Annotated in this window: 97 protein-coding genes, 1 tRNA gene and 5 pseudogenes (1 of these 103 cut by a window edge); 66 read left to right on the forward strand and 37 right to left on the reverse strand. The window is 66.1% G+C overall.

The features are described from left to right. The 22 genes from G315_RS0105790 to G315_RS0105900 all read left to right on the forward strand — a co-directional run. A partial coding sequence (locus G315_RS0105790) for an NAD-dependent epimerase/dehydratase family protein (RefSeq protein WP_019612090.1) occupies positions 1 to 519 on the forward strand: 519 nt, incomplete at its 5' end. A gap of 173 nt (positions 520 to 692) precedes the next feature. Next, complete coding sequence (locus tag G315_RS0105795) at positions 693 to 1,367, forward strand: type 1 glutamine amidotransferase domain-containing protein (RefSeq protein WP_018144359.1); 675 nt, start codon at positions 693 to 695, stop codon at positions 1,365 to 1,367. A gap of 89 nt (positions 1,368 to 1,456) precedes the next feature. Next, positions 1,457 to 2,209, forward strand: coding sequence for a TetR/AcrR family transcriptional regulator (locus G315_RS0105800; protein WP_018144358.1), 753 nt, complete (start codon positions 1,457 to 1,459; stop codon positions 2,207 to 2,209). A gap of 81 nt (positions 2,210 to 2,290) precedes the next feature. After that, positions 2,291 to 3,400, forward strand: coding sequence for an efflux RND transporter periplasmic adaptor subunit (locus G315_RS0105805; protein ID WP_018144357.1), 1,110 nt, complete (start codon positions 2,291 to 2,293; stop codon positions 3,398 to 3,400). A gap of 15 nt (positions 3,401 to 3,415) precedes the next feature. Then, complete coding sequence (locus G315_RS0105810) at positions 3,416 to 6,514, forward strand: efflux RND transporter permease subunit (protein ID WP_019612091.1); 3,099 nt, start codon at positions 3,416 to 3,418, stop codon at positions 6,512 to 6,514. Positions 6,515 to 6,832: 318 nt separating this feature from the next. Next, positions 6,833 to 8,257: a form I ribulose bisphosphate carboxylase large subunit gene (locus tag G315_RS0105815; RefSeq protein WP_018144355.1), complete on the forward strand. Its 1,425-nt coding sequence runs from the start codon at positions 6,833 to 6,835 to the stop codon at positions 8,255 to 8,257. A gap of 68 nt (positions 8,258 to 8,325) precedes the next feature. Continuing rightward, complete coding sequence (locus G315_RS0105820) at positions 8,326 to 8,658, forward strand: ribulose bisphosphate carboxylase small subunit (protein WP_018144354.1); 333 nt, start codon at positions 8,326 to 8,328, stop codon at positions 8,656 to 8,658. Between the two features lie 161 nt (positions 8,659 to 8,819). After that, positions 8,820 to 11,768, forward strand: a complete 2,949-nt coding sequence (locus G315_RS0105825) for a CsoS2 family carboxysome shell protein (RefSeq protein WP_026182022.1) — start codon at positions 8,820 to 8,822, stop codon at positions 11,766 to 11,768. Between the two features lie 165 nt (positions 11,769 to 11,933). Further along, positions 11,934 to 13,343: a carboxysome shell carbonic anhydrase gene (locus tag G315_RS0105835; RefSeq protein WP_018144351.1), complete on the forward strand. Its 1,410-nt coding sequence runs from the start codon at positions 11,934 to 11,936 to the stop codon at positions 13,341 to 13,343. Positions 13,344 to 13,360: 17 nt separating this feature from the next. Next, on the forward strand, positions 13,361 to 13,612 hold the full coding sequence (locus tag G315_RS0105840; protein WP_017940626.1) for a carboxysome peptide A: 252 nt from the start codon (positions 13,361 to 13,363) through the stop codon (positions 13,610 to 13,612). A gap of 4 nt (positions 13,613 to 13,616) precedes the next feature. Beyond that, positions 13,617 to 13,949, forward strand: coding sequence for a carboxysome peptide B (locus G315_RS0105845; protein ID WP_018144350.1), 333 nt, complete (start codon positions 13,617 to 13,619; stop codon positions 13,947 to 13,949). 45 nt (positions 13,950 to 13,994) lie between these two features. Next, positions 13,995 to 14,294, forward strand: a complete 300-nt coding sequence (locus G315_RS0105850) for a BMC domain-containing protein (RefSeq protein WP_012982275.1) — start codon at positions 13,995 to 13,997, stop codon at positions 14,292 to 14,294. Positions 14,295 to 14,325: 31 nt separating this feature from the next. After that, positions 14,326 to 14,619: a BMC domain-containing protein gene (locus tag G315_RS0105855; RefSeq protein ID WP_012982276.1), complete on the forward strand. Its 294-nt coding sequence runs from the start codon at positions 14,326 to 14,328 to the stop codon at positions 14,617 to 14,619. 66 nt (positions 14,620 to 14,685) lie between these two features. After that, positions 14,686 to 15,000 carry a BMC domain-containing protein gene (locus tag G315_RS0105860; RefSeq protein ID WP_026182021.1) on the forward strand — a complete coding sequence of 105 codons (315 nt, stop codon included), beginning with the start codon at positions 14,686 to 14,688 and terminating at the stop codon, positions 14,998 to 15,000. Positions 15,001 to 15,010: 10 nt separating this feature from the next. Further along, positions 15,011 to 15,433, forward strand: coding sequence for a bacterioferritin (locus tag G315_RS0105865; protein WP_018144348.1), 423 nt, complete (start codon positions 15,011 to 15,013; stop codon positions 15,431 to 15,433). Between the two features lie 35 nt (positions 15,434 to 15,468). After that, positions 15,469 to 15,750, forward strand: a complete 282-nt coding sequence (locus G315_RS0105870) for a 4a-hydroxytetrahydrobiopterin dehydratase (RefSeq protein ID WP_018144347.1) — start codon at positions 15,469 to 15,471, stop codon at positions 15,748 to 15,750. A gap of 59 nt (positions 15,751 to 15,809) precedes the next feature. Then, positions 15,810 to 16,445, forward strand: coding sequence for a ParA family partition ATPase (gene parA, locus G315_RS0105875; RefSeq protein WP_018144346.1), 636 nt, complete (start codon positions 15,810 to 15,812; stop codon positions 16,443 to 16,445). Continuing rightward, a complete protein-coding gene (locus tag G315_RS0105880; RefSeq protein WP_018144345.1) occupies positions 16,442 to 16,834 on the forward strand; it encodes a hypothetical protein in 393 nt (130 codons plus the stop codon). The genes parA and G315_RS0105880 overlap by 4 nt, the downstream gene beginning before the upstream one ends. A 61-nt stretch (positions 16,835 to 16,895) precedes the next feature. Further along, positions 16,896 to 17,699: a CbbQ/NirQ/NorQ/GpvN family protein gene (locus G315_RS0105885; protein WP_018144344.1), complete on the forward strand. Its 804-nt coding sequence runs from the start codon at positions 16,896 to 16,898 to the stop codon at positions 17,697 to 17,699. A gap of 18 nt (positions 17,700 to 17,717) precedes the next feature. Further along, complete coding sequence (locus G315_RS0105890; protein WP_019612092.1) at positions 17,718 to 20,039, forward strand: nitric oxide reductase activation protein NorD; 2,322 nt, start codon at positions 17,718 to 17,720, stop codon at positions 20,037 to 20,039. 74 nt (positions 20,040 to 20,113) lie between these two features. Further along, positions 20,114 to 21,091 (forward strand): LysR family transcriptional regulator, encoded by a 978-nt coding sequence (locus tag G315_RS0105895; protein WP_018144342.1) that lies wholly within the window; start codon positions 20,114 to 20,116, stop codon positions 21,089 to 21,091. A 153-nt stretch (positions 21,092 to 21,244) separates the two neighbouring features. After that, positions 21,245 to 21,811 carry an SgcJ/EcaC family oxidoreductase gene (locus G315_RS0105900; RefSeq protein WP_018144341.1) on the forward strand — a complete coding sequence of 189 codons (567 nt, stop codon included), beginning with the start codon at positions 21,245 to 21,247 and terminating at the stop codon, positions 21,809 to 21,811. A 61-nt stretch (positions 21,812 to 21,872) separates the two neighbouring features. Here the strand turns inward: G315_RS0105900 and G315_RS0105905 are convergent, their stop codons facing one another. From G315_RS0105905 to treY, 3 genes are read right to left on the reverse strand one after another with little or no spacing between them, the layout of a single operon-like run. Next, entirely contained in the window at positions 21,873 to 23,696 is a 1,824-nt protein-coding gene (locus tag G315_RS0105905) for a glycoside hydrolase family 15 protein (RefSeq protein WP_019612093.1), read from the reverse strand. Positions 23,697 to 23,700: 4 nt separating this feature from the next. Further along, positions 23,701 to 25,485: a malto-oligosyltrehalose trehalohydrolase gene (treZ, locus tag G315_RS0105910; RefSeq protein ID WP_019612094.1), complete on the reverse strand. Its 1,785-nt coding sequence runs from the start codon at positions 25,483 to 25,485 to the stop codon at positions 23,701 to 23,703. Continuing rightward, entirely contained in the window at positions 25,482 to 28,205 is a 2,724-nt protein-coding gene (gene treY / locus G315_RS0105915; RefSeq protein WP_019612095.1) for a malto-oligosyltrehalose synthase, read from the reverse strand. Before treY ends, treZ begins: the two co-directional genes overlap by 4 nt. 211 nt (positions 28,206 to 28,416) lie before the next feature. Between treY and G315_RS0105920 the strand changes: the two genes are divergently transcribed. Further along, positions 28,417 to 28,893: a hypothetical protein gene (locus G315_RS0105920; protein WP_018168608.1), complete on the forward strand. Its 477-nt coding sequence runs from the start codon at positions 28,417 to 28,419 to the stop codon at positions 28,891 to 28,893. A gap of 97 nt (positions 28,894 to 28,990) precedes the next feature. Then, positions 28,991 to 29,305, forward strand: coding sequence for a hypothetical protein (locus G315_RS0105925; protein ID WP_018950689.1), 315 nt, complete (start codon positions 28,991 to 28,993; stop codon positions 29,303 to 29,305). 127 nt (positions 29,306 to 29,432) lie between these two features. Here the strand turns inward: G315_RS0105925 and ettA are convergent, their stop codons facing one another. Continuing rightward, a complete protein-coding gene (ettA, locus tag G315_RS0105930) occupies positions 29,433 to 31,100 on the reverse strand; it encodes an energy-dependent translational throttle protein EttA (protein WP_018144335.1) in 1,668 nt (555 codons plus the stop codon). Positions 31,101 to 31,470: 370 nt separating this feature from the next. Between ettA and G315_RS0105935 the strand changes: the two genes are divergently transcribed. Then, on the forward strand, positions 31,471 to 32,118 hold the full coding sequence (locus G315_RS0105935) for a biliverdin-producing heme oxygenase (protein WP_018144334.1): 648 nt from the start codon (positions 31,471 to 31,473) through the stop codon (positions 32,116 to 32,118). A 40-nt stretch (positions 32,119 to 32,158) separates the two neighbouring features. Then, positions 32,159 to 34,186: a sensor domain-containing diguanylate cyclase gene (locus G315_RS0105940; RefSeq protein ID WP_018144333.1), complete on the forward strand. Its 2,028-nt coding sequence runs from the start codon at positions 32,159 to 32,161 to the stop codon at positions 34,184 to 34,186. Between the two features lie 61 nt (positions 34,187 to 34,247). On the opposite strand, the gene G315_RS0105945 is transcribed toward G315_RS0105940, so the two are convergent. Beyond that, positions 34,248 to 36,956, reverse strand: coding sequence for a cation-transporting P-type ATPase (locus G315_RS0105945; RefSeq protein WP_019612096.1), 2,709 nt, complete (start codon positions 36,954 to 36,956; stop codon positions 34,248 to 34,250). 157 nt (positions 36,957 to 37,113) lie between these two features. On the opposite strand from G315_RS0105945, the gene G315_RS0105950 reads away from it, so the two are divergent. Continuing rightward, positions 37,114 to 38,019: an alpha/beta hydrolase gene (locus G315_RS0105950; protein ID WP_018144331.1), complete on the forward strand. Its 906-nt coding sequence runs from the start codon at positions 37,114 to 37,116 to the stop codon at positions 38,017 to 38,019. A 114-nt stretch (positions 38,020 to 38,133) separates the two neighbouring features. Here G315_RS0105950 and G315_RS0105955 read toward each other — a convergent pair whose 3' ends face one another. The 15 genes from G315_RS0105955 to G315_RS0106025 form a co-directional block, all read right to left on the reverse strand. Then, on the reverse strand, positions 38,134 to 39,852 hold the full coding sequence (locus G315_RS0105955) for a complex I subunit 5 family protein (protein WP_019612097.1): 1,719 nt from the start codon (positions 39,850 to 39,852) through the stop codon (positions 38,134 to 38,136). Next, on the reverse strand, positions 39,849 to 41,369 hold the full coding sequence (locus G315_RS0105960) for a complex I subunit 5 family protein (RefSeq protein ID WP_018144329.1): 1,521 nt from the start codon (positions 41,367 to 41,369) through the stop codon (positions 39,849 to 39,851). Before G315_RS0105960 ends, G315_RS0105955 begins: the two co-directional genes overlap by 4 nt. Continuing rightward, complete coding sequence (locus G315_RS0105965; RefSeq protein ID WP_026338828.1) at positions 41,369 to 42,853, reverse strand: complex I subunit 5 family protein; 1,485 nt, start codon at positions 42,851 to 42,853, stop codon at positions 41,369 to 41,371. Before G315_RS0105965 ends, G315_RS0105960 begins: the two co-directional genes overlap by 1 nt. Beyond that, positions 42,850 to 43,266, reverse strand: a complete 417-nt coding sequence (locus tag G315_RS0105970) for a cation:proton antiporter subunit C (RefSeq protein WP_019612099.1) — start codon at positions 43,264 to 43,266, stop codon at positions 42,850 to 42,852. The genes G315_RS0105965 and G315_RS0105970 overlap by 4 nt, the downstream gene beginning before the upstream one ends. Continuing rightward, positions 43,263 to 44,258 carry a hydrogenase subunit MbhD domain-containing protein gene (locus tag G315_RS0105975; RefSeq protein WP_019612100.1) on the reverse strand — a complete coding sequence of 332 codons (996 nt, stop codon included), beginning with the start codon at positions 44,256 to 44,258 and terminating at the stop codon, positions 43,263 to 43,265. Before G315_RS0105975 ends, G315_RS0105970 begins: the two co-directional genes overlap by 4 nt. Continuing rightward, complete coding sequence (locus tag G315_RS0105980; RefSeq protein WP_018144325.1) at positions 44,255 to 44,551, reverse strand: monovalent cation/H(+) antiporter subunit G; 297 nt, start codon at positions 44,549 to 44,551, stop codon at positions 44,255 to 44,257. Before G315_RS0105980 ends, G315_RS0105975 begins: the two co-directional genes overlap by 4 nt. Further along, the gene (locus G315_RS0105985; protein WP_018144324.1) at positions 44,541 to 44,867 is read right to left on the reverse strand and encodes a monovalent cation/H+ antiporter complex subunit F; all 327 of its coding nucleotides are present in this window, start codon (positions 44,865 to 44,867) and stop codon (positions 44,541 to 44,543) included. The genes G315_RS0105980 and G315_RS0105985 overlap by 11 nt, the downstream gene beginning before the upstream one ends. Further along, positions 44,864 to 45,427 carry a Na+/H+ antiporter subunit E gene (locus tag G315_RS0105990; RefSeq protein ID WP_019571989.1) on the reverse strand — a complete coding sequence of 188 codons (564 nt, stop codon included), beginning with the start codon at positions 45,425 to 45,427 and terminating at the stop codon, positions 44,864 to 44,866. Before G315_RS0105990 ends, G315_RS0105985 begins: the two co-directional genes overlap by 4 nt. A 43-nt stretch (positions 45,428 to 45,470) precedes the next feature. Then, a complete protein-coding gene (locus G315_RS0105995; protein ID WP_018144322.1) occupies positions 45,471 to 46,040 on the reverse strand; it encodes an invasion associated locus B family protein in 570 nt (189 codons plus the stop codon). Positions 46,041 to 46,160: 120 nt separating this feature from the next. Continuing rightward, a complete protein-coding gene (locus tag G315_RS0106000) occupies positions 46,161 to 47,666 on the reverse strand; it encodes a glycosyltransferase family 39 protein (RefSeq protein WP_018144321.1) in 1,506 nt (501 codons plus the stop codon). Then, on the reverse strand, positions 47,663 to 48,343 hold the full coding sequence (locus G315_RS0106005; RefSeq protein WP_019612101.1) for an HAD-IB family hydrolase: 681 nt from the start codon (positions 48,341 to 48,343) through the stop codon (positions 47,663 to 47,665). The genes G315_RS0106000 and G315_RS0106005 overlap by 4 nt, the downstream gene beginning before the upstream one ends. Positions 48,344 to 48,659: 316 nt before the next feature. Continuing rightward, on the reverse strand, positions 48,660 to 49,412 hold the full coding sequence (locus G315_RS0106010; protein WP_018144319.1) for an SDR family oxidoreductase: 753 nt from the start codon (positions 49,410 to 49,412) through the stop codon (positions 48,660 to 48,662). A 5-nt stretch (positions 49,413 to 49,417) separates the two neighbouring features. Further along, a complete protein-coding gene (locus G315_RS0106015) occupies positions 49,418 to 50,716 on the reverse strand; it encodes an FAD-binding oxidoreductase (RefSeq protein ID WP_019612102.1) in 1,299 nt (432 codons plus the stop codon). Positions 50,717 to 50,929: 213 nt separating this feature from the next. Then, a complete protein-coding gene (locus G315_RS0106020; protein ID WP_019612103.1) occupies positions 50,930 to 51,904 on the reverse strand; it encodes a lysylphosphatidylglycerol synthase transmembrane domain-containing protein in 975 nt (324 codons plus the stop codon). Next, on the reverse strand, positions 51,901 to 52,779 hold the full coding sequence (locus tag G315_RS0106025; RefSeq protein WP_018144316.1) for a decaprenyl-phosphate phosphoribosyltransferase: 879 nt from the start codon (positions 52,777 to 52,779) through the stop codon (positions 51,901 to 51,903). The genes G315_RS0106020 and G315_RS0106025 overlap by 4 nt, the downstream gene beginning before the upstream one ends. 123 nt (positions 52,780 to 52,902) lie before the next feature. On the opposite strand from G315_RS0106025, the gene G315_RS0106030 reads away from it, so the two are divergent. Genes G315_RS0106030 through G315_RS0106045 form a run of 4 tightly spaced genes read left to right on the forward strand, consistent with a single transcriptional unit; the run spans position 52,903 to position 55,790 of the window. Further along, the gene (locus G315_RS0106030; RefSeq protein ID WP_018144315.1) at positions 52,903 to 53,415 is read left to right on the forward strand and encodes a hypothetical protein; all 513 of its coding nucleotides are present in this window, start codon (positions 52,903 to 52,905) and stop codon (positions 53,413 to 53,415) included. Between the two features lie 39 nt (positions 53,416 to 53,454). Continuing rightward, positions 53,455 to 54,345 (forward strand): DMT family transporter, encoded by an 891-nt coding sequence (locus G315_RS0106035; RefSeq protein ID WP_018144314.1) that lies wholly within the window; start codon positions 53,455 to 53,457, stop codon positions 54,343 to 54,345. A 56-nt stretch (positions 54,346 to 54,401) separates the two neighbouring features. After that, positions 54,402 to 54,791: a hypothetical protein gene (locus G315_RS0106040; protein WP_019612104.1), complete on the forward strand. Its 390-nt coding sequence runs from the start codon at positions 54,402 to 54,404 to the stop codon at positions 54,789 to 54,791. Positions 54,792 to 54,824: 33 nt separating this feature from the next. Beyond that, complete coding sequence (locus G315_RS0106045; protein WP_018144312.1) at positions 54,825 to 55,790, forward strand: arsenic resistance protein; 966 nt, start codon at positions 54,825 to 54,827, stop codon at positions 55,788 to 55,790. A 269-nt stretch (positions 55,791 to 56,059) separates the two neighbouring features. Here G315_RS0106045 and fdxA read toward each other — a convergent pair whose 3' ends face one another. Continuing rightward, positions 56,060 to 56,383 (reverse strand): ferredoxin FdxA, encoded by a 324-nt coding sequence (gene fdxA, locus G315_RS0106050; protein WP_018144311.1) that lies wholly within the window; start codon positions 56,381 to 56,383, stop codon positions 56,060 to 56,062. 166 nt (positions 56,384 to 56,549) lie between these two features. On the opposite strand from fdxA, the pseudogene G315_RS14715 reads away from it, so the two are divergent. Then, positions 56,550 to 57,179: pseudogene (locus G315_RS14715) on the forward strand (TolC family protein). 15 nt (positions 57,180 to 57,194) lie between these two features. Here the strand turns inward: G315_RS14715 and mutS are convergent. After that, positions 57,195 to 59,792 carry a DNA mismatch repair protein MutS gene (gene mutS, locus G315_RS0106060; protein ID WP_019612106.1) on the reverse strand — a complete coding sequence of 866 codons (2,598 nt, stop codon included), beginning with the start codon at positions 59,790 to 59,792 and terminating at the stop codon, positions 57,195 to 57,197. A 562-nt stretch (positions 59,793 to 60,354) separates the two neighbouring features. Between mutS and G315_RS0106065 the strand changes: the two genes are divergently transcribed. The 9 genes from G315_RS0106065 to G315_RS0106105 all read left to right on the forward strand — a co-directional run bounded on the left by G315_RS0106065 (position 60,355) and on the right by G315_RS0106105 (position 71,625). Then, positions 60,355 to 60,657: a PilZ domain-containing protein gene (locus G315_RS0106065; RefSeq protein ID WP_018144308.1), complete on the forward strand. Its 303-nt coding sequence runs from the start codon at positions 60,355 to 60,357 to the stop codon at positions 60,655 to 60,657. Positions 60,658 to 60,664: 7 nt separating this feature from the next. After that, positions 60,665 to 61,198, forward strand: a complete 534-nt coding sequence (locus tag G315_RS0106070; RefSeq protein ID WP_018144307.1) for a CinA family protein — start codon at positions 60,665 to 60,667, stop codon at positions 61,196 to 61,198. Positions 61,199 to 61,648: 450 nt separating this feature from the next. Further along, a complete protein-coding gene (locus G315_RS0106075) occupies positions 61,649 to 65,104 on the forward strand; it encodes a mechanosensitive ion channel domain-containing protein (RefSeq protein ID WP_019612107.1) in 3,456 nt (1,151 codons plus the stop codon). Between the two features lie 228 nt (positions 65,105 to 65,332). After that, positions 65,333 to 66,379: a recombinase RecA gene (gene recA, locus G315_RS0106080; RefSeq protein ID WP_018144305.1), complete on the forward strand. Its 1,047-nt coding sequence runs from the start codon at positions 65,333 to 65,335 to the stop codon at positions 66,377 to 66,379. Beyond that, a complete protein-coding gene (locus G315_RS0106085) occupies positions 66,354 to 66,842 on the forward strand; it encodes a regulatory protein RecX (RefSeq protein WP_026182017.1) in 489 nt (162 codons plus the stop codon). The genes recA and G315_RS0106085 overlap by 26 nt, the downstream gene beginning before the upstream one ends. A gap of 127 nt (positions 66,843 to 66,969) precedes the next feature. Beyond that, a complete protein-coding gene (alaS, locus tag G315_RS0106090) occupies positions 66,970 to 69,579 on the forward strand; it encodes an alanine--tRNA ligase (protein ID WP_019612108.1) in 2,610 nt (869 codons plus the stop codon). A 292-nt stretch (positions 69,580 to 69,871) separates the two neighbouring features. Then, positions 69,872 to 71,116: an aspartate kinase gene (locus G315_RS0106095; RefSeq protein ID WP_018144302.1), complete on the forward strand. Its 1,245-nt coding sequence runs from the start codon at positions 69,872 to 69,874 to the stop codon at positions 71,114 to 71,116. 68 nt (positions 71,117 to 71,184) lie between these two features. After that, positions 71,185 to 71,439 (forward strand): carbon storage regulator CsrA, encoded by a 255-nt coding sequence (csrA, locus tag G315_RS0106100; RefSeq protein ID WP_018144301.1) that lies wholly within the window; start codon positions 71,185 to 71,187, stop codon positions 71,437 to 71,439. A gap of 95 nt (positions 71,440 to 71,534) precedes the next feature. Next, positions 71,535 to 71,625: transfer RNA gene (locus G315_RS0106105), tRNA-Ser, on the forward strand. Between the two features lie 350 nt (positions 71,626 to 71,975). Here the strand turns inward: G315_RS0106105 and cydC are convergent. The 3 genes from cydC to G315_RS0106120 all read right to left on the reverse strand — a co-directional run bounded on the left by cydC (position 71,976) and on the right by G315_RS0106120 (position 76,761). Next, the gene (gene cydC / locus G315_RS0106110; protein ID WP_026338830.1) at positions 71,976 to 73,661 is read right to left on the reverse strand and encodes a thiol reductant ABC exporter subunit CydC; all 1,686 of its coding nucleotides are present in this window, start codon (positions 73,659 to 73,661) and stop codon (positions 71,976 to 71,978) included. Next, the gene (cydD, locus tag G315_RS0106115) at positions 73,654 to 75,273 is read right to left on the reverse strand and encodes a thiol reductant ABC exporter subunit CydD (RefSeq protein WP_026338831.1); all 1,620 of its coding nucleotides are present in this window, start codon (positions 75,271 to 75,273) and stop codon (positions 73,654 to 73,656) included. The genes cydC and cydD overlap by 8 nt, the downstream gene beginning before the upstream one ends. 102 nt (positions 75,274 to 75,375) lie before the next feature. Beyond that, complete coding sequence (locus G315_RS0106120) at positions 75,376 to 76,761, reverse strand: NAD(P)/FAD-dependent oxidoreductase (RefSeq protein WP_018144298.1); 1,386 nt, start codon at positions 76,759 to 76,761, stop codon at positions 75,376 to 75,378. 368 nt (positions 76,762 to 77,129) lie between these two features. Here G315_RS0106120 and G315_RS0106125 point away from each other — a divergent pair, with 368 nt between their 5' ends. The 5 genes from G315_RS0106125 (at position 77,130) to G315_RS0106145 (ending at position 82,767) form a co-directional block, all read left to right on the forward strand. Continuing rightward, a complete protein-coding gene (locus G315_RS0106125) occupies positions 77,130 to 78,536 on the forward strand; it encodes a cytochrome ubiquinol oxidase subunit I (protein WP_018950731.1) in 1,407 nt (468 codons plus the stop codon). 3 nt (positions 78,537 to 78,539) lie between these two features. Beyond that, complete coding sequence (gene cydB, locus G315_RS0106130) at positions 78,540 to 79,544, forward strand: cytochrome d ubiquinol oxidase subunit II (RefSeq protein WP_018950732.1); 1,005 nt, start codon at positions 78,540 to 78,542, stop codon at positions 79,542 to 79,544. A gap of 103 nt (positions 79,545 to 79,647) precedes the next feature. After that, positions 79,648 to 81,129 (forward strand): sigma-54-dependent Fis family transcriptional regulator, encoded by a 1,482-nt coding sequence (locus G315_RS0106135; RefSeq protein WP_019612111.1) that lies wholly within the window; start codon positions 79,648 to 79,650, stop codon positions 81,127 to 81,129. Between the two features lie 173 nt (positions 81,130 to 81,302). Continuing rightward, on the forward strand, positions 81,303 to 81,959 hold the full coding sequence (locus G315_RS0106140; protein ID WP_026304854.1) for a hypothetical protein: 657 nt from the start codon (positions 81,303 to 81,305) through the stop codon (positions 81,957 to 81,959). A gap of 181 nt (positions 81,960 to 82,140) precedes the next feature. Next, complete coding sequence (locus tag G315_RS0106145; protein WP_017941735.1) at positions 82,141 to 82,767, forward strand: peroxiredoxin; 627 nt, start codon at positions 82,141 to 82,143, stop codon at positions 82,765 to 82,767. 127 nt (positions 82,768 to 82,894) lie between these two features. On the opposite strand, the gene gloA is transcribed toward G315_RS0106145, so the two are convergent. The 5 genes from gloA to trxB form a co-directional block, all read right to left on the reverse strand. After that, on the reverse strand, positions 82,895 to 83,395 hold the full coding sequence (gene gloA, locus G315_RS0106150) for a lactoylglutathione lyase (RefSeq protein ID WP_019612112.1): 501 nt from the start codon (positions 83,393 to 83,395) through the stop codon (positions 82,895 to 82,897). A gap of 321 nt (positions 83,396 to 83,716) precedes the next feature. Beyond that, positions 83,717 to 84,292, reverse strand: coding sequence for a lysozyme-like domain containing protein (locus G315_RS0106155; RefSeq protein ID WP_231367501.1), 576 nt, complete (start codon positions 84,290 to 84,292; stop codon positions 83,717 to 83,719). Positions 84,293 to 85,006: 714 nt separating this feature from the next. After that, on the reverse strand, positions 85,007 to 85,762 hold the full coding sequence (gene aat / locus G315_RS0106160) for a leucyl/phenylalanyl-tRNA--protein transferase (protein WP_018144291.1): 756 nt from the start codon (positions 85,760 to 85,762) through the stop codon (positions 85,007 to 85,009). 486 nt (positions 85,763 to 86,248) lie between these two features. After that, entirely contained in the window at positions 86,249 to 87,526 is a 1,278-nt protein-coding gene (locus tag G315_RS0106165; RefSeq protein ID WP_019612113.1) for a GNAT family N-acetyltransferase, read from the reverse strand. 4 nt (positions 87,527 to 87,530) lie between these two features. Then, positions 87,531 to 88,646, reverse strand: a complete 1,116-nt coding sequence (gene trxB, locus G315_RS0106170) for a thioredoxin-disulfide reductase (RefSeq protein ID WP_018144289.1) — start codon at positions 88,644 to 88,646, stop codon at positions 87,531 to 87,533. Between the two features lie 436 nt (positions 88,647 to 89,082). Here trxB and G315_RS0106175 point away from each other — a divergent pair, with 436 nt between their 5' ends. From G315_RS0106175 to G315_RS0106245, 13 genes and pseudogenes are all read left to right on the forward strand, one after another. Next, positions 89,083 to 91,977 carry a ribonucleoside-diphosphate reductase subunit alpha gene (locus tag G315_RS0106175; protein ID WP_018144288.1) on the forward strand — a complete coding sequence of 965 codons (2,895 nt, stop codon included), beginning with the start codon at positions 89,083 to 89,085 and terminating at the stop codon, positions 91,975 to 91,977. Positions 91,978 to 92,074: 97 nt separating this feature from the next. Continuing rightward, positions 92,075 to 93,313, forward strand: coding sequence for a ribonucleotide-diphosphate reductase subunit beta (locus G315_RS0106180; protein ID WP_019612114.1), 1,239 nt, complete (start codon positions 92,075 to 92,077; stop codon positions 93,311 to 93,313). 101 nt (positions 93,314 to 93,414) lie between these two features. After that, positions 93,415 to 94,701 (forward strand): AAA family ATPase, encoded by a 1,287-nt coding sequence (locus G315_RS14105; RefSeq protein ID WP_081624448.1) that lies wholly within the window; start codon positions 93,415 to 93,417, stop codon positions 94,699 to 94,701. A 107-nt stretch (positions 94,702 to 94,808) separates the two neighbouring features. Then, positions 94,809 to 95,549 carry a DUF4435 domain-containing protein gene (locus G315_RS0106195; protein WP_255349438.1) on the forward strand — a complete coding sequence of 247 codons (741 nt, stop codon included), beginning with the start codon at positions 94,809 to 94,811 and terminating at the stop codon, positions 95,547 to 95,549. Between the two features lie 104 nt (positions 95,550 to 95,653). Continuing rightward, positions 95,654 to 95,788: pseudogene (locus G315_RS14530) on the forward strand (transposase); the annotation flags it as partial. Between the two features lie 1,565 nt (positions 95,789 to 97,353). Beyond that, positions 97,354 to 98,388, forward strand: a pseudogene (locus G315_RS13755) (transposase). A gap of 106 nt (positions 98,389 to 98,494) precedes the next feature. Then, positions 98,495 to 98,806: a BrnT family toxin gene (locus G315_RS0106210; protein ID WP_019612121.1), complete on the forward strand. Its 312-nt coding sequence runs from the start codon at positions 98,495 to 98,497 to the stop codon at positions 98,804 to 98,806. After that, complete coding sequence (locus tag G315_RS0106215; protein WP_019612122.1) at positions 98,781 to 99,056, forward strand: BrnA antitoxin family protein; 276 nt, start codon at positions 98,781 to 98,783, stop codon at positions 99,054 to 99,056. The genes G315_RS0106210 and G315_RS0106215 overlap by 26 nt, the downstream gene beginning before the upstream one ends. 179 nt (positions 99,057 to 99,235) lie before the next feature. Further along, positions 99,236 to 99,672, forward strand: a pseudogene (locus tag G315_RS14720) (transposase); the annotation flags it as partial. A gap of 195 nt (positions 99,673 to 99,867) precedes the next feature. Further along, complete coding sequence (locus G315_RS14630; protein ID WP_018144278.1) at positions 99,868 to 100,041, forward strand: hypothetical protein; 174 nt, start codon at positions 99,868 to 99,870, stop codon at positions 100,039 to 100,041. Positions 100,042 to 100,139: 98 nt separating this feature from the next. Further along, positions 100,140 to 100,877, forward strand: coding sequence for a transposase (locus G315_RS0106235; protein ID WP_018144277.1), 738 nt, complete (start codon positions 100,140 to 100,142; stop codon positions 100,875 to 100,877). Between the two features lie 630 nt (positions 100,878 to 101,507). After that, positions 101,508 to 101,999 carry a diguanylate cyclase domain-containing protein gene (locus tag G315_RS0106240; RefSeq protein WP_018144276.1) on the forward strand — a complete coding sequence of 164 codons (492 nt, stop codon included), beginning with the start codon at positions 101,508 to 101,510 and terminating at the stop codon, positions 101,997 to 101,999. 620 nt (positions 102,000 to 102,619) lie between these two features. Then, positions 102,620 to 103,312 carry a class I SAM-dependent methyltransferase gene (locus G315_RS0106245; RefSeq protein WP_018144275.1) on the forward strand — a complete coding sequence of 231 codons (693 nt, stop codon included), beginning with the start codon at positions 102,620 to 102,622 and terminating at the stop codon, positions 103,310 to 103,312. 215 nt (positions 103,313 to 103,527) lie between these two features. Here G315_RS0106245 and G315_RS0106250 read toward each other — a convergent pair whose 3' ends face one another. After that, on the reverse strand, positions 103,528 to 104,646 hold the full coding sequence (locus G315_RS0106250) for an alpha/beta fold hydrolase (protein WP_018144274.1): 1,119 nt from the start codon (positions 104,644 to 104,646) through the stop codon (positions 103,528 to 103,530). Positions 104,647 to 105,009: 363 nt separating this feature from the next. Between G315_RS0106250 and G315_RS0106255 the strand changes: the two genes are divergently transcribed. The 3 genes and pseudogenes from G315_RS0106255 to G315_RS14825 form a co-directional block, all read left to right on the forward strand. Further along, on the forward strand, positions 105,010 to 105,789 hold the full coding sequence (locus G315_RS0106255) for a nuclease-related domain-containing protein (protein ID WP_026182013.1): 780 nt from the start codon (positions 105,010 to 105,012) through the stop codon (positions 105,787 to 105,789). 62 nt (positions 105,790 to 105,851) lie between these two features. After that, positions 105,852 to 106,568, forward strand: a complete 717-nt coding sequence (locus tag G315_RS0106260) for a nuclease-related domain-containing protein (protein WP_019612124.1) — start codon at positions 105,852 to 105,854, stop codon at positions 106,566 to 106,568. Between the two features lie 145 nt (positions 106,569 to 106,713). Continuing rightward, positions 106,714 to 106,938 (forward strand): annotated as a pseudogene (locus G315_RS14825) (hypothetical protein); the annotation flags it as partial. Between the two features lie 151 nt (positions 106,939 to 107,089). Here G315_RS14825 and G315_RS0106270 read toward each other — a convergent pair. Beyond that, positions 107,090 to 107,563, reverse strand: coding sequence for an SgcJ/EcaC family oxidoreductase (locus G315_RS0106270; protein WP_019612126.1), 474 nt, complete (start codon positions 107,561 to 107,563; stop codon positions 107,090 to 107,092). A 367-nt stretch (positions 107,564 to 107,930) separates the two neighbouring features. Between G315_RS0106270 and G315_RS0106275 the strand changes: the two genes are divergently transcribed. The 3 genes from G315_RS0106275 to G315_RS0106285 all read left to right on the forward strand — a co-directional run bounded on the left by G315_RS0106275 (position 107,931) and on the right by G315_RS0106285 (position 110,180). Continuing rightward, entirely contained in the window at positions 107,931 to 108,251 is a 321-nt protein-coding gene (locus tag G315_RS0106275) for a hypothetical protein (protein WP_018170136.1), read from the forward strand. Positions 108,252 to 108,545: 294 nt separating this feature from the next. Then, on the forward strand, positions 108,546 to 109,448 hold the full coding sequence (locus G315_RS0106280) for an EamA family transporter (protein WP_019612127.1): 903 nt from the start codon (positions 108,546 to 108,548) through the stop codon (positions 109,446 to 109,448). A gap of 168 nt (positions 109,449 to 109,616) precedes the next feature. Beyond that, positions 109,617 to 110,180, forward strand: coding sequence for a hypothetical protein (locus G315_RS0106285; RefSeq protein ID WP_231370708.1), 564 nt, complete (start codon positions 109,617 to 109,619; stop codon positions 110,178 to 110,180). Positions 110,181 to 110,438: 258 nt separating this feature from the next. Here the strand turns inward: G315_RS0106285 and G315_RS14110 are convergent, their stop codons facing one another. From G315_RS14110 to G315_RS0106310, 5 genes are all read right to left on the reverse strand, one after another. Next, entirely contained in the window at positions 110,439 to 110,771 is a 333-nt protein-coding gene (locus G315_RS14110) for a cupin domain-containing protein (RefSeq protein ID WP_081624450.1), read from the reverse strand. Positions 110,772 to 110,814: 43 nt separating this feature from the next. Next, the gene (locus G315_RS0106295; protein WP_019612130.1) at positions 110,815 to 112,089 is read right to left on the reverse strand and encodes a hypothetical protein; all 1,275 of its coding nucleotides are present in this window, start codon (positions 112,087 to 112,089) and stop codon (positions 110,815 to 110,817) included. A 243-nt stretch (positions 112,090 to 112,332) separates the two neighbouring features. Further along, the gene (locus G315_RS0106300; RefSeq protein ID WP_038031896.1) at positions 112,333 to 113,001 is read right to left on the reverse strand and encodes a c-type cytochrome; all 669 of its coding nucleotides are present in this window, start codon (positions 112,999 to 113,001) and stop codon (positions 112,333 to 112,335) included. A 221-nt stretch (positions 113,002 to 113,222) separates the two neighbouring features. Next, positions 113,223 to 114,125, reverse strand: a complete 903-nt coding sequence (locus tag G315_RS0106305; RefSeq protein ID WP_019612131.1) for a complex I NDUFA9 subunit family protein — start codon at positions 114,123 to 114,125, stop codon at positions 113,223 to 113,225. 158 nt (positions 114,126 to 114,283) lie between these two features. Next, positions 114,284 to 114,763, reverse strand: a complete 480-nt coding sequence (locus tag G315_RS0106310) for a hypothetical protein (protein WP_018144261.1) — start codon at positions 114,761 to 114,763, stop codon at positions 114,284 to 114,286. Between the two features lie 222 nt (positions 114,764 to 114,985). On the opposite strand from G315_RS0106310, the gene G315_RS0106315 reads away from it, so the two are divergent. Further along, positions 114,986 to 115,343, forward strand: the 5' portion of a protein-coding gene (locus tag G315_RS0106315) for a DUF99 family protein (RefSeq protein ID WP_026338832.1). 209 nt of this gene lie beyond the right edge of the window; 358 of the gene's 567 nt are visible here — the first part of the coding sequence; the start codon lies at positions 114,986 to 114,988; its stop codon lies off the right edge, out of view.

Genomic DNA, 115,343 nt, shown 5'->3' on the forward strand with positions numbered 1-115,343 from the left:
CATACCTACAGCCATCTCTACGACCTGCCGGTGACCGGACTGCGCTTCTTCACTGTCTACGGCCCCTGGGGCCGCCCGGACATGGCGCTGTTCATGTTCACCAAGAAGATCCTGGCGGGCGAGCCGATCGACGTCTTCAACTACGGCCACCACCGGCGCGACTTCACCTATATCGACGACATCGTCGAGGGCGTGATCCGCACCCTGGATCACGTGGCCCCGCGCAATCCCGACTGGAACGGGGCCGAGCCCGACTCGGCCACCAGCGCAGCCCCCTACCGCCTGTACAACATCGGCAACCACGAGCCGGTGGAGCTGATGCGCTACATCGAGGTGCTCGAGGACTGCCTGGGCAAGAAGGCCGAGAAGAACCTGCTGCCGTTGCAGCCGGGGGACGTGCCGGACACCTATGCGGATGTCGAGGCCCTGCGTCAGGACGTGGGCTATGCCCCCGCGACCGCGGTGGAAGACGGCATTGCGCGCTTCGTCGAGTGGTATCGCGAGTACTACCGCCTTTGATTCCCAGCCCGCGGCCATCCGGCCGCGTGGTTCTTCGGCTCTCTCGTTTGCTTGATCCTTCCGCGTCTGTTTTTCGCCGTCAGACTCGCTGCTCGTTCACCCAAGCCTTGCACACCAGGAACCTGTAGCCGGCCGGCGAGTCCACCGGAGACATGGATGCAAGGAGACAAGGGATGAGCCAGACGATCCTGATGGTAGTAACCAGTCACGGCGAGATCGCTCCAGGCCAGGCGACGGGCGTATGGTTCGACGAGTTCGCCGAGCCCTATGATCGCTTTCGCAAGGCGGGTTTCGAGGTCAAGGTGGCCAGTCCGAAGGGCGGCCCCGTGCCGCTGGATCCGAAAAGCCTGGAGGCCAGTCATGCGGGCTCCGCGGCGGTGGCCGCGCAGGAGGCCCTGGATGACACCATCGCGCTGAATGACCACACGAACCATGGGGCCTATGCCGCGATCTTCTTTCCCGGCGGTCACGGCACCATGTTCGATCTGCCGGACAACCCGCATGTCCAGCGCCTGGTCGCGGAATTCATGGACAACGACAAGGTGGTTGGCGCCGTCTGTCACGGGCCGGCCTGTCTGGTCGGTGCGATGCTGGCGGATGGCACTTCCGCGGTGAAGGGGCGCAAGGTGGCGGCCTTCACCAACAGCGAGGAGAAGGCGGTGCAGCTGGACACTGCGATGCCGTTCCTGCTGCAGGACAAGCTGCAGGAGCTCGGCGGCGAGGTGGATACCGCCGACGACTGGGCCGATCACGTGGTGGTGGACGGCAAGCTGGTGACCGGGCAAAACCCGCAGTCCAGCAAGAGTGTCGCCGACGCGATCGTGCGGCTGTTGCGCGAGACGGGCTGAATACTCGAATCGGGGGGCCGGGGCATGCTGTCCCCGGCCTTTTTCGGGACCTAACTCGAATCGGGTTCAAAAAACGTAGTGGGTTCGATATGCTGAGCGCCATGACTACCGGGGATCGCAAACGCCGCGAGCGCGAGACGCGCGAGGCGCTGTTCATCGAGCGGGCGCACGAGCGCATCCGCGAGGACGGCCTGCTGGCCCTGCAGATGTCGAAGCTGGCGGCGGACTGCGAGTACGCGACCGGTACGCTGTACCAGCACTTCGAGTCGAAAGAGGACCTGCTGGCGGCGGTCGCGGCACGCACCACGCTGCAACGGGCGGCGCTTTTCCGGGCCATCCCCGAGCTCTCCCTCGGCACGCGCTCGCGCATGCTGGCGATCGTGCTGACCGACATCGATTTTGCCGCGCAAAACCCCGACTACTATCGCCTGACCCAGTACCTGGTGACCGAGGTGGTCTGGGCCAATGTGTCGGCTCCGCGCCGCATGGCATTGCTGGAGGCCGGGAAGCCGATCAGCGAGGCGGTGCATGCGGTGGTGGCCGAGGCGCGTGACCGCGGCGACCTGCCGCCGGCCCGCGAGATCTCCGAAGACGAGATGGGGCTGGGCCCCTGGGCGCTGAACGTGGGGATGCAGAGCCTTGCCAATGCGCAGGGGTTGCTGGATGCCTACGACATCCATCGGCCCTATGACCACCTCATCCGGCATTTCCATGCCCTGATGACCGGCTGGCGCTGGGAGCCGCGGCTGGATCCGGACGAGCCCACGGTGGTTCGGGCGGAGACGGCGCGCGTGCGTGCCGCCCTGCGCGATGCAGGTCTCTGCGACCCGGGCGCTGTTTAGAGTCCGGCGACGGGCGAGTCTGTTGAACTCATTTCATGATGCCGGTGGGAATGCCCCCGCCGGTGTCTCCAGGAGACCCTGATGAAGCGTTTTATCCTCATGCTGGTGGCGGTGGCCATCGTGCTCGGCGGTATTTTCGGCTTCAAGGCCTTTGTCGATCAGCAAGTCGCAGAGTACTTCGAAGACATGCCGGAGCCGGTGGTGACCATCAACGCCGCCGAGGTCACGACGGACTCTTGGACTCCGCAGGTGCGTGCGATCGGTAGCCTGGAGGCCGTGCAGGGCGCGACCCTGAGCTTCGAGGCGCAGGGCATTGTCCAGGCGATTCACTTCGAGAACGGGGCGCGGGTCGAGACCGGCGATCCACTGGTCGACCTGGATACCACCCTGGACGAGGCCGAGCTCGAAAACTTGCGGGCCGGCGAGCGCCTGGCGCGCCGCGAGCTGGAGCGCGCCAGGGGCCTGATCGAGCGCAACGACATCTCGGATTCGGAATTTCAGCGCCGGGTCGCCGAGGCCGAGCAGGCCCAGGCCTCGGTGAGGGCGCAGGAGGCGCGCATCCGGCAGAAGAGCCTGCGCGCGCCGTTCGCTGGCGAGCTGGGTATCCGCGAGGTGAGCGTCGGGCAGTTCGTCGGGCCCGGGGATCCGATCGTGGTGCTGGAGGCGTTGCAGCCGCTGTATGTGAATTTCACCCTGCCGGAGCGCCGCCTGGGCGAGATCGCCCTGGGTCAGGACGTCCGTGTGGAGGTGGATGCCTTTGGCGAAGAGTTCACCGGCAATGTCACGGCCATCGAGCCGCGGGTCCGCGCGGCCTCGCGCATGTTCCGCGTGCAGGCCGTCCTGGGCAACGAACAGGGTCGCCTGCGTCCGGGGCAGTTCGCCCGGGTGACGCTGGATCGCGGCGAGTCCGAGGAGGCGGTGGTCGCGCCGCAGACCGCGATCCGGTTTGCGCCCTGGGGGCAATCGGTATTCGTGATCGCGGAGGATGACGAAGGCCAGCTGCGGGTGGAACAGCGCCTGATCGAGACCGGCGCGCGCCGCGGTGATCTGGCGCAGGTCCTTGACGGGCTGGAGCCGGGTGAGCGTATCGCGGCCAGTGGCCTGCTCAAGCTGCAAAACGACTCCCCGGTCGAGATCACCGAGGATGCCCAGCCCGACGCCGAGCGCGACCCGCGCCCGGCGAACCGCTAGAGCGGGGTCGCTGGCATGCGCTTTACCGATATCTTCATCCAGAAGCCGGTGCTCGCCACGGTGGTGAGTCTGTTCATCCTGTTGTTCGGGGTGCGCGCGGTATTTGACCTGAACGTGCGCCAGTTCCCCGAGGTGCAGAACGCGGTGGTGACCGTCAGCACCGCGTATATCGGCGCGGATGCCGATCTGGTGCAGGGCTTCATCACCACGCCGATGGAGCGCGAGGTGGCCGAGGCCGAGGGGATCGATTACCTCGTCTCCACCAGCCGCGCGGGGATCAGCATCGTCGAGGCCCATCTGGAGCTGGACTACGACCCCAACGTGGCCCTGACGCAGATCGCCGCCCAGGTGGACAAGATTCGCAGCGACCTGCCGGCGGAGGCCGAGGACTCGGTGGTGGATCTGTCCGTGGGCCAGGACGTGGCCGCAATGTACATGTCGTTCTACTCCGAACGGTTGTCCAACAACCAGACCACCGATTACCTGATCCGCGAGGTGCAGCCGGAACTGGCGACCATCAACGGCGTGCAGCGTGCCGAGATCCTGGGTGCCCAAAGCTTTGCGATGCGCGCCTGGCTGGATGCCGATCGCATGGCCGCCTTTGGTGTGACTGGGCGCGACGTGCGCGAGGCTCTGGAGCGCAACAATGTGCTGTCCGCCGTGGGGCAGACGCGGGGTTCCATGGTTGGGCTGGACCTGACCGCGGATACCGATCTTGAGCGGCCGGAGGAGTTCGAGCAGCTGATCCTGTTCGAGGCCGACGGTGACCTGGTGCGCCTCGGCGATGTCGCCGAGGTCGAGCTGGGCTCGGAAAGCTACGACACCTCGGTGCGTTTCAATGGCCAGGCCGCGACCTTCGTCGGCATCGAGCTGGCGCCGGACGCCAATGCCCTGGACGTGATCGCCGAAGTCCGCGACGTATTCGACGAGCGCATCCTGCCGCGGCTGCCGTCGGGGCTGGAGGGCGAGATCGTCTATGACTCCACCGACTACATCCAGAGTGCGATCGACGAGGTGCTGGTGACCATCGGCCTCGCCCTGGCGATCGTGCTGGTGGTCATCTACCTGTTCCTCGGCTCGCTGCGCAGCGTGATCATCCCGGCCGTGGCGGTGCCGCTATCGCTGGTGGGCACCTTCATGTTGATGCTGCTGATGGGGTTCTCCCTGAACCTGCTGACCCTGCTGGCGATGGTGCTGGCGATCGGCATCGTGGTGGATGACGCCATCATCATGCTGGAGAACATCTCGCGGCATATCGAGGAGGGCATGTCGCGCATGGACGCGGCGATCCAGGGTGCGCGCGAGCTGGCCTGGCCGATCGTGGCGATGTCGACCACGCTGGTGGCGGTGTTCCTGCCACTGGGCTTCATTGGCGGGTTGACCGGGACGCTCTTCATCGAGTTCGCGTTTACCCTGGCGGCGACCGTGGTGATCTCCGGCATTGTCGCGATCACGCTGTCGCCGATGATGTGTTCGAAGATCCTGCGCGATGGCGCCACCGAGAAGCGCGGACGGATCGAAGGCTGGCTGGATGCACGCTTCGACTCCCTCCAGCAACGCTATCGTCGGCGCCTGCATGGGGCGCTGAATGACCGCTTCACCATCGCGGTGTTCGGTGCCATCGTGCTGGTGTCCTGCTACTTCCTGTTCGTCACCTCGCAGAGCGAGCTGGAGCCGCCGGAGGACCAGGGCTTCGCGTTCTCCATCATGGAGGGCGACGCCTACATGGGCCTGGACTGGCTGGAACGCAACACCGAGTTGACCGACCGCTTCTTCGACGAAATCCCGGAGCTCGATAACATCTTTATCGTGAACGGTTTTGGCGGCGGCCCGGGGATCGCCGGTGCCGGCAACCAGGCCCTGGGCGGTTTCGTCCTCGCACCCTGGGATCAGCGTGATCGGGATACCGAGACCATCCTGCAGGAGGAGCTGCAGCCACGCCTGGACCGCATCCCGGCGCTGGAGGTGTTCGCGATCCAGCCGCCGCAGCTGCCCACTCCGGGCGACGGTGCACCGGTGAGTGTGGTCCTTGGTTCCACCGGTTCGTTCGAGGAGCTGGAGCAGTTCGCCAGCGAGATCATGCAGCGGGCGATGGCGACCGGGCGCTTCATCTTCATGGACTCCGATCTCGACTTCGATCAGCCGCAGGTGGATCTCAAGATCGACCGCGAACGCGCCGCCCAGCTCGGGATCGACATGGCCACGCTCAATGCCGATCTGGCAACCATGCTGTCTGGCGGGTTTGCCGGGCGCTTCGCGATGGAGAACCGCAGCTATCGCGTGATTCCTCAGGTGCAGCGCAGCGAACGCCTGAATCCGGAGCAGCTGGAAGAGTTGTTCACGCGTACCCGTGACGGCGAGCCGATCCCGTTGTCCAGCATCGTGACACTGGAAGAAACGGTGACCCCGCGCTCGCTCAAGCGCTTCCAGCAGCTCAATGCCGTGACCCTGTCGGGCGTGCCGCGGCCGGGCGTGACTCTGGGCGAGGCGCTGGACATCGTCGACGAGATTGCCGCCGACGTGCTCCCACCGGATGTCAGTGTCGACTATGCCGGACAGTCGCGTCAGCTGAAGGCCGAGGGCAGTGAGCTGGTGGTCACCTTCTTCTTTGCCCTGTTGGTGATCTTCCTGGTCCTGGCTGCTCAGTTCGAGTCCTTCCGCGACCCGTTGATCATTCTGACCACGGTGCCGATGTCGATCGCCGGGGCACTGATCTTCATCAGCCTTGGGGTGACTTCGCTGAATATCTATACCCAGGTGGGCCTTCTGACCCTGATCGGCCTGATTGCCAAGCACGGCATCCTGATCGTGGAGTTCGCCAACCAGCTGCAGCGCCAGGGGCGGACGCTGCGCGAGGCGATCGAGGAGGCGTCGGCCCTGCGCCTGCGGCCGATCCTGATGACCACCACCGCGACCGTGGTGGCGATGGTGCCCTTGCTGATGGCCGCCGGGGCCGGCGCCGGCTCGCGTTTCGCGATGGGCCTGGTGATCGCGAGCGGTATGGCGATCGGGACCCTGTTCACCCTGTTCGTGGTGCCCGCCATCTACCTCTACCTGGCGCGGGATTACCATGCCGCCGGTGACGGAGAGCCTGCCACTGCCGCCACGTCCTGATGCCCGGACTCGTGGGCTGTGTGACGGGGCGTTCCCGGCGGCCCGTCACAGGGCCTGTGCGGTGGGTCGCGCCAAAGGCATGCACAGGCTACGGTCTTCGACTACAATCGACCTCCGCAATCCGTCGCGGTCGGTGTTTCGATGCCTGGCTGCACCATTGCGAACCCGAACCCCTGCCGGTCAGTGGCCCTCCCGCTGTCCGGCTTTTATATAAACGATTGTCTATCGGTCGCATCTAGATTATTTATTTGTTATTAGTGATTGCCCTCCCTAATCTAGGCGACCATCACGATTAACCAACGCGTAGGAGAAGGCCACATGTCTGCCGCCAAGAAGTACTCCGCGGGCGTCAAGGATTACCGCGAAACATACTGGATGCCCGAATACACGCCGCTGGATACTGACCTGCTGGCGTGTTTCAAGATTACCCCGCAGCCCGGTATCGACCGCGAAGAAGCTGCCGCCGCTGTGGCAGCCGAGTCCTCCACCGGTACCTGGACCACGGTGTGGACCGACCTCCTGACCGACATGGATTACTACAAGGGTCGGGCGTACATGATCGAGGACGTCCCGGGTGACGACGAGTCCTTCTACGCGTTCATCGCCTACCCGATCGACCTGTTCGAAGAAGGCTCCATGGTGAACGTGTTCACCTCCCTGGTCGGTAACGTGTTCGGCTTCAAGGCCATACGCATGCTGCGCCTGGAAGACGTGCGCTTCCCGATCGCCTACGTGAAGACCTGTGGTGGTCCGCCCATGGGTATCCAGGTCGAGCGTGATCGCCTGAACAAGTACGGCCGCCCGATGCTGGGTTGCACCATCAAGCCGAAGCTGGGTCTGTCCGCGAAGAACTACGGCCGTGCCGTGTACGAGTGCCTGCGTGGCGGTCTCGACTTCACCAAGGACGACGAGAACATCAACTCCCAGCCGTTCATGCGCTGGCGTGACCGCTTCGATTTCGTCCAGGAAGCGACCGAAAAGGCCGAAGCAGAAACCGGCGAGCGCAAGGGTCACTACCTGAACGTCACCGCGCCGACCCCGGAAGAGATGTACAAGCGTGCCGAGTACGCCAAGGAAATTGGCGCGCCGATCATCATGCACGACTACATCACCGGCGGTTTCTGTGCCAACACGGGCCTGGCCAACTGGTGCCGCGACAACGGCATGCTGCTGCACATCCACCGTGCCATGCACGCGGTCATCGACCGTCATCCGAAGCACGGTATCCACTTCCGTGTGCTCGCCAAGATCCTGCGCCTGTCCGGTGGCGACCACCTCCACACCGGCACGGTGGTCGGCAAGCTGGAAGGCGACCGCGCGGCGACGCTCGGCTGGATTGACCTGCTGCGTGAATCCTTCATCCCGGAAGACCGCTCGCGCGGCATCTTCTTCGATCAGGACTGGGGTTCCATGCCGGGTGTGTTCGCCGTGGCCTCCGGTGGTATCCACGTCTGGCACATGCCGGCCCTGGTCGCCATCTTCGGTGACGACTCCGTGCTGCAGTTCGGTGGCGGCACCCTGGGCCACCCGTGGGGCAATGCTCCGGGCGCGACCGCCAACCGCGTGGCCGTCGAAGCCTGCGTCCAGGCGCGCAACGAGGGTCGCGAGATCGAGAAGGAAGGCAAGGAGATCCTGACCCAGGCCGCCCAGCACAGTCCCGAACTGAAGATCGCCATGGAAACGTGGAAGGAAATCAAGTTCGAGTTCGACACCACCGACAAGCTGGACGTCCAACACAAGTGATCGTCCGTGTGCGGGCGGCCTGAGTGGCTGCCCGCACCTTCAGAGAACAAGCGCATAGGATTAACGACATGTCCGATATTCAGAACTTCAAGCCGGTGCAGAAGTACGAGACCTTCTCTTACCTGCCCGAGATGAACGCCGATCAGGTTCGCCGTCAGATCGAGTACACGATTGCCCAGGGCTGGAACCCGGCGGTCGAGTACAGCGAAAAAGAACACGCCATGTCCAACTACTGGTACATGTGGAAGCTCCCGATGTTCGGCGAGCAGTCCGTCGAGGCCGTGCTGAGCGAGATCGAGCAGTGCCGCCGTGCCAACCCCGGCATGATGGTTCGCTTCCTCGCCTACGATAACTATGCCCAGAGCCAGGGCACGGCCTTCGTGGTCGATCGCGGTCGCTAATTAGGGCCCGGTACCTGCCGGGTCCGCCTTCGGGCCCGGCAGTTCAGTAAAGCGTTATTTACCGTTGCTGCCGCCAACTGTAAGGAAGTGCCATGAGTAATCCGACATCTGCGTCTGAAGGTCTCTCGGGGCGTGAACGTGCCCTGGAACGGCGCAAAGCCATGTCTCGCAATGGCAAGGCTGCCGTGAAGTCGACCGACCAAACCAAAGGGAGCAGCCGCTCCGCTGGGGCTGCGCGAGATGCGCGCCAGGCGAAGGCGGACCCTGCCCCGGCACCCCAGGCGCGGGAGCCGGAGATGCACTCCAGTGAATCCTCGTCGCAGGTCTCCGTCGAGACCCGCGAAACCACGCCCGAGCGCCGCCCGGAACCGGGCGCGCACACGGGTGTCTCGAATGGGCGCCAGGCCGCCCTTGAGCGGCGCCAGAAGATGGCGCGCCAGGGCAAGAAGGCTGTGGGCCGAACCAATACGCGTGCCCAGGCCGCGGGTGGCATGGCCCCCGCCGGCGCCGAGCGTTCGCGCCAGCTGGAAGCCCTGGCCCAGTCGCAGAACGTCGAGGTCGACTGCTCGAACATGAGCGGTCGCGAGATCTGCCGCCTGCGGCGTCAGGCGCTCTCCACGGAAGGCAAGAAGGCCGTTGCGCCGGAACCGCGCCGTGGGGATCGCATCAAGGGATCGGAGCCGGTGGCTGCGCCCACCCAGGAATCCAAGAAGGATTGTGGTTGCGGCTGCAAGGGCGAGAAGGCCGAGCGCGATGCGTCGGTCAACACCGCCCCGAGCCGCGACGCCGCGGTGGTCGAGAGCGGCTTGGACCAGCTGTGCCACAAGGTCGACTCCGGGGGCGAGGCCGCCGGCCCGCATCCGATGATCTCGGAGGTTCGCGCGATCTGCATGGCGCGCCGGGATGCCATGGCGCAGAGCGGCAAGAAGGCCCAGCGTCGGCGTTTTAACGGCGGTCAGGCTCGCGGCACCATGCCGCAGGAAGGCGCCTGGAAGGCCGCCAAGCGCCAAGGGATGTCCGCCCGCGAAGTCGCTCGGCAGCGCCGTGAAGAACTGTGCAAGCTGGGCCGTGGCTCGGCCGAGCCGGGGCGTCCCTGTGGCCGGCCGCGGCCCGTCGAGGGCGATGCGCCGCCGAAGGTTGAAGAGGGCACCACGCTGGCCGGCAGCCATGTAAGTGGCACGCAGGTCGAGCGCACCTCGGGCGTCACCGGCACGGAGGCAGGCAGCTGCTCTTCGATCACCGGCACCGAATACCTCGGGGTGGAGCACTACGAGCGGTACTGTGGTGCGCGCCCGGCCGGCAATCCGCCGAAGGTTGGCACGTCGCACACCGCGCACGGTCAGTCGGTCAGTGGCACCGAAGTTGGGCGGTCGAACCGTGTGACCGGCGACGAGCGTGGGTCCTGCGAGACGATCACCGGCACCGAGTATCTCAGTACCGAACAATACGAAGGCTTCTGCGGCACGCGTCCGCAGGCCGGTCCGGCCCGCACGAGCGTGATGGTCACCCGTCACGGTGAGGGCGTGTCCGGCACTTCGGTCGGGCGCAGCCCGAGCGTGACCGGCGACGAAGCCGGCGCCTGCCGCGATGTGACCGGTACCGAATACCTGAACACCGCGAACAGCGAGGTTCCCTGCAACACGGGAAAGTCGAACGGGGCGCCGGCCAAGGTTGGCGTAATGCATACGCTTCGCGGTCGTGAACTGACCGGGTCCGAAGTCGGACGCTCCGTCAACGTCACCGGCAACGAATATGGCGGCTGCAAGCCAGTGACCGGAACCGAATATCTCGGCACCGAGCAGTTCCAGGGCTTTTGCGGCACGCGCCCGGAACCCGCAGCGGCCAAGGTCCAGGAGTCGCACACCATGGAAGACCAGAGCGTGACCGGTGTGGCCGTGGGACGTAGCCGGCATGTAACCGGTGACGAGCGCGGGTCCTGTGCCTCGCTGACCGGTACGCCGTATTACAACAAGTCCGACTTCGGCGATCTGTGCGAGCGCCCGGACGCCGGTGGCGTCCCCAAGGTGGGCGTAATGCACACCCTGCGAGGTCGCGAGGTTTCCGGTACCCAGGTGGATCATTCGATCCACGTGACGGGTGACGAATATGGTGGTTGCAAGCCGATCACCGGCACGGAATATGCCGGCTCCGAGCACTATGACGCCTTTTGTGGCGGTCATCGCCCGGAAGCCAGCCCGGAGAAAGTGACTGTGGGTCGTACCTGGAATCAGCAAATTGTGTCCGGCTCGGCGATCGGGCGTTCCTCGCGCGTCACCGGTGACGAATATGGCGCCTGCAAGCCGGTGAGCGGCACGGCCTATATCGGTCCGGATCAGTATGACCAGTTCTGCGACACGCAGGATTCGAACGCGGCCGGTACGCGGGTGGCCGAACGGCACTCCACGCCGGGGCATTCGGTGTCCGGCAGCCAGCCGGGTTACGACAAGCGCGTGACCGGTACCGAACGGGGCGCCTGTCAGGACGTGTCCGGTTCCCCGTATGTGGGCGGTAACGAATTTGCCAAGAGCTGCGCCAGTGCCGCGAGCAGTCTCCATCCGCGTCTGCGCCCGGAAGGGATGGGCATGCAGGCCGCGCCGGCCCAGCCAGTGGCGCAAGCCGCTTCTCGCCCGATGCCCAACGCCGGCTTCAGCGTGGACACCCCGGCGCGGGTCGCCGCAGAGCGTCGGGAGCGCGTGACGGGGACCGCCTACGGCAGTAGCGGGAGCGTGACCGGGTCCATCAACAAGGCGATGGGTCTGGTGTCCGGCACCGAAGAGTTCCGGTATGGCGCCAGCAAGCAAGCAGCGGTCGTCGAGCCGGTGGAAGAAGGCGAGAAGGTCGGCGCCAACCGGGTGACCGTGAACGGCAGCAGCAATGGCGTCTCCATTACCGGCGACGACTGGGGGCGCGGTGACCACGTGACCGGGACCGAGGGCCTCTCGACGCGGCGCAACCAGACGCAGAAGGGCAATCCGCGTGGTGAAGGCCGCAGCGCGTATATCAATCGGGAACTCGAGCGCAAGGAAGTGCCCCCGAGCAGGATCACGGGTTCCTCCGGGAACAGCGACGCCGGTTCTCTGGTGACGCTGTCCGGCGGGGCGCGCGGTTAAGGACAGGCGAGGACTCTGAAGAACGTCATGGTGCGTGGTCGCCGCAAAAACAGCTCCATGGGCTCACGCTTCGCGAAGTCCCGGATTGCGGCTGCGCGCGCAGCGGCGCCGAGCACTGCGGACCCGGTGTCCGCGGTGCCGGCCTGCGGCTCGTCGTGTCCGGACATGACGCGTGAACTGACCGCGGGGCATGCGTTGGCGGATGTCCCGATGAACGAACGGCTGCACGCCTTCGAGCAGGGGTTCCGCGAGCGCTTTGCGCAGCTGGTTCCAGTGCTCAAGGAAGTGCATGCGCTGCAGCACGAGCGCGACTTCGAGGCGCGGGCGCAGGCGATCGTCGAGGAGCGCCTGGGGTACCAGCTGCCGCAAAAGGCGCTGGAGGATGCCTGGATCAACGATCTGGATACGCGCGAACTGTATCTGCACGGAACGTTCGAGCTGTTCGATCAGGTGGTCAACGAATACTGGGCGGGACGGGATGACCTGGTGGCCGAAGCGGATAGCGCGATTGCGTATTTCCTCGACTGCGACTTCCACGAAGTGGACATCTCGCCCTGCTCGGACGGGCGCCTGCTGGGCCTGCGGCGCTTCATCCTGCGCCTGCCTGATCTCGCGGTACGGGTAAAGAGCTACGCCGGGGCGCAGTTCGACATCGAGGAGGATGTGCGTCACTGGACCAAGCGCGAACTGCTGCGCTTTCGTGAGGGCCGGCCGACCACGGCCGATGTCCCCAGTCGCTATCTAAAGATTGCGGCCTACCACTACAGTGGCGCGGATCCGCTGCACCAGGGCTGCGCGGCGCACGGCAACAGCGAGCGCGATGCCGCGGACGGTGCCTTGCACCAGCTGCGCGCGTTTCGTCAGGCGATCGAGAACACCTACTGCTGTGGGGCCTCGGTCGACACGCTCCTGATCGGGGTGGATACCGATACGGATGCGATCAAGATTCACATCCCGGATGCGGACACGCGCATGAGCCTGTACCGCTTCGTGGAAAGCGCGGAGCTGTACCGGGCGACCCAGGGACTGGACGAACAGACCGCATCGCTGCGGGTGTATCAGGCGATCCAGGATGCGATTCACCAGCAGGGCTGGGGACGCGGTAACGGCGCGCCGCATGAAGGGATGCTGCGACTGATCTCGCGGCTGCTGTTGAGCAACATTTCGCAGCTGGATTATGTGGCGCGCTATCACGGCGGCCACTACGCCGATGTCGGCCACCGCGAGCGCGTGATCATCGTGGGCCAGGAGATCGAGGAGATGCAGGTTCGCAACTTCGCGTACTTTGCCCACCTGGAGACGATGGAAGAGGGCGCCGAGGGGATGGATGTCGGCGTGAACAAGATTTTTCGGAAGCTGAATGTCGAGCGCGGCCTGCCGATTCCGGTAGTGGTGCATTATCGCTACGACCGCAAGGTGCCGGGATCGCGGGAGCGGGTCGAGGCGCGTTGTCGCCGGATTCGCAACACGATCATGGATCGCTATCGCGACCTGGCTGAAAAGGGCCTGATCGGCTGCCACATGGTGATCCGCGACAAACGCAGCGGTAGCCGTCTGGAACCACTGGCCGCCTGACGCACACGGGAACGGGAATGAAGATCTGCAAGGTTGAGAAGACGCTGGTTTCGACCAACCGCATCCGCGATCTGGGGCACCGGCCGTTGCTGGTGGTTCAGGAAAAGGCGGGCGGGCCGCGCACCGTGGCGGTCGATGCGGTCGGCTGCGTGCCCGGGGACTGGGTCATCGTGGTGGGCAGCTCGGCGGCGCGCGAAGCGGCCGGTGACAAGTCCTACCCCAGTGACGCGACGATCGTCGGGATCATCGATTACTGGGAGGAGCAGTAGCTCCATGGAAATCATGCAGGTGCAGGATGAACTGGTGGTAACCCGTCGCGTCGACGGGCTGAGCACCATTTCGCTGCGCGTGCTGGTCGACCAGAAGGGCGCGCTCAGTGTGGCCGTGGACCCGGTCGGGGCGCATCCGGGCAACTGGGTGTTCACCATCAGCGGGTCGGCCGCGCGGCTTGCGCTGGACGACAACACTATCCAGACCGATCTCACGATCGGCGGCATCATCGACCACTGGGACGATGGTGGTAAGAAGACGGAAGGGTCGAAGGACGAGGCAGGACAAGACCAGACCGATGCACAGCGCTCTGCTGGTTCCCGCAAGGCGGCGTGAGCGTCATTTTTGTTTTAAAAAACCGTAAATCCAGGAGAGAAGACAATGGCAACTGAACGTTTTGGTGTGGCGCTGGGCATGATCGAGACCCGTGGTCTGGTACCGGCGATTGAAGCGGCCGATGCAATGACCAAGGCCTCCGAAGTGCGTCTGATCGGTCGCCAGTTCGTGGGTGGCGGCTACGTGACCGTGCTGGTCCGTGGCGAAACCGGTGCCGTGAACGCCGCTGTGCGTGCCGGTGCGGATTCCTGCGAGCGTGTGGGTGACGGCCTGGTGGCCGCGCACATCATCGCCCGCGTGCATTCCGAAGTGGAAAGCATCCTGCCCGAGCAGGTTGAAAAGTAAATCATCAGTAACGCTTGATAGGAGTTGAGTAATGGCTAGCGAAAACTTTGGTGTGGCCCTCGGCATGATCGAGACCCGCGGTCTGGTCCCGGCGATCGAAGCCGCGGACGCAATGACCAAGGCTTCCGAGGTGCGTCTGATCGGGCGTCAGTTCGTGGGCGGTGGTTACGTGACCGTGCTGGTCCGTGGCGAAACCGGTGCCGTGAACGCCGCTGTGCGTGCCGGTGCGGATTCCTGCGAGCGTGTCGGTGACGGCCTCGTGGCTGCCCACATCATTGCTCGCGTCCATTCCGAGGTGGAGAACATCCTCCCGGAAAAGCCGTAACTCACGGTAGTCGAACGCCGTCGGGTCCGTAATGGGCCCGACGGCTTTTTCAAGAAGAGGTAGATGATGGCTAACGAAATTTCTGGTGTGGCCCTTGGCATGATCGAGACCCGCGGTCTGGTCCCGGCGATCGAAGCCGCGGATGCGATGACCAAGGCCTCCGAAGTGCGTCTGATCGGTCGCCAGTTCGTCGGTGGCGGCTACGTGACCGTGCTGGTCCGTGGCGAAACCGGTGCCGTGAACGCGGCGGTGCGTGCGGGCGCGGATTCTTGCGAGCGTGTGGGTGACGGCCTGGTGGCTGCGCACATCATTGCGCGTGTGCATTCGGAAGTGGAAGGCATCCTGCCGACGGCCCCGACCGCCAGCGGTTCGGCCAGCTGAGGCGACATCCATGTCCGATCCACGGATCGTGGGGTACCTGAACCGGGCGGTGGCACATGAGCTGTCGGCGGTCCAGCAGTACCTGGCCCAGGCGCGGTTGACCGCGATGTGGGGAATGACCGACGTAAGCGACTGCCTGCGTCGGGACGCCCAGGAAGAGCTGGATCATGCGGATCGCTTCATGACTCGCATGTTTCACTATGGGGTGGCGCCGAACGGCAGCCAGCTGGCGCCGGTGCGGCTTGGCCGCTCGATGGCCGAACTATTGGCGCGCTCGCGCGAGCTGGAGATGGAGGCGATTCGTCTGTACGACGAAGCAGCCGTCTATTGCCGGCGCGTCGGTGCGGTGGATGATGCGGCGCTGTTCGAGAGCATCCTCGAGGATGAACTGGAACACGTGCGCGAGATCGATGCCCAGGGCAGCACCGCGTGACGAGCGCGGACGCGGCAACACAAGCGGAGTAGGCAATGGCGGATACCGATCTCGTGGTTCCGGCCGGGTGGGAACCCGGCAAGGGGACCTCGGCGTCCATGAGCAAACAGTTCACGTTCGACCGCTACGGCATCACGCGGAAGTTTCTAGACCACGTGGCCGACCTGTCGGAGCAGGATGGTTATCATCCGAACATCAGCTTCGGCACGACCTACGTGAATATCACCATCGACGCCCGTGATGGCGAACAGCTTGGGGAAGGCGACAAGGCCTTTGCCCTTGAAGTCGACCGCCTGGCCGATGCCACCACCGGCTGAGCCGGGGGATTCTTGATGGGCCGGGTCGAGCCCGGTCCCCTTCCGCAGGAGGCTGTTGCGTGGGTTCGAGGGTAATCGCGGTAGTCAATCAGAAGGGCGGTACCGGCAAAACCACCCTGACCATGAACCTGGCGGCCGGACTGGCCCGGCGCGGGCGTACGCTGGTGGTCGATGCCGACCCGCAGGGTTCGGCCGGTCAATGGGCGCGCATGGCCTCCGAGGATCGTCCGTTTGCGGCGTCGGTGTTCGCGGTTGCCGGGCCCCTCGACCGCGAGTTGAAGGCCCTGCGCAAGGACTATGACCACATCGTGGTGGATTGCCCGCCGACGCTCGAGGGCGGGGCTGTCACCGGTGCCCTGGCAGCCGCGGACGAGGTCTTGATCCCGGTGCTTCCGTCGCCGGTGGATCTGTGGGGTAGCGTCCGTATGGGGCGCGGGCTCGAAGAGGCCAAGCTCAGGAATCCCGCCCTGCGCCCCTTCATCGTCATTAATCAGCTCGAAGTCCGCAGTGCGCTGTCGCGTGCGATGAAACACGCACTGATGGAGATCGACATCCCCGCCCTGGAGCAGTCACTCCGCCGGCGGGCCATATATCGGCGTTCTGCGCTGGAAGGCTGTTCCGTCTTTGATCTGGGCAAGCCGGGCGAGGCGGCGGCGGCGGAAATCGAAGCCATCATCGAGGAGGTGTCGCAATGAGCAATCTGCAAGACAAGCTGGCAGCCGGCGTGCGCAGCGCGCGCGAGGACCAGGACAAGGACCAGACCCCGGACAGCACGGCCAAGGCCGACGCGCCGGCCGCGGCACAGAAGGACACCAGCCAGGAGCCGGCGAGCAGTAGCCCGCGGGCTGCCGCGAGTACCAAGGCGGCCGCCACCAAGAAGGCGGCGACCAAGACCCGCAAGGCTCCGGCCCGCAAGGCGGCCACGGCGCGCAAGAAGCCGGCAGCGACCAAGAAGACGGGGACGACCGCCCAGTCGGCCCAGGCCAAGGCAACTCCGGCCCGGAAAAAGCCGGCTGCAAAGAAGGAGCCGAAGGCGAACAAGGGCGGCAGCGCGTTGCATCCGGATCGGGTCTGGCCTGACTGAGGCCGATGCGTGCCGGTGGCCGGGGCCTGCGCCCCGGCCTTTCTGATTGAGGAGTCGAAACATGCAGGACGAACTACGCGATCACCTGATCACCGAGGAGCCTTACTATCAGTCCACGGCGGATGAGGTGGAGCTGTACGAGGCTGCCTATTCGGTGCGCATGCCGATGATGCTCAAGGGCCCCACGGGTTGCGGCAAGACGCGCTTTGTCGAGCACATGGCCTGGAAGCTGCGCAAGCCGCTGATCACCGTCTCGTGTAACGAGGACATGACCGCCTCGGATCTGGTGGGGCGCTATCTGCTGGATGCGAACGGCACGCGCTGGCAGGACGGCCCGCTGACCCAGGCGGCACGCCACGGGGCGATCTGCTACCTCGACGAGATCGTCGAGGCGCGCCAGGATACGACCGTCGTGATCCACCCCCTGACCGACAATCGTCGCATGCTGCCGCTGGAGAAGAAGGGCGAGATGGTCGAGGCGCATCCGGATTTTCAGGTGGTGATCTCGTACAACCCGGGCTATCAGAGCCTGATGAAGGACCTGAAAGAGTCGACCAAGCAGCGCTTCGGCGCGCTGGACTTCAACTACCCGGATCACGCAACCGAAACGCGGATTGTGGTCCACGAAGGCGGGGTCAACGAGGATATGGCCAGCAAGCTGGTCAGCGTCGCGGAGCGCGCGCGCAATCTGAAGGGCCACGGGCTGGACGAGGGGATCTCGACCCGCATGCTGGTGTACGCCGCGTCGTTGATTGCCAAGGGCGTCGCGCCGCTGGCCGCGTGCCGTATGGCCCTGGTGCGTCCGATCACGGACGACCCCGATATGCGCGACGCGCTCGACTCTGCCGTCACGACGTTCTTCTAGGCGCATGCGCCGAACACGATGAGCATCCATCTGGAGGAATACCAGGACCTCCTCGAGGACCTCGGGGGGCAGGCCGCCGAGGTCCTCGAGGCCTCGTGGCAGGAGGCGACGCGGGCCTTCAGTACAGGTGGTCTGAAGCGCTACTACCTGGAAGGCGCACGCAGCCTGCACTCTCTGGGGCGAGGTTCGGAGATGGTCGTGGCCTTCGTCCAGGAGGCGCCGGATCTGGCGCAGGAACTGGGCGAGGATGCGGTCGGCGAGCTGGTGAGCTCGGCGATCAAGATGTACTCCAAGACGAGTGGGGCGGTCATTACCCTGCTGATCTCCACCAGCCCGATTGCGGCGCGACGCCTGGGTGACCTGCGCCTGTTCGGGGGATATCTGCGCCTGGTCGACAACCTGCTGGGGCAGGCGCCACGCGGCGTTCGGCCGATGCTTGAACATCTCGACGAGTTGCTTTCGCAACTGACGCTGGGTGGGTTGCGCCGTTGGGCGACCTGGGGCGCGCAGGCCCACCGTACCGACCTCGAGGAACAGATCGCCTATTTTGGTCTGGAATCGCCCGAGTCCCGTTCGGTATTCCAGAAGGAGCGACGCGGCACGCTGTTCGTGGATGTGCAGCGGCGCATCAACCTCTACCTGCGTTCGCTCTGGGCGCGCGATTTCTTCATGCGGCCGACGAGTGGCGACTTTGAGTCCCGCGACGGTTACAAGCCCTACATCGAGGGCTTCACGATCTTCCTGCCGGATGCCTTCGACGACTGGGAAGGCCTGACCGGGCTCGATCTCTACCGTGCGGCGGCGGCCCATGCCGCGGCCCATGTGGTCTACACGCGGGAAATGCAGCCAGAGGAGGCGCCGCGCGGCGTGACCGGCGTGCTGACCGAGTTGTTCGAGGATGCTCGCGTGGAGGCCCTGGCAAGCTGGGGTTTCCCGGGTTTGCGCAACCTCTGGACACCCCTGCATACCGCGACGCCGGACGACGGTGAAGGGCCGCAGGCCCTGCTGGCCCGCACCGCACGGGCCCTGCTGGACCCGGACTACCGCGACGACCATCCGTTCGTGACCAGGGCCCGTGCGGCGCTGGCCGAACGGACGGAGGATCTCGAGGCCCCCGGCCTGGCGCGCGCCCTGGCCGAGGCCCTGGCGCCGGAGTTTCCGGAGCAGGGCTACATGAACCCGCGGCAGGTCGCGCCGGATGTGCTCTACCGTGACGACAATCGCTACATGTGGGCGTTCGGGCGCGAGGAAGACGACTTCGAGACGCTGATGGCCAGCGGTTCGAACCAGGAACGCGTCTACGTGACCCCCATGGAGATGATCAACACCCTCGATGTCCCTGGCGCTGGGGACGATGCCCAGATGATCATGGTGCTGGCGACCGAATGGTTCCGGGACGGCGAAGAGGAAAGCATCAACCAGCAGGAGGGCAAGGAGCCGCTCTCGCTGCCGTATCACTACCATGAGTGGGATTACCAGATGCAGCTGGAACGGCCGCACTGGGTCACCCTGCTGGAGCGGCGTCCGCAGAAGGGTGACGTGGCCGAGATCGACGCGATTAACGAAAAGCACAAGCCGCTGATCTCGCGCCTGAAGTTCTTGATCGAGGCGATGCAACCGCAGGGTGTCCAGCGCCTGCGCAAGCAGGCCGAGGGCGATGAGCTGGACTTGAACGCGCTGGTTGATGCACAGATCGATCTGCGCATGCGGCGCCAGCCGGACGAGCGCATCTACGTGCGCAATATCCGCCAGGTTCGCGATCTGTCGGTGCTGGTGCTGCTGGATCTGTCGGAGTCCACCAACGAGATGGTCCAGGGTACGGAGACCAGTGTGGTACAGCTGGCGCGCGAGGCCACCGCTCTGCTGAGCGGGGCAATCTCCAAGATTGGCGATCCCTTCGCCATCCACGGCTTTGCCTCGGATGGTCGCCACGATGTCGAGTACTACCGCTTCAAGGACTTCGGCGCCCCCTACGACGATCACGCCCGGGCACGACTGGCCGGGATGAAGGGTCAGCTTTCCACTCGCATGGGCGCGGCCGTTCGGCATGCAGGGCATCTGCTGCAGCAACAGGGCACGCAGAAGAAGCTGCTGCTGATCGTGACCGACGGCGAGCCGGCGGATACCGATGTGCGCGATCCGCAGTACCTGCGTCAGGACGCGAAGCGTGCGGTGGAAGAGGTGGGCAAGAACGGCGTCTACAGCTTCTGCATCAGCCTGGACCCGAACGCCGACGAGTACGTCGAACGGATCTTCGGGGCGCAGCACTTCATGGTGCTGGATCGTATCGAACGGCTCCCGGAAAAGCTGCCGATGCTGTACGCCGGTCTCACCCGGTAGGGGTCACGGGTACTAGCATGGCCAGGAAAGGGACCGGCACGACACCGCAGAAGGAGTCCGGCCTTCCGCAGGTGATGCTGAAATCCGAACTGCCGGCGCACCTGATCCGGCACGCCACCCTGCGCCAGCTGCAGGTGTTCGAAGCGATCGTGCGTCTGGGTAGCTTTACCCGTGCGGCGGAAGAGCTCTACCTGACCCAGCCCACCGTTTCCATCCAGATCAAGAAGCTCTCCGGCGCCCTCGGCCTGCCGCTGTTCGAGTACGTTGGGCGCAAGGCCTTCCCCACCGAGGTCGGGCTGTTGCTGTACGACACCTGCCGCGAGATGCTCGGCGCGCTGACCAACCTGGAGATGAAGCTCGCGGAAATGCACGGGCTCAAGCGGGGGCGGCTGCGCCTGGCGGTGATCACCACCGCGCAGTACTTCGCGCCGACGATCCTCGGGCAGTTCGCCAAGCGCTATCCGGACATCGAACTGTCGCTGGAGGTCAGCAACTTCGATCGTGTGCTGCAGCGCCTGGCCAACAACGATGACGATCTGTACATCATTGGACACGTGCCCGAGCGGCTGACCGACATCGCGGTGTACCCGTTCGCGCCGAACCCGCTGGTGGTGATGGCCAGCCGCGATCACCCGCTGGCCGGACAGCGCAATATCCCGATCGAGCGCCTGGAACAGGAGACGTTCCTGATGCGCGAGCCGGGCTCCGGGATCCGCGAGGCAACGCTCAAGCTGTTCCAGGAGCACGGGATCAGCCCGACGGTGCGCATGGAGCTCGGGTCCAACGAGGCGATCAAGCAGGCGGTGATCGGCGGCCTGGGGATTGCGGTGCTGTCGCTGCACACCCTTAGTGCAGAGGGGGCGGGCGGGCCGGTAGCACTGCTAGATGTGGAGCACTTCCCGATTCACCGCCAGTGGCACATCGTTCACCCCAGACAGAAGGTCCTGTCGGTGGTCGCGCAGACCTTTCTCGACTTCGCGATCCAGGACGAGGCGCGCGTGCGCGGCCAGGTCGAGGATCTCCTTGCGGCCTTCAAGGCCCAGGCGAGCTGACCACAAGCGGTCATTGCGAGCGCAGCGGTCCAATCTGCAGGGGTTGGCTGAGAGCGGCGGCATGCGGGGCGGGTCCGGAATGACAGGCCCGGGAGCGTACCTTACAATTCACGGATTACCCGGCCGCTAACGGCCGAACTCGGAGATCAGTCAGTGACCACGAGCAGCCGACCGCGTATCAGCGGCACCCAGTTCATCAACGCCGACCAGGCGCCGCGCGCTCGCCTGAGCCTGAGCGCCTCGCACCGCGATCAGCACCATCCGGTGACCGGGACCGGCGGTGACCTCCGGTTCGGCGCGATCGATACCCCAGCCAACGAGAGCTGCGTGGTCTGTGCGCCGGCGACCCGCCGCCTGGCCGAGGAGCTGTTCGAGGGCTGGAACGCCGCCCTGCAGACGGGTGACGCGCGCAAGGTCGCCGAGCGCTACGCCGAGGACGCTGTGCTGCTCCCGACCGTCTCCAACGTCCCGCGCACCACGCACGCCGAGATCCAGGACTACTTCGAGCACTTCCTGGAGAAGAAGCCCTTTGGGACGATCAACACCCGCAACGTGAAGCTTGGCTGCAACAAGCTGACCGACGCCGGTACCTACACCTTCCGCGTCACCGACGGTGGCGAGACGAAGGACGTCCCGGCGCGCTACACCTTTGTGTACGAAAACCGCGACGGGGAGTGGAAGATCGTCCACCATCACTCGTCGATGATGCCGACCGACTAAACACGCCGATAGCGACGGTTCGAACCTCGTTCGGATCGGGGGCTCCCGCGGGGGGCGGCCCTCAGCCCTCCTTGTCTCGCTTCAGCGCCCGACCCAGCTTGATGCCCGAGGCGATCAGCCCCACGTGGCTGAACGCCTGCGGGAAGTTGCCGAGGAATGCCCCGCTGGCCGGATCGATCTGTTCCGGCAGCAGGCCGAGGTGGTTGGTGCGTGCGCACAGGGACTCATACAGGGCCTCGGCCTCGTCCAGGCGGCCTTGCCCCAGCAGGTTGTCCACCAGCCAGAAGCTGCACAGCACAAACGCGCCCTCGTGCCCGGGCAGTCCGTCCGGGGATTCCTCCGGCAGATAGCGGTAGAGCAGGCCGTTGCCGGCACCCAGGCGGCGGACGACGGCCTCGGTAGTGGCCACCATCTTCGGGTGATCCGCAGGGATGACGCCGCGTCCGGGTAGCGCCAGCAGACTCGCGTCGATGCCGCCACCGCCCAGGTGTTCGGTCAGGCTCTGGAGTTCGGGGTCCCAGGACTGTTCCAGGATCGCCTCGCGGATCTGCCGCGCCTCGGAGCGCCAGAGGGCACTGTCCCCTTCCATGCCATTGTGCTCGGCCAGCGCGGCACCGCGCTCCAGCGCCACCGCGCAGAGGGCGGCGGAGTAGGTAAAGGGGCGTCCGGCCGTGCGCACTTCCCAGATCCCGTGGTCGGGGTTCTTCCACTCCGTGTTGGCGGATTCCACCAGACGCCGCAGGCGAGCCCACAGGTGATCGTCCAGCGTGCCGCCCCAGCGAACCCAGCGATAGGCGCAGTCGAGGATCTCCCCGAACACGTCGTGCTGACGCTGCTCGACCGCGCCGTTGCCCCAACGCACGGGACCCGAGCCGCGGTAGCCCTCCAGGTCCGGGTCGCTGCGTTCCGGTTGCGGGAGGTGGCCGTCCACGTCGTACAGCACTCGGGGCCAGCCCGCGCGATCGACGGCGTCCAGGGCCCAGCCGATAAACCCGGCGGCCTCGTGGGTCATGCCGATATCGCTCATCGCGTAGACCGAGAACGCCGCATCGCGGATCCACGCGTAGCGGTAATCCCAGTTGCGCGGGCCGCCGATCGCCTCCGGCAGGGAGGATGTCGGTGCCGCGATCATGGCCCCGGTCGCGGTGTAGTCCATCTGCTTGAGGGTGACCGCCGAGCGGCGGACGAGGTCCTCGCGAGGCCCTTCATAGCTGAAGTGCGTCATCCAGCGTCGCCAGACCAGCAGGGTGGCCTCGAGCAGGTCCTGCGGGGTGCGGGGCTGGAACCGATGCGTATGCGGCCCCCACCCGAGGAGCACGTGATGCTGCTCCCCGGCCTCCAGTTCATGCAGGCTGTCCGCGTCCTCCAGCGGCAGGGACGAGCTCAGGGCCAGTTCCAGGTCCGGCTGGCGGTGCAACGCCAGGCCCAGCCCGGCCCCGTGCGGATACACATCCGCACCGCCCCGGGGTGTGACGCGGACCCGCAGGTGTACCCGGCCCTCCAGCACCTCGATCCGGCGAAGCAGCTCATTCCGTCCGGCGGGTGCGTCCTCGGAGAGGTCGGCCCCTGCGCGCAGGGGCAGGCAGTCGGTCACCCGGACGCGCCCCTCTGGTCCGGTCATCTCGGTAATCAGGACGGCGGTATCCGGAATATAGCGCTGGTGCGAGGTGACCAGGGGTTCCGGGGCCACGGTGAAGGCCCCGCCGCGCTGGTGATCCAGCAGGGCGCAGAACAAGGGTTCGGAGTCAAAGCGGGGGACGCACATCCAGGGGATGGCCCCGTCGCGACCGACCAGGGCGGCAGTCGTGCAGTTCCCGATCAGGCCGTGCTCCTCGATCGGCAGGTAGCCCTCGATGCGGTGTACGGGGCGGTCGGATACGGTCACTGGATCACTCCTTCGACATGGACGGTTGGCAGGGCAGGCAGGAGGGGGCAGGCGCGTCCAGGATCACGACGGACTCGCCGGGCAGCTCCAGGGTGTCCGGACCCACCACGATACCTGTATCGGACTGGAGCAGGAGGTGACCGGCCGCGGCGCCCGGGCACGCCAGCCGTTGCGGGGCAGGGTGCAGGTTGCACACCACCCGCAGTCCCGACCGGTGCACGATCAACCAGCGTGCCGCCTCGTCGAAATGCGCCTCGATCGCCTCCAGACGGTCGTCGCCGAACGCCGAGTGGGCATGCCTCAGGGCGATCAGGGCCTGGTACCACTGCAAGATGTCGGCATGCGGCTTGCGTTCGAGCTCGTCCCAGTCCAGGCGGGATTGTTCGAGGGTCTCGATGGATTGCGGGTCCGGGACGTTGCCGGGATCGGTGCCCCGGCGGAAGGCCGCGAACTCGCGCTGGCGGCCTTCGGTCACCGCGCGCCCCAGGTCGGCGTCCGTGTGATCGGTGAAATACAAAAACGGCGTCGCGGCCGCCCATTCCTCCCCCTGGAACAGCATGGGCACGAAGGGACTGGTCATCACCAGGGCTGATCCAATCTTCAGTAGTCCCGGCGAGACGCCTTCACTGATTCGGTCCCCCTGGGCCCGATTGCCAACCTGGTCGTGGTTTTGCAGGCAGCCGATGAACCGCCGGCCGGGCAGGTCGGAGGCCGGTCGCCCGTGGGTACGCCGGCGATAGTGGGAGTAGCGCCCGTCATAGACGAGGCCTCGCGTCAGCGCCCGGGCGACATCCGCCAGGCGTCCGAAGTCCGCGTAGTACCCGTCGGATTCCTCGGTCAGCAGGGCATGCAGGGCGTGATGGAAGTCCTCGTTCCACTGCGCGTCCAGCCCGTAGCCGCCGGCCTCGACCGGCCGTGCCACGCGCGGGTCGTTGCGGTCGTTCTCCGCGATCACCGCCAGGTGCCGCCCGAGCGCGCGCCCGAGGCGCTGCACCTCGGCGGCGAGCTGCTCGAGGAAATGGGTGGCCGAGGTATCGACGATCGCGTGCACCGCGTCGAGGCGCAGGCCGTCGATGTGATAGTCGCGCAGCCACATCAGGGCGTTGTCGACGAAGAAGCGGCGCACGGGGTCACTGTCCGGGCCGTCGAGGTTCACCGCGTCGCCCCAGGGGGTTTGGTAGTGGTCAGTGAAATAGGGGCCGAACTGCGCCAGGTAGTTGCCGTCCGGCCCGAGGTGGTTGTAGACCACGTCCAGCAGCACCGCGATGCCGCGGCGGTGGCAGGCATCCACCAGCCGTTTCAGGCCATCGGGGCCCCCGTAGGCGTGGTGCGGTGCGTACAGGTCGACCCCGTCGTAGCCCCAGCCGCGCGCGCCGGGGAATGCCGCCACCGGCATCAGCTCCAGGTGGGTGATGCCGAGGTCGACCAGGTGATCGAGGTGGTCGATCACGCCGTCGAAGCTACCTTCCGGGGAAAAAGTGCCGACGTGGATCTCCTGGATCACCGCCGCGGCCAGCGGCGGCGCCTGCCAGCCGGCGTCGTGCCAGACGAAGCGGGAATGCTCCAGCCAGCGCGACGGGCCGTGCACGCCCTGCGGCTGCCAGGCGGAGCGCGGGTCGGGGAACGGGCCGTTGCCGTCGACGCGGAAGGCATAGTCGCTGCCGTGCACCACCCGCGAGGTCTGCAGCGACCACCAGCCGTCCGCGCGGCGGTCCATTGGCATGCGGCTGCCACCGCACTCCAGTTCGACCTGATGCGCCTCGGGGGCCCACACGCTAACGGTGGTCATGACGTGGCCTCCTCGCGTTCGAGCAGGGCCACCGGAAACGCATCGAGGATCTCCGCGACCGGGTAGTCGCCGCCTTGCAACGTCCCGCCGGACAGGCGGTTGTGCCAGGTGCCGGGTGGAACCGCAAGCCGGGTGCCGCGCCAGTCGCCCGCCAGCCCGAGTATCAGGCGCGGCACCAGCACCAACGCCCCTTCGCCGCGCAGGTAGGCGACCGCGTGCCCGGCGCGTTCGCCGCTGGCGCGCAGCGGGGTACAGGCCGCATCCGGGCGGAACCACTCCGGGTGGCGGCGGCGCAGGGCCAGGGCCTGGTGCACCACCCACTGCTTGGGCAGGCCCTCGTCGCCGCGGGCGTTGATCTGTGCCGGCGAGAGGTGCGCGAGTTCCTCCAGCAGGCGGGTCCGCGGGTCGAAGTCCACCGGGCGGCGGTTGTCCGGGTCGACCAGGCTCAGGTCCCACAGCTCGCTGCCCTGGTAGATGTCCGGGATGCCCGGCGCGGTGAGCTTGATCAGGGTCTGCGCCAGGCTGTTGGTGCGGCCGGGACCGACCAGCGGCTGCAGGAACGACTCCAGCGATTCGCGAAACCCCGGGTCGTCCAGGGTGCCGGCCACGAAATCGTGCAGGGCCTGCTCGTAGTCCTCCTGCGGATGGGTCCAGCTGGTGTGCTGCTTGGCCTCGCGGGCGGCCTTTTCCATGTAGGCCGTCATGCGCTCGGCGTCGATCGGCCAGGCACCGACCAGCGTCTGGTAGTACAGGTACTCGGTGGCCGGGTCCGGCCACCCACCACTGCGGTGGCGGCCGTTGTGACGCATCCAGCGACGCACGCTCCTGGCCCAGGCCTCCGGCATCTCGGAGAGCAGCAGGAGGCGGGCGCGTACGTCCTCGCTGCGCTTGGTGTCATGGGTCGAGGTGGCCAGCATCGCCTCGGGGTGCAGCGCCCGGGCCCGGGCGCTGGCCTCGTGGAATTCGTCCACCGACAACCCGAAGCTTCCCGGGTCGCCGCCGACCTCGTTGAGTGCCGTCAGGCGGTGGAAGCGGTACAGCGCGGTATCCTCTACGCCCTTGGCCATCGCCGGGCCTGTCAGCTGCTGGAAGCGCAGGGCGAGCTCGGTCTCGCGCTCGCCAGGGATGCGCAGCAGGAGCAGGTTGCGCAGGAACTGCAGCAGCTCGCTGTCCAGCTCCGGGCGGCGCTCGGCGGCCTGCTGGATCGCGGTCTCCACGCAGCCGACGTCGGCCGCCGTCACGCCGCCTTCGCGTGGGGTGACGTAGGTGCGGTAGACCGGGAAGCAGGCCGCCGCCTCCAGCAGGGCGAGGTACAACTCGTGGCGGGTGTAGTCGCGGTGGCGGCGGTGGCGTTCGCAGATATCCACGAACAGCGAGCTCAGGCGATTGAGTTCGCTGCCGAGCAGGTCCTTGAGTACCTGCCGCTTGGATTCGTAGACCAGTCCCGGGTAGTCGGATCCCTCGCCGGTGAGCTCCTCGAACAGCCGCGTCAGCGGGGCCTCGCCGGCCGGGTCCGCGAACAGCCCCTGCACGCGGTTGAGGAAGTCGTAGCCGGTGGTGCCGGCGATCGGCCAGTCGCCCGGCAGCTGTTCGCCGGGCTCGAGGATCTTCTCGGCGACGATCCAGGTGTCCGGACAGGCGCGGTGCAACTGGTTGAAGTACTGCCCGGGGTCGCGCAGACCGTCCGGATGGTCGACCCGCAGGCCGTGCACCGAGCCTTCCGCCACCCAGCGCACCGGCAACGCATGCACGGCCAGGAAGACCTCCTCCTTCTCCTGGCGCAGCCCGGCCAGGTCGTTGATGTCGAAAAACCGCCGGTAGCCAAGGTCGCGTCCGGCGGTGCGCCACCAGGCCAGCCGGTAGTTCTGCTTCTCGATCAGCGCGTCCAGGGCATCGGGGGCGGCGTTGATCCGTTCGACCTCGGCCGCGATTGCCTCGGCGGCCGCCGGGTCCTGGCGGGTCGTGTCGTCCAGAAGCTGGCGGATCACGTCCTGGTCGCGGTGGCGCCGTGCCACCGAATGGTGTGCGATCAGATGCGGCTGTGGCAGGCGGGCACAGGATTCCGCGAGAAAGCCCAGCAGTTCGATACCGGTGGCGCGACAGGCGCGGTCGAGCAGCTCGTTGAGCGAAGAGGGGTCCAGCGGGAAGCGGTGTTCGTAATGGGCGAGGTCGAACAGCCCGGCGCCATAGTGCAGGCGGATCTCGCCGGCCTCGAGGACACGGCCGTAATGATCGCCCAGCACCGGGAGCAGGACCTTGTTCGGCCAGCGCTCCTCCGAGGACTCCCAGTCGACGTCGAAGTACGTCGCAAACGGGCTGGACGGGCCGTTCTCCAGCACATCCCACCACCACGGGTTCTGGTCCCCGGCCACCGCCATGTGATTGGGCACGATGTCCAGTACCAGCCCCATCCCGGCGGCGTCCAGCGCCGCGCACAGGCGCTGGCGTGCCGGTTCGCCGCCAAGCTCTTCGTTGACGCGCGAGGGGTCAACCACGTCATAGCCGTGGGTGCTGCCGCGCACCGCCTGCAGGATTGGCGAAAGATAGACATGCGAAACGCCCAGCCGCGCGAGATAGGGAACAATCGCGGCAGCATCGTCCAGCGTGAACCCCGCGTGCAGCTGCAGGCGACAAGTCGCGATTCGCTCGGGTTGGGCCTGTTGCCCTTTGCGGCCGTCCGCGTAACCCGCGCTTCCTGTACTGCCGAAGGATCCCTGCATCGCCCTCCGCCCCGAAGGCAGACCGGCCGGACAATCCGGCCGCTAACCCGAATATGGACCACATCCCGAACGAAGGGAATCCGCATCGCCGGCCAACGCCCAGAAACTAGGGCACTGCCGTCGGGATGGACCGCATGGCAGGAGGCAGGAGCTTCGCGGGGTGATGGGGTAAGCTTCCGGCATACCCCCACCCATGTGAAGGAGCTCCCGTATGCGTCGAGCGCTGGTCCTGCCCGCCTGTCTGGTCTCGTTGTTTTCCGTTGCGCTGGTTTCCGGGAATGCCCACGCGGCCGGGGCCGCGACACTGGTCCTGGAGGGCGATGAGTACGTGCTGGAGATGGAGGTCTGTGATTTCTCGGGTGAGTCGGATGACCGCTACCAGACGCTGGTGGCGCGCGCGGATACGGATCGCGGCCCGCTGCGGGTATTCGCCTCGCGCAATGCGGTTGCGGGGATGCTGACGCACTCGGTGTCGCTGCAGTTTGGGGACTTTCGTGCGGGTGGCGAGGTGCTGGAGGCCAATCGGACCCGCATGGGCCAGCAGTGGATTAGTGCCGCCGGAGGTGCTGCCGAGCCGCTGATCCAGATCGACGGAAGCGAACTGCAGGCCGACGGCCGATTCGCGGATATGGAGATGACGGGGGAGCCGGTGGACGGGCGCCTGACCGCGACCTGCGATCGCCGGTAGGGTTGGCGGGCCAAGCGCAGCCGTTGCATTATTTTCGGGCGGTTGGGCGCGCACCCGCCTGACCACCTGACGTATCGAGTTTCAGGAGGCGGCCGAAATGATCAAGGAGTCGGACTGGAAGCGTTTCAGCCGGTTGAAGGAAACCGCGCTGGATCGTTACTGCGAACGAGCCCTGGCCAATTGCCGGGCGACGATGGAACAGGACGACCGGTCGAATCACGAACGCTTTCTGGGTCTCTATCAGCAGTTGAACGAAGCGAACGAGCGGCTTGCATTCATCTTCGATGGCCATGCCCGCTCGAAGGCGCTGGATCAGTTCAGGTGTATGCGGCGCGAAGGGCTGATCGAAGATGCAGAGCTGGAAGGGTTTACGGAGGCATTCCTGGAGCAGACTCGGCCGGTTAGCCCGTAGCCTCGGCGCGGGCCGGCCCGCCTCGGCGCGGGCCGGCCCGATGCAGCAGGCATTGACGGTGACCATATGGCCAATGTTCCGGGGCGGAAAGCCGAAGGCCCGGCGGGTGCCGGGCCTTCGGGGTGGATCAGGAGGCGAGTCGCTTGTACTTGACCCGGTGCGGCTGGTCGGCCGCGGCGCCCAGGCGCTTGTGGCGATCCTCCTCGTACTCCTGGTAGTTGCCGTCGAAGAACACCACGTTGCCGTCTTCCTCGAACGCGAGGATGTGCGTGGCGATGCGGTCGAGGAACCAGCGATCATGCGAGATCACGATCACGGAGCCGGGGAAGTCCAGCAGCGCCTCTTCCAGTGCGCGCAGGGTCTCCACGTCCAGGTCGTTGGTCGGTTCGTCGAGCAGCAGGAAGTTGCCGCCGCTTTGCAGCAGCTTGGCCAGGTGCACGCGGTTGCGCTCCCCACCGGAGAGGTCCTTCATGCGCTTTTGCTGGTCGGTGCCCTTGAAGTTGAAGCGGCCGACGTAGGCGCGTGACGGCATCTGGAAGTTGCCGACCTGGATGATGTCCTGGCCGTTGGAGATCTCCTCCCAGACGGTCTTCTCGTCCTGCAGGGCATCGCGGCTCTGGTCGACATAGGCCAGCTGCACGGTTTCGCCCAGCTCGATGGTCCCTTCGTCCGGTTGTTCCTGGCCGGCGATCATGCGGAACAGGGTGGTCTTGCCCACGCCGTTCGGGCCGATCACACCGATCAGCGCACCGCGCGGAACGGAGAGAGACAGGCCCTGGTAGAGCACGCGATCGCCGAAGTGCTTGGACAGGTTGTCCACCTCCAGCACCTTGTCGCCCAGACGCGGGCCCGGCGGGATGTAGATCTCCTTGGTCTCGGAGCGCTTCTGGTAGTCCGTCGAGGCGATCTCCTCGAAGCGCTTCAGGCGGGCCTTGCTCTTGGCACCACGGCCCTTCGGGTTGGAGCGCACCCACTCCAGTTCGGACTCCATCGCCTTCACGCGGGCCGCCTCGGACTTTTCTTCCTGCTTCAGGCGCTTTTCCTTCTGTTCCAGCCACTGCGAGTAGTTGCCCTGGAACGGGATGCCCTGGCCACGGTCCAGCTCGAGGATCCAGCCGGCCACATTGTCGAGGAAGTAGCGGTCATGGGTCACCGCAACCACGGTGCCCTGGAACTCCTGCAGGAAGCGCTCCAGCCAGGCCACGGATTCGGCGTCCAGGTGGTTGGTCGGCTCATCGAGGATCAGCATGTCCGGGTTGGACAGCAACAGCCGGCACAGCGCCACACGGCGGCGTTCCCCCCCGGAGAGGTTCTTCACGTCGGCATCCCATGGCGGCAGGCGCAGGGCGTCGGCGGCCACCTCCAGCTTGCGTTCCAGATTATGCCCGTCGGCGGCCTCGATCTTCGCCTCCAGCTCGCCCTGCTTCGCGGCCAGGGCGTCGAAGTCGGCCTCCGGCTCGGCATAGGCGGCATACACCTGATCCAGCTCGGCCAGGGCCTCCTTGACCGCGGCCACGGCCTCTTCCACGTTGCCGCGGACATCCTTGTTCTCGTCGAGCTGCGGCTCCTGCGACAGGTAGCCGATGTGGATGCCCGGCTGCGGGCGCGCCTCGCCGACAATGTCGGTATCCACGCCTGCCATGATGCGCAGCAGGGTAGATTTGCCCGCGCCGTTGTAGCCCAGCACGCCGATCTTGGCGCCCGGGAAGAAATTCAGGTTGATGTCCTTGAGGATGTACTTCTTCGGCGGGACGATCTTGCCCACGCCGTTCATGGTGAAGATGTACTGCGCCATGGTGCTCCTGCGACGAATTCGGTTTGGATGAGGGGGCCGGCCACTCGTGGCCCGCGCTGGGTCGGCACTTTACCATCCCAAGGGGGTCAGGGGCGTGTCTCGCGGACTGCCAGGGTTCCACCGCGGGCGGTCCCCGCAACTCCGCGATCCTTGTAGGTGTGTGTCGAATGAAGCGATCAAGCCGTTCAACGAGCGGGTGGGGGGGACTGGTACGCCCTGGAAAGCTCGGGTCGTCCCATGAATCGAGCAGCGCAGCGGCCCTGCGACGGTGCCACATGCGACTGCGCCTCCTTTCTGCCATCCGGGACTGGACCCGGAGGCATCAAGCCGGGGCTCGAGGAATATCGGCGCGAAAGCCCCAATACTCGGAATGCTGGACGGCACAGGCTCGGCGCAAGCTGCTACCATTCATGCAATGAGAAGGTATCAAAGGGGACGCGCGCACCAGGCCTTGCGTAGGGGCACGGTGCCCGCGCACAAGGCGCTGGATCAGCACCGGTTGATGCAGCGGCTGACCGGTAGCGAGCTTACCCGCGAGCAGTACGCGGAATCGCTTGCGGCCATGTGCCGACCGCATGCCCGACTGGAGTGGCAGGTTCATGCAAGCCGCCATCATGCGGAGTCGGGATTTGAGCTGTTACCACGTCTCGCGCGACTGGAAGCGGACCTGGTCGCGTTGGGCCAGCCCGTCCCTCCGGTCTCGCAGACGCCGCCGGACCTTTCGGATGGACGTGCGGCCTGGTGGGGCCGGGTTTACGTACTGGAGGGATCGCGTCAGGGCAGTGCGGTGATTGCCCGGTGCATCCATTCCAGCCTGGGCGATACGGTGCCTTGCCGTTTTTTCGGTGAGACGATCGTGCCCGACGACTTTGGTCGCTTGCTGGCGACGCTCGAGCGCGAGCTGGAAGTCGAGGACGCTCTCGCGCGGGCTGTAGCAGGCGCCCGAGAGGCGTTCGTCGACTACAAGGCCGAGCTGGATGCCTTCGACAGCAGGAAACGCGCTGTCGAATTGCGATAAATTCATTGCCCGCTGTCACTCCGCGAAGGAGATGAAGGATATGGACGAGCCGGAACTGGATGCCGCGCTCGAGGCTTGCGACCGTGAGCCGGTGCATATCCCGGGAGCGATTCAGCCGCATGGTGCGCTGGTTGCCATGGACGAGCAGCTCCAGGAGGTTCGCCAGGTCAGCGCCAACCTCGAAGCCATCCTCGGTGTGGCGCCGGCCGATGCCCTTGCCATGACACCCGAGCGGATGTTCACTCGCCGCTGGCTCGATCAGATCCGCATCCAGCTCGATTCACGGAACCGTTACGGTGCGCTGATCGTGTCGCTGCGTAGCCGTGGCCGGTCGCAGCGTTTTCGCCTGCTGTCGTATCGCAGTGGTGCGCGCGTGGTGGTCGAACTCGAACCGATTTCCGGCAATCCCGAACGCTGGCTGTTCGGCGCGATGGCCGACTGGCAGACCGAGCTGTCCGGACACACGACCCGTGACGGGCTGCTGCGCGCGCTTACCGCCCTGGTGCGCGAACTGGCCGGCTACGATCGGGTGATGATCTATCGGTTCGACGAGGACTGGAACGGCAGCGTCGTCGCCGAAAGCCTGGCCGACGGTGCCGACACCTACCTGGGTCACCACTTTCCGGCCAGCGACATTCCCGCCCAGGTGCGGCAGCTCTACAGCATCATGCGGGTGCGCGACATCCCGGATGCTTCGGCGGCAGCCGTGCCGCTCGTCCCGACAAGCGACCCGGCCGACGCTTCTCCCCTCGATCTTTCGTGCGGCATCCTGCGGGCGGTCGCACCGATCCATGTCACCTACCTGGCCAACATGGGCGTGGTCGCCTCGATGTCGATCGCCCTGCACCTCGATGGACGGTTGTGGGGGTTGCTGGCCTGCCATGCAGCGGCACGCAATATCCTGTCGCCGGCGTTGCGTGATGCCCTGCGCGCCATGGTGCAGACCACCTGTGTTCAGCTCGAATTGGTCCAAGCCCGCGAGGAGGCCGCGCTGATTCAACGGGCCAACGACAGTCGTGACGTCCTGGTCGATCAGCGTGGGGAGTTTCCCGAACCGGAAGAACTGCTGGCAAGCCACGGCAAGGAATGGTTGCGGATCTTCCGGGCCAGTGGCGCGGTTCTGGCCGCCGGTGATCAGAGCGCCGGCGTGGGCACGGTGCCGGATGCGGAATCGATCGACGGGATCGTCGCCTGGTTGAACAGGCATCACTCCGGCGATCTGGCCTGGTCATCGCGAGAACTCGGCCGGACCGAACTGGGAAGGTTCTGCGAACCCGCCCGGGCCTCGGGCTTGCTGGCGGTACCGCTGCCGATCCGGAACCCGCGTGACGCCTGGCTGCTGTTCTTTCGATCAGAGAAGGCCGAAACGCGCATCTGGGCGGGCAACCCCGAAAAGACACTCGACCGACAAAGTGGGCGAATTTCGCCGCGCGAGAGCTTCGCCTCCTGGAAGGAAATCGTGCGCGGACAGAGTGTCCCGTGGCAATCGGCGGAGCTGCGTGCGGCGACCGACCTGGCCAGCGATCTGGCCGTGCTGATCGCAGCCGGCGAGATCAGTCAGCTCAACCAGCGGCTCGAGCGCCTGGCCACCCGTGACCATCTCACCGGCCTGTGGAACCGCTACCGCATGGAGGAGGCGATCGACCAGGAGGTCGCCGTGGCCGAACGCTACGGGCGACCTTGCGCGCTGGTCATGTTCGATATCGACCATTTCAAGCGCTTCAACGATACCTGGGGTCACGATGCCGGTGACGAAGTGCTGGTCACGGTGGCGCGGACCGTCTCGACCTTCATGCGCGATGCCGATCTTGCGGGTCGCTGGGGCGGTGAAGAATTCCTCGTACTGGCTGCCAATACCGGTCTCGAGGGTGCAACCCGCCTGGCAGAACGGCTGCGCGCGGCGATCGCGGGCCTGGAGATCCGTGACTACGGCAGTGTGACCGCCAGTTTCGGCGTGGCGGTATACCGGGAGGGTGATCAGAGACGCGGAATCGTCAAGCGTGCTGATCTGGGTCTGTATGCCGCCAAGGAGGGCGGGCGCAACCGGGTAGAAGTCAGCGCGGGTTGAAGCCGCAATCCCTCCAGATCGGATTTCCCCTAGTTATGGCGTTCCTGCGCAGCACCGGGATTTACTGGTGCGGGTTGAAGCCGCGGCGGCGCAGGAAGGCCTTTTCCAGCTCGACGAGGGTGAACAGGACGATCCCAAACACGAGGATGCGGCCCCATTCCTCCAGGCCGATGGCGGTGGTGCCGAACAGGAACTGCAGCGGTGGGGCGTAGGTAAACATGCCCTGTAGCAGGATCAGGGCGCCGACGGCGATCAGCACGGGGCGGCTGCCGAACAGGCCCTCGCGATTGCAGGACGGTTCCAGGATGTAGCGGCTGTTGAACAGGAAGAACAACTGGCCCATGACCAGGGTGTTGATCGCCACGGTGCGGGCGAATTCGGCGGCCACGCCCTGTTGTTCCAGCCACAGGAAGTGGCCGAAGGTGCCGGCGACCAGCAGTGCCGAGACGAACCCCACGCGCCAGATCAGGAAGCCGGACAGCAGGGGGGTGCGCGGCGGGCGTGGAGGGCGTTGCATCACGCCGGGTTCGGTCGGTTCGAAGGCCAGCGCCAGCGCCAGGGTCACGGCGGTGACCATGTTCACCCACAGCACCTGCACCGGGGTCAGCGGCAGCGTCAGGCCGAGCAGGATGGCGGCGACGATGGTGAAGGCCTGGCCGCCGTTGGTGGGCAGCAGAAACAGGATGGCCTTCTTCAGGTTGTCGTAGACCGTGCGGCCTTCTTCCACCGCGTTGGCGATGGAAGCGAAGTTGTCGTCGGCCAGCACCATCTCGGAGGCCTCGCGCGCGGCCTCGGTGCCCTTGATGCCCATGGCGATCCCGACATCCGCGCGCTTGAGCGCCGGAGCATCGTTGACGCCGTCGCCGGTCATCGCCACCACCTCGTGGTGGCTCTGGATGGCGCGCACCAGGCGCAGCTTGTGCTCGGGCGTGGCGCGGGCGAACACGTCCACGTGGCGGACCTGCTCCTCCAGCTCTTCGTCGGTGGCGTTCCCCAGCTCGTGGCCCACCACCACGCCGCCCTCGGTGTTGATGCCGAGTTCGTCGGCGATGGCGCGCGCGGTGACGCCGTGATCGCCGGTGATCATCTTTACGCGGATGCCGGCTTCCTGGCAGTGGGCCACTGCCTTGATGGCCTCTTCGCGGGGCGGGTCGATGATGCCGCAGACGGCGACCAGGGTGAGACCGCCATCCTCGATGTCGGCAAACTCCAGCTCCCGGCGATGATCCTCCATGCTCCGCGTGGCCAGGGCGAGCAGGCGCTGGCCGCGCGCGGCGACGCCGTCCATCCACTGCTGCCAGTGTTCGGCGTCCAGGGGTTCTTCGCCGTCGGCGGTGCGCTGGTGGCTGCAGACGGCCAGCACGCGTTCCGGCGCGCCCTTCAGGAAGACGAATGCCCCGCCTTCGTGATCGTGATGCAGGGTCGCCATGAACTTGTAGGACGACTCGAAGGGGATCACGTCGTCGCGTACATAGCGCTCGTTGACCTCCTTCGGGTCCAGCCCGCCCTTCATCGCCGCAGTGATCAGCGCCCCCTCGGTGGGGTCCCCCTCCATGGTCCAGGCGTCGTCCTTCGGGTAGACCTCGGCATCGTTGCACAGCAGGATGCCGCGCAGGATCTCCGCGAGCAGCGGGTCGGATTCCGGATCGGCCTCCTGGCCGTCGCGGGTAATCCCGCCGTGCGGCTCGTAGCCCACCCCGGTCAACTCGTACTCCGCGCCCGTGGTGACGATGCTCTTCACCGTCATCTCGTTGCGGGTCAGGGTGCCGGTCTTGTCGGAGCAGATGGTGGTGACCGAGCCGAGGGTTTCCACCGCCGGCAGGCGGCGGATGATCGCGTGGCGCGCGGCCATGCGCTGTACCCCGATCGCCAGGGTGATGGTCATGATCGCCGGCAGGCCCTCGGGGATGGCCGCGACCGCGAGGCTGACCGCCGCGAGGAAGGTCTCCACCAGGTCGTAGTCGCGCACCCAGAAGCCAAAGGCGAAGGTGGCCGCGGCCAGTATGCCGATCGCCACCGACAGCCAGCGGCCGAACTGCGCGATCTGGCGCAGCAGCGGCGTCGTCAGGGTCTCCACCTCGCCGATCATGGTGGAGATGCGCCCGATCTCGGTATCGGCCCCGGTGCCGATCACCACGCCGCGCCCCTGGCCGAAGGCGACGAGTGTGCCGGAATACGCCATCGAGACGCGGTCGCCGAGGTCGGCCTCTGGCTCCACCGGGGCGGTCTGCTTCTCGCTGGCGACCGATTCGCCGGTCAGCGCGGCCTCGTCGATGCGCATGTTGTGCGCCCCGGTCAGGCGCAGGTCCGCCGGGACGCGGTCTCCCGCCTGCAGGTAGACGGTGTCGCCGGGGACCAGCTCTTCCGCAGGGATACTCCGGCGCTGGCCGTCGCGCAGCACCTGCGCCTTCGGCGAGAGCATCTGGCGGATCGCATCCAGCGCCTTTTCCGCCTTGCCCTCCTGGATGTGGCCGATGATCGCGTTGATCAGTACCACCCCCAGGATCACGCCGGTATCCAACCAGTGCCCGAGGAAAGCGGTGCCGATGGCCGCGGCGATCAGTACGTAGATCAGCACGTTGTGAAACTGCAGCAGGAAACGCCGGATGGGTCCGGTGCGTGCGGTTTCCGGCAGGCGATTGGGGCCGACGTCCTGCAGCCTTTGTTCGGCATCCGGAGACTTGAGCCCGTGCTCGTCCACCTCCAGGCGCTTGAGGACCTCGTCGGTCTTCAGGGCGTGCCAGTCGAGGGATGGGTCACGATTGCTCATGCGTCTACCGTCAAGGTGGCGGCGGCGGGGCCGTTCCGGATTTGCCTATCATGCGCTGCGCAGGCCGCGCTGTCAGGACTACGCCCGCCCGTTCGGGAGGAATTTTCCCACCGCTACTGAGTCTATTGGATCACGCTAACCACCCAGGAGGTTCCCCATGTCCCGTTGGATCGCCACGGCCGCCCTTGCGGCCGCAGCATTGTTGGTGGCCCCGGCCGCGCTGGCCGCGGAGAAGGTCACGCTGGAACACGATGATCTGACCCTGGTCGGGCATATGAAGGAAGGCATGGGGGCGAGCCCCTCCGACGGTGTGGTGCTGATGCTGCACGGCACCCTGGCGCACGGTCGCATGGAGGTGATGGCGGGGGTCCAGGACCTGCTGGCCGAGCACGGACTGAACTCCCTGTCGATCAACCTGAGCTACGGCATCGATGCACGTGAAGGGATGTTCGAGTGCGACGCCCCGGTGCGTCACGGGGTCGCTGACCACCTGCAGGAGGTCAGCCTGTGGCACGAGTGGCTGCAGGACGAAGGCTACGGCCCGGTCACCCTGTTCGGTCACTCCCGTGGCGCCAATCAGGTCGCCCGCTACCTGACCGAGCACGACCCGGACGGCATCCGCGCCCTGGTGCTGGTGGCGGCCTCCACCTTTGACGAGGATGAGGCTGCGGCGGATTTCGAGGAGCAAAGCGGCCTGCCGCTACAGGTGATGCTGGATCGTGCCCGCGAACTGCAGCGCATGAACCAGGAAGAGACCCTGATGGAGGACGTGCGCTTCCTCTATTGCGAGGAGCTGGACGTGACCCCGCGCGCCTTCCTTGGCTACTACGAACCGACTCGCCAGAACGACACCCCCTCGGTGATCCGCGGCATGCAGATCCCGACGCTGGTGATCGTGGGGTCCGAGGACGACGTGGTCCCGGATCTGCCGCAGAAGGTCGAGGCGGTGAAGGACAGCGGCGACATCACCCTGATGACCGTGGACGGTGCCGATCACTTCTTCCGCGACTTTTTCGCGGATGACGTGGCCGACTTCACCGCGGACTTCATCGATCAGAACTGATCGGCAAGGGACCTAGGGAGACGCAGGCTAACGAGCATCTACGGGTCCGCAGCACCTTGAGGCCGGCCCGGGGTTTCCCGGGCCGGCCTTTTGCGTTTCCGGCGTGGGGGAGGACTACCCTGCGAGCAACGTCAGGTAGAGCCCGAGCATCGCGGCGGAGAACAGCAGCCCGATGGTCTCCCATCGGGTCAGGATGCGTTCGGCGTCTTCCAGGTGCTGGCGCAGTTTCAGGCGCAGTACCCGCAGGCGTGCCGGCATCCGGTGCGGCCGGGGTGGTGGCACGGCCAGGCTTCGGTGGGTACGGCGGGCGGCACTCCAGGCGGCCTCGGCCAGGACGGCCAGATCGCCCTCCGTCACGCGCGGGGTCTCGCGGTCGCGGATCAGCCGGTAGGCGATACCGGCGAGGACGAGCCCGAGGGCGATCGGCCACAGCAGGGCCAGGCCATACAGATCCCGTAGCTCGATGGGCAGGCCGCCGGGCCCGACGACCAGGACCCCGAGCGGGAGCAACAGCCCCATCAGTGCAAGACTGCCCCAGGCCCACCACCGTTGCCGGTCGAGGCCGTCGGCGGGTGCTCGCAGTCCGGCCTGCCAGCGCCACAGGAAACGCAGCAGCAGCACGGTGGTGCCCGTCGCGGCGAGGGTCAGCAGCAACTCCGTATGCGCCAGCCAGCCGGGCAGGGCGTCGGGGGCCAGCGGGCCCTTTAGCGTGTTCTTGGCCAGCGCGCCGCTGGTGAACGGCAGCCCGGCCAGGGCCAGGGCCGGCAACAGGGTGAGCAGGACAAACGCGGCCCGGGCCAGGCGCGTACCCGGCCACTGGTTCTGCATCCCCGCCGTCAGGAACAGGGCCCCCTTGGCCAGGCCGTGATGCACGGCGTACAGCGTGACGGCGGCCAGCAGCCAGCCGCGCGCCTCCGGCAGCAACAGGGCCAGGCCTATGCCGACCGTCATCAGTCCCATCTGCGAGATGCTGGAGTAGGCGAGGATGGTCTTCGGTCGTAGCTGCAGGACGCCCACCAGGACCCCGAGGAAGGCCGCTGCCAGGCCCAGCAGGACCAGGGTCTCGCCCAGCACTGCATGCCCGGTGGCGTCGAGCGGCAGCAACCGCATCCAGCCCAGCAGGCCGGCCTTGATCATCGCCCCGGACAGCACGGCGCTGGCCGGTACGGGGGCCGCCGGGTGGGCCAGGGGCAGCCAGAAGTGCAGCGGCAGCATGCCGGCCTTGATCCCCAGACCTACGACCAGCAGTGCCAGCGCCCAGCCCTCGGGGCGTGCCGCTGCCACCGCGGCCAGGCTGGATTGCCCGGCGGCGTGGACGGCCAGGAGCAGGCCCGCGAGCAGCAGGACCTCGCCCAGTACCGCGAGGATCAGGTACACCCGCCCGGCGCGCCACGCCTCCGGCTTTCCGGAGTGGACCACCAGCCCGTAGGCGGAGAGGCTCATCAGGGAGAAAAACAGGTAGAACGATGCCGCGTCCTGCGCGAGGACCAGGCCCAGATTCCCGGCCAGGGCCAGAAGCCAGAACACGTAAAAGCGCTCGCGCCGGGCGTCGTCACGCCGCTCGCCGAGGGCGAATAGTCCGGCTGCCAGCCAAAGACCTGCAGTCAGCGCCAGAAACGCCCGCCCGGTTGGGTCGACGGCCAGGTGGGTCCCCATCAGCAGGCTATCGAAGGTCGCCTCCAGCCCGGTCGGGGCCAGGGCGGCGAGCAGCAGCCCGGGGAGCGCGGCCCAGGGGACCAGGCGGTTCAGCCGCGCCTGCCCCGGGCGCAGGCCGATGAATACCGCCAGCAGCAACGGCAGCAGTGGGACGGCGAGCAGGAGGACGCTGCTCACAGCCCGAACTCCGGCAGCGAATAGTCGCGCCGCACGATCAGGCTGACCCAGCCCAGCGGGCTCAGCCCCAGCCCGGCGAAGAGTCCCACCAGCAGGCCCAGCGCAGCGGTGAAGACCACCGGAAACAGCAGCATCCAGTGGGTCTCGAAGCGGGTCGGCCCGGCATGCGCCTGCAGCGGTTCATGCCACGGCTCGCGGCGCTCACCGAGCCAGCCACGGATCACCGGCGGCAGGAAATAGGCGGCGTTCAGCAGGCTGCTGAGGACCAGCACGCCCAGCACCCAGGGCATGCCGGCCTCCAGCGCCCCCAGCCCGAGGTGCCACTTGGTCACGAATCCCGCCAGCGGTGGCAGGCCGATCATGCCCAGCGCCCCGAGGGTGAAGGCGAGCATGGTCAGCGGCATGCGCCGGCCGACCCCGTCGAGCTCGCTGATGCGGTGGATGCCGAGGGTCTCGGCGAAGTTGCCGGCGCAGAAGAACAGGGTGATCTTGGTGATGCCCTGGTGCACCAGGTGCACCAGTCCGCCGATGATGCCCAGCGGCCCGGCCAGCGCCACGCCGAGGATGATGTAGGAGACCTGGCTGATGGTGGAGAAGGCCAGGCGCTGTTTCAGGTCGTCCGTGCGCAGGGCCTGGATGGAACCGTAGACAATGGTGATCGCCGCCACCACCAAAAGCCCGGCGGTCAGGCCCAGTTCGATGGCCAGCTCGGTTCCATAGACGTCGTTGACGACGCGGATGATGCCGAAGGCGCCGGCCTTGACCACGGCCACGGCGTGCAGCAGCGCGCTGACCGGCGCCGGCGCGACCATCGCGATGGGCAGCCAGGAGTGCAGCGGCACCAGCGCGGCCTTCACCCCGAAGCCGATCACCAGCAGCACGAACAGGACTTGCAGGGTCGTGGCGTGGGTCTCCGCGAGGCCGCCCAGGTACCCGCCCGGGGTGAAGCCCTCCGCTCCCGCCAGGAGCGTGAGCCAGACGATGGCGGTGAACAGCACCAGCCCGCTGGTCAGGGTGTAGGCGAGATAGATCCGGCCGGCCCGCAGCGCCGCCAGGGTGCCCCGGTGGACCACCAGCGGCCAGGTCGCCAGCGTCAGGATCTCGTAGAAGATCAGGAAGGTGATCAGGTTGCCGGACAGGGCAATGCCGACCGTGGCACTGACGCACAGCGAGAAGAACCCGAAGAAGCGACTGCGCCGGGGCGATCCTTCCAGGTAGCCGATCGCGTAGATCGTGGTGACGAACCACAGCACCGCCGACAGGCTGGCGAACAGCAGCGACAACGCGTCCGCGGCCAGGACCAGATCGATGCCCGGCATCAGCGGGAGGCTGAAATAGTACTCGTCGCCGCGCAGCACCCCGTCCAGCAGGACCGCGATCAGCGCCAACTTGGTGCCGGCCCCACCCAGGTTCAGCGCGGTGCGCAGGCCCCGGCGATGTTCGGGCAGGAAGAAGATCGCGATCCCGGGCCCGAGGGAGCTGAACAGGATCGCGAGCAGCAGCCAGCCGCCATCCATCAGGGGGCTCCCGGCGTCAGTGCGAGCGTGTTCAGGGTCAGCGTGCCGGCCAGCCCGGCCAGCGCCGCGATCGTGGCCAGGCCCAGAGGCACCCAGTCCATCCACGGCGAGACCGCCTCGCCGGCGTCCGCGCGTCCGCGCTGGAAGGACGGGGCCACCATGCGCAGCACGTAGGCCGCCGCGAGCAGGCCGCCGCCGGCGATCGCCAGCACCCACAGCACGCCGATGACGCTACCGGCCAGGACCGTGCCCAGGCCGGCCTCCAGGAGCAGGTACTTGGCGATGAAGCCACCGGTGAACGGCAGCCCCATCAGGCTGACGCCGGCCAGCCCCAGGGCGAAGACCGTGCGCGGCCGCGCCCGCAGTACATCGCCGAGATCGGCCAGCCGATCATGCCCGGCGGCGTGCTGCAGCGTGCCCGCCGCGAGGAAGACCGAGGCCTTGGCCAGCGCGTGGACAACCGCGAAGAACACCACCACCCGCCAGGCGCCCGGATCCACCAGCATCAGCGGAAAGGCCACCAGCAGATAACCGAACTGGGCCACGGTGGAATAGGCCACAATCGATTTGAGGCGGCCGGCGCGCAGGGCCTGCAGCGAACCCCAGACCAGCGCCGCCACGCCCAGTAGCCCGACGAGGATGCCGAAGGCCGGGGTGGCCAGCGGGGCGAACACGCCTATCCAAAGACGCAGGATCAGGTAGAACGACCCGGTGACCACCAGCCCGGAGAGCACCGCGCTGACCGGCGCCGGGGCCGAACCGTGGGCCGGCGCCAGCCAGACATGCAGCGGGAACAGTGCGGCCTTGAGCATCAGCCCGGCGGTCATCAGCACGGCCGCCATGCGCTCGGTCGGGCCCGCCTCGGTGCGTGCCTCTAGCAGCACCAGATCGAGGACCCCGTGCTCCCCGAACAGCAGTACCACGCCCATCAGGAAGCTCAGCGAGCCGAGGATGTTGACCAGCAGGTAGCGCACCGCGCCGGAGACCGCGGCGGCCGTTCCGGTGAAGGCGACCAGGGCCACCGCCGACAGCGAGACCACCTCCAGCGTGATGTACAGGTTGAAGGCATCGCCGGACAGAAACAGCATGTTCAGGCCAGCCCACAGCCAGAGCCACAATGGCCAGAATTGGCGCCGCTCGATTCGATCATGCACATAGCCCAGGCTGTGGAGGCTGGTCGCAAGCCCCACGACGGCCGTCAGCACCAGCAGGGTCATGGACAGTCCGTCCAGATGCAGCATCAGGCCCAGCGGGGCCTCCCAGCCCCCCAGTGCCACCCGCGTGGCCGCGGCCTCCGGATCCGGCCCGGCGTTCAGGAACAGCGCGCTCAGACCAAGCACCCAGGCCGTGACCGCGAGCGCCCCCAGCAGGCCGACACGATGGGCCTGGCGCGGCCAGGCCGTCGCCAGGATCGCCACGGCCAGCGACAGCCCCACCAGCCCGGCGACTCCCGCCGGGAGCCATGCGGCGCTGTCGGGACTCACGAGGGCCGGTCCTCGCTGGAGGCGCGATCGGCCGGGCCGCCATCGGCGTGGTGTTCCTCGCGCGAGATGTCCTCCACCGGGGCGTCGTCATCGGGCGGCCCGGGTAGCATCACCGCGTGGCCGGTCAGGCGCGTCAGATGCACCACCAGGGCCAGTGCGAAGGCGGTTGCGCTGACCGCGACCACAATGCCGGTCAGGGTCAGCGCCTGGGCCACCGGGTCCGGCGGGCCCTCGCCACGGGCCGCCACACCCAGCAGCACCATGAATACGCCCGAGCCCATGATGTTCAGGGCCAGGATGCGCAGCACCAGATGGTGCCGGCGGATCAGCCCGTACAGCCCCAGGGCAAACAGGATGGCGCCAGCGGTGGGGTACAACAGGCCCGGTGCCAGCGTTTCGGCCAGGCCGTTCATGCATCGTCCCCGGCCGGACGTCCGGCCACGAACAGGGCCACCAGGGTCAGGGCGATGGAGAGCGTCGCCGCGACCTCGATCAGGATGATCAGGGGATAGGCCCAGGCCTCCGCGTAGCCGAGGAAGCCATGCCCGGCGGCAAGGCCGTACAGCCCCACCAGCAGGAACAGGGCGACCCCGGCGGAGATGCCCAGGCGCAGCGGCCCGCCCGGCGCCATCGGCAGCTGGCGCGGCCGTGCCAGGACCAGCAGGATGCCGGCCGCGCCGAGGATTGCCCCGGCCTGAAAGGCCCCGCCGGGGGCGTGACTCCCGGCCCACAGCACATACACCCCGGTGACGATCGCGACCGGGACCAGCAGCCGCAACGTGCCGGGCAGGATCGGCCCCGGGGCCGGACGCGCCGGGATCAGGTCATGTCGCCCAAGGGACCAGGCGCCCAGCAGCGCGATCAGCACGATGGCCAGCTCGAGGAAGGTGTCGTAGGCGCGGAAGTTCAGCAGCACTGCGGTGATCGGGTGATCGACGCCCGAGACGTCCATGTGCGCATTCACCACCGGCTCGAGGCCCACGGACTGCGGCTGGTGCCACAGCGCGGTGACCAGCAGGCCGCCGACCACCAGGGCAAAGGACAAAGCGGGCAGGAAGGTCCGGTGTTCGGGCGGTGGGTCGTGCAGCGCCCGCAGCAGGGCATGCGGCCCGGTGGGGTCGGGCGGGGGTGAATGCGGGCGGCCACTGCGCCGCTCGGCCATGATGCTGCGCAGGCGTTCCAGCGTGACCAGAAGCAGGGCACCGGTGATGCCCGCGCCGATCGCGGCCTCGGCGAGCGCGATGTCCGGGGCCTCCAGCCGCACCCAGGCCAGCGCCAGCAGCAATCCGAAGGTAATGAACAGCACCACGGCCCGAAACAGGTCGGTACTCGCCAGGCAGCGCCAGGCCACCCCGACGATGCCGGCCAGCAGGACCAGATCGAAGAGGACCAGCAGCCCGTTCATCGATCCGACTCGAACTCCCCGTGGGTCCAGGTTCGTTGCGCCACCATGTGCGCGGCGGTGGTCCCCGCGGCCAGGACCAGAAGCCAGATCAGCAGCAGCTTGAGGATGTCCGCCGGACCGCTGGCCTGGAACATCAGTCCGAGTACCACCAGCCCGAGTCCGACGTTGTCGGCCTTGGTCAACGCATGCAGGCGCGAGTAGACGTCGGGGAAGCGCAGCAGCCCGGCAGTGCCGGCGGCAAAGAACACAAGCCCGGCCAGGACCAGGAGTACGGTCAGGGTATTAGCGATCATCGTTCGACTCCCTTGATTCCGTGGACTCGGGATGCTGGCGGTGGGTCGGGGTATCCGGCGGTTCCGGCAGGCCGTGCTGGCGGACGAAGGCCACGGCCGCGACCACCGCCAGTAGCGCAAAGACCAGCGCCACATCCACCAGGGCGGAGTCCTCCAGCGTCATCGACAGCAACAGCAGGATCGTCACCCCGGTGGTGCCGAATAGTTGCGCGGCCAGCATCCGGTCCCCGGAACCCGGCCCGCGCAGTACCCGAACGAGACCCAGCAGGATGGTGCCCAGCAGGAACAGCGCCGCGGCCAGGTAGAAGACGCTCACGAGGTTTGCCCGTTGCGTTTGTCGCGGTGGTCACGCGGGTCGCGGAAGGCGGCCCGGATGCGTCGTTCCAGAGCGATCAGCGCCGCCCGGGTGTCGGCGTCGCGATCCAGCACATGCAGGGTCAACAACCGGCCCTCCAGCCGAATGCTGAGCGTGCCGGGCAACAGGCTAATGACCGCCATGAACAGGGTCAGCGGCGGCCCATGGGCCAGTTCGGTTCGGTAGGTGACGAACGCCGGCTGGATTGGCAGGCGCGGATCCAGGGCGCGGCGCGCGACATCCAGGCCGCCCAGAAACGAGTTGCGAAGAAAAAAGCCCAGCAGGCCGGGCAGGGCGCGCAGGCGTAACGGGAGCGGCCGGCCGGTCGGCAGCAGCAGGCTGGCGCTACCGGCCAGAACGATCGCCAGCAGGGCCAGCGGTTCCAGCAGGGCCTCGTGGCCCGCGAGCACCCACCACAGCAGCGCGGCCGCGGCCGCAGTCCCGATCGCCCGCCTGCCACGTGACCGCGCGCGGCCGGGGAAGCCGGGGCTCGGTTGCGAGGAGCGAGACGCGGGCGTCATCGAGTCGCTGCCTGGCGAAGGTGTCGAGGTGATCCTGGCGCTCTTATCTCAGTTCGTTGCTGGCGTCGGTGAACCCCATCAAGGACACGTCAAAGACGAACGGTTGCTCCTGGTGCAGGGCGCGGAAGGCCACGGTCAGGGCCTGCCCGCCTCGGAGCGCGCTCATCTGACTGTCATTCAGTTCGCGTCCGGCGACACAGCCCTGCTGCACGCAGGTCACGTAGTCGGCATCCATTTCCTCGCCCGCGTCATCGACCTGCATGCGGATACCGGGTCGCAGATCCACGCCCAGCGGCACCAGCACCTCGATCACATGCTGGTCACCCTCACGGCGGATGGTGGCCTGCAGAAACAGTCCCTGCGCCTGTTCGTCCTGAATCTGCAGGGTCTGCTGCATCTGGCAGCGCTCGCCGTTCGGGGTGTCGATGCAGGCGACCTCCCAGTCCTGGTAGACGGTGGTTTCCGGCTCCTGCTGCACGGGCTGCTGCGGTTGGCCGGGTTGTCCCATGTCCTGCGCCGCCCCCGGGGCGGCGAGGCCCGCGAGCAGCAAGGCAAGCAGGGCGATGGAGGGACCGCGGCGGACGCGGCGAACACACTGGATGGCCGTATGCATGAGTCGAGGTATCTCCGGTATTGAAATGACGCCCCTACTCTAGCGCGCCGCACAAGTCGGTGCCTCGAACCGGCTTCGGTTTCGGGGACGCGGTAGACGCATTTCCCTCCCGTCCGTGGGTCAGCGGGTGTAGCGCTCGACGAAGTCGCAGCGGCCCTCGGGCAGCCAGTCCGGGAGGTCGTAGTAGCGATCGAGGACTGGCTGCAGGACCTGGTCGTGGTAGGCGGCGTAGTCGAAGCCGCGGCCCTCGGCGAGGGTCCAGGCGACGCCGCGGATGGTGACTTCGCGTACGCGCACCTCGTCGAAGAAGGGCTCCACATGCGCCGGATCCAGCTCGCCGCGGGTGGGGACGTAGAGCAGGTTGGCGCCGTCAAGGGCGCGGAAGTCGGTAAGCAGGTCGTCCTGGCGGCCATAGTGCGAGCCGGGGCCGAACACCCCGACCTCGCGGCCGGCGTAGTAGCCCAGTACCGCCGAGCGCGAGTAGCTGCGGGTGAAGACGTGCCAGTCCGCGTCGTATTCGCCCACCACCCCGGCCACCGATTCCGGGGCCAGGTAGAACACGGCGTCGGCGTAGCGGTCCTGGCCCTTCAGCCATTCCACCGGCATCAGCGCGAGGGTCAGGATCGCGACGGCGTGCAGCACCGCGAGGGCCCCGGAGAGCCAGACGCCGAGCGTCAGCGAGCGTCGGGCCAGGAACAGCGCGGGCAGCAGCAGGAAGGGCGCGAAGGCGGCGAGCCAGTGCAGCCCGATGCTCTTGAACGGGGCGAGCAGGGCAAACAGGATCAGCGGGATCAGCCCGGCGGAGAGGAACACGCCCAGCTGGTGCTCGCGGATGCCGGCGGCCAGGGCGCGCCACTGGCGGGCGTAGAACCACAGCAGCCAGGGCGTGAACAGGTAGACGAGCAGGATCGCGTAGGTGAGCCAGTTGCCCGGGTCGAAGCCGCCGTCGCCATGCCGGTTCACGACGTTGAACATCACGTTGTACCAGCAGTTGTCCCAGTTCCAGTACAGATTGAGGGCGACCGCCGGCACCACGCCGAGGATGATCAGCAGGAGCCCGCGCCAGTGCTGTCGCGCGAACAGCAGGATATGCAGCCCTAGCGCGATCCCCAGCAGGACCGCGAAGTACTTGGACAGGAACGCCAACCCCAGGGCCAGGCCGGCGAGCAGGAACCAGTGTGCGGCCCCGGTGCGCAGCGCCTGCCAGGCAAGGGCGGTGGCCAGCAGGCTGAACAGGATCAGTGGGGTGTCCGTCGCGGTGATCACGGCGATGAAGAACAGCGGCATGAACAGCGCCAGCAGGGAGACCAGGCGTGCCCGGACCGGATCGGTATGCCGCCACCAGAGAAAGACCGCGAGCGCCGGGGCCATGGAGGCGAAGATGCCCAGCGCGCGGATCGCCAGCGGGTGGTCCGACAGGGGCAGGATGGCGCCGAGCCACCAGCCGATCATCGGCGGGTGGTCGTAATAGCCGAGATCCGGGTTATGGCCCCAGATCAGGAAGTAGGCCTCGTCGCCGGTGATCGGCAGGGCCCAGGCCATGCCGATCTTGACCAGCAGCACGGCCAGCAGGATCGCGCCGTAGTGACGGGCGAGCCAGGGACAGGAGGGGGTTGCCGTGTTCACTCGGGGGCGCCCTCCAACGCCGGCCCGTGGACACGCCGGAAACGGCCCCGGCGCAGCCGGTAGCCGCTGCGGGCCATCTCCAGCATCGGCTGGTCGGCTTCGCTGTCGCCGTAGGCCGCGACCAGATCGACCGGCTCGTCCGGGGGCAGGGTCGCGAGCCAGGCGGCGATGGCGGCCGGCTTGGCCGCGCCCCGGCAGTTGGTACCGTCGAGGCGCCCGGTCACGCGTTCGCTGTCATCGACCGCCAGGCGCGAGCTGACTACGCCGGCAAGGCCGTGGCGCTCGGCCCAAGGCTGCAGCCAGAGATCCAGCGAGGCCGACACCAGCACGCAGTCATGGCCCGCAGCCTGGTGGGCCTGGAGCGCGCGCATGCCCGCCGGGCGCAACAGACGGTCCAGGCGGCCCTCGGCGAACTCGCGGCCCTTGGCCTGCAGGTGGGCGAGGGTCTCGCCGGCCAGCATGCGGGTCAGCACGGCCTCCTTCGCATCCTGGTTGGAGAGGCGCTTTAGCGCCAGGCCGGTCAGGGCGGGGAGGCAGTCCGGCAGCCGGCGCAGGAATTCCACTGTCCCCAGCGCGTGGCGCAGGAAGGGGAACAGGCTGTCGCGCCGGGTCAGGGTGCCATCAAAGTCGAACAGCACGATCTGCCGCGCGGGGCCGGGCCGGGTGGAGGCGGACATGGCTAGGGAAACACTGATCCATGTACACGCTCGCTGCTTCGTCGCTTTTGCGTGCGTTTAATGCGCGGTGACTGCCGTGCAGTCATTCTGCACGAGGGAACCGCAACGCCGTGCGCGCGCCCGTTTTTGATAACAACGGGCGGCCGAGCCCCTTCGTTCATCATCTTGTGGGGTTGGTACCCCAGGTTCCCCGATCCTGCGTTGCGGCGCGAAATCATCAAAAACGGGCCGGTAGAACCACTACCGGCTGCGCACCGCGCCTTGCCTCGGAAAACCTGGGGTACCAACGCGAGTGTGTACATGGATCAGTGTTTCCCTAGAGTTTGAGGCGCTTGAACAGGTATTCGGGGATCAGGCGGATGATGGTCATGATCACCCACCACTTGCCGGGCAGGTAGGCCACGTCACGGCCACGGTGCATGGCGCGGACGATGCCCCGGGCGACCGTTTCCGGTTCGGCCCACAGGGCGCCGGCGCGATTGAAGCCCTCGGTCATCGGGGTGCGCACGAAGCCGGGCTTGAGCGTGACCACGTCCACGCCGCTGAAGAACAGCCGGTTGCGCAGCCCTTGCAGGTAGATCGCGAGCATGCCCTTGGCCGTGCCATAGGCGTAGTTGCTCTGGCGCCCGCGGTCGCCGGCGACCGAGCCGATGGCGGCGATCACGCCCCGGCCGCGGGCTTCGAAGTCCGGCGCGATGCGGGCGAGCAGGGCGATGGCGCTGGTGCCGTTCACGTGGATCGCTTGCAGGGTCTCGTCCACCGAGGCGTTGCAGGCCGCCTGGTCGGGCAGGGTGCCCCAGGCCAGCAGCACGCTGTCCACCTCGCCCAGGGCCTCCTGCGCCTGTTGCCAGATGGCGGCGTGGCCGTCGACGTCGGCCAGATCCGTCGTGGCGCCGAGGATGCGGGCGCCGTCCGGGTCGTCGCCACGCACCCGCAGGTCGGCCAGCAGGGCCTCCAGCGCCTCGCCGTCGCGGGCCACGCAGAACAGCCGTGCGCCGGTGTCCACCAACTCCCGCGCCGCCGCGGAGGCAATGGCCGAGGTCGCACCAAAGAGGACAACGTTCTTCATTGGGTTCATGCCGTCACCCTGCGCCAGAAGCCGGAGGAGAATTCGGGGTCCACATACTCGGCGAAGGCCTCCCAGCGGGGGAACCCCTGGCGGAAGACGTCGGCCGGCATGCGTGCGTCCTTCGCAGGGTACAGGGCACCGCCGGCCTCCTGCACGATCGCGTCCAGGCGCGTGAACAGGCGTTCGGTGTCGCGGCCCTTTTCCGGGAAGTCCAGCGCGAGCGTGGCACCCGGGCGCGGGAAGGACAGCAGGCCCGGCGCGGCGCGGTCGCCGAAGGTCTTGAGCACCGCGAGGAACGACCCCTGGCCACTGGCGGCGATGGCATCCAGCAGGGCCTGCACGCCGTCCTTTGAAGCCGCCGGCGGCAGCACGCACTGGTACTGGTAGAACCCGTCGTGACCGTAGATCCGGTTCCAGTGCCGGATCGCGTCCAGCGGGAACAGCCAGGGCAGGTGATGGACCGCGCGCGGGGTCGCGTGCACCGGCTGGCGGTAGTAGAGGTGGTTGAACGCGCGCAGGGTCAGGCGGTTGACCAGCGACACCGGCGGGTCCAGCGGGATGCTGCGGCGGCGTTCGTGCCAGGCGTCCTTGCGCGGCGCGGTGGTGGCATGGCGCCCGCCGCTGTAGATGCCGCGACCGACCCGGCCGCCCGCTCCCGGGTTCAGGCAGTCGATCCAGGCCACGGTGTAGGGCCACTCGCGCTCGGACTGGGCGTTCAGCTCCCAGAATGCGTCCAGCGAGTCGAAGCGCTGCGACCAGGCGCGCATCCAGGCACTGCGGATCGGGGCCAGTTGCAGGGTCACGGTCTCGATCAGGCCGGTCAGGCCCAGGCCGCCGACGGTCGCGGCGAACCAGTCGGGTGTGTTCTCGGGGGTGACCTCCAGCACCTGGCCATCGGAACGACGCAGGGTCAGGGCGCGTACATGGTCGCCGAAGCTGCCGGCCTGGTGGTGGTTCTTGCCGTGCACGTCATTGGCGACCGCACCCCCCAGGGTAACGAAGCGCGTGCCGGGCACCACCGGCGGAAACCAGCCGCGTGGCACGGCAAAGCGCAGCAGCGCATCCAGGGATACTCCGGCCTCGGCCGTGAGCTCTCCGGTGGCCGCGTCGAAGGCCACGAAGCGATCCAGCCCCGGGGTGTGCAGCAGCGAGGCCTCCGGGTTCAGGCAGACATCCCCATAGCTGCGTCCCAGGCCGTGGGCGAGCAGCGGGCGCGGCACGTCGGGCAATGCCCGCCCGCGGCGACCGAGCGCGACCTCGGCCGCATGTTCCGCCTGCGGGATGCGGTTCCAGCTGGCGGTCATGCAAGGCCTCCGGCGCCTTTCCCGTACCCGTCATTGCGAGGCCCCGCAGGGGCCGCGGCACAAAAGCGCGTAGCCCGTTGAACGGCCGCAGGCCGGCCCGACGGGCGAGCGCAGCGAGTGATCGCCGTCTCCTGCCCCCAACGCCCGGAACAGCCTCGGGAGATTGCCACGGCCCCTGCGGGGCCTCGCAATGACGGGATTGGCATGGCGAGCCTAGCCATGGTGCGGGTCCGGGAGTTCGTGGCCGCGGGCCTCGGGGTTGGTGCCCAGTGCGATCAGGCCGAGGATCACGGCGAACCACAGGGTGGTGAAGCGGATCAGCATGGTGGCCGCGACCGCGTCGGCCGGGGGCATGTCGGCCCACAGCAGCAGGGCGACCATCACCGCCTCGGTACCGCCGAGCCCCCCCGGTAGGAAGCTCAGCGCTCCAGCGAGCATGGCCAGGGCGAAGACGAAGGCGGCAAAGGCGAAGCCGACCTCGAAGCCCATGGCATTCAGGATCCACCAGAAGGCCAGGGCCTCCGCGCTCCAGGCGAGCACGCTGAGCACGGTGGCGCCGGCCAGCAGGGCGGGCCGGTGGCAGCGTCGCGCCTGCAGCAGGACGGTAACCAGATGGTGCAGGGTGCGCCACAGGCGCTGGCCCGGGCGGTCGCTCACGGTTTGCAGCCAGGCCAGCGGCCGGCGCCAGGCGAGGACCACCAGCGCGGTCAGGACGCAGGCGGCACCGATCAGGATCAGCCAGGTGCCCTGCGCGACCAGGGTCAGCCCCAGCATGGACAGCAGCACCACCGCGATCAGGTCGGACAGGCGTTCGGAGACGAACGCCGCGAAGCTGTCGGGGTAGGGTACGTGGCGACGTTTCAGCAGCACCCCGCGCAGGGCCTCCCCGGCCTTTCCGGGGGTGGTGGTCAGGGCAAAGCCGGCCACGTAGATGTGCAGGCTGGCGCGGGCCCGGACGGTATGGCCGAGGGTGCGCAGGTACAGCTGCCAGCGGGCAAAGCGCAGGCTGTAGTTCACCAGTGACAGCGCCAGGGCCAGCAGCAGTCCGCCGAAGCCCACCAGCTTGAGGGCGCGCCAGACCTCGTCCGCACCGGCCCACAGGGCGACCCCGAGATACAGGGCGACGGCCACGATGACCGAGAACATCACCGCGCGCAGGCGCCAGCCGGAGAGCCGTACCGCGCTCATGCGAGCACGGCGATGGTGACCCCGAGCCACACCGCAACGGTGGCCAGCAGGTGGGGGTCGGTGACCAGGTCGCGCGAGGTGTCGTTGCCGCCGCCGCGGGCGTGCAGCAGGAACAGGTAGCGGAAGATACCGTAGATCACGAACGGCAGGGTGTAGATCAGCCCGTCGGTGCCGTGCAGGGCCATGGTCTCCGCGCTGACGGTGTACAGGCCATAGGCGAGTACCGTGCAGGCGGCGCTGATGGAGGTGAACTGATCGAGCAGGCTGAGGCTGTAGTCGTCGAGTACGCGCCGCGGCCGATCGGCGTTGCCGCGGCGTTCGATGGTGTCGTCGGCCAGCTCCGCACGGCGTTTGGCGAAGCCGAGAAACAGCGTCAGCATCAGGCCGCACAGCAGCAGCCACTGCGAGGGCTCGATCCCCAGGCCCAGGGTGCCGGCAAGGATGCGCAGCATGAAGCCGGCCGCGATGCTGAATACATCCAGGATCACGATGTGCTTCAGCGACCAGGAATAGGCCACGTTCAGCACCAGGTAGGTCAGGATCAGCGCGATGACCCAGGTGCTGACCATCGCCGCGAGGACCAGCGCGAGGATCGCCGCGGTGGCGAAGATCGCCCAGGCGGTGGGGACGCTGATCGCGCCACTGGCGATGGGGCGGTCGCGCTTGGTCGGATGCTGGCGGTCGGCCTCGACGTCGACGATGTCGTTCAGCACGTACACCGCGCTGGCGATCGCGCAGAAGGCGAGGAAGGTGAGGCTGGCCGCCAGCACGGTGCCGGGCTCGCCCCACTCGTGCGCGAACACCACGCCGAGGAACACGAACCCGTTCTTGATGTACTGGTGCGGGCGCAGCAGTTTGATCAGCGAATACAGCATGCAGGCGTCGGTCGTGAAGGTCGTTGCAGTCTACTGACGCACTCGATGCGTTACCATCGGCGGCGCTAAACCGCGCCCGTGCTGCGCGCTCGATTCCATATTTTGATTCGCAGGAGAACTGTCATGTCCCGTATCGCCCGATCCTTCCTGCCCGCCGTCCTGCTGGCCGCGGCCGGGCTTGTCGCCGGTTGCATGTCCGGCGGTGGCCCGGAGCCCGAGTTCGCCGAGGGCCAGCCCTTTCCCGAGCGCACCCTGAACGACCAGCACGGCAATCCGGTGGAGCTGCCGGGCGATGCCCGCGTGATCCTGAAGACCGTGGAGGCCGCGCCGGCTGGTGTGGCCAATGCGGTGCTGGATGGCATGGGCGCCGAGGCGCGCGATGCGCTGGGCATTATCTACATCGCCGATATCCACGAGATGCCGCCGCAACCGATGCAGAACGTGGTGCTGCCGCGCATGCAGGCACGGGACTACTCCATCGTGGTCACCTCCAGCGCGGCCGATGCCGGCTTCCTGCCGCATCAGCGCGAGCAGGTGACCGTGATCCTGCTGGACACCGAGGGTGTGGTGACCGGCGTCGGCCATGCCGGTAGCGAAGAGGCCCTGAAGGACATGCTCGACGGCGCGCACGAGTAAGCCCGCGCATGATGGGTTCGAACCGCGGCAGGGTCTGAGTTGGCGTTCTTTCTGGGCCTGCTGACGGCCCTGGGGTTTGGCGCCGGCGATTTCTTCGGTGGGCTGGCCTCGCGACGCATTCCGGCGCTGGTGGTGGCCTGCTATTCGCAGATCCTTGCGACCGCAGCCCTGTTGGTGATCGCCCTTCCGCTGGCCGGGCTGCCTGGAGCGCAGGCCCTGATCTGGGGTGGCGCCGCGGGGCTTGCCCTGGCGCTGGGCCTGCTGGCGTACTACCACGGCCTGGCCCAGGGTTCGATGGGGCTGGTCGCTGCGGTGACCGGGGTGATCTCGGCGCTGGTGCCGCTGCTGGTCGGACTCGCGCTGGGTGAACAGCCGGGGCTGCTGGCGTTGCTCGGGATCGCCGCGATCGTGATCGCGATCGGGATGATCTCTGGCGGGGCGCGCAAGGCGAGTCCGCGCAACCTGGATCAACCGGTACGTGGCCTGATGGCGTTGGCGAGGGGGGAGCATCCGGTTCGTGGCCTGCTCGACGCGGCGATCGCGGGGGCCTGTTTCGGTCTGATATTCGTGTTCCTCAACGAGGCCGAGGCCGGCTCGCCGCTGTGGCCGGTGGTCGCAACCTCGGCAGTGGGTGCCCTGGCCCTTCTGGTGGTGATGCTGATCCGCCGTCCGCAGCTGGGGATGAGCCGCTCGACCCTGGTGTTGCTGTCGCTGGCAGGTCTGTTACAGGCGGCGGCGACCGTAGCCTTCGTGGTCGCGGTGCGCATGGGCCTGTTGTCGATCATCGCGGTGGCCGGGGCGCTGTCCCCGGCGCCGACGGCGCTGATGGCGCGATTGTTCCAGGCCGAGCGCATGTCACGGGTGCAACTGGCCGGGTTCTTCTTTGCCCTTGTCGGTATCCTGCTCATCGTGCTGGGCGGGCCCGGATAGGCATCGGGCGAGTCTGATAAGTTGGTCCCCGTCATTCACGCCACAGGAGGTGCGAAGTGTCCGAAGATCCGAAACCGGAAGTTGTGCGCAGCGACGTGAGCGAGCCCACGCTCGGCCCGCGCAAGGATGGCACGATGGTCACCGTGGTATACGTGCTTTATCTGGTGAGCTTCCTGACCGCGCTGACCGCCATCGCCGGCCTGATCATCGCCTATATCAAGCGCGGCGAGGCCGATACCGTCAGCGTCTCCCACTTCACCTACCAGATCCGCACGTTCTGGATCGGGCTGTTGTTTGCCGTGCTCGGGGTCATCACGACGCCGATCGGCATTGGCTTCGTGATCTTCCTCGCCCTGGTGATCTGGCTGCTGGTGCGCTGCATCAAGGGCCTGCTGGCCAACAACGAAAATCGCGCCATCGAGCAGCCCGAAACCTGGCTCTGGTAAACGCCTTGTGTCGTGCCCGAGCCGCCTTCGCGGATGCGTGAGCGGCTGGAGCAGTACCAGGTCCTGATCTACCTGGTGACCATCGTCCTGGGGCTCTTCCTGGGGGTGGCCGCGCCGGGGGCCAGCGAGTGGCTGGATGTGGTGCTCTGGCCCGTACTCGGGGTGCTGCTGTACGCCACATTCACGCAGACGCCGCTGATCCACCTGGGTGCGGCGTTCCGCGAGCCGCGTTTGCTGGTGGCCGCGGTGATCGGCAACTTCGTGGTGATCCCGCCGCTGGTCTGGGCGATCCTCCAGGTGGCGCCGGGTGATCCTGCGATCCTGCTGGGGATCGCCCTGGTGCTGCTGGTGCCATGCACCGACTGGTTCATCACCTTTACCCATCTCGGCGGCGGCGATACCCGCGGGGCCATCGCCTTCTCCCCGATCTCGCTGCTCATGCAGCTGGCGCTGCTGCCGTTTTATCTGTGGCTGTTCTTCGGCGGCGAATTCACCCTGGCGCTGGCCGGCGAGGACGTGCTGAAGGCCTTTGCCGGCCTGATCCTGGTCCCGCTGATCCTGGCGTACTTGACCGAACGCTGGGCCAACGACGACCCCGGCCGCGGGCATCTGATCTCGGGCCTGGCCTGGCTGCCGGTCCCGTTGCTGGCCGTGGTGGTGTTCGTCATCGCGGCCTCCCAGTTCAACACGGTGCTGGACGGTGCCGGTGTGCTGTTCCCGCTGTTGCTGATCTTCGCCGGCTTCCTGGTGGTCGCGGCCCTGCTGGCGCGGGCGCTGGCCCGGGCCTTCGGCCTGCCGGTGGCCGATGGGCGGGTGCTCGCCTTCAGCCTCGGCTCGCGCAACTCCTTCGTGGTCCTGCCCATCGCGCTCGCCCTGCCGCAGGGGCTGGAACTCGCCGTGGTCGTGGTGGTGTTCCAGTCCCTGGTCGAGCTGATCGGAATGACGGTGTACCTGTGGTGGATCCCTCGCCACCTGTTCCCTGATCGCCCTGCTGCCTGAGGCGGCGCTTCCGAGCCCCGCATCGCCGTCCGGCCTTTCGTGTCGGGTCGATCATCAAACACGTGTAGGAGTGCCGTCCGCGGGCCGATGCGGCCCGCCGTGGAGGCGGCCGCGTGTCGAGCACTTCCTGGGGAAGGGTGCGGTAGCGGGGCGGATGGGCCTCGTGCTGGGCCAGGGGCAGGCAAAGAGATCGTTCCCCAGGCGGTGCATCGCCTAAACGCGTGCCTCGCCCGGGGCTGAGCGGCTGACGGGTACCGGTTCGACCGGGGTCAGCGCTCCAGGTACTGCAGTTTGTTATCGACGCCGTCCCATTCCTCGGCGTCGGCCGGCGGGTCCTTGCGCGCGGTGATGACCGGCCAGGTGCGGGCGAGTTCGGCGTTCAGTTCGATGAACTGAAGCTGGTCTTCGGGGACATCGTCTTCCGGCACGATGGCTTCGGCCGGGCATTCCGGCTCGCACAGGGTGCAGTCGATGCATTCGTCGGGGTCGATGGCCAGGAAGTTCGGTCCTTCATGGAAGCAGTCGACCGGGCAGACCTCGACGCAATCGGTGTACTTGCACTTGATGCAGTTATCGAGAACGATGAAAGCCATGCTTGTCTCCCTTTGAATTCAGTCAGTTGACCGGGATTTTTGAGGCCCGGTCATGGTCGCGGCGGCACGTGTCCCTGGCCCTGCCGACAGGATATGGCGGCATTGTAACGCCTCCACCACCGGAGTCGTGAATCCCGGGCGCGGGCCGGCGTCATTTCGGGATTCGATGGGCTGCAACAGCCTTTACGGGATGGGTCGGTGGCGTCCCCGTGTGGCCCTCGTGCTGGCGGGCTGTGCGGTGGGGCCGGACTGCGAGCGCCCGGAGGTCGCCCTCCCGGAGGCGTGGCCGGGGGCGGTTGGCGAGCAGATGGACCAGAACTCCGCCGATGCCGAGTTCTGGTGGGAGAGGTTCGAGGACCCGCAGCTCGACCGCCTAGTGCGCGACGCCCTGGAGAACGACCTCGACGCTGGGATCGCCGCGGCCCGTGTGGTGCAGGCGCGGGCCGAATGGTTGCCGAGCCTGAATCTGGCGGCCCTGTTTGGGCAGGAGGCGAGCGGGTGGAGGCACGCCAGCGCGAGATGCGTGCCCGGATCGAGGTCCTTGACCTGGCGGAGCGGCGCTATCTTGGCGGCTTCGTGGGCTATCTGGAGGTGCTGGACGCGCGTCGCGCCCTGCTGGATGCGAGGCCTGACCCTGACCGAGGCCTCGCGCGATCGGCTGGCGGCCACCGCGACGCTATTCCGTGCGCTGGGTGGCGGCTGGGACAGCGCGGCGATCCCGTCGGATGTGCTGGAAGATGGCGATCCGGACGATGCCAAGGAAGAGGCGGTCACGCCCGCGGATCCGGACGACTGACCCCCGACGCAGCGGCTACTTTTCGCGCAGGGTGTCTTTCATCCGATAGAGGGCATCCAGGGCCTCGCGCGGGGACATGTCGTCCGGATCCAGCGTGTCGAACAGGGCCTTCAGGGCGCGTGCCTCCGCTTCGTACGGCTCGGGTTCGGGTACGGCCACGTTGGCCGGGTCGGGCTTGGGCGTGAACAGCCCCAGTTGCGGCGAGTCGCTCTCGGCGGCGCGGTCCTCGAGCTCGCGCAGGTGCTGGCGCGCGAGCTTCAGGACATCGGCCGGTACCCCGGCCAGTTGCGCTACCTGCAGGCCGTAACTCTGATTGGCCGGCCCCTCGCGGACCTGGTGCAGGAACACGATGCTGTGCTCGTGTTCCATGGCATCCGTGTGCACGTTGGCGACCGCCGGTTCGCGTTCGGCCAGCGCCGTCAGCTCGAAGTAGTGCGTGGCGAACAGGGTCAGGGCGCGATTGTGGCGCGTCAGGCGTTCGGCGCAGGCGAGCGCCAGGGCGAGGCCGTCGAAGGTGCTGGTGCCGCGGCCGATCTCGTCCATCAACACCAGGCTCTCGGGGCCCGCGTTGTGCAGGATGTTGGCGGCCTCGGTCATTTCCACCATGAAGGTGGAGCGCCCGGAGGTCAGGTCGTCGGAGGCCCCGATGCGGGTGAAGATCCGGTCCACCGGCCCGATCTGCGCGCGCGCGGCCGGCACGAAGCTGCCCATGCAGGCCAGCAGCACGATCAGCGCGGTCTGGCGCATGTAGGTGGACTTGCCGCCCATGTTGGGGCCGGTGATCACCAGCAGACGGCGCTCTTCGGGGTCCAGCGCGGTGTCGTTGGCGACGAAGGGCGCATCCAGGCCGGCCTCCACTACCGGGTGGCGGCCCTGTTCGATGCGGATGCCGGGCGTGTCGACCAGTTCCGGGCAGTGCCAGTCCAGGCGCCTGGCCCGCTCGGCCAGGCAGGCCAGGGCATCCAGTTCGGCCAGCGCGTCCGCAATCACGCGCAGACGCGGGGCGCGACCCTGGAGCTCGGCGATCAGGCCATCGAACAGGGCGCGTTCGCGGGCCATGGCCTGCTCGCGGGCGGAGAGGATCTCGTCCTCGAAGCGCTTGAGTTCCTCGGTGGTGTAGCGCTCGGCGTTCTTCAGCGTCTGGCGGCGCATGAAGCGCCCGGGTAGCTCCGCCGAGCGCGTGCGCGAGACCTCGATGTAGTAGCCGTGCACCCGGTTGTAGGCGACCTTCAGGGTGGGGATGCCGGTGGCCTCGCGCTCGCGCGCCTCGATCTCGCGCAGGAACGAGTCGGCATCGTTCTCCAGTGCGCGCAGGCGATCCAGCTCGGCATCGAAGCCGGCGCGGATCATGCCGCCGTCGGTGACGCGCAGCGGTGGCTCCTCGACTAGGGCGGCGGCCAGGGTCGCGCTCAGCTCGTCTTCCGGCGCCAGGGCCTCGTACAGCGCCTGCAGGGAGGCTGCGCTGGCGGCCAGCGGAGTCAGGGTCTGGTGCAGGGGCGGCAGGCGTTCGAGACTCGCGAGCAGGGCGGTCAGATCGCGCGGCCGGGCGCTGCCGAGGACGATACGCGACAGGATGCGTTCGACATCCGCGCTGCCGGCCAGGGCCTCGCGCAGGGGCGCGGTGGCCCCCGACTCCAGAAGTCCGGTGATCGCGGTCTGGCGCTCGCGGATGATGGCGCGGTCGCGCAGTGGCTGGTGCAGCCACTGCAGCAGCCGGCGCGAACCCATCGCCGAGCGGGTGGTGTCCAGCAGGGCCAGCAGGGATCCGTGGCGTTCGCCGCCCAGGGTGCGGGTCAGCTCCAGGTTGCGGCGGGTGGCCGGGTCCAGCACCAGCATCTGGCTGCGCAGCTCGTGCGCCAGTCCGGTGATATGCGCGAGATCCCCGCGATGGCGGTTTTGCACGTAGGCGAGCAGGGCGCCGGCCGCAGCGATGCCCAGGTCCAGGCCGTCGCAGCCAAAGCCGGAGAGGTCGCGGGTGCCGAAGTGGGTGGTCAGGACCCGGCGGGCCGAGACACCGTCGAAATGCCAGTCCGCGTGGCGCTGGGGGGCGAAGCCCTCGATCCCGGGGATGGGCGCGGCCTGGTCGGGGATCAGGCATTCCACCGGGTCCAGCCGTGCCAGCTCGGCGGCCAGTTCGGTCGCGTCGCGCACCTCCAGCAGGCGGAACTGGCCGGAGGCGAACTCCAGGCTGGCAACCCCGTACCCCTCCTTGCGGCCCTTGATCGCGGCCGAGCCGGCGGGGCACACCGCGACCATCCGGTTGATGCTGCGGGCCTCCAGCAGGGCCTCTTCGGTGACCGTCCCGGGGGTGACAATGCGCACGACCTCGCGCTTGACCGGGCCCTTCTGTTCTCCGACCGCGCCGGTCTGCTCGCAGATGGCCACGCTCTCGCCCAGCTTCAGCAGGCGCGCGAGATAGCTTTCCAGGGTGTGCACCGGGATCCCGGCCATGGGGATCGGTTGTCCGGCCGATTCGCCACGCCGGGTCAGGGTGATATCGAGCAGTCCCGCGGCGCGCTCGGCGTCATCATGGAACAGCTCGTAGAAATCACCCATGCGGTAGAGCAGCAGCGTATCCGGGTACTCGGCCTTGATACCGAGGTACTGCTGCATCATCGGGGTGTGTGCGGAAAGTGGCGTCTTGTCAGTCACTTGTTAGCGGCTGTCCAGAAAATCGGGATTCGCAATCAGACATTTGTCCAATACTCGGCGGTTCGCCGCGCACGGTATCACGCGCGCGGCGGCATCGGTTGGCAATCCCCCGTGCTCCCGTGCGGGCTCCGTACCCCAACGAGAAACGCCCCGGCCTCAGGGGGGGAGGCACGGGGCGCCGAGCACACAGGGGGGCGGTGCTCTTCAGTCACGCTATCCCGCGCCCATGCGGACCGCAAGCAGGCCAACTAACGCTCCATACCCCTGCCTGTAACGCCCTCAAGCAGGGGGCCGGCGCTCGCGCGGCTGGCATGGCCCTGTGGCGTGGCCTGCCCGCGATTTGCCCGGCTAATGCGACATCTGATCGGCGTATGGGCGGCGGCGCTCATCGGTCCGGCGGCGCTCGATCCGGGCAGACGCGCAGTATACGGATGCAGTGCCCGACATGGCAGCTGGGTCAGGTGCGGGAGTTGTGCCACACTCGGGACAGCGCAAGCGACGCGATGTCAGGGAGGAGGCGAGCATGATCGGGGAAGAGGATCGGCGCGATCACCGGCGGATGCAGGTCAGCACGGCGGCGCGCGTCACCTGGCGCTCCAGTGGCGAGTCCATCAGCGTGCAGTTGGAGGACCTCTCCGCCATGGGTTGCGCCTTTGTGGCGCAGCGCGAGACCGATGCCGGTGTGGGCATTACGGTCTCGGTGCCAAGCCCGGACGGTCGCCTGGAGGGTCTTGAGCGCCACGGCCGCGTGGTGCGCTGCGCCCCCGTCGAGGGCGCATCCGGCAACGGCTGGCGGGTTGCGGTCGCCTTCGATCCGGAGGGATGATCGCGCCATGACGGCAGAATCGAGCACTACCCTCCTGACCCTCCGCGAGTCCGACGCCCCGAGCCTGTCGGCCCTGGTTTATGACCTGAGCGAGCGCCTGATGGCGAAGGGCGAACGCCTGTGCACCGTGGAATCCTGCACCGGCGGCGGCATCGCGCAGGCGATGACGGATATTCCGGGTAGCTCGCAGTGGTTCGAATGCGGCTGGGTGGCGTACTCCAATGCCGCGAAGACTGCGATGGTCGGTGTCCCGGCCGAACTGATCGAGGAGCACGGTGCGGTCAGCGAGGCCGTGGCCCGCGCGATGGTCGAGGGCGGCCTGGCCCGCTGCGACGCGGATCACGCCCTGTCGGTCACCGGCATCGCCGGGCCGGGCGGCGGGATGCCCGAAAAGCCGGTGGGCACCGTCTGCTTTGGCTGGCAGACGCGCGGCGGTCCCGCTCGGGTTCAGACCTGCCATTTCGACGGCGAACGCCATGCCGTTCGGCTGCAGTCGATGCTCCACGCCCTGGGCGAGCTGCTCGCCCACGAGGCGGCCTGACGCTCGGCGAAAGTCCCCTGCATCCCTTCCCGGAGGGGTGCTGGTTGCCGATTTCCGCCGGATCGTCAACGGCAAGCCGAAAAAAGAGCGCCCCGGCCTGTTGGGGGAAGGCTCGGGGCGCGGAGCACACAGGGGGATGGTGCTCGCGGGTAACGCTATTCGCTCCCCGGTCCCATTACAACGCAATTCCGTCACAGACTCCGCCTGCGCGTACGGCCTTGGCACCGGAACGTGATTGGCTGCAACTTCCGGGTCGTGCTCCTGTGCCACCCGTCACCGTCCAGCATGGCGTTCCCCACTGCGCGGATCGCAAACGGGCGAAACGGTGCCGGGCGGTATATGTTGGTGGTTTGGAGATCAAGACCCCCGACAGGCCGGTATCACATGCGGCGTATGGCCGCCGCGCGGGGCGGTTCGGGCTGGGCGAACCGGCAAACGGGCGAGGGAACGATGAACGGGAATCACGTATCCGGTAAACGCCGCGGGTTCGGGAGGCGGGCGATCCATGCGCTGGCCCTGCTGCTGTGGATCACCTCGGGCGGTCCCCATGCCTGGGCGGAGGAGGCGCCATCGCCGGACACGCCGGAGGCGGTCACCCCGGCGGAGGTGGATGCCCTGGAAACCGATCTCGCGGCCTTTCGTGACCGCCTGCCCGAACTGCTGGATGCGGTGGATACGCAGGAGGCGGAGGCGTGGCTGGCCGCCAGTCCACTCGCGGAACTCGAGCAGCGCAGCGCCGATGAAGAGCGGGCAGAAGAGGAACGAGCCCTCTGGGATGAGGCCCGCGAGGTCGAGCAGGCGGGCGTCGAACGGGTACAGGGGGCAATCGATCGCGCGGCGACCGCCCGGGCGCTGCCCGAACGCCTGGATGAACTGGAACAGGCGCTGGAGGGGGTTGGCGCATTCCCCCGGGGGCTCGGCGAGGAGGTCTCGATCCGCCGTCTGGAGGAGGAACTGGGCCGCCTCGGGCGGGACCGCGAGCGTTTGGAGACAGAGCTCGATGATCAGCGTGTCCGTCTGTCGCAACTGGAGGAGCAGGCCGAGGTTCGCGCCGAGACTCTGGAACGCCTGCGCCAGGAGCGCCAGGAACTGGAGGGCGCGCCGCGCCCCCTGACCGAGGGGGGCGAATGGGAGGACGCACGAGAGGCGGTGCAGCAGGCCCGGGTGAGGCGGGCGGATGCCGCCCTGCTGGCCGCCCGGATGGACGCCAATACCCTGCCGCCGCGCATGCAGGCCCTGCGTCTGCTGGTGCGCGGCCTCGAACTCGAGCTGCGCTGGCAGCGCGTCCTGCAGGGGCGGCTGGAGCGGCGGCTGACCGAACTTTCCAGCGAGGAGCTACAGGAGCTGCGGGGCGCGTTGCGTTCGCTGCTGGAGCGCGAACCGGAGGCACAGCGGCACTACGAGTCGGAGATCGAGGAGCTGCATGCGACCTTCGACCACATCGCCGAGGCCCAGGCACGCATCCGAACGCTGCAGCGGGAACGCGACCGTCTGCTCCGGGTGGAGCGTGAACTCGAACAGTCCCTTGGTCATGTCCACGAGCGGCTGGAGATCAGTGGTCTGACCGAGGCGCTCGGCGGGGTCTTCCTGGAGGAGCAGCGGCGACTGCGGGACCTCGACCAGGTGCGTTTCCAGTTGCGCGATCTGGAACGCGAGTTGGCGCGTTCACAGTTGCGCACCATCAGCCTTCGCGAGCGCCTGGCAGCCATCCCGGACGCCCGCGAGATGGAATGGGAAGCCCCGGTCCGGTCAACGCTGCGCGACCTGCGGCGCCAGGCGCTGAATGTCGAGCTGCACACCGAGGAGGCGCGGACCGAGCAGCTGCGGCAAACCGACCTGCGCCTGCGGTCGGTGCTGGAACTGGTAGAGGAGCTCGACCGCACCCTGAGCGAAGCCCTGCTGTGGTGGCCGAGCCACTCCCCGGTGGGGGGCGAGTGGCTGGAGCGTCTGCCGGCCGCGAGTCGCGCGCTGCTGGATCCGGACGCCTGGGCCGACCTGCGCGAGACCTTCCTGCGCGAGACGTTGCACCGTCCGCTGGTGATCGGATTCCTGCTCCTGGTGACGGGGCTGCTGTACCTCGCGGGGCGCAACATCCACCGCCATCTGGAACGCCTGGCGGAAGCCACTCAGCATCGCTACACGGATCGCATCGGCGTCACCCTCAGGGCCCTGGGGTGGAGCGTGCTGCGCGCGCTGCCGGTGCCGTTCCTGTTGCTGTCCGTTGCATTCCAGCTGCATGCGGTGCCGGAAACGGGATTCGGGGTGGAAGTCCTGTCCCGGACCCTGATTACCGTCTCGGTATGGTGGCTCGCGGGCCACCTGCTGCTGCTCTTCATCGGTCGCAATGGTGTTGGAACCACGCATTTCGGCTGGTCCGAGCCGTTGATCACCCGCCTGCATCAACACCTGCACTGGTTTCTTCCGCTGCAGACGTTCCTGTTCCTGCTGGTGGCACTGACCTTTGGCCATCCGAGCGATGCGGTGTTCGATCTCTACGGGCGTCTCGCCTTGCTGGCGGTCATTGTGAACTTCGGGGTGCTGGCGTGGCTGCTCCTGGCACCCAACCACGCGACCGGCGAGCCCCTGATGGACGAGCGCCGTCGCCTGCTGCTGCGCGGGGTGGTCGTGATCGGGATGCTGGGTCTGGTCACGCTCGCCCTGGCGGGCTACCTCTATACCGTGGCCGAGCTGCTGAGGCACCTGATCGGTACCGTGGTCGTGCTGATCGCAGTGGGCCTCGGCTACGGGCTGGCGGCCCGCTGGCTGCTGCTGGGCGAGACCCGGCTGGCGCTGCTGCGGATCCGGGAACGCCGCGAACAGGAAGAGACTACCGAGGGCGCGAGTGGTGGCGAGGCCGGGGTCGATGTACCCGAGCCGCGACTGAGCATGGAGGATGTGAATGCCCAGAGCCGCACGCTGCTGCGGGTGGCGGCCCTGGGCGGAACCCTGGTGGGCCTGCTGTGGGTGTGGTCGGATATCCTGCCGGCCCTGGCCTGGCTGGACGGCATTACGCTCTGGTCGCGCACCATCGAGATTGGCGAGAGCGAGATCACCACGAGTGTCTCGCTGCAGGATCTGCTGCTGGCAACTTTCCTTGGCGTATTGTTCGTGCTGGCCGCGCGCAACTTGCCGGGGCTGGTCGAGATCCTGCTCTCCCGCAGCACGAAGATGGACGCCCCGGGGCGCTATACGTTCACCGTGCTGCTGCGCTACCTGATGGCGGTGGTGGCGGTGATCGTGGTGTTCTCGCTGCTGGGGCTGCGCTGGAGCGAGATCCAGTGGCTGGTGGCGGCGCTGACCGTCGGTCTGGGTTTTGGTCTGCAGGAGGTCGTGGCCAACTTCGTTGCCGGGCTGATCGTGTTGCTGGAGCGCCCGGTCCGGGTGGGCGATACCATCACCGTTGGCGAATACAGCGGGACGGTATCGAAGATCCGGGGCCGTGCTACCACGATCGTTGACTGGGACAACCGGGAGATCGTCGTTCCCAACAAGACGTTCATCTCCGACCATCTGATCAACTGGACTCTGAGCGACACCACCACGCGGCTGGTGATCCCGGTGGGGGTCAGCTATGCGTCCGATGTTGATCTTGTCCGGGAGACCCTGCTGGAGGTGGCCCACGAAGACCCGCACGTCCTGGAGGATCCCGAATCGGTAGTGTATTTCCTCCGGTTTGGCGATAACGCGCTGAATTTCGAACTGCGAGTGTTCGTCTGCCAGATGGCGGACCGGTTGGTCACGCTGAGCGGGCTCCATACCGCGATCATCAAGCGCTTCCGCGAACAGGGGATCGAGATCGCTTTTCCGCAGATGGACGTTCACCTGCACGACGACGAAACCCGGAGGCGTCGTGCCGTGCCCCCCGCGGCGGGTCCCGACGAGCCCGGAAACCCCATGGATCGGTGACGGGTGCCCGATTCGTTGGCCCGGGGCCGTGACCCGGGCCAACCCAAGCGTCCTGCCCGCAGGCCAGGCGGCTTGGCTCCCGCGCCGCGTGTGTCTTGTGCAAGTCCTTTGTCCCTGCACGATCACGGGTTGGGTCGCTCTCCGCCCTGTGGGATACTGCGGCCCCGTATCCGCCCCGTCTTGGGCAACGGGTCGGAAACCATCGCAGCAAGTATCGGGAGGCATACCGTGGACGACAATCGCAAGAAGGCCCTGACCGCCGCACTCGGGCAGATCGAACGCCAATTCGGCAAGGGCGCGGTCATGCGCATGGGCGATCAGGAGGCGGTGGACGTCCCCGCAATCTCCACGGGCTCCCTGGCACTGGATATCGCGCTTGGCATCGGCGGTGTGCCGCGCGGGCGCGTGGTCGAGATCTACGGGCCGGAGTCCTCGGGCAAGACGACCCTGACCCTGCAGGTGATCGCCGAGGCGCAAAAGGCCGGCGGTACGGCCGCGTTTGTCGACGCCGAACACGCACTGGACCCGACCTACGCCGAGAAGCTGGGTGTGAACGTGGACGACCTGCTGGTTTCGCAGCCGGATACCGGCGAGCAGGCCCTGGAGATCTCCGACATGCTGGTGCGTTCCGGCGCGATCGACGTTGTGGTCGTCGACTCCGTGGCCGCGTTGACGCCCAAGGCCGAGATCGAGGGCGAGATGGGCGACTCCCACGTCGGCCTGCAGGCGCGGCTGATGTCGCAGGCCCTGCGCAAGCTGACCGCCAACATCAAGCGTTCCAACACGCTGGTCATCTTCATCAACCAGATCCGCATGAAGATCGGCGTGATGTTCGGCAGCCCCGAGACCACCACCGGCGGCAACGCGCTCAAGTTCTACTCCTCCGTGCGCATGGACATCCGCCGCATCGGCGCGATCAAGAAGGGCGACGAGGTCATCGGCAACGAGACCCGCGTGAAGGTCGTGAAGAACAAGATGGCGCCCCCGTTCCGCGAGGCCTATTTCGAGATCCTCTACGGCGAGGGCATCTCCCGCGTTGGCGAGATCATCGAGATGGGCGTGAAGGAAGGCCTGATCGACAAGGCCGGTGCCTGGTACAGCTACAACGGCGAGCGCATCGGCCAGGGCAAGGAAAACGCCCGCCAGTACCTGAAGGACAACCCGCACATCGCCGAGGAAGTCGAAAAGACGCTGCGCGAACGCCTGCTGCCCAAGCGCAACAAGGCCACGGTAGAGGACGTGCCGGTCGATGCCCCGGTCGAGGAGCAAGGCTGACCCGGCCGACCCCGAGGCTGCGCTTGAGGTGGGCCTGCGGTTGCTGGTTCGGCGTGAACACTCCGGTCTGGAGCTGGCGCGCAAGCTCGGTGAGCGCGGCTTCGAACGGGATGCCGTGGACGCCGCGCTGGAACGTGCGCGCGAGCTCGACTATCTGAGCGATACCCGTTACGCGGACTTCATGGCCCGCCACCGTACCGAGCAGGGTTACGGCGAACAGCGCATCCGTGCCGAACTGGCCCACAATGGCATCGGCAACGACACCGTGAACGCCGCCATCGATGCCCTGGAGATCGACTGGATCGACCAGGCCCGTGGTCAGCTCGAACGCCACTTCCGTCATCCGCCCGAGACCCGCGAGGACGAGGCCCGCTATCTTCGCCACCTCGCGGGTCGCGGATTCCCCGGCGGCGTCGCCCACCAGGCCCTCGCCGCCTGGAAGGACGACGCTAGCGACTCCTGACCGAGTGCTTCGTCGCTGAGCTCCTCGCAATGACGAGGAACATGGCCGGAAACGGGGCCCGGCAATACGCGGGTGGGGCGCTTGCGTGATAGCATTCCGGGTTTGACCCCATTGCTATCGGAACCGCATGAAAAGCGCCGACATTCGCCGGAGTTTCCTCGAATTCTTTGAAGGGCACGGACACACGATCGTGCCGTCCAGCCCGCTGGTGCCAGGCAACGACCCCACGTTGCTGTTCACCAACGCAGGCATGGTGCAGTTCAAGGATGTGTTTCTCGGGCGCGAGAAGCGCCCGTACACCCGGGCCGTGTCCAGCCAGCGCTGCGTGCGCGCCGGCGGCAAGCACAACGATCTCGAGAATGTCGGCTACACCGCGCGGCACCACACCTTCTTCGAGATGCTGGGCAATTTCAGTTTCGGTGACTACTTCAAGCGCGACGCGATCCACTACTGCTGGCAGTTCCTGACCGACACCATCGGCCTGCCGCCGGAAAAGCTGTGGGTCACGGTCTACGAGACCGACGACGATGCCTACAAGGTCTGGGCCGACGAGATCAAGGTCCCGGCCGAACGCATCATCCGCATCGGCGACGACCCTGACGGCGGTTCCGACAACTTCTGGCAGATGGGCGAAACCGGCCCCTGCGGCCCCTGCACCGAGGTCTTCTATGACCACGGGCCGGAGGTCGCGGGTGGCCCGCCCGGTTCGCCGGACGAGGACGGCGATCGCTACATCGAGATCTGGAACCTGGTGTTCATGCAGTACGACCGCGATGCGGACGGCACGCTGAACCCGCTGCCGCGCCCGTCCGTGGATACCGGCATGGGCCTGGAACGCCTGGCGGCTGTGCTGCAGGGCGTGCATTCCAACTACGAGATCGATCTGTTCCAGGACCTGATCGCGGCCGCCGCACGGGTAACCGGTGCGACCGAGAAGGATTCCGCCTCGCTGCGCGTGATCGCGGATCACATCCGCTCCATCGCCTTCCTGATTACCGACGGCGTGCTGCCTTCCAACGAAGGGCGTGGCTATGTGCTGCGCCGCATCATCCGCCGCGCCGCGCGCCATGGCTTCAAGGTCGGCGCGCAGGACGCCTTCCTCTACCAGACCGTGGGCGACCTGGTGCGCGCGATGGGCGAGGCCTTCCCGGAACTGGCCGAGGCGCAGGCCCAGGTCGAGAAGGTCCTGGAAAAGGAAGAGCGCAAGTTCCTGGAGACCCTGGACAAGGGCATGAAGATCCTGGAAGAGGACCTGCGCGATCTCGAGGGCAAGGTGATCCCCGGCGAGACCATCTTCCTGCTCTACGACACCTACGGCTTTCCGGTGGACCTGACCGGCGACATTGCGCGCGAGCGCGAGCTGGAGCTGGACATGGAGGGCTTCGAGTCCGCCATGGCCGGCCAGCGTGCACGGGCCCGTGCGGCCAGCCACTTCTCGATGGACGACGGCGGTCTGCCGCAGGTCGATGTCGCGACCGAATTCTCCGGCTACGAGACGGTGGACGACGAGGGCCGCGTGCTGGCGCTGTACCAGAATGGCGAAGCCGTCGATCGCCTGGAAGTTGGTGCCGAGGGCCTGGTGGTCCTGGACCGCACGCCGTTCTATGGCGAGTCCGGCGGCCAGGTGGGCGATGTCGGTACGCTCAGCGGTTCCGGCGTGCGCTTCCAGGTCTCCGACACCCGCAAGCAGGGTGCGGCGCACATCCACGTAGGCCAGGTCCGCGCCGGCACGCTGGAGCGCGGCCAGACCCTGCAGGCCGCCGTGGAAGGCCCGCGCCGCGAGAACATCCGCCGCCACCATTCGGCCACTCATCTCCTGCACAAGGCGCTGCGCGATCAGCTGGGCGACCACGTGCAACAGAAGGGATCGCTGGTGGACCCGGATCGTTTGCGCTTCGACTTCACCCATATGGAACCGCTGACCGACGAACAGCTGCACTCCATCGAGGCCCAGGTGAACGCCGAGATCCTGGCCAACGAGGCCACCGATACCAACGTCATGGACATCGACTCCGCGATGGAGTCCGGCGCGGTCGCGCTGTTCGGCGAGAAGTACGGCGATCAGGTGCGGGTGCTGAAGATCGGCACCTCGGTGGAGCTGTGTGGCGGCACGCACGTGGATCGCACCGGCGATATCGGGTTGTTCCGCATTACCTCCGAGGGTGGGGTGGCCGCGGGTATCCGGCGTATCGAGGCAGTCGCCGGCGAGGTCGCCCTGCGCTGGGTGGACGAGCAGATCGGCCACCTGGACGCGATCGCCGATCGCCTGCGCGCCGGGCGCGGCGAGGCGGCCGACAAGGTTGCCCAGCTGCAGGAGCGCACTCGCGAGATGGAGAAGCAGGTCACGCAGCTGAAGGGCAAGCTGGCCAGCCAGGCCGGCGACGACCTCGGCTCGCAGGCCAAGGATGTCGACGGCATCCAGGTACTGGCTGCCAAGGTCGAGGGCGTGGAGCCCAAGGCCCTGCGCGACATGGTCGACCAGCTCAAGCAGAAGCTCGGCAAGGCAGTGGTGGTGCTGGGCACCGCGACGGGCGAGGGCAAGGTCAGCCTGGTGGCAGGTGTGACCAAGGCCGAGACCGGCCAGTTCAAGGCTGGGGATCTGGTGGGCCATGTCGCTACGCAGGTCGACGGCAAGGGCGGCGGCCGTCCGGACATGGCGATGGCCGGCGGCCAGAGTCCGGACAAGCTGGACGCGGCCCTGGCCTCGGTGGAGGCCTGGGTGCGCGAACGCGCCTGACCGCCCCGTATGCTGCGATCCCCGTCATCGCTTGGCGCGTAGCGCCGCGGCGATCTCCGCGGGCAGCCCGGGTGCCGGAGGGTTCGGCGGGATCCGGTGGTTTTGGACGGAGGCTGCCATGGCCCGGTTGGGGCCTCGCAATGGCGGGGCCCTGCGCGGGGTTCGCCGGGGCGGTGGGCTTTAATGCGGCGGCCAGTTGGTGTTTAATGCCCGCTTCTTAAGTAAACGCTAATGGATGGGGTGCGCCCTGTCCGGACGGTCGCAAGGACCGGGCACGGAACGGAATCTTGAAATGGCGTTGCTGGTACTCAAATTTGGCGGCACCTCGGTGGGCTCGCCCGAACGCATCCAGGCGGTGGCGGAACGCGCGCTGAAGCTGCGCGAGGAAGGCCATCAGCTGGTGATCGTGGTCTCCGCGATGAGCGGCGAGACCGACCGCCTGCTGGGCCTGGCGCACGCGCTGAATCCGCGCGCGGACGGTCGCGAACTGGATGTGCTGCTGTCCACCGGGGAGCAGGTCACCATCGCGTTGCTGGCGATGGCGCTGGAGGCGCGGGGCTGTGATGCGCGGTCCTACACCGGGGCGCAGGTGACCATCCGTACGGATAGTGCGCACAACAAGGCCCGTATCCGCAGCATCGACGATGCCCGGGTGCGTGGCGATCTCGAGGCCGGGCGCGTCGTGGTCGTGGCCGGTTTCCAGGGCGTGGACGAGGAGGGTGCGATCACCACCCTGGGCCGCGGCGGATCGGATACCACCGCGGTGGCGCTGGCCGCGGCGCTGAAGGCCGACGAATGCCGTATCTATACTGATGTCGACGGCGTCTACACCACCGATCCGCGGTTGGTGCCGACGGCCCGCCGCCTGCAAAGCATCACCTTCGAGGAGATGCTGGAGATGGCCAGCCTGGGCTCCAAGGTGCTGCAGATCCGCGCGGTGGAATTTGCCGGCAAGTACAACGTCCCTTTACGAGTGCTGTCCTCGTTCGAGGAAGGCCCGGGAACCCTGATTACCACGGAGGAGGATGCGCAAGTGGAACAGGCGCTGGTTGCGGGTATCGCGTTCAATCAGAACGAGGCCCAGCTGACGGTTCAGGGCGTCCCCGATCAGCCGGGGGTCGCGCATCGCATCCTCGGCCCGATCGCGGACGCCAATATCGAGGTGGACATGATCGTGCAGAACGTCGGGGCGGATAATTCCACCGACTTCACGTTCACCGTCCATCGCAATGACTACGACAAGGCCCTGGAGATCCTGCAGGCGGCCGCGAAGGCGTTGGGCGCCCGCGAGGTTTCCGGGGATACGCACATCGTGAAGATCTCGGTGGTCGGGGTCGGTATGCGTTCGCACGCGGGCATCGCCAGCAAGATGTTCGAGGCCCTGTCGCGCGAAACCATCAACATCCGGATGATCTCCACCTCGGAGATCAAGATCTCCGTGGTCGTAGATGAGAAGTACCTCGAACTTGCAGTGCGTGCATTGCACGATGCGTTTGAACTCGAACAGACCCCAGTCGGTCAACAGGAGGACGGTTAAGGATGACAGACCGTAAAACGGTTACCGGACGACCGACTCCGTCCGACACAGGCACTGCGGAGAAGAGCATGCTCATTTTGACTCGGCGTGTGGGCGAGACCCTCATGATCGGCGATGATGTGTCCGTCACCGTCCTGGGGGTCAAGGGCAATCAAGTCCGCATCGGCATCAACGCACCCCAGGACGTCGCGGTCCATCGCGAGGAAATCTTTCAGCGCATTCAGCGTGAAGCGAATGTCGCCAGTGGTGAGGGCGGCGGCGAGAATTCCAGTGGCGGTGGTACTGGGGCGGGTGGTGCCGCGGCAGGCGCACGCGACGACTGAACCTCCCGTAAGGAAAGCGAAAGGCCCGGAGGCTGCGATCAGCCTTCCGGGCCTTTCATTTGAAGGCCCAAGGCCTTATCCTGTGCCGCGTTTCCGGAGAGTTGGCCGAGTGGTCGAAGGCGCTCCCCTGCTAAGGGAGTATGGGTCAAAAGCCCATCGAGGGTTCGAATCCCTCACTCTCCGCCAAATCCTGCGAAGGGGCCCGAGTGGCCCCTTTCGCATGTCTGGCCCCCGAGATTTCCGGGATTCGAACCCGAGATACAAGAACGATGGTTCGACCGGTGGCGCGTAGCGACACCGGAACGCCGCAGCGTAGCGAAGGCGGCCCGAAGGGCGACCGGCGCAGCCGGGCGTAATCCTGACTCTCCGCCAAATCCTGCGAAGGGGCCCGAGTGGCCCCTTTCGCACGTCTGGCTCCGGCGTTCGTCCCCCAGCCCGTCCCCCATTGCTTCGTGACCCGAACCTGTCCGTGCGGCCACCGAAAGTCGGGTGCCGGTGTGTCGGGCACGTTTCGCTGCGAGGTCCCGTCGCCGGCCTCAGTTCCGGCCGAGCGGTTTCGCGAGCTCGAGGCGCGGCCAGCGGGCCGGCAGTTGTCCCGGGGCATGGGTGACGAGGATGCACTGACGGTCCTGCAGCCAGGGCAGCAGCCGTTCCACCACTCGTTGTTGCGTGGGGGTATCCAGACCGGAAAAGGGCTCGTCGAGCAGGATGACCCGTCGGTCCTGAAGGACGACCGCCGCCAGGGCGAGACGGCGGCGCTGACCGCCGGAGAGGGACGCGCCGCCCTCGCCGATGCGGTAGTCCAGACCCTCGTCGGTACCGCGCACGGCCTCGGCGAGATCGACCTGTTCCAGGGCCTCCCACAGTGCGGCATCGCTCAAAGACCTGTGCGCCGGCGACAGGATGCTTCGGAGAGTCGTGTCCGGCAGTTGCAGGCCCTGGGGCAGGTAGCTGATGTGGCGGTAGCGGGCATCGGTCGGGATTCTTGCCAGATCGTCGTGGCCGAGCGCTACGGTACCGGCCAGGGGCGGGAGTTCGCCGGCGAGGGTGTCCAGCAGCGTGCTCTTGCCGTGCCCGCTGGCCCCGCTGATCACCAGGGGATAGCCACGCGCGGGTTCGAGGTCCAGGGGGCCGAGCAACGGGCGCTCGCGGCGAAAGCCAATGGTCAGGCCCTGTGCGTGTAGCGCCGGGGCCTCGTCAGGCGGGGTCGGGTCCACGTACTCGGCGGGTGCGGGGGTATGGGTGGGGGCCGCCTCCAGATGCTGCACCCGCCCGGCGGCCTCCAGGCTCTCTCCGGCACGCCACCATGCCCCGGGCAGGCTGCCCAGGACCTCGCCCAGGCCCAGGGTCATCAGCGGCAGCAGCACCGCGACCGGCGCGCTCAGTACCCCGTCGCGATACCAGCCCAGTGCCAGCACCAGCATCAGCAGGGCGGAGGCGCCGACCACGGCCTGCACGATCTGCTCGGAGCCGACCCCGAACGCCTCCTGCGTCCGTTGCCGGAGCGCGTAGGCGTCGTTTTCACGGCGCAGGCGGGCCTCGTGCTCGCGGGCACGGTCGTAGGCCAGCAGTTCGGCCAGGCCGCCGATGTAGTCAAACAGTCCGACGCGTTCGCCGGCCCGGGCCTGCACCAGCGCGTGGCTGCGGCGCTGCCCGGCAAGGGCGAGCACGGCGGAGACCGCGAGCGTCGCGACGCCGGAGGTGGCGAGTACGACCGCGGCGGGCCAGGGTGCCAGCCAGACGGCGATGACCAGCGTGACCACCAGGCTGATCGCGGCCGCGATCATGGGGCCGACCACCCGCAGGGGCATCGCATCGAGGGTGTCGATGTCGCCGGTCAGGCGCGTCTGCAGGTCGCCACTGCGGTAGGCGCGAATGCGTTCCATGGGCAGCGCGGCGAGGCCGCGGAAGCTGTGGCCGCGCAGGTCGGCCAGGCTGCGCAGCACCGCCTCGTGGCTGACCAGGCGTTCGAAGTAACGCGCCAGGGTGCGACTGATCGCGGCGGTACGGATGCCGCCGGAGGGCACGTAGAGGTCGAGTGTGGCCAGCAGGCCTGCGCCGGCCAGGGCGGTGGCGGTAATGAACCAGCCGGACAATGCCAGCAGGGCGATGCCGGCGATCCAGGTCAGCGCCAGCAGTCCCCAGGCACCCCAGTACCAGCCCCGGCGCTGGCGGAATACGCGGTGCAGAAAGGCCAGTTCCGCGCGGGGACCGTTACGCATGGCGCGCCCCCGGTGTCGCCGGCGCCAGGTCCAGGCGTTGCGGGCAGCGCTGGTGAATGGCGGCATGATGACTCGCGATCACCAGCGTCAGGCCACGGGCCTCGGCCAGCCGAAACAGCGTGTCGAGCAAGGCCTGTTCGGTGTCCGGGTCGAGTGCACTGGTGGGTTCGTCGAGCAGCCAGAGCCGATGCCCCGAGAGCAGGGCGCGCGCCACGGCGACCCGCTGGGCCTGACCGCCTGAGAGCCCGTGCCGGGCCTCGCCGATGGCGGTATCCAGGCCGTCAGGGAGCTCCGGTGCATCTACGGGCAGCCCGGCCTGCTCCAGCGCCGTGGCCATCTCCGCATCGGCGATCGTTGCATGGCGGGCGAGCTGCAGGTTCTCGCGCAGGCTGCCGTGGAACAGATGGGCGTCCTGGTCGATCCAGGCGAAGTGCCGGGCCAGAGGATGGCGCCGGACGCGGCCTTCGGCGGGTGGCAGGAAACCGGCACACACCGCGAGCAGGGTGGACTTGCCGCTGCCACTGGGCCCGGTCAGCGCGAGATGCGCCCCGGTTTGAATCTCGAGGTCGAGAGCCTTCAGGATCGGCGTGCGCTGACCCGGGTAGTGCACCGTGACGCCCTCGAGTTGCAGCCAGGGGCCGGTCACGTCCTCGCTATTGAATTCGGTGGCCTCGGCCAACGCCTCGGGGCCGGTGGGTGATGCAAGCGCGGGGGCGAGGCTCTCCGCCGCCGCCAGGGCGCCGGCGCGGTCATGGTAGCTCTGGGCGAACTGGCGCAGCGGCAGGAAGTACTCCGGCGCCAGCAGCAGGACGAACAACCCGGTGAACAGGGTGATGTCGCCGGCCGGGCCGTAGTCGATGGCGCCGAACAGGGCGAAGCCGATGTAGATCGCGACCATGCCGATCGCGACCGCGCTAAAGAATTCCATGATCGCCGAGGACAGGAACGCGACCCGCAGGGTGCGCATGGTCAGGCGCCGTTGCTGGTGGCTGCGCTCGACGACCTCCGTCTCGGTCGCGGCGATGGCACGGGCCCGGCGCAGCCAGTCCAAGGTGCGGATACGGTCGAGAAAGTGCCCCGCCAGGCGGTTCTCCTCCTCCTGCTGACGCCGGTGGATCTGTTCCGCGCCCATGCCGACGATCGCCATGAACGCCGGGATCAGCGGAGCGGCGAGCAGCAACAGGAGGGCGGCGAGCCAGTCCAGCCAGAGTGCCGCGACCAGGATGGCCAGCGGCGTCAGGATGACGGCCTGGCGCGCCGGCAGGTAACGGGCGTAGTAGCCGGTCAGGTCATCCACCCGCGTCTGGAACTGCTCCGCCCAGGCGCCCGCGGTGGTCTGCCCGGCCAGCCGCGCCGGTCCGGCTTCCCGGGCCTGTTGCAGGAGATCGGCGCGCAGCTGCTGCTTCACCGCAAAGGCGAGCCGGTGACCGGCCAGATCCCGCAGGGCCTGGGCGGCATAGCGCAGGGCGAGCAACCCGAGGCCCGCGAGCAGGATGCCCGGGAGGTACGGGGCCTCGGGGGCGAACAGGGTGCCGTGGACCGCCCAGGCCACGAGCCCCGCCAGGGCAATGGTGGCCAATGTCGCCACCAGCGTGCTGGTGGCACTTAGCACAAGCCAGCGGCGGTGCAGCCGCTGGCGCGCGCGCAGCCATGGGCCCGGCGAGGTCCGGGCGTCTGTCGCCTCCGCGTCTGTTCCGGGCACTTGCGTCATCGACTATCGCAGATAGCGCCCGCGCAGCATGTTGAAGTACAGCGGCTTGATCATGTGGACCTTCAGGCGCCACCACATCCAGCTGGGTTCCCCCTGGTCGAGGAAGCTGAAGGTCGGCACCTCCTGCAGGCTGTAGTCGAACTCCACCAGGGCGGCCTTGCCCACCTCGGTGATCAGCGGACAGGAGGTGTAGCCGTCGAACTGCCGCGAGGGCTCCCGATCCTGGATCACGTCCACCAGGTTGTCCGGCATCACCGCGCCATGCGAACGCACGGTGGATGCGGTCTTGCCGATCGCGGTCGCGACCACGTCCCCGGCCCCGAAGATGTTCGGGTAGTCCGTGTGCTGCAGCGTGCGGTCATCCACCGCCAACCAGCCACCGGCCGCCAGGGGCCCGTCCTCCACCGCCAGCCCGGCGTCGCGAACAAAGTCGTGCGCGCGCATCGGCGGGGTCACGTGAAGATAGTCGTAGTCCACGGTCTCGCGCCCGCCGTCACGGGTCTCGAACTGGGCCTGGCGGGCGTCGACGTCCACCGCCACCAGGGCGCCACCGTCGTTCACGCTCACGCCGCGTTCGGCGTACAGGTCGCGCACCATGTGGTCGAAGCGCTGCACGCTGAACAGGGTGTCCGATGCCGTGTGATAGTGGAAATCGGCCCCGTTGCGCTGACCGGCCGAGCGCAGCAGGTCATCGGCGATGAAGGTCGCCTTGATCGGCGCACCGGCACACTTGATCGGCGTATTGGGGATGGTGAAACGTGCCACCCCGCCGTTCTCGCCGAACGCATGGATCTGCTCGTAGGCGTCGCGTGCGGCCTCGGCGCTGGCGTACAGGCTGGTCAGGCCGGGGCGGCCGATATCCTCGCGGCGCAGCCCCTCGATCGCCTCGTAGTCCAGGTGCAGCCCGGTCGCGACCACCAGAAAGTCGTAGTCCAGCCGATCGCCGTCGGTGGTCTCGACCCGCTGCGATTCGGGATCAATGGCCGCGACCGCGGAGCGGATCCATTCCACCCCGCGCGGGATGTAGCGTTCGTTGCGGCGCTGGACCTCGCCCACCGAGTAGACGCCCGCGGCCACCAGGGTCCAGCCGGGCTGGTAATGATGGATCTCGCTTGGCTCGACAATCGTGATCCGGGCCCCGTCCAGCAGGTCGCGGAGGCGGGCGGCCATGGTCATCCCCGCGGCACCTCCGCCCAGCACCACGATGCGGGCCTGGCTGGAGACCGCCGCGCGGGCCGGGGCGGCCTGTACGCCGGTCGCCGACACTAGGCCGGCGGCGCCAGCGATCTTCAGGAAATCGCGCCGGGACAGGCCCCGCAGCGTCTCGTCGGCCTGACGGGCCAGGGCCTTTTCAATCTCGGGATGCTTCGGGTCTTCGGGATGATGCATGGCTCTCTCCGCGTATCCGTCTGCCGCGCCGGAGACCGGGCGGGTCAGTTGCGATGGTCGCGCCGTCGACCGGGCGCTTCGTGTGACGGATTGCTTACAAGTTGCATGCCAACACCGGCAGGCCGCTCCACTGGGCCTTGTGTGCCGGTATGGGCGGGATCGAGCTGCCGGTTATGGCAGTCATCTGGGATCAGACTGCCAAATATGGCAGAAACGGGCCGGTGGCTGCTTGTGCCCGCCGGGCGGAAAACACCGGTTTGTAGCGTGCAGCCAGCCATCGTGGTGCGAACAGGCAGTCTGGCACGGTACTTGTTAGGAGGTTCATCGATACGTCATTTCGGCGTGCCCCTGACGACGGAGGAAAGGCCATGGAGCTCGACCCCATACTGCTATCGCGAATCCAGTTCGCGTTTGTTGTTTCGTTTCACGCGATCTTCCCGGTCTTCACGATCGGGCTGGCTTCGTTTATCGCGTTTCTGGAATTCCGCGCCTGGAAGACCGGCGACACGCTCTATACCCAGATCTCGAAGTTCTGGATCAAGATCTTCGCGGTGGTGTTCGGCATGGGGGTGGTCTCCGGGCTGGTGATGTCGTTCCAGTTCGGCACCAACTGGAGCGCGTTCTCCTACGCCACGGCCAATTTCCTCGGGCCCGTGTTGTCCTACGAGGTGCTGACCGCGTTCTTCCTGGAGGCGGCCTTCCTCGGGGTGCTGCTGTTCGGGCGCGACCGGGTCCCGCAGGGCGTGCATCTGTTCGCGGCGCTGATGGTTGCGCTGGGCACGTTCATCTCGTCGTTCTGGATCCTGGTGGCCAACAGCTGGATGCAGACGCCGGTCGGTTTCGAACTGCAGGACGGTGTGTTCCACGTCACCTCCTGGATCACCGCGATCTTCAACCCGAGCTTCTGGCCGCGCTTCTTCCACATGGGCCTGGCCTCGCTGCTGACGGCGGGCTTTGTGGTCGCCGGGGTCTCGGCCTGGTACCTGTTGCGCCAGCGCGACGTGGTGATGAATCGCAAGGCCCTGGGCACCACCATGTGGGTGCTGCTGTTCGCGGCCCCGGCGCAGCTGGTGGTCGGGGATATCCACGGCCTCAATACCTTCGAGCATCAGCCCACCAAGGTGGCGGCGATGGAAGGCGTGTGGGAGACCGAGCGCGGTGCCCCGCTGCTGCTGTTCGCCATCCCGGACTCGGCCAACGAGACCAATCACTTCGAGATCGGCATCCCGAAGATGGCGAGTTTCATCCTGACCCACGAGCTGGATGGCGAGGTGCCGGGTCTGCTGGAGGTCCCCGCGGAGGAACGCCCGCCGGTGGGCATCACCTTCTGGTCGTTCCGCATCATGGTCGCGATCGGCATGGTGATGATCCTGTTCGCCCTGGCCGGTGCCTGGCTGCGCTTCCGCCGCCGGATGTACGCCTCCCCGCTGTTCCTCAGGGGGCTGTCCTGGATGATCCCGGCGCCGTTCTTTGCGGTGGTCGCGGGCTGGTTCGTGACCGAGACGGGGCGCGCGCCCTGGCTGGTGTACGGTGTGATGAACCACGCCGAGGGCATTACCCCGGCGCTGACCGGCGGCATGGCCCTGTTCACCCTGATCGGCTACGTCGCGGTCTACGCGGCGGTGTTCACCGGGGGCGTCTACTACCTGGTGCGCATCGTGCGCCAGGGCCCGGAACCGGCCGATGCCACGCATGCAGCGGCGCACGCCAAGCGTCCCCTGTCGGCCGCCGATACCTGGATCGATGACGCCGCGGTAAGCGGTGAAAGGAGCTAAGTCATGGAAACCACGATTGATATCACACTGATCTGGGTCGTCATCATCGCCGTGGGCGTCATCGCCTACGTGCTGATGGACGGGTTCGACCTCGGGGTGGGGATCCTCTTCCCCTTCGCCCCGGGGGAGACCTCGCGCGACGTGATGATGAACTCGGTCGCCCCGGTATGGGACGGCAACGAGACCTGGCTGATCCTCGGGGGTGCCGGGCTGCTGGCGGCCTTCCCGCTGGTCTACTCGGTGTTCCTGCCGGCGCTCTATATCGGGGTCTTCCTGATGCTGGCGGGGCTGATCTTCCGCGGTGTCGCGTTCGAATTCCGCTTCAAGGCGCATCGCTCCAAGTGGTTGTGGAATGCCGCGTTCGCGATCGGCTCGGCGGTGGCGGCCTTCGCCCAGGGCGCGGTCGTGGGTGCCTACATCCAGGGCTTCGAGATGGACGGGTTCAGTTTTGCCGGCGGACCGCTGGACTGGCTGACGCCCTTCACCGTGCTCACCGGGATCGGGCTGCTGGCGGGCTATGCCCTGCTGGGGGCCACCTGGCTGATCGTCAAGACCGAGGGCGAGACGCAGGCCTTTGCCTACCGCGTCGCGCCCTGGATGCTGGCGGCCGTGCTGCTGGTGTTCGGCGCGGTGAGTCTCATCACCCCGTTCATCGATCCGAAGGTGATGGAGCGCTGGATGGGAACCTGGCAGTACCTCTGGGTGCTCCCGGCCCTGGCGCTGCTCTCTTCCTGGATTCTGATTCGCGCGGTGCGCCGGCGCGACGAGGGGATCCCGTTCGTCGCCACGATTGCCCTGTTCATCACGACCTACCTGGGCCTGCTGGTGAGCAAGTGGCCGTACGTGGTGCCGCCGGACTACACCTTCTGGGACGCCGCCTCGTCGCCGGATGCCCAGCTGTTCATCCTGGTGGGCGCGCTGTTCGTGATCCCGATCATCCTGGGCTACACGGCGTGGACCTACTGGGTCTTCCGCGGGAAGGTGACCCCGGAGACCGGCTATCACTAGGTCTGTCCGGGCGCGCGCGAGCACGCCGGTGGGTCGCGGCCGACCCGCCGGCGCCGTCCGGAGACCGGATTTCAATGCTGTCGCAACCTATGGGAGTGACTCCATGCCGTTGAACATCACTCGACTGAACGTGTCTATTGGGCAGCGCGACGGTGACGTGACGAGTATCGGAACCGCATTCCTGGACTCCCTTGTGCGAGGCGAAGTGACGAGCATCACGAAGAAAGCGCCGGAACCGCAGGACATGCATGTCGAGACCCTGCGGCAGGTACTGGAGGGGTTCCGGGAGCCGGCGATCCTGCTGTCGCCGGACTACCGCATCCTGGCCGCCAATGGGGCCTACCAGAGTGTCTACGGGACTGACCGAGACGGCTCGGGTCGCACCTGTTTCGAGGCTTCTCATAGTTTCCGCCGCCCCTGCGACGAGGCCGGCGAATCCTGCCCCCTGCGGGCGGCCCTGGGCAGTGGTCACCGCGAACGCGTCCTGCATGTGCACCACACCGAGACCGGGCGCGAGCACGTGGATGTCGAGTTGTTGCCGATCCGGGGCGAGGGCGGCGAGATCCGCTACCTGATCGAACGGCTGCACCACATGCCCGTCTCGGCGCCGCAGGCGGGGAGTGGCGGGCTGGTCGGTCGCTCGAAGGCCTTCAATGCCATGCTGGGGATGATCAGTCGGGTGGCGCCGAGCAATGCCTCCGCCCTTCTGCTCGGCGAGTCCGGTACGGGCAAGGAACTGATCGCGCGCGCCATTCACGAAGCGAGCCCGCGCCAGAAGTTGCCGTTCGTGCCCGTGGAATGCTCCGGCCTGACCGAAACCCTGTTCGAAAGCGAGCTGTTCGGCCATGAGCGGGGGGCGTTTACCGGGGCGACCTCGGCCAAGGCCGGGCTGGTGGAGACGGCGGCCGGCGGCACCCTGTTTCTCGACGAGGTGGGGGATATCCCGCTGAGCCAGCAGGTCAAGTTGCTGCGGTTGCTGGAGACCCACGCCTATCGCCGTGTCGGGGGTGTCGAGTCGCGGCGGGCGGATTTCCGCCTGGTCTGTGCGACCCACCGCGATCTCGAATCCATGGTCCGGGCCGGCGAGTTTCGCGAGGACCTCTACTACCGTATCAACACCTTCCCGATCGAGGTGCCCCCGCTGCGCGCGCGGGCCGAGGATCTCCCGTTGCTGGTAGAAGCCCTCGGCGAGCGCCTGGATCTGGCCGTACCCCCACGCCTCGAAGACGAGGCCCTGCGAATCCTCAAGCAGTATTCCTTCCCCGGCAACGTGCGCGAGCTGCGTAACATCCTCGAGCGCGCGGCATTGCTGGCGGACGGCGAGGCGATCCGTCCGGAACATCTTCCGGATCGCGTGCGGGAAAGAGGGCAGTCCCCGAGCGGGGCGGAGGCCGGTGCCCTGGACGGCTTGCTGCATCCGCAGTCACTGCGCCCGCTGGACGAAATCGAGCGCGAATACCTGCGGCACGCGGCCGCGGTGTATCCCGGGGACCGCCGGGCGCTGGCGAAGACCCTGGGGATTAGCGAGCGCAGCCTGTACCGGCGCCTGAGCCAGCTCGAGGACGACGCCGACGAACGGGACTGAAATTGCCCGTCCGGGCGGGCTTGGTAACGCGCCCCGCCCGGCTTGAAGCGGCGTCCGCGGCCGCGGTCGGATGTCCGGCACCGGCCCGTCACCAAGGACGGGGCTGCATGCATACCGCCAGAAGAATCAGGAAAAAGCGATATACCGATGCACCCGAAAGACTGGAGTCTCTGATGAAAAAGTCTGCAATGACCCTCTCCCTGTCCGCCGTCCTGCTGGCCACTCCGATGCTGGCCTCGGCCGAGCCGCTGTCGTTCGGCGAGCACCAGACCATCCGCTCGATGGCCAGTGCCGGCATCGGCCAGGCCATCGTGAACGAGATGGGGGCCGGTTCGATGGCCGTGATCAACAACCCGTCCGCCGTCTGCGGCGCCCTGGCCGGTGGGCTGGGTGCGTCGATGCTGTCGGCCGATCCGCAGGCCGGCTTCCGCATCGCCACCCTGCGCTCCGCTGACGACGCCGCGGCCGCGGTGCGCGTGACCGCGGACAAGGACGTGGCCTATCTCGCACTCGGGGGAAATCTCGCGCGTGACGAAAACGTGGCCCTGGCCCACGCCTATCTGCAGGAACTCGCGGCCTCCGAATGGGACGGCACGCTGGTGCTGCATATCTCCTCCTGGATGCAGAAGCAGGTCCAGGCCGTCGCGGAGGCAGACACGGCCGTGGCCGACTATCTTCAGGGGATCAACATGGTGGCGCTCCAGCCCGACCTGGATGCGGGGCAGGCGGTGATGCTGGGTGTGAACTTCGACGGCGAGAGCTTCACGACCGAGGAGATGGGTCGCCAGGACATGCGCGAGGACCTCGTGGAGCTGTTCCGCCGCATGTGAGTCAGCGCGCGGTGGGCCGGAGGGGCGCAAGCCCTGCCCGGCTCATCGTTAGGGGCAAACTATCGGGACGTTAATTAATTAGTAATTCACGAAATTCGGAAGGGCGTATAAAGTAGAACGTACATGGAGGCAAGGCCCCATGAGCTTCCGAATCACTATCTAAACCGAAAGGAGTTACATCATGGCACTGCGTTTGGGCGATACCGCACCGAATTTCCAGATTGATACCACCAAGGGCAAGATCGATTTCCACGAATGGATCGGCGACTCCTGGTGCTTCTTCTTCAGCCACCCGGCCGACTTCACCCCGGTGTGCACCACCGAGATGGGCCGCACCGCGCAACTGGCCAAGCAGTTCGCGGACCGCAACACCAAGCCGCTGGGTCTGTCGACGGATACCGTCGAGGAACACAACAAGTGGATTGAAGACGTCAACGACACCCAGGACACCACGCTGGAGTTCCCGATCGTCGCGGATGCCGACAAGAAGATCTCGGAGCTCTACGAGATGATCCACCCGGGCGAGAGCGAGACCGCCGCCGTGCGTTCGGTCTACATCATCGACCCGAACAAGAAGATCCGTCTGATGATGACCTACCCGATGTCGGTGGGCCGCAACTTCGACGAGATCCTGCGCGTGATCGATGCGCTGCAGACCGGTGACAAGCATGGCATCGCAACCCCGGCTGACTGGACCCCGGGCGCCCGCGTGATCATCCCGCCGACGGTCAGCAACGAGGACGCGCAGAAGAAGTTCCCGCAGGGCTTCGAGGAGATCCGTTCCTACCTGCGCTACACCAAGGTCTGATCCGGACCAACCAGCAGCCTCGCCCGGTTACGGGCGGGGCCGTTCTCCCCAGGTGGGAGCAAGGGGCCGCAAGGCCCCTTTTTTGTGCCCGCCGATCGCGGGCGTGCGGGTGCCCGCGATAGCCGGGTTAGCGCCCGAGTCCGGTCAGGCGGGCGGGTTCGAGGATCTCGATCCAGTAGCCGTCGAGGTCCTTCACGAAGGCGATGTCCTTCAGGCCGCCTTCGTCGGGGCGCTTCACGAACTCGACGTTGTTCTGGTCGAACCAGCGCACGGCGGCGTCCAGGTCCGGGACCGAGAAGCAGATGTGGCCGAAGCCCTGCGGTTCCTCGTTGCCGTCGTGGTAGTGGAAGTCCGCGTCCTTCTCGGTGCCGTAGTTGTAGGTCAGCTCAAGGATGCCGCGCTGGCTGAACATCCAGCGGGTGGCCTCGCCGGCGTCCTTCGGCGGCTGCGGTTCGTCCTCGCCAAGCTGCGCGAGGAAGTAGAGCGTGAACTCGAACTCCGGGAAGTCCAGGGTCTTCACCAGCTCCATGCCGAACACGCGCTGGTAGAAGTCCAGCGCCTTCTGCGGGTCCTTCACGCGCAGCATGGTGTGGTTGAAGCGAAAGCCTGCGGTGGGATTGTCGCTCATGGTGCGTCCTTGTCTCGGCCAAAGGGGGTGTCCCGGAAGACTGGAACACAGGCGGCGAGGTTCCCTCAAGTGCGGCCGTCACGCGTCGGAGGTTGGGGCGGGGCGGTTGGGTTCCGTCACTGCGAGGAGGCCCCGCCGACGCGTCAGTTTGTCGGGATTACTCCGGCGCCGGGACAGCGTCGGGCGATCGCTTCGCGGCGCTCGCGATGACGGGATGCTGGACGTGGGGCGCGTGCCCGCGTCCAAAAGCACCGTCATCCCGGAAACCGCGCAGCGGTTATCCGGGATCTCCCGGGGCAGGCATGGCGTTCGTCGGTTCGGCTACTGCCGGCAGAACGGCCAGACCTGGTAGAAACGCCGGCAGCGGAACTCGGATTCGCAGCTCTGTAGCTGGGACTCGTAGCGGTCGGCGCGCTGCGCTACTTGTCGGGCGGCGGCCCGGACCTGCGGCTTGCTCTGGTAGCTGCCGCGGTTATAGCCGCCCTGGCCCTCATGGTAGGCGAGGTAGAGGTGTTCCGAGTTGTACAACGACACGCCGGTCATGCGCTGGGTGCGGGCGTTGTACCAGCCGATGAAGTCGGTCGCGTGCTTCATGTGCGAACGTCGCGCGAAGCGGCTTCCGGCATCGTCCTGGTACTCGCCCCAGACCGGGTCCTGGGCCTGGGCATAGCCCCGGGCGGAGGAGGGGCGGCTCCACGGGATGAAGCCCAGCAGGCGCTCGCGGTCCGGGCGCACGTGGCTGCGGAAGGAGGACTCCTGCTGGATGAACGACATCTGGGTCGCGATCGGCGTGCCCCATTCCTGCTTGGAATCCCGCGCATGATCGTACCAGCGCGGCTGCTCGCGGAAGATCTCGCAGATGTTGCTCTGGTCATCGGGCGGGGAGGGCGACAGCATGGAACACCCGGCGGTGATGGCTGCCAGCGCCAGCAGCAGCCCGGCCCGCAAAATGGCGACGACCGCCCGCCGCACCTTCCTTGATTCTGCCTTGTCCACCCGAATCTCCCGCCCGGTTCCCCAATGGCCCGCGAGTATAAAGCACTCGCGACGAGGGCAATGGGCGCGCCGTGCACCGAGCCTGCTTCCGGAGCTTGCCGCAGCCCCTGCGGGGCCGAGCAACGACAGGGTCGCGTCACCCGCCATCGCGAGCGGCTGTAAGCGATCTCCCGACGCGGTCCCCGGGCCGGGGTGGCCCCCGAAAGGACTGCCACTTCGGCTGCACCTCCTCGCCGTGACGGGAGCGGGGAGACGCGGTCCCGTCACGCCCACATGCCCGTCATCGCGAGGCGGGCAGCGCCGCGGCGATCTCCGTCCGGGGCCACCGGAATCGGCCGTCGTACGTGGTGTCTGGGTTCATCGAATCCGGCCGTCTTTGTGGGAGAGACCCTGCCCGAGAGACGCCAGGCCGGATCTCCCGGTAGGAGCCTGCTTGCAGGCGAAGCCCCTGCCATTGTTGGACGCGGGCAGGGGCGTTCGCCTGCAAGCAGGCTCCTACGGGCGTGTTCCAGCCGGGATCGAGGGGGGGCAAGGGTACAGGTCGTACGCCCTGGTTCGACCGGTTCGTTCGAGATGTCGCGGACGCGGGCAGGGGCTTCGCCTGCGAGCAGGCTCCTACCGGGGGGTGTTCCAGTCGGGGTCGAGGGGGCTCAGGTTCGGGTCGGTCCGCCATGGGCCTGGCTCGACCGGCTCGCGGGCGATTTCGCGGATGCGGTCGATGAACGCCTTGCGGGGCAGGGTGATGGCCCCGAGGTTGCGCAGGTGGGCGGTCTCCATCTGTACGTCGACCAGCGGCCAGCCCCAGGCGACCAGGTGGCGGCACAACCAGGCCAGCGCCATCTTGGAGCCATCCCGCTCGCGCGAGAACATCGACTCGCCGCAGAACAGCCGCCCGACCGCGACGCCATAAAGCCCGCCGATCAGGCGCGGGCCGTCCCACACCTCCACCGAATGCGCGTGGCCCGAGCGGTGCAGTGCGATATAGGCCTGCTGCATGCTGGTGGTGATCCAGGTGCCATCGGCGTAGTCGCGAGGGCCGGCGCAGGCCTCGATGACGGCCTCGAAGGCGCGATCGAAGCTCACCGTGTAACCGCGATTGCGGATCGCCTTCTTGAGGCTGCGATGCAGGCGGAAGTGGCCCGGCTCCAGTACCGCGCGCGGGTCCGGGCTCCACCACAGGATTGGCTGCCCGGCCTCGAACCAGGGGAAGACCCCGGAGCGATAGGCATTCAGCAGACGCGGCACGGAGAGATCGCCCCCGGCGGCCAGCAGCCCGTTGGGCTCGCGCAACGCCTGCGCCGGGTCCGGAAACGGCGCCTCCGGATGCTCCGGATCGAGCCAGGGCAGGGTGATCTGCGGGCCGCCATTCATGGGGCGCCTCCGTGCAAGACCCGAGATGGGAGGCCCGGGTCTTGTAGGAGCCTGCTTGCAGGCGAACGGCCTGTGGCGGAACCCGGCGCGGGCAGGGGCTTCGCGGGCGAGCCCGCTCCTACGGGGCGGTCGGGGATCCTCGTGTGTGCCCACGGTGTGGCGGGCAGGGGTGCCGCCGAGGGTCGGAGACCCCGGCTCGTCGCTGCGTTGTGCCCGGGATGACGGCTCGCCGTACCCCGGCGGCATGGCAGGGCCTGTAGGAGCCTGCTTGCAGGCGAATGGGGTGTGGTGGAGTCCAGCACGGGCAGGGGGTTCGCGGGCAAGCCCGCTCCCACAGGGCGATCCGGGATCCCGGAGTGCGGAGAAGGTCCAGTTGGCGAGCCGGTTGCCTGGGTCGGGCGATCCCGGCTCTTCGCTGCGCTACGACCGGGATGACGAGGTGGGGCGCTGTGGCCGGGATGACGGCCGCAGCGAGCCGGGCTCGGGTTAGCGGTCGGGCACATCATCGGGATGGGCCTGGCGATAGGGCGAGTGTTCGTGCAGGCGTTCGCACTGGGCGCGCATCATCTGGGCCTCGCGCTCGCAGAAGTCGCGCACGGGCTGCTCGAAACCCTCGGTCAGGATCATGTGGGCGGAGTAGGTGGGTGTGGGCAGGAAGCCGCGCGGGATCTTGTGCTCGCCCTGGGCACCCGGCTCGAAGCGGGCCAGCCCCTCGCGGATGCAGAATTCGATGCCCTGGTAGTAGCAGGTCTCGAAGTGCAGGTCGGCCAGCTCCTCGGTGCAGCCCCAGAAGCGCCCGTACAGGGTGTCGTGGCTGCGATAGCAAAGCGCCGCGGCGATGGTCTCGCCGTCTCCCTTCGCGTCCGGTTCCGTCGCATCCGGATCCGTCGCGCTGGGGCGCCGGGCCTCGAACAGCACCACCTGGTCGCCAAGCTCGGCCGCGGTCTCGACAAAGAAGGCCTCCGACAGCGTCGGGATGCCCATGTGCTTCTCGAAGGTGTCCACGTAGAAGCGGTGAAAGCGCGCCCAGTCCTCGGCCTCGCCGGTGGCGCCGGTCAGGGTGCGAAAGACGATCCCGGCCTCGTGGACGCGGCGGCGTTCGCGCTTGATGTTCTTGCGTTTCTTCGAGCTGAGCGCGCCGAGGAAGGCGTCGAAGTCCGCGTAACCGCCGTCCGGGGCGTTGGTCCAGTGGTACTGGCAGCCCATGCGCTCGGCCAGGCCCAGCTCGCGGGTCACGTCCAGATCGTCCTGGTTGGGGAACAGGATGTTCACGCCGGAGGCGTTCAGCTCGCGCCCGCGAGTGGCCAGCGCGCGCACCAGCAAGGTGCGCAGGTGATCGAAGTCCGGCGCCTCCGGGTGCACTAGCAGGCGCGGCCCGGTGGCCGGGGTGTAGGGCACGGAGACGACCAGCTTGGGGTAGTAGTTCAGCCCGTGGCGGTTCCACGCGCCTTCCCAGGCGAAATCGAACACGAACTCGCCGTAGTTGTTGGTCTTGGCGTAGGCCGGGGCCGCCGCGACCAGCTGGCCCTCGCGGAAGATCAGTACATGCTGCGGGAACCAGCCGAACTGCCGGCCCAGGCACTCGTGGCGCTCCAGGCCCTCCAGGAAGGCGTGGCGCAGGAACGGCTCGGTGCCGCCGGTCAGGGCATCCCAGGCGGCCGGGTCCACCTCGGCCAGGCCGTCACGCAGCTCGACGCGCTCCGCCGTGTTGCCCGTGGCGTCCTCCGGCGGGTCCGGTGCCTGGGTGTCGCCCTCGGCGTTCACGCGATCAACCGAGCTTGTCCAGGTACTTCTCCGCGTCCAGTGCGGCCATGCAGCCAGTGCCGGCGGAGGTGACCGCCTGGCGATAGACGTGATCCATCACGTCGCCGGCGGCGAACACGCCCGGCACGGAGGTGGCCGTGGCGTTGCCTTCCAGTCCGCTTTGCACCTTGATGTAGCCGCCCGCCATATCCAGCTGGCCCTGGAAAATGTCGGTGTTCGGCTTGTGGCCGATGGCGATGAACACGCCCATCAGCTCGAGATCCTTGGTCTCGCCGGACTCGGTGCTCTTGAGTCGCGCACCGGTCACGCCGGTCTCGTCGCCGAGGATCTCTTCCAGGGTGTGGTTCCACTCGATGGTCACGTTGCCGTTCTTTTCCTTCTCGAACAGCTTGTCCTGCAGGATCTTCTCCGAGCGCAGCGAATCGCGCCGGTGCACCAGGGTGACCTCGGAGGCGATGTTCGACAGGTACAGCGCCTCCTCGACCGCGGTGTTGCCGCCACCGATCACCGCCACTTTCTGGCCACGGTAGAAGAAGCCGTCGCAGGTGGCACAGGCGGACACGCCCTTGCCGGCGAAGGTGGTCTCGGACTCCAGCCCCAGGTACTGCGCGGAGGCCCCGGTGCAGATGATCAACGCATCACAGGTGTACTCGCCGGAGTCGCCGATCAGGCGGTAGGGCTGGTCCTTCAGCTGCACCGTGTGGATGTGGTCGAAGATCACCTCGGTATCGAAGCGCTCGGCGTGCTTCTGCATGCGCTGCATCAGCTCGGGGCCCTGCACGCCCTCGTTGTCGCCGGGCCAGTTGTCCACATCGGTGGTGGTCATCAGTTGGCCGCCCTGTTCCAGCCCGGTGATCACGACCGGGTTCAGGTTGGCGCGCGCGGCGTAGACGGCGGCGGTCCAGCCGGCCGGGCCGGAGCCCAGGATCAGCAGCGGGCAGTGACGCGGCGCCTTCTCGCTGCCGCCCTTTTTCGGCTGGGTCGCGGTGTCGCTACCGGAGGAGAGCGAGACGGCGCCGGCGGCTGCCTGCATGGCACCCGTGGCGACGGCGGCCTTGGGGGCGTCCTTCTTGCCGGCCTGCTTGCTCTTCTTGTCGGATGGGTCCTTGGCGTCGCTCATGCGGTACTCCCTGTCGATACGATGAATACGGCTGGCGTTGCCGGCCCGGCCGGCAACGCAAAAAAGCGGGTTCGATAAGGCGGGGATTATTGGGACGCGGCGGGTCTTTGTCCAACATCGCCACGCCGGACGTGGATGCCCCAAAGCGGTCCCCGCGCGCGATACCGATTCGGTAATCGCGGGCCATAAAACATTTTCATGTTCGCGTGGGCCGTGGGCACCCGGCGGGGAGTCACTACATCGGCGTTTGGTGGATAACCGGGGTGCCTCGCCAGGAATGGCGACAGGACGGGGAATGGGCGTTTTTATCCACAGCTTGCCCACGGCTTGTGCGCGGTTTGTTCTTCCGGGAGCCACTATATCTAGTGGCTATGCAGTTCTCGATCCCCGATCTATAGTATCTCACGTTCGATCCAACACCAGCGCGAGGCCCGTCATGCACAGCGATTCCCATACTGCCACAGCCCAGCAGGGCACCCAGTACCCGCCGCAAGCCGAACCGTCGGCCGAGGTCCTGGCGACCAGCCCGGGCCAGCACCAGGTGATTCGCCGCAATGGCAAGGTGACCGGCTTCGATGCCTCCAAGATCGAGGTCGCGGTGACCAAGGCCTTCCTCGCGGTGGAGGGCGGCAATGCCGCGGCCAGCCGTCGCATCCACGAGGTGTCGAAGGAAGTGGCCGGGCAGGTGGTGGACAGCCTGTTCCGCCGCGCCGGGACCCAGGGCATGACGGTCCACATCGAGGATATCCAGGACCACGTGGAGCTGGCGCTGATGCGCAGCGGCCACCACAAGGTCGCGCGGGCCTACGTGATCTACCGCGAGCAGCAGTCGCAGAAGCGCGCTGCCGAGGCCGCCGAGCAGGGTGCGGACGAACAAGCCGAGGCCGCCACGCTGAACGTGACCCGGGCCGACGGCACCCTGGCCCCGCTGGACGAGGACCGCCTGCAGGCGGTGGTCGCCGAGGCCTGCGCCGGCATCGAGCAGGTGGATGGCGAGAAGATCCTGACCGAGGCCCGCCGCAACCTGTTCGACGGCGTGGCCGAGAAGGATGTCTCTACCGCGCTGGTGATGGCCGCGCGGGTGATGATCGAGAAGGAGCCGAACTACTCCGAGGTCACCGCGCGGTTGCTGATGGACGCGCTGCGCCGCGAGGCCCTGAGCTTCGTGCACGGCCGCCCGGAAGAGGCCACCCAGGCCCAGCTGGCCGAGCGCTATGCCGATTACTTCGGTGCCTACATCAAGCGCGCCGCCGAGCTGGAGCTGGTCGACAGCGAGCTGACCCGCTACGACCTGGAACGCCTGGGCGCCGCGCTCAAGCCCGAGCGCGACCTGCAGTTCACCTACCTGGGCCTGCAGACCCTGTTCGATCGCTACTTCATCCACTCGGACGGCATCCGCTTCGAGCTGCCGCAGGCGTTCTTCATGCGCGTGGCGATGGGCCTGGCGATCAACGAGATCGACCGCGAGGCGCGCGCGATCGAGTTCTACAACCTGCTGAGCTCGTTCGACTTCATGAGCTCCACGCCGACCCTGTTCAACTCCGGCACCCTGCGTCCGCAGCTCTCCAGCTGCTACCTGACCAGCGTCCCGGACGACCTCGACGGCATCTACAGCGCCATCCGCGACAATGCGCTGCTGTCCAAGTTTGCCGGCGGGCTGGGTAACGACTGGACCCGCGTGCGCGGCATGGGCGCCCACATCAAGGGCACCAACGGCAAGTCGCAGGGCGTGGTCCCGTTCCTCAAGGTGGCCAACGACACCGCGGTGGCGGTGAACCAGGGCGGCAAGCGCAAGGGCGCGGTGTGCGCCTACCTCGAGACCTGGCACATCGATATCGAGGAGTTCATCGAGCTGCGCAAGAACACCGGCGACGACCGCCGCCGCACCCACGACATGAACAGCGCCAACTGGATCCCGGACCTGTTCATGAAGCGTGTGGCCGAGGACGGCGACTGGACCCTGTTCTCCCCGAACGAGGCGCCGGACCTGCACGACCTGATCGGTGCCGACTTCGAGAAGCGCTACAGCGAGTACGAAGAGAAGGCCGCGCGCGGCGAGATGCGCGTGTACAAGACCATGAAGGCCGTCGACCTGTGGCGGAAGATGCTCGGCATGCTGTTCGAGACCGGCCACCCGTGGGTCACCTTCAAGGACCCGTGCAACCTGCGCAGCCCGCAGCAGCACACCGGCGTGGTTCACAGCTCCAACCTGTGCACCGAGATCACCCTGAACACCTCGGACGACGAGATCGCGGTGTGCAACCTGGGCTCGATCAACCTGGCCGCGCACATAGGCGACAACGGCGAGCTGGATCAGGCCAAGCTCGAGCGCACCGTGAACACCGCCATGCGCATGCTCGACAACGTGATCGACTACAACTACTACTCGGTGCCGCAGGCGCGTCGCTCCAACATGCGCCACCGCCCGGTGGGCCTGGGGATCATGGGTTTCCAGGATGCGCTGTACAAGCTGCGCCTGCCGTATGCCTCCGAGGCCGCCGTGGAGTTCGCCGATGCCTCCATGGAGGCGGTGTCCTACTACACCATCCAGGCCTCGACCGATCTGGCCGAGGAGCGCGGGCGCTACGAGAGCTTCCCCGGCAGCCTGTGGAGCCAGGGCATCCTGCCGATCGACTCGATCGAAAAGCTGGCCGAGACCCGCGGCGACTACCTGCAGATGGACACCACCCAGCGCCTGGAGTGGGACAAGCTGCGCAAGCGGGTGAAGAAGGTCGGCATGCGCAACTCCAACACCATGGCGATCGCGCCGACCGCGACCATCTCCAACATCTGTGGCGTGTCGCAGTCGATCGAACCGACCTACCAGAACCTGTTCGTCAAATCGAACCTGTCGGGCGAGTTCACCGTGATCAACCCGTACCTGGTGCGCGATCTGAAGGACCGCGAGCTGTGGGACGAGGTCATGGTCAACGACCTCAAGTACTACGACGGCTCGGTGCAGCCGCTGGACCGCGTGCCGGAGGACCTCAAGGCCCTGTACGCCACCGCGTTCGAGCTGGACACCCGCTGGCTGGTCGAGGCCGCCTCGCGCCGGCAGAAGTGGATCGACCAGGCGCAGAGCCTGAACCTGTACATGGCCGAGCCCTCCGGGCCCAAGCTGGACGCCCTGTACAAGCTGGCCTGGGTGCGCGGGCTGAAGACGACCTACTACCTGCGCTCCATGGGTGCGACCCACGTGGAGAAGAGCACCGTGGCCGACTCCTCGCGCGCCAACAAGCTGAACGCCGTCTCCGGCGGCCAGCAGGCGTCCGAGCCGGAGGCGCCCAAGGCGTGCTCCATCCTCGATCCGGACTGCGAGGCCTGCCAGTAAGGCCCGCCCGCGAGCGGGCACCGAATACGTACGACCAAGCAAACTGAACAAAGGCCCGGCCACCGCGCCGGGCCGCCACCGAAAGAAGAGGGACACTATGCTTTCCTGGGACGATCCGATTGCCGCCGTAAAAGGCGAAGGCCAGAAACAACCCGCCGTACGCCCGGGCATGGGCTTTCAGGAGAACGAAGCCCTGATGAGCACCGCCGGTGCCGCGCCCAGCGTCCCGCCGGAGCCGGAGAACGCCGGCCAGCCGCTGGCCGAGCCGAACGAAGAAGCCCTGACCGGCACCGGCCTGGAAGACATCGAGATGGGTGCCGAGCGCATCCGCGTGGATGACAAGAAGATCATCAACTGCCACGCGGACCTCAACCAGCTCGTGCCCTTCAAGTACAAGTGGGCCTGGCAGAAGTACCTGGACGGCTGCGCCAACCACTGGATGCCGCAGGAAATCAACATGAACGCGGACATCGCCCTGTGGAAGGACCCGAATGGTCTGACTGAGGACGAGCGCACCATCGTCAAGCGCAACCTGGGCTTCTTCTCCACCGCCGACTCGCTGGTGGCGAACAACCTGGTGCTGGCCGTGTACCGCCACATCACCAACCCCGAGTGCCGCCAGTACCTGCTGCGCCAGGCCTTCGAGGAAGCAGTCCACACCCACGCCTACCAGTACTGCGTGGAGTCCCTGGGGTTGGACGAGGGCGAGATCTTCAACATGTACCGCGAGGTGCCCTCCGTCGCCGTCAAGGCCGAATGGGCCCTGCCGTTCACCAAGCACCTGGCGGATCCGAACTTCCGCACCGGCACGCCGGAGGCGGACCAGAAGCTGCTGCGCGAACTGATCGCCTTCTACGTGGTGTTCGAGGGCATCTTCTTCTACGTCGGCTTCGTGCAGATCCTCTCCATGGGCCGGCGCAACAAGATGACCGGCGTGGCCGAGCAGTTCCAGTACATCCTGCGCGACGAGTCCATGCACATGAACTTCGGCATCGACGTGATCAACCAGATCAAGGTCGAGAACCCGCACCTGTGGACCGAAGACTTCAAGGACGAGATGCGCACCCTGATCTCGGACGCCGTCGAACTGGAGGCGCAGTACGCCCGGGACACCATGCCGCGTGGCGTACTCGGCATGAACGCGCAGATGTTCGAGGAATACCTGCACTTCATCGCCAACCGCCGCTGCGCCCAGATCGGCCTGGCCGAGCTGTACCCGGGTGCCGACAACCCGTTCCCGTGGATGAGCGAAGTGCTCGATCTGAAGAAGGAGAAGAACTTCTTTGAGACGCGGGTAACGGAATACCAGACCGGGGGCGCGCTGAGCTGGGACTGACCCGGCGAGGCCGAGACCCAACGAAGCGGAGCCAGGGAAATGGCCGTGCAGCAACCAAAAAGGGCGCCATATGGCGCCCTTTTTTATAATCTGAGGATCGCATGCTGTCATACATCGAGCACGTTGAAATAACAGATTTCTGGGGTAATCATCACGTCAACCTTCCTCTCAAGAGAGAGGTTAACTTTCTTATCGGACCCAATGGATCAGGAAAGACAACCGTAATAAATCTTGTTGCCGCCGCCTTAAGGGTCGATCTGAAGACATTAGGGTATGCGACATTCTCAAGAATAAGAATAAAATTGCATCGAGTCTCTCCTTATGCAAAGCCCATTGTGGAGGTTCGGCGTGCAATATCTAATGATTCGGCTCGTGAGTCTCTTGAGTACCATGTCTATCCAAAGGCAGGGGGTGCGGCAGAAGTATTCGACCTATCAGATTACTACGCTTGGATGTACCGCCGGCGCGGTCGTATAGCACGCCAGCGATCTCGCGCAACAGAACATGACGTTTGCTATCCAATAAGGAACCGGATCGCTAATTTGTGTGATGTCAGCTGGTTGACCGTTCATCGTGCGGAAGGTTCGGATCCTCCTGAGGACTCCCAATCGGAGTTTACTTCTGTAGACTCCAAGCTTATGGAGATTTCCGGGAGTATTTCACAGTATTTCGGGATCCTTCAAAAGCGCGCAACTGAAGAGGTCGCAAAATTCCAAGAAAGCTTGGTGCTCTCTTTGATCTCAGAGCAAAAACAGGAAGTGGTTCTCAACCGTATTAAGGAAATTGATCTTGACGAGGAGGAGAAATCGCTCGCTCGAGCGTTTGAAGAAGTTGACATTCCGCGTGAAAAATTACAGAAAAAGATCTCGCAATATTTTTCTCATCTGCGTCGAGGTATTAGGAAAGCAGAGAAGGGGGAAGGGGTTTCTTTAACGGATTTTTATGTAATAGCAAACAGTTTAAGGTTGAATAAGATTGTTTCCGAGTGGCACGATCTTGACAAACGGAAAGAGCGCATATTCCGGCTCCAGGAAGCGTTTCTCTCGGTTGTAAATAGCCTTTTCGAGAGGAAAGAGCTAAAGGTGCGCGATAATAATGATATGTATGTAAAAACGCGTTCAGGGAAAGATCTAACTCTTTTGGATCTTTCCTCGGGCGAGAAGCAGCTTCTTATCGTATTGGGACAAGCGTTGCTCCAACGAGAGGAGAACGCCATTTTTATTGCGGATGAGCCGGAATTGTCGTTGCACGTCGAATGGCAATCAAGGCTGGTAGATAGCATCAGAGCCCTCAACAAGAATTCTCAGATAGTCTTTGCAACTCATAGTCCCGATATCGTGGGGCGGTACGGAGAAGATGTTCATAACATGACGGAGATTATATCGTGAGTTTTTGTCGTACTCCTCATGGGCAGAATAATCTTCATCTGTTTTTTGGTGTGGACCTAGTGTGTTTCTGTGAAGGTGGTGGCGTGGATCTATCTGTATCCGATGTGGTGGGTGGCAGCACGTGTAGGTGTCCAGACAAGCTATATTGGGAGGGTCGCATGGCGGCCAGATTTCCTGGGTATCGAGTTCGCGTCCTTCCTCTTGGTGGTAAAAGCTCTGTGATGAACGCGTTCTCGCAGGTCTCAGGTGACGACACAAAAAAAGTATTTTATGGGGTGGATCTAGATTATGACCATATCGTTGGGCAATGCATCTCGGATCCGAGGGTTATGTATACGGAAGGGTATAGCTTCGAGAATGATTTATTGGTCGAGAAGGTGTTTCGTCGTTTGTTCCAGCGATTGTACCCCCTTCACTATGATGAAGCGGCCGATCGGTTTATATCGGAGGTAATGTGCGGGCTGGACGTAATGGAGCCGGTTCTCCGGCGGCTTGTTAAAATTGATTATGGTTTGTTGGTGGCGGGGCGAAAGGGTCTGCTAGACGAGTCTTTGGCAGGCGCCTTGAGTGTGAGTGCTGGTCAATTTTCAATTTCGGCTTCGCAAGTCTTGCGGTCGAAAAGAGAGTTGTTGAGGCAGAGACGGAAGGTATGTTTGCTGGATGTGGTGGAGTTGGGTGGAATAGCCGGAGCTAGGGGGCATGCCGTATTTTCGGCGGCTTACATGATAGTGGTAGGGGTCTTGAGGTGGATGGGGCTGGACGGGGTGCGGGTAAAAAAGGATGACCTTAAGTCTCTGATGGCTGCTGAATATTGTAATTGGGGTTTTGGTAACAACCAACCAGGATGAAGGAGTAAGAGGAGAAGTAAGAAGAGGACACCCATGATTGCTTGACGGTCTGAGGCGGGCTGTCTAGGTTTGTGGGGAGTGCATGGACCAGGGAGGGTCCGGAGATGACGCGAGCCAGGAAGGAGCTCGTCTCGATCGAGTCGACGCTGTATTACCACTGCATTTGTCGCTGTGTTCGCCGCGCGTTCCTGTGCGGCGAGGATTTCTATTCGAGCAAGAACTACGAGCACCGGTTTGGCTGAGTGCTGGAGGACTGGGAGCGTCTCTATATGCTCCGGCTGCCGGTGGCGCGAAGCCAAGCGGGCCCGCGCACGCTCCGCATGTGCGTGAGCCCGGAGGCACTGATTTGTCTAGGTATTGTTCATCAATACGTGCTCGAAGGGATGTGATCTTCCCTGGCGACCTCGCCGCTTTGGAGTGGAGAGCGTCAAGAAGTGTGGTAAGCCCGAGTTGGGGTTACCTTAAAAGGGTTTGCTCAATGCGTCTTACGCCAGCGATAGTTAGCCGTTTGTCATACGCGAGATGGCACTCATAGCGATCTACGATTCTGACTGGCCCACTGAAAGTGTCTTGCAGACGATACAGCGCGTATCGCGTATTGAGCGGCGAAAGGTACGTCGAGGGTTGGTCCGTGTGCTGCCTTAGGGTCTCGATCCTATAATCGTCGGACTCATACTCGCGTATCCTGCCCCGTAGTCCTCCTAAAGCTACTTGAAATATATCGCCGTCATGTTCCTTTAGGATCCAAGATGTTAGGCTTTTCTCCCCCTTTTTTTCTACTTCGGTCCGGCATGCATGGAGTAGTTCGTAGAGCTCCTCGTCGCTTGCTGAGATCAATGCGGAATTCCGTTCTTGAGATGCTTTTTTGTGCTGTTCTGCTCTCTGTTGAGCCCATTCTGCCTTTTGGGCGTCGGTAGGGCCGCACGCGGCTAATAATATAATCATTGAGATCAGTAAGATCGACGTCTTAAGGTGGGTGGAGGTTGCAAAGTTCATGGGTTTTAAATGCCTTCAGTTATCGATCGCTATCGTGCTGAATTTGGACTTGGTGGTAATACTATTAGTCATTAATAAAGTATTGGGTTGTTAGTCGTTTCAGTCGTCACTGTGAAACCGAAAAGCGGTCGCTTTTCCGTTCCGCATATACCAACAGTTCTTTGTTAACGCGGATGTTTGTTCTTTGTCGATATTCGCTATACCATCGGCGCCGAGAACATATGCGGCGATCTTTAAGTCAAGGATTAGGATATCTTCATTGGGGCTGGTCTCAACGAATGAACGGTGGCAACGGCCGGCGTCAACGGTGCCAAGTACAATTGCGTGGTCCGGTGTTTGGTCGTAAATGTTAACGGATAGGGATGCGTCACGTTGGTCGGATAGGCTAACGTATGTGAGGTCGTTGCCGACTCGGACGTTTGAGCTATATGTGGAGCAGGATGCTATCAGGAATGGTAGGGCCAAGAGGGCGATCGTCCGGGTGATCAACGTTTAGTCTCCGATGTTTTGGGGGTCTAACGAGTGGTTTTGGTTAGCGCGGGCAGAGTTTAATGCGGTAACGTAGAGAATGGTACTGTTTTTCATCACTTGAGAAAAAGATGAGGAGGAAAAAGAAGAGGACACCCATGATCTTCTTGACGGTCTGAGCGGGCCGGACTAGGTTCCAGCAAAAGAAGAGGAGGAAGAAGAGGACACCCAGAGGAAGAAGAGGACACCCAGAGGAAGAAGAGGACACCCATGATTCTTGACGGCCTGGGAGGGCCGGACTAGGTTTCAGGGGAGCTTATGGACCAGGGAGGGTCCGGAGATGACGCGAGCCAGGAAGGAGCTCGTCTCGGTCGAGACGACGCCGTATTACCACTGTATTTGTCGCTGTGTTCGCCGCGCGTTCCTGTGGGGCGAGGATTCCTATTCGGGCAAGAATTGCGAGCACCGGCGCGGCTGGGTGCTGGAGCGGCTGCGCGAGCTGCAGGGCGTGTTCGCGGTGGACGTGTGCGCGTATGCGGTGATGTCGAACCACTATCACCTGGTGGTGCGCTTGGATTCAGACCGCGCGACGGCGTGGAGCGAGGGCGAGGTGATGGAGCGCTGGGAACGCTTGTTTTCGTTGCCGCTGCTGGTGGTGCGGTACCGGGCGGGGCAGACGAGCACGGTGGCCGAACGCGAGAGGGCGCAGGCGCAGATCGCCCTGTGTCGGGAGCGCTTGCAGGACCTTTCGTGGTTCATACGCAGCCTGAACGAGCATCTGGCTCGGCGCGCCAATGCGGAAGACGGCTGCAAGGGCCGCTTCTGGGAAGGCCGATACAAGAGCCAGGCGCTACTGGACGACGCGGCTGTGCTGACCTGCATGAGCTACGTGGATCTGAACCCGGTCCGCGCCGGGATGGCGGACACACCCGAGGCGTCCGATTTCACTTCGATCCAGCAACGTATCCGAATGTTGGCTTCCTAGTGCGACAGGCAGGAGAGAGAGGCTTCTGACGAGGCCCAACCCAGCCTGCCCGTCCTGGGCGGGGAGGGTGCTGACCCACACGCCAATGCGGTGGTGTTTACGACCGAGGACTACCTGGAGCTGGTGGACTGGGCCGGGCGCGCGATCCGCGAGGACAAGCGCGGCGCCATCCCGGGGCATATACCGCCGATCCTGGAGCGCCTCCAGATCGATCCGGTGCAGTTCGTGCGGCATGTCGGCAGGGGGCGGGGTACCCACCATGTGGCAGCGCTGGGGCGAGTGGAGTGCATGAGGAGCGCGGCGGTATCGGCAGGTCGGTGTTTTATCAAGGGTCTCGGGGTGTCGGCGGGCCTCTTTTCAGGTGCGGGCGGACGGGCATGTACGCCTTAAGCCGCAGGTTGTTCCGCGTTGGTTGGCGCCGTTGCAGACCGACATGCATACACGGAAAAGCGGGCTGTCTCTGGAGGCAAGCTGTATATGTTGGTAATATACAAAAATGATCCAGTGGAAGGACATTACCGGGTTCGACTGGGACGAGGGAAATGCCCGGAAGAGCGTGGACAAACATGGTGTGGGCCAGTCAGAGGCGGAGGAGGTGTTCTTCAATACCCCGCTGCTGGTTCTGGCGGACGAGGTACACAGTCGGAGTGAGCCCCGCTACCACGCGTTGGGTATCACTCATGAAGGTCGCCGGCTGCACATTACGTTCACGCTGCGCGAGCGAAGCACGAGAATCCGTGTGATTTCGGCCCGGGATATGCACCGCAAAGAGCGAGCCATCTATGAGCAAGACCAAGAAGATTCCTGAGTTCCTGGACGAGGCAGAAGAGCGGGCGTTCTGGGAGAGTCATGATTCCAGCGAGTACGTCGATTGGAACCGCGCCGCGGCGGTTGAGCTCCCGAATCTCAAGCCTTCTACCCGGACGATCTCCCTGCGCTTGCCGGAGTCGCTCCTCGACCGCATCAAGATCGAAGCCAACAAGCGCGACATGCCCTACCAATCCCTGATCAAGGCGTGGCTGGCGGACGACGTGGACGAAGCCCGCAAAAAGGACTAACGGCGACGACAGCGGGGCGAGGAGATACGGGGGTTGTCGAGCGTCGGCAACCGGAGTTGTTGGAAGCCTGGAATGGGTTCTTTGGCCATGAACGCGGATGCTTCTCTGTCGACTTCCCGTAAATTCGGTCCATTGAAAACTGGAGGTCTCCGGGCACACTAGAGCCAAAGGAGGCCGAGATGCGCAAGAGTCGGTTTACGGAGAGTCAGATTGTTCAGACGCTGAAGCAGGTCAAAGGCGGCCGGAAGGTGAAGGACGTCTGTCGGGAGATCGGGGTCTCTGAGGCGACCTACTACCAGTGGAAGTCGAAGTACGGTGGCATGGAGGCTGCGGACGTCCGACGGCTGAAGGAGCTGGAGGACGAGAACAACCGGCTCAAACGGATGTATGCCGAGCTGGCCCTGGAGAACACGGCCCTGAAGGACGTGATCACAAAAAAGCTCTGAGCCCGGACGATAAGCGCCGTGTGGTCACTGCGTTGACGCAGGACCACGGGCTGAGTCAGCGCCGGGCCTGTCAGGCGGCAGGGGTTGCGCGGTCGGTGGTGCGGTACCGCAAGCAACCGGACCGGGACGATGCGGTGATCGCGCTACTGCAGGAGTTGGTGGAGCGCTATCAAAAGATAACGGGGTCGGACTTCAAGATAACGGGGTCGGACTTCGGTAACCTACGGAAAAACCGAGGTAAACCGGTCTAGAAAGGGCGCGATTCGAGCTCAAATGGGGAAGAAGAGGACACCCATGATTCTTGACGGTCTGAGCGGGCCGGACTAGGTTTCAGGGGGAGTGCATGGACCAGGGAGGGTCCGGAGATGACGAGAGCCAGGAAAGAGCTCGTCTCGGTCGAGACGACGCCGTATTACCACTGTATTTGTCGCTGTGTGCGCCGCGCGTTCCTGTGTGGCGAGGATTTCTATTCGGGCAAGAACTACGAGCACCGGCGCGGCTGGGTGCTCGAGCACAATGACGGGGTCGGACCACGGTAACCCTCGGAAAGATCGAAGGAAAACGGTCGAGGAAGGGTGTGGTTGAGGCTTATCGTAGGCATTTTGGCTATCAAATGGGACTTCCAGGGAGGGAAGCCATGCCACGTGCGAATCGCCATCACTTGCCGGGCCATGTCTGGCACATCACTCACCGGTGTCATAAGCAGGAGTTGCTGCTGAAGTTCGCCCGCGACCGTCGGTTGTGGCGGTACTGGCTGTACCAAGCGCGGCGGCGCTACGGGCTCTGTGTGTTGAATTACATCGTGACGTCCAACCACGTGCATTTGCTGCTACGGGATGAGGGCCGTGGCGAGATCCTGCGGGCCATGCAGTTGATCGCGGGGCGAGTCGGTCAGGCTTACAACCGGCGCAAGGGTCGGAAGGGGGCGTTCTGGGAGGACCGCTACCACGCAACGGCGGTAGAGAGCGGCACCCATTTGGCGCGTTGTCTGGTGTACATCGACCTGAACATGGTCCGGGCGGGGGTGGTGCAGCATCCCTCTGACTGGGAAGCCAGCGGGTATCGGGAGATCCAGGACCCGCCGGATCGATACCGCGTAATGGACCAGCAAGCGCTGCTGGAGTCGCTGGAGATGGGTTCGTTCTCAGAGCTGAGGGAATGCCATCGAATGTGGGTGGAAGAGGCGCTGGCTTCGGATCGTGCCAGCCGGGACGATCGCTGGACAACGTCCGTCGCCGTGGGTAGCCGGCCGTATGTGGATGAAGTGCAGAGGGCGTTGGGGATACGTTCGCCGGGGCGCGAGGTGGAACAGGCGGGGGATACCGCGTGTGTTCGTGAGGATGCCGCGAGTTATGCCATGGACGGGCGGTATTGACCATGAAAATGGCGGATAGGGCATTCATGGACAGGGGGCGGGCACAATAATGTCGGTTAAAACAGTCAGGTAGCGAGGTCCGACCCCGGCCTCCGGCCTTCCCACGGCAGCGATGCGAAGCATGCGCTTCTCCCTTCAGGTGACGTGTACCCGTCACGTTAGCCCAAGGCCATAATTGGTCGCCGCAGGGCGTCAATTGTTGCAGAAGCGAAGAAGGGGAACCCATACCTATCGCCGCTTCCAGCCGATTCCACGGCGCTCCGCAACGACTGTAACCGAGGGGAGACCCGAAGGCTTTTTCGGTCAGGTAGTAACCACAAAAAGCGAGTGGACAAGTGCATTCGGCGGCGAACCGACGAAAAGTTGACACTACCTGTTGGTTCTACGATTGACACGCTCACAGGGGGATTATCCATGTCACGATCCGGTGACGACCGCACTGCTGCGGCCGGACGGGTGCGCTCGGGCTCGGCCAGCCGGCAATCAGGGAAGGTTGAATCATCGATCCCTGCGGCGGGGCAGCAAGATTCGATTGGCGCGGGGACCCTCGAATGGGAACTGGGCATGTGCGCGCTTCCGGCGTTCCGGCCGGACGCCTTGGGGGCAGATTTTCGCCCACGGAGCCAGGCGATGCGCAAGGCTCAACAGCAGGCCTGGGCGCGGCATTTCGCCTGCTACGACCTGGTGACCGGTCTGCCCCGGCGCTCGGTGCTGGCGGAACGCCTGGCGGAAAGCCTTTTCCAGGCCGGGCGCAGGGGGCGGCATGTCGCTCTGTTGCTGGTCGACGTCGAGCCGCTCGAGGGGATCCGGAACCGCTGGGGGTGGCCGGCGGCCGACGCCGTGCTGCAACACGTAGCCGAGGCGCTGGCACGATCGGTGCGCGGTGCCGATACCGTGTGCCGCTGCGGTGGCGAACGGTTCAGCATGATCCTTTCCGACGTCGACTCACCCGCCATGGCGATGGCCGCCGCGGACCGTATCCGCGAGGTGCTTGGCAGTCTTTCGTTAGACGAGATCGATGGAGGCAGGCTTGACTCGCGTATCGGAGTCGCCGTGTCCTCGCTCGACGGGGACGAGGCCGCCGCATTGATCCGCAGAGCCGAACTGGCGGCCACATACTAGGAGCCCGTGTAGCGGGCGCGGAGAAAGAGGTGGAGAAAGAGGACACCCATGGGCTTTCGGCCCGAGCGTGACGCACGGCGCTAGTCCGAGCTTGGGGGCAGGGCAGCCCATTCGTTGGCATAGAGCGGCAGGGAGTTCTGGAAGGCTCGGCAGTAAAGAAATGGAAGAGGACACCCATGACTTGGCTCTCTGAGTGGTGTGTCCGGTGCCGCATCGCCCAGGGGGCTGGGCTCCTACGCGCGCGGCCGGGGCGGGACGCCGGACCAGGTCAGACATAGCGGGGTCGGACTACGGTAACGTGCGGAATAACCGAAGAAAATCGGTCGGAAAGGGGCATAAGTACGGCTTAGAGCGGTAATTTCGGTCATCAAATGGGACTTCCAGTGAAGGAAGTCAGGCCAAGGGACAGAGGCTGACACCGGTGCCCCACTCGGACTTATTTTCCTGGCCGATGTTGCGCCCCGTGATGCCGCGGAGCTGGCAGCCCGGTTTCGGGAACGCTATATCCTGATGAAGCTGCTGCGCGCCACCGCGCGCGGCCGCGGTTAGACGCGTACTACTACGTCATTGCCGGACGCCAATCGCAGATTCGTCGACGTATTAGCGGGAGTGACTGTCCGATGCCCAGGGTGGCCCCATTCGACGCGCACCATCAGCGCTATGAGGCGTGGTTCGACAAGCACGAACCGGCCTATCTCTCCGAACTGCTGGCCCTGCGCGCGTTTGTGCCGTGGGTAGGCCGGGGGCTCGAGATCGGCGTAGGGTCGGGACGCTTCGCCGCGCCGCTCGGGGTGCAGGTGGGCCTCGATCCCTCCCCGGCAATGCTGGCCCACGCGGCTGCCCGGGGTATCGAGATCGTGGAGGGGACGGCCGAAGACATGCCCTTTGAGGCGTGCAGCTTCGACTATGCCCTGGTGGTGACAACCCTGTGCTTTGTCGACTCTCCCGCGCGCATGCTTGCCGAGGCGCAGCGGGTGCTCCGGCCTGGTGGCCGTCTGGTAATCGGCTTTATCGACCGCGACAGTCCACTGGGGCAGGAGTACCTGGCGCATCAGTCGGAGAGCGTGTTTTACCGCGACGCCACTTTTCATTCCGCGGACGAAGTGGAACAGCTGCTTGTGCATGGCGGCTTCTCGATCGATGGGTGGGTACAGACCCTTGCGGGGCCGCTTGCCGGGATGCGGGATATCGAACCCCTGCGGCCGGGGCGCGGTGAATGCGCGTTCGTCGTCGTGGCGGCTACCCGCAACGCCGGAGCGGCCGAAAGCCCCGGGCCGCCTGTGCGGCCCGGGGCTGGTGGGCGCCGGGAATAGGAGGAGCGGCGTGGGACCACGCCAACGGTGGAACAGGAAAAGAAAATCGGCGGATCAAGGCCCGAATTCGGGCTTAAAGCGGCAATTTCTGTCTTCAAATGGGTCATTCCAGGGAGGGAAGCCATTCCAATCGCCAGCACCCTCAGGGCCATATCTGCCAAAGGATAAGATTCATGACCACATGACGGGGGCGGACCTCGTTACCATCCACAGGGTCAATTCGACCGCCGCGCGATCAGGTCCGCCACCGCGCGGATGAGCTGCCATTGGCCGATAAACCCCACGCCTTGCGGGTCGATGTGGGAAAAGCCGTCGATCAGGTGCAGGTCGGCCTCGCCGATTGCACGGGCGAGGCGCGCGCTTTCGGTGTGCGGGATCATGACGTCGGTCCGACCGTGGATCAGGATGGCACCGTTGGAAAGATGCGAGAGGTCGCGGTCGGCCAGGGACAGCATCTCGATGGCCGCCTGCGCGCTGGCCGGCAGATCATCCAGGAGCTCCGGGACGCGGTCTTGGTCATCGTTCAGGATTAACGCCAATAGGCTTCGCCCCTCATCGCCGAGATCATCGGCCACGTCGTCGATGGGGGCCTTGGGGTCGCCCATGCGCCGGCGCGCGATTTCTTCGAGAATCGCGCGGTCTTCGCGGTCATTCAGCATGTGCAGATTGCCGCGCAGGAAGATCCACTTCGCCTGCGGGTCCGGCGTGCGCGTTTGCCAGTGGGCGGATCCGGGCTCCCGGAAGGCCCCTGTGGTGGAGAAGGTGATCACGTTCTTCGTGTCGTAGTAGCCGCCGATCGCGACCAGGAAGTCGATGGCCTCCTCCCCCTCCGGCGTCAGCGTCGCCAGGACTGCAAGGCCCACGGCATAAGAGATCGCCGCGACCCCCACGTCTTGTTCATCGGCTGCGCGCTCCACTTCCAGACGGGCCAGAAGGGCCGCGGCATCACCGATGGCAGCGGCATCCTCGGGGCGCACACTGAGGTCTTTCGAGCCCTGCAGGTCGGGCACCAGCACCAGGAAGCGCGCTCGCGCCAGCGTAGTGGCGAGTTGTACCAGCCGGCGGTCGTCCTTGCCCTGTGGCGTGAAGCCCGGCACGAGGACGATGCGGGCCCCCACATCCTGCTGGGGATGATAGAGGTCGGCCGCGATGTCACCTTCGCCCGTCTCGAGCGTGAGCGTTTGGCGCATGGGCTCGGGGGTGCGGGCCTTCAGCGTGCTCGGTCCCGCGCCGGCCTCGATGTCCTGGAGCACGCGCGTTGCCTCCCAGCTCTGGGTGCTGATGCAGCTGGTCAGCATCAGGAGACTCAGCAACACAGCAGCGATGCGAAGCATGCGTTTCTCCTGTCAGATGAGCGGTACCAGTCCCGCCGGTACCATAAGTCTATATCCGGAGTGGCCGGGTCGGACCTCCAGGCGTAGGGTGCAATGAACAGGTTGCGCCCTGATCGGCAAAGGGTTTTGGCCTTGGAGTGGCCATTTTCGGCCATGAGTGGGGCTGTAAGGTGCGGGGTCTTCGGCGAGGTGTGAAGCGTCCGATTCGGTGCGTACGGAGCGGTCGACGGCGCGGATATCCAGCTGTGCCTGGATCTGGCGCAGGAATGAGTGGCTTCCCAAGAAGAAGAGGGCACGCATGATCTGTTTGCGGCCGATGCTTGGTTCAGCTTTACTCGCCCGGAGGGCCAAGAAGGGGATGTGATGGATATCAATCTGGGCGGGGCATTTCTGGAGGGGATGCTGCGATTCTGGTGGGCCTGGATCCTGGTCGTGCTGTTCGCCATCGGTCGGCTGCCGATGGTCAAGGGCTGGGTGGGTGAGCGTGTGGTTCGCCTGATTCTGGCGGTGGGCCTGGACGGCAAGGCGGGGCACGCGCTTCACGATGTCACGCTGGAGACGGGCGACGGGACGACGCAGGTCGACCATGTGCTGGTGTCCCGCTTCGGCATTTTCGTCATCGAGACGAAGAACATGCGCGGGTGGATCTTTGGCGGTGCGCGGCAGGCTCAATGGACGCAACGTTTCTACCGCCGGTCGTTTCGCTTCCAGAATCCGCTGCGCCAGAACTACCGGCATGAACGGGCGATTTCCGATGCGCTGCAGGTCGAGCCCGAGAAGATCCATTCGGTGGTGGTCTTCGTCGGCGGCAGTCGTTTCAAGACGCCGATGCCCGATAACGTGGTCCGGGGCCTGGGGCTGCTCGGCTACATCCGTTCGTTCCGCACGAAGGTGTGGAGCGATGACGAGGTGCAGGCCCTGGTGGACCAGCTGAAGGGTCGCCGGCTGGAGCCTTCTCGGCATACGCACCGGGCCCACGTGCAGCAGCTACGCGAACGGCATGAGGCCCCGGCCGGGCCGGCCTGTCCGAAATGCGGCGAGGCGATGATGAAGCGGAAGGCACGTCGCGGCTCCAGGGTTGGCCAGGAGTTCTGGGGGTGCACGCAGTATCCCGGCTGCCGCGGAACGAAGCCGGTCCAGTAGTCGGACTCAATCTGGCATCGTGGAGGCGTTCGATTCGTTCCGGAAATGAAAAGGAAGGGGCCATGGCGAATACCCGGTACGTGACCGCGAATCGATTGACCGAGGAGTCGAAGGCGATTCAGGCGAAGGGGCGGAATCTGGTCCTGATCCTGGGCCTTCCGGTCGCGGTTGCGGCCTTCTTCATTCATCCGCTCGTAGGGCTCGTAGCGCTTGCGGGCGTGGCGGCCCTGTATGGCAGCATCGGTGGCAGCGCGGTGATCGAGGCGGGGGCGCGCGGCGAGGATGCGGCCCTGGACTGGCTTTCGAAGCTCCCGGATTCATTCGCGATCTTCAATCAGGTGGATCTGCCCAGCGAACAGTCCCGCACCGGGATGGTGGAGACCGACTTGGTGGTGACCGGACCGGAGGCGGTGTTCGTGATCGAGGTGAAGCACAACAACGGGGCGATCAACTGTGACGAGAGCCGGCCGCAATGGACCGTGAGCAAGACGGGGCGTCGCGGAAACCGCTATGGCAAGGAGATGCGCAATCCCATCAGGCAGGTGAAGAAGCAGGTGTGGTTGCTGAGTGAATACCTGAAGAGCCGCAAGGCGAAGCGCTGGATCCAGCCGATCGTGCTGTTCACCCACCCGGATGTCTCGCTGGGGCGTTCGTCCGACCTGTCGGTACCCGTGCTCACCGGCCCCGAGGTGGTCGAGTACATCCGGAACTTCAAGCCGGAGCGGCCGCGCCCGGTGAAGGAGAACACGGTGCAGGCCATCGCGACCCTGAAGGGCTGAATCGTCGAGAGTGGCTGCGCATCGGGGGGGCGGACCAGGGTAAGGGTTGGAAACGGCGGTGAACATATCTGGACCAGGGCCCGAATTCGGGCTTGAAGCCGCCATTTCGACCGTCAAATGGCTATTTCAGGGAGGGAAGCCATCACTGGCTGGGCCAATCTGGCATGTGGTCCATCGCTGTCTCAAGCAGGAGTTCCTGCTGAAGTTTGCCCGTGACCGCAGGCTCGGGCGGTACTGGCTGTATGACGCGCGGCAGCGCTACGGTTTGTGTGTGCTGAACGCCATGCTCACCTCGCTGCGCGTGCACCTGCTGGTACGCCATTTGGGGAGGGCGAGATGGCGGGTGACGTCGTGGATCGCGGGGTGGGTGGCCAGTCCTAAACCGGCGCAGGTTATCGGGTGGATACACGGTCTTGACCACCAAACAGGGCGGATAAGCGTCTAGAAAGGGAGTTTGGCGCGATATAAGTTCATTAAGTCAGTAGGTTATCGTGGTCCGACCCCGTCGCCGCCGCCGTCTGTTATGGGTGCACGGCGGTGTTCTGTCCGAACTGGATCTGCCAGCCGTGGTGATCGTGGCGTTCGAACAGGAAGCTCATGCGCGTGTGCAGCTCGCCGTCGCCGCGGTCCGGCAGGCCCTCCGGCATGGATTCAATGCCCGAAACCCGAAACATGACCTCCGCGAAGGCGGTGTCGTCGCCGAGCAGGATGATGTCCTGTACGTCGACGCTTAGCGAGGTTCCGGCAAAGGGGCCCTGCAGCAAGTCCGTATGCCGTTGTGCATTGCTCGAACGGTCCTCGAGGCGCGTGCCGACCAGATTGATCACCCCGGTGTTCTCCGCATAGTCGCGCGCCCAGGCCTCGCCATCGCCGGCTTCCCATGCGGCCCCCTTGGCCTCCAGGATGCGCTGGATCTCGCCGTCGTCGGCCCAAGCAGGGGCCGCCATGAGTGCGGCCAGGGGCAAGGCGATCAGTAGGAACGGTTTCCTGGACATGCAAGCTCCGGATGGTGTTTGTGACAGGCGCCCCCTGTGTACAGGAGTGTCGGCCTGAGTGCCAGCGAGCCCGCGCTATGGGGTCTACCTTCGGATGTAGCAGGCCGGCATCGCCAAGGGAGCAGCTGCGGCGATTTCCCGCACAAATGGGCCCCCCGTCGGCTTGAGTGGCGCAATGGATGTGCGAGCAACAAAGGACACCAACGATCTTCGTTATGTTTGACACCGTACGGACTGCATCCTGACATCAGCCCATTTTGGCGGAAAGTGGAAGGGGCCTGGCATCAAAGCAAGGGCCGGAAGGCGCCTCGTACGCTGGGCATGGATCGCGTGACACTACGCGGGATATTCGGATGGAAGGAGTGACATGATGGCCAGAGACAATTTGCCGACCGTGGATTGGGAGCGTGGCGAGAACACGGATCGGGTGAAGGTGCAGGTAATGCGCGAGGAGCCCGTCATCCTGCAGATGCCATCGGGCATGGACTGGTCGGTGGATGGGGGTGAGTTCAAGTGCACAGCCGATCCCGACAGAGGGATGCAATGCGACTGCGAAGGCGGCCTGTTGCGGAAACTGGCGGAGCTCAACAATATGCCAGAGCTGAAGGAAATCGCGGACGCCTGCGAGTATTCGAGTTCCCGCGTCGATATCGACCCCGCCGGCGCGCGCATCATCGTCCACGACTGATTTGCCCGGGAGCCGCGAGGGCGGCAAGGGCTCAGGCCGTCCTTTCGCGCCGCGCCTCCACCCAAGCGGCAAGGGCTTCTCTAATGTCCCGGGCTCGTTGATGTCTCACAACATCACGACGTGTGGCGCTGTTATATTGTGCGGCGTTTCGCTGACCCATCGCGGGGTCAACGCGAAACATGTCGCCGACCAGCAGATCGACGGGTCGGGACTCACTCACGACCCACGATAGGGACTGGCTGAATGGCACAGGGCGCACCGACCCCGCTGAGGTCGCTTTCATCCGAAAAAGTGGTGGGTCTGAGCACGCTGTTCGTCGCCCTGGCGGCGTTTTCCTGGGGGCTGTCCGGCGGGATTGGGGGCATTCTCACGGGCCAGGGTTGGGATCCGGTGGTGGTGTCGTTCTACCGGGGCGCGATCGGGCTGCTGTTCGTGCTCGCCTGGCTTGCGATTCGCCCGCATGGCAGCGGATTGGCCAGTGGCCGCATGTGGTTCTGGTCGGCGATCGCCGGCCTGGGGGTCGCGGGCAACTTCACCTTCTACTTCCTGAGCATCGCCGAGGGCAGTGTCGCGGTGGCTGCGACACTGATGTACTGCGCGCCGGTATTCGTTTATCTCGTCTCTTTTGCACTCGGGCTCGAAAAACCCACCCTGTTCAAGTGGGTCGCGATCGCGATGGTCATGCTGGGTGTGGTGCTGCTGACGGGTATTTACGATATCGGTGCCGGTGACGTGACGCCGATCGCCGCCGGGGCCGGTCTGGCTTCCGGGCTGTCCTACGCGGTCTTCATCTTCGGCTTCAAGTTCGCGGCACCCCACGGCAGCCCGCAGGCGATTCTGGTGATTGCGTTCGCGGTCCTGGTCGTCATCCTGTTCGGGCTGGGCGATCCCGAGCAGACCGTGGCTGTGCTGAGCACGCCGAGCTGGCCGTTGTTCGTGATACTGGGCGTGCTGGGCGCCGGGTTGTCGTTCATTTTCTACATCATCGGCCTGAACCACACGGCACCCGCTGTCGCGTCCATCGTGGCGATGGTCGAGCCGGTGACTGCGTCGCTGTTCGGCGTGGTGTTCCTGAGCGAGACCCTGGGCGCACTCCAGGTCTTTGGCATGGGACTGATCCTGCTGACCGTGACCGCCCTGAGCGTCTATTCCAGCTCGCAGAAGCAATCGGTTCCGCCCCAGCCACGCGCGGACTAGCGCTTGGACGCGACTTCGTCGCTCTACGCGCTACCAAAGTCCGACCATGGTCCCGGGGCAACCCGGGCTGGTCATGGTGCGGGGCCCGCACCGCGCCTCTCTCCCGCCTCTCTCCCGCCTCTTCCAGACGGCCTGTTGGTCGGTAAACGTATGATTGTTCGAGGATGCATGATGAAACCCAGGCTCATTTTGATCATGCTTCCAGCCCTGTTGGCAGGCTGTGGTGGTTCCGCCGAAACCTACAAGGACCGAGAGGCCGCCTATGATCGGTCTTCTGAATGCCATCAGGCTCGCGAAGACTCGGAAGACTGTCGGTTGGCTTACGAGGCACTAATCGAGATCGAAAGAGGATCGACCGAGGACGGCGAAATCGATGCCTACAAGGAAAAGTATTGCAGTGGGCTGAGCCACGATGATCTTCTCTGTGAGGTTGGGAAGGTGATTAGCCTAAGAATCGATCAGGAGCAGAGCGCGCGGGTTCAGGCGAGGGTCGAACATTATTTAGGCAATCGATCCGAGCTTAGAGATCAATATAACGAGTGCGGAAGTATGTACTACGAGGAGGCCGGTCTGGAACGCGATGGTGCCTGGATCGGGGCGGCGGGTGTGCGCAAGCTGCATCGAGCCAAGAGTGCGTTCAGCGAGGAATTTAACGAGGAATGCCGGGTGGCGGCGGATGCGGCAAATCGCCTTAAGATTGAATTTGCGCATTATTTCGTAAAGGTTCTATGAGGTTGCGCGCCAAGGGCGAGGGGCGCTCCGATTGCGGCGTTTGCCGCGCGCGAGATGAGGCGTCGTACGGGCGACAGCAATGGGCTCGGTCAGACTTGCGGAGCGCTGCGCGGGGTGTTGGGCCCGGGGGCTCTACTCGAGCGCGCAGAGGCAGTCGGTTCCGTCTCAAGCAAGCGCTGAGTGGCGCCTGGGCCTGGAACCGGCCCGGTGCAGTCCGGGATGGTGGCGTGGAATCACGCCAAATATCGGTTGATCAGGCTATCGCGGGTGGTAGATGGTCACCAGGACTGACGCGTCTTCCAGCGCCTTGAGGGCATGGGGCTGACCCCCATTCAGGTAGATCAGGGCACCGGCGGTGAGTCGCTGGACCTTGTCTTCCCCGATACGGAAATCGACCGAGCCTTCCAGGCATTGGACCGTGATCTCTCCGGGTACGGCGTGATCACTGAACTCTTCGCCTTTGAGGAGCACGACGCGGAAGACTTGCAAATGCTGCGAACGCAGCAGCGTTGCACTTTTTGACCCGCGCAGTTCTTTCCCCAGGGGGCGAACGTCCACGATCTCTCCGGGTGTGGCGTGGTGCAATGCCATGTTGTGCTCCAGCAGCTTTCTGCAATGGCGGGGCGCGCAGGCCTCAGCGGAGTGGGCGCACATCGGCAATGTCGGACAGCGCGATTGGCACGACCATGTAGCCGCTGCCGAAGCGTCGGCGCACACGGATGTGCTCCTCCTCGATTCCGAGCAGTTCGCCATCGCGGGTGCGCCCGTCGGCGAGCTGGATGCGGATATTGCGGCCGATGTGGTCGCCCAGGGCATTCAGTGCGATGTTCGGGACAGGCGATAAATCGGGTGCCGTGGTCGAGGCGGCCGGGCCCGTGTTCAAGTTCGTATTCTCGGTCGTCGTCGGTCTGGCGGGGCCCGGGGTGACGGGGCGCAGATCGACGCGACCGTAGTGTTTTCCGGCTACGGTCAGGCTGGACTCGACCCGACGTAGCAGGTGGGTCGGGGTGTCGACGTTGGCCCAGAGCAGCGCCGGGTTGTCGATCGGGCCAATGCGCAGCGAAACGTCCTTGGGATCCTCGATGAAGCGTCCGTAGGCATCGACCATCGTGGGCCCGGGCTGCACGCCGAAGGGGCGCCAGGCCTCGACCCAGGCGCCTTTGTGGTGCTCGGTATAGTCCTCGAGAGCCATCTCCATCTCGTTCGCGCAGAATTCCATCAGTGCAGGGTAGTACCCCCGGTCCGCGTACCCCACGGTCAAGGATTGTAGCGAGGCGGTCATTAGCGCCGGAGCGAGATCGCGGGCCCGGTTCGAGGCGGCCTGGATGTCGAAGCGTCCGGTGGAGGAGCCCTGGCCCAGTGGGCCCATGCCGAACGTGCTGTGCACGGTCAGACTGTTGCGGTCCTCTTCGAGGTGGTAGTGGGCGCCGAAGTCCAGCGGGATGTCGCGATAGCCGAGTGCGGCCATCAGGGCGTCCGGCGGGGCGGCTTGATAGGCCCCGCAGCCGGCGGTGTCGAGCCACAGCGCAGGCGTGTCGCCCTGCGCGCCTGTGGCGATGCCGGCCGGCAGGGTCAGCCCGTGCACGGAAAACCCGAGCTGCCGCGGCAGGCGTCGGGCATCCAGCGTGTGCCGAAGCCGGGCGAGCCGCCACAGGTTTCCGGCTTCCAGGGTGATGCGGTCAGCGCGCATGCGGCCGATGGCCGTGTTGTTGGGTTCAAACAGCAGCCCGTTGACGTGCAGTTCGCCCCCGAGGCCGAACCCGACGTCGGAGTAGTGCAGCGTGCCGAGCGGCTGGAGCATCTCCACCATGTCGTCGAGCTTCTGCTCGACCTGCCGGACCTCGTAGTGGTAATACCCGACACCGGCGGCGGCGACCATGAGGCCGCCCACGATCAGTTTCCCTGGCATGTTTCTCTCCCTGTTTTGACTCATCCGGGCCGTGCGAGACCAGACCCGACAGCGGGATTGCCTTGTCCCGCGCCAACAAGATACCCACTCCGGGACATTTCCGCACTGCGGTCGAGGCTCGCTACGCGTCGGGGGTATATCTAGGGATTGAGCCCGCCGGCGGGGTGGACGGAAGTCGGGCCCCCACGGCCCTGCGCCCTCCGGGCTCGTTGATGTCCGGTCCGGGCGGCGGCAGCAAAGGGGTCATTCCTCGCGGGCGGGAATCGAGGCGAAGTAGGCCGACACGGCGGCCATCTCTTCTTCCTCCAGCTCCTGGGCGATGCCCTGCATCAAACCGGCCAGGGCGGTCTTGCGGGCCCCCTGGGCATAGGCCTGGAGCTGTGCCATGAGATAACGCGGGGGATGGCCGGCGAGCGGTGGCAGGCTGGGGTTGCGCTCGCGCCCCTGTTCGCCATGGCAGGAGGCGCAGGACTGGATGTTTCGCTCCGGCAGCCCTTCGAGCGCAATCTCGCGCCCTTTTTCTACCAGGTCTTCGGGCACCCGGTGCGGCCCTCCCGCCGGTTTCATCTCGGCGTAGTGGCGGCTGACCGCCTCGATCTCGTCATCGTCCAGATGCTGGGCGATCTGGGCCATGGTGGCATTCGGGCGCTGGCCTTCCCGGTAGGCCGTCATCTGCTCGACCAAGTAGGCCTCCGGGAGCCCCGCCAGGCGCGGGAATGGGGGCTGTCCCTGGCCCTGGCCCTGTTCGCCGTGGCACTGGATGCAGGCGGTCGCGCCGCGATCATTGCCTTCCTGCGCAATTTGGGCGCCCGGGTCGTCCTCGGCGACGGCGGCGCCGCCCAGCAGCCACAGGGCGGTTAACAGCGCGAGTGGCCGGACAGTGATTCGGTTGAAGGTGTGCGCTCGTGCCATCGGATCACCACGATTGCAGGACGTTATCTTCAGGAACATAGGGCGGTTTCAACGATGGTGCAATTGCGGTGCACATTTGGCGGGCTTGTGAGGTGTGCGCCGCCGGATATAGCCGCGGTCCGGCGTGCCGCATCCCCGGCGAACAGGAAAGGACAGGAAGAGAGCAGGAAGAGGACACCCAGCTTCCTGGGTTTCGCACTGCGCGGCTGCGCATCCGGGAATCATTCCGCCGGGAGGCAGTCCGGAAGGGAATCCTCCAGCCTGCGGGGCGTGATGCCGAGGTCGGCGAAGCTTCCCGCCGTTTCGTCGGCGACGTTGTCGTGCTGCATCAGGAAGATCTGGTCCCGGGTCAGGGGTGCGTTCGGTAGCAGCGAGCCGAGCCGGGCCAGTGCGTGCCAGAGCGCGAAGGGCACAGGCACCATCGGGCGCTGGCGTTCCAGGTGAACCAGTACCCGAGTCAGGATCTGGCGGTACGTCATGATGTCGGGACCACCGAGTTCGAACACCGGGTGTGCGGGCGGGGTGGCGGCGAACAGCCTGGCCACGGCGCGGGCGACATCGGCCACGTGCACCGGCTGCAGGCGGGTCTCTCCGCGGCCGAACAGGGGGATCACCGGCAGGCGCGCAAGGCCGGCCAGGTTGCGCAGGAAGGCATCATGCGGGCCGAAGAGCACGCTGGGACGCACGATCAAGGCGTCGGGGAACGCGCGGATCACGGCCGACTCGCCTTCGGCCCTGGCGCGTATGTAGGCGGAGCGCGACTGGCTGTCGGCCCCGATCCCGGAGATCTGCACGACTCGCGCCAGGCCCGCCTCGCGCGCCGATCGGGCGAGGCGGGCAGCGCCTTCCACGTGGATGGTGGTGAAGCGGAGGTCGCGGTGTTCCACATACAGGCTGACCGCGTTCACCACGCCGCAGGCGCCCTCCAGGGCCCGGGTGACGGCGGCATCGTCACGGATATCGGCGCTGCAGTGCTCCACCTGGGCATGTTGTTCCAGCGCGGCGGGTAACGCCGCCCGGCGCGAAGCAATCCGCACGGGGTGTCCGGCGTCGATCAGCTCGTGCACGATCGCGCTGCCGAGAAAGCCGGTGCCGCCAAATACCGTGATCAGGTCCGGGCGCATGGCGAGCCCCCTTTGTGCGCTCTAGGTTGGCGCCAGATGTGGGGTGTCAATGATCAGTCGTCCAGGTACTGGGTGAGACCGGGCAGAAGTACGAAATGTCCCGGGCCGGCGTGGATTCAAGGGCTGTGTGTGCCTTTTGGGAACGGTCAGGCGTCCAGTCAGCGCGTGCGTCGACATCCGGCCAGCTGCCCGGCCCAGGCATCAAGCAGCCGCTGACGCACACCGGCGTCGTCGCCGCGCCGCAGCTCCTCGCGGCTAGCGGCGAAGGTTTGGGTCATCCAGCCGTCCTCGGCGGCGCATTCGACCCGAATCTCCCAGCCATCGTCGTGCGGCTCGACATCGAACGTGTAGGTCGCCAAATGCAGTTCCTCCAGCAGGCCGCTGACCATCTCCCGCGCCCGGGAGAACTCCTCGACGGATAACGTCATCGTGTCGTCCCTCATGTTGCCGTGCAGCCACTGTTCGAAGCGGCGGATGGAGTGCTCGAACTCCGAGCGGTAGTGCGCTGCCGGGGGGTGATTGCCCGCACCGGCCAGCGCTTCGCGGTAGATGTTCAATGTGCGCTCGACCCATTCCCGCGTGGCGGCCTCGCCGTCACGCTTGATCAGGAAGCGGATGCGTTGCAGTTCGTCGGTCACGGTCTGCTCTGGAACGGGGCTTGTATCTGCCATGATGTAGGGTATTGCGGGCGCCTCTGCAACCGGTGGCCCTTCGAGGCGAGTCCGTTATGGGCCGCCGGAGCGGGCGGGGCCGATGCGGGTGGGGCCCGCCCCGAGTGCGCTCCGGGTTGGCGAGGCCTGGGCGGACACCAGTGGAATTGTGAAACGCCGCGGCGCGAGAGGCGGCAGACCGGGAAGCGGATGCAGGAGCGTCTTTCACACGTGGTGGGTTTCGATGATGCGCCGTTCGCGCGGCCACATCGGGGTGATGTGCTGGTGGTCGGTGCGGTATTCGCCGGCATGCGGCTGGACGGTGTGATCTCGACGCGGGTGCGCCGTGACGGAGCCAACGCCACCGCGTGTCTGGCCGAATGCGTGCTGGACAGTCCGTTTGCACCGCAACTGCACGCGATCCTGTTGCAGGGGATCACCCTGGCCGGATTCAACGTGGTGGACCTGCCGGCGCTGCACGCGCGCACCGGGTTACCGATCCTCGCGGTGGCGCGCCACGCACCGGATCTGCCCGCGATTCGTCGCGCGCTGCTCGGGCCTGTTCCAG

Source organism: Thioalkalivibrio sp. AKL7 (assembly GCF_000381705.1).
Lineage (GTDB): Bacteria > Pseudomonadota > Gammaproteobacteria > Ectothiorhodospirales > Ectothiorhodospiraceae > Thioalkalivibrio > Thioalkalivibrio versutus.

Excerpts from the sequence above, each read along its gene's own strand:
- G315_RS0106140 (WP_026304854.1), top strand. The coding sequence starts at position 81,303 with ATGAAAAAGTCTGCAATGACCCTCTCCCTGTCCGCCGTCCTGCTGGCC.
- G315_RS0106305 (WP_019612131.1), bottom strand. The coding sequence starts at position 114,125 with ATGCGCCCGGACCTGATCACGGTATTTGGCGGCACCGGCTTTCTCGGC.
- G315_RS0106145 (WP_017941735.1), top strand. The coding sequence starts at position 82,141 with ATGGCACTGCGTTTGGGCGATACCGCACCGAATTTCCAGATTGATACC.
- G315_RS0106270 (WP_019612126.1), bottom strand. The coding sequence starts at position 107,563 with ATGTCCAGGAAACCGTTCCTACTGATCGCCTTGCCCCTGGCCGCACTC.
- G315_RS0106235 (WP_018144277.1), top strand. The coding sequence starts at position 100,140 with ATGCCACGTGCGAATCGCCATCACTTGCCGGGCCATGTCTGGCACATC.
- G315_RS0106135 (WP_019612111.1), top strand. The coding sequence starts at position 79,648 with ATGCCGTTGAACATCACTCGACTGAACGTGTCTATTGGGCAGCGCGAC.
- G315_RS0105890 (WP_019612092.1), top strand. The coding sequence starts at position 17,718 with ATGAGCATCCATCTGGAGGAATACCAGGACCTCCTCGAGGACCTCGGG.
- G315_RS0105820 (WP_018144354.1), top strand. The coding sequence starts at position 8,326 with ATGTCCGATATTCAGAACTTCAAGCCGGTGCAGAAGTACGAGACCTTC.
- mutS (WP_019612106.1), bottom strand. The coding sequence starts at position 59,792 with ATGCAGCAGTACCTCGGTATCAAGGCCGAGTACCCGGATACGCTGCTG.
- cydB (WP_018950732.1), top strand. The coding sequence starts at position 78,540 with ATGGAAACCACGATTGATATCACACTGATCTGGGTCGTCATCATCGCC.
- G315_RS0106275 (WP_018170136.1), top strand. The coding sequence starts at position 107,931 with ATGATGGCCAGAGACAATTTGCCGACCGTGGATTGGGAGCGTGGCGAG.
- G315_RS0105880 (WP_018144345.1), top strand. The coding sequence starts at position 16,442 with ATGAGCAATCTGCAAGACAAGCTGGCAGCCGGCGTGCGCAGCGCGCGC.
- G315_RS0105945 (WP_019612096.1), bottom strand. The coding sequence starts at position 36,956 with ATGAGCAATCGTGACCCATCCCTCGACTGGCACGCCCTGAAGACCGAC.
- G315_RS0106030 (WP_018144315.1), top strand. The coding sequence starts at position 52,903 with ATGTCCCGTATCGCCCGATCCTTCCTGCCCGCCGTCCTGCTGGCCGCG.
- G315_RS0105990 (WP_019571989.1), bottom strand. The coding sequence starts at position 45,427 with ATGACGCCCGCGTCTCGCTCCTCGCAACCGAGCCCCGGCTTCCCCGGC.
- G315_RS0106125 (WP_018950731.1), top strand. The coding sequence starts at position 77,130 with ATGGAGCTCGACCCCATACTGCTATCGCGAATCCAGTTCGCGTTTGTT.
- G315_RS0105825 (WP_026182022.1), top strand. The coding sequence starts at position 8,820 with ATGTCTCGCAATGGCAAGGCTGCCGTGAAGTCGACCGACCAAACCAAA.
- G315_RS0106285 (WP_231370708.1), top strand. The coding sequence starts at position 109,617 with ATGATGAAACCCAGGCTCATTTTGATCATGCTTCCAGCCCTGTTGGCA.
- G315_RS0106070 (WP_018144307.1), top strand. The coding sequence starts at position 60,665 with ATGACGGCAGAATCGAGCACTACCCTCCTGACCCTCCGCGAGTCCGAC.
- G315_RS0106215 (WP_019612122.1), top strand. The coding sequence starts at position 98,781 with ATGAGCAAGACCAAGAAGATTCCTGAGTTCCTGGACGAGGCAGAAGAG.
- cydC (WP_026338830.1), bottom strand. The coding sequence starts at position 73,661 with ATGCGTAACGGTCCCCGCGCGGAACTGGCCTTTCTGCACCGCGTATTC.
- G315_RS0106065 (WP_018144308.1), top strand. The coding sequence starts at position 60,355 with ATGATCGGGGAAGAGGATCGGCGCGATCACCGGCGGATGCAGGTCAGC.
- G315_RS0105850 (WP_012982275.1), top strand. The coding sequence starts at position 13,995 with ATGGCAACTGAACGTTTTGGTGTGGCGCTGGGCATGATCGAGACCCGT.
- G315_RS0105935 (WP_018144334.1), top strand. The coding sequence starts at position 31,471 with ATGCTGGACGGCACAGGCTCGGCGCAAGCTGCTACCATTCATGCAATG.
- G315_RS0106005 (WP_019612101.1), bottom strand. The coding sequence starts at position 48,343 with ATGTCCGCCTCCACCCGGCCCGGCCCCGCGCGGCAGATCGTGCTGTTC.
- G315_RS0105950 (WP_018144331.1), top strand. The coding sequence starts at position 37,114 with ATGTCCCGTTGGATCGCCACGGCCGCCCTTGCGGCCGCAGCATTGTTG.
- G315_RS0105795 (WP_018144359.1), top strand. The coding sequence starts at position 693 with ATGAGCCAGACGATCCTGATGGTAGTAACCAGTCACGGCGAGATCGCT.
- G315_RS0106155 (WP_231367501.1), bottom strand. The coding sequence starts at position 84,292 with ATGCTGTCGCCCTCCCCGCCCGATGACCAGAGCAACATCTGCGAGATC.
- G315_RS0105810 (WP_019612091.1), top strand. The coding sequence starts at position 3,416 with ATGCGCTTTACCGATATCTTCATCCAGAAGCCGGTGCTCGCCACGGTG.
- G315_RS0105845 (WP_018144350.1), top strand. The coding sequence starts at position 13,617 with ATGGAAATCATGCAGGTGCAGGATGAACTGGTGGTAACCCGTCGCGTC.
- G315_RS0105925 (WP_018950689.1), top strand. The coding sequence starts at position 28,991 with ATGATCAAGGAGTCGGACTGGAAGCGTTTCAGCCGGTTGAAGGAAACC.
- G315_RS0106300 (WP_038031896.1), bottom strand. The coding sequence starts at position 113,001 with ATGGCACGAGCGCACACCTTCAACCGAATCACTGTCCGGCCACTCGCG.
- G315_RS0106075 (WP_019612107.1), top strand. The coding sequence starts at position 61,649 with ATGAACGGGAATCACGTATCCGGTAAACGCCGCGGGTTCGGGAGGCGG.
- G315_RS0105865 (WP_018144348.1), top strand. The coding sequence starts at position 15,011 with ATGTCCGATCCACGGATCGTGGGGTACCTGAACCGGGCGGTGGCACAT.
- gloA (WP_019612112.1), bottom strand. The coding sequence starts at position 83,395 with ATGAGCGACAATCCCACCGCAGGCTTTCGCTTCAACCACACCATGCTG.
- trxB (WP_018144289.1), bottom strand. The coding sequence starts at position 88,646 with ATGAGCGACGCCAAGGACCCATCCGACAAGAAGAGCAAGCAGGCCGGC.
- ettA (WP_018144335.1), bottom strand. The coding sequence starts at position 31,100 with ATGGCGCAGTACATCTTCACCATGAACGGCGTGGGCAAGATCGTCCCG.
- G315_RS0105840 (WP_017940626.1), top strand. The coding sequence starts at position 13,361 with ATGAAGATCTGCAAGGTTGAGAAGACGCTGGTTTCGACCAACCGCATC.
- G315_RS0105980 (WP_018144325.1), bottom strand. The coding sequence starts at position 44,551 with ATGATCGCTAATACCCTGACCGTACTCCTGGTCCTGGCCGGGCTTGTG.
- G315_RS0106250 (WP_018144274.1), bottom strand. The coding sequence starts at position 104,646 with ATGCTTCGCATCGCTGCTGTGTTGCTGAGTCTCCTGATGCTGACCAGC.
- G315_RS0105995 (WP_018144322.1), bottom strand. The coding sequence starts at position 46,040 with ATGCATACGGCCATCCAGTGTGTTCGCCGCGTCCGCCGCGGTCCCTCC.
- G315_RS0105975 (WP_019612100.1), bottom strand. The coding sequence starts at position 44,258 with ATGAACGGGCTGCTGGTCCTCTTCGATCTGGTCCTGCTGGCCGGCATC.
- G315_RS0106210 (WP_019612121.1), top strand. The coding sequence starts at position 98,495 with ATGATCCAGTGGAAGGACATTACCGGGTTCGACTGGGACGAGGGAAAT.
- G315_RS0106255 (WP_026182013.1), top strand. The coding sequence starts at position 105,010 with ATGGATATCAATCTGGGCGGGGCATTTCTGGAGGGGATGCTGCGATTC.
- G315_RS0105895 (WP_018144342.1), top strand. The coding sequence starts at position 20,114 with ATGCTGAAATCCGAACTGCCGGCGCACCTGATCCGGCACGCCACCCTG.
- G315_RS0106120 (WP_018144298.1), bottom strand. The coding sequence starts at position 76,761 with ATGCATCATCCCGAAGACCCGAAGCATCCCGAGATTGAAAAGGCCCTG.
- G315_RS0105885 (WP_018144344.1), top strand. The coding sequence starts at position 16,896 with ATGCAGGACGAACTACGCGATCACCTGATCACCGAGGAGCCTTACTAT.
- treZ (WP_019612094.1), bottom strand. The coding sequence starts at position 25,485 with ATGACCACCGTTAGCGTGTGGGCCCCCGAGGCGCATCAGGTCGAACTG.
- G315_RS0105970 (WP_019612099.1), bottom strand. The coding sequence starts at position 43,266 with ATGAACGGCCTGGCCGAAACGCTGGCACCGGGCCTGTTGTACCCCACC.
- G315_RS0106020 (WP_019612103.1), bottom strand. The coding sequence starts at position 51,904 with ATGAGCGCGGTACGGCTCTCCGGCTGGCGCCTGCGCGCGGTGATGTTC.
- G315_RS0106045 (WP_018144312.1), top strand. The coding sequence starts at position 54,825 with ATGCGTGAGCGGCTGGAGCAGTACCAGGTCCTGATCTACCTGGTGACC.
- G315_RS0105855 (WP_012982276.1), top strand. The coding sequence starts at position 14,326 with ATGGCTAGCGAAAACTTTGGTGTGGCCCTCGGCATGATCGAGACCCGC.
- csrA (WP_018144301.1), top strand. The coding sequence starts at position 71,185 with ATGCTCATTTTGACTCGGCGTGTGGGCGAGACCCTCATGATCGGCGAT.
- alaS (WP_019612108.1), top strand. The coding sequence starts at position 66,970 with ATGAAAAGCGCCGACATTCGCCGGAGTTTCCTCGAATTCTTTGAAGGG.
- G315_RS0106025 (WP_018144316.1), bottom strand. The coding sequence starts at position 52,779 with ATGCTGTATTCGCTGATCAAACTGCTGCGCCCGCACCAGTACATCAAG.
- fdxA (WP_018144311.1), bottom strand. The coding sequence starts at position 56,383 with ATGGCTTTCATCGTTCTCGATAACTGCATCAAGTGCAAGTACACCGAT.
- G315_RS0105960 (WP_018144329.1), bottom strand. The coding sequence starts at position 41,369 with ATGGATGGCGGCTGGCTGCTGCTCGCGATCCTGTTCAGCTCCCTCGGG.
- G315_RS0105870 (WP_018144347.1), top strand. The coding sequence starts at position 15,469 with ATGGCGGATACCGATCTCGTGGTTCCGGCCGGGTGGGAACCCGGCAAG.
- G315_RS0105815 (WP_018144355.1), top strand. The coding sequence starts at position 6,833 with ATGTCTGCCGCCAAGAAGTACTCCGCGGGCGTCAAGGATTACCGCGAA.
- treY (WP_019612095.1), bottom strand. The coding sequence starts at position 28,205 with ATGCAGGGATCCTTCGGCAGTACAGGAAGCGCGGGTTACGCGGACGGC.
- G315_RS14110 (WP_081624450.1), bottom strand. The coding sequence starts at position 110,771 with ATGGCATTGCACCACGCCACACCCGGAGAGATCGTGGACGTTCGCCCC.
- G315_RS0106245 (WP_018144275.1), top strand. The coding sequence starts at position 102,620 with ATGCCCAGGGTGGCCCCATTCGACGCGCACCATCAGCGCTATGAGGCG.
- G315_RS0105800 (WP_018144358.1), top strand. The coding sequence starts at position 1,457 with ATGCTGAGCGCCATGACTACCGGGGATCGCAAACGCCGCGAGCGCGAG.
- G315_RS0105940 (WP_018144333.1), top strand. The coding sequence starts at position 32,159 with ATGGACGAGCCGGAACTGGATGCCGCGCTCGAGGCTTGCGACCGTGAG.
- G315_RS0106175 (WP_018144288.1), top strand. The coding sequence starts at position 89,083 with ATGCACAGCGATTCCCATACTGCCACAGCCCAGCAGGGCACCCAGTAC.
- G315_RS0106095 (WP_018144302.1), top strand. The coding sequence starts at position 69,872 with ATGGCGTTGCTGGTACTCAAATTTGGCGGCACCTCGGTGGGCTCGCCC.
- G315_RS0105805 (WP_018144357.1), top strand. The coding sequence starts at position 2,291 with ATGAAGCGTTTTATCCTCATGCTGGTGGCGGTGGCCATCGTGCTCGGC.
- G315_RS0105835 (WP_018144351.1), top strand. The coding sequence starts at position 11,934 with ATGACGCGTGAACTGACCGCGGGGCATGCGTTGGCGGATGTCCCGATG.
- G315_RS0106240 (WP_018144276.1), top strand. The coding sequence starts at position 101,508 with ATGCGCAAGGCTCAACAGCAGGCCTGGGCGCGGCATTTCGCCTGCTAC.
- G315_RS0106015 (WP_019612102.1), bottom strand. The coding sequence starts at position 50,716 with ATGACCGCCAGCTGGAACCGCATCCCGCAGGCGGAACATGCGGCCGAG.
- G315_RS14105 (WP_081624448.1), top strand. The coding sequence starts at position 93,415 with ATGCTGTCATACATCGAGCACGTTGAAATAACAGATTTCTGGGGTAAT.
- G315_RS0106180 (WP_019612114.1), top strand. The coding sequence starts at position 92,075 with ATGCTTTCCTGGGACGATCCGATTGCCGCCGTAAAAGGCGAAGGCCAG.
- G315_RS0105860 (WP_026182021.1), top strand. The coding sequence starts at position 14,686 with ATGGCTAACGAAATTTCTGGTGTGGCCCTTGGCATGATCGAGACCCGC.
- aat (WP_018144291.1), bottom strand. The coding sequence starts at position 85,762 with ATGAATGGCGGCCCGCAGATCACCCTGCCCTGGCTCGATCCGGAGCAT.
- G315_RS0106085 (WP_026182017.1), top strand. The coding sequence starts at position 66,354 with ATGCCCCGGTCGAGGAGCAAGGCTGACCCGGCCGACCCCGAGGCTGCG.
- G315_RS14630 (WP_018144278.1), top strand. The coding sequence starts at position 99,868 with ATGACGAGAGCCAGGAAAGAGCTCGTCTCGGTCGAGACGACGCCGTAT.
- G315_RS0106010 (WP_018144319.1), bottom strand. The coding sequence starts at position 49,412 with ATGAAGAACGTTGTCCTCTTTGGTGCGACCTCGGCCATTGCCTCCGCG.
- G315_RS0106260 (WP_019612124.1), top strand. The coding sequence starts at position 105,852 with ATGGCGAATACCCGGTACGTGACCGCGAATCGATTGACCGAGGAGTCG.
- G315_RS0105920 (WP_018168608.1), top strand. The coding sequence starts at position 28,417 with ATGCGTCGAGCGCTGGTCCTGCCCGCCTGTCTGGTCTCGTTGTTTTCC.
- G315_RS0106295 (WP_019612130.1), bottom strand. The coding sequence starts at position 112,089 with ATGCCAGGGAAACTGATCGTGGGCGGCCTCATGGTCGCCGCCGCCGGT.